Below are 115343 nucleotides of genomic sequence, written 5' to 3' on the forward strand. Positions count from 1 at the left end.
GGCGCTACACGAGGTTTGGGATTAAAGATGCGAGTTTTTTCGGTTAAGCACAAATTTTCCAAGTACAAACCTTTTCATAGGGTTCCTAAAACAAAATCGAAAAAAACAACTATTTTTACATCGAAAATACAACACAACAACGGTAATTGCTTATCATTCAACTTAATCAAAAACGGAATACCAATCCCCGAAAACCTAAAACAGGAAACTGATCACTGAATACTGAACACTAACTTTACACGTATGTTAACATTCTTCCGATCAAAACCCATACTTAAAGATTTAATTCCAGACCAGCATATAGACATCCATTCCCACCTTTTACCGGGCATTGATGATGGTGCTAAAACTTTTGAAGATACGCTAAAACTGACGCTGGCGCTTCAAGAGATGGGAATTTCCCAATTTATTACGACTCCTCACATCATTCAACAAGTATGGGAAAATACACACGAAAAAATTCTGAATAAGAAAACGACAACAGTTTTAGAACTGGAAAAGAACAACATTACAGTTCCTTTTAATGCTGCTGCCGAATATCTTATGGACGATCAGTTTGTACGACTTTTCGAATCACATGATTTATTGACACTCAAAGATAATTATGTATTAGTCGAAATGTCATATATCAATGCTCCCATCCAATTATATTCCATATTATTTGATCTGCAGGTAGCAGGATACATTCCGGTATTGGCACATCCGGAACGCTATTTATTCTATCATAATAATTTTAACGAATACCATAAACTAAAAAGAGCGGGCTGCTTATTTCAATTGAATTTACTATCGGTTGTAGGGTATTATGGCGTTGCAATTACTAAAATAGCAGAACAATTACTCCAAAAAGGAATGTACACTTATGTAGGCTCCGATGTACATCATGACAATCATGTTGCCGCCTTCAAACAAAAAGTAAAATTAAAAGACCTGGCGCCACTAAAAGAAGCAATAGCCAACAATCAATTTTTTAAGTTTGGGTGATCTATTTTTATATAAAAACGTAAGTTCCAATTTTTGGCTTCCGCCGCGGCGGATCAGGTAAAACGGAAATTTTCCCGACTCCTCACAACCCAAAACCCATAACCTGATTTACAACAGCAACGATTTAATTTAAAATTACATCCTAAATTTTCAACTCCCTGTAGAAATGCGAAAAACGAAAATCATACCGACAAAACTCGAAGATCGAATCCTGCAACTTAAAAAATTGATTTCGAAATAAGACTTTTGATTTTCCCCACTCACTTTTCACTTATCACTTATCACTATTTACTTCTCACTGAATATCAAAACAAAAAAGGTTATAAAGTACAGTACTTTATAACCTTTTTATTCAATGCAACAAAAGCTGCAATTATTTATCTAATAATTCAAAAGTCGAATTCATACTTTTGAATTCAGGAACAATTTGCTTCATTTTTTGTACAATTTGGTCACTATCAAAATGATTCGCAATGCTTATAAGCTCTTCAATATCGGTATTCAAAACGTCAAACTCATCTAAAATCTCTTCAGAAATCATGATTTTTTCATGATAGGTGGGAAGTGTTTTTGAGGTGTCATTCAGCAATTCTTCATATAATTTCTCACCGGGTCTCAATCCTACAATTTGTATTTTGATATCCCTGTCTGGAATAAAACCGGCTAACTTAATCATCTTTCTGGCCAAATCGATGATTTTAACGGGTTTACCCATGTCAAAAATATAGATCTCTCCTCCATTACCCATGGCTCCCGCCTCTAAAACTAATTGACAGGCTTCTGGTATCGTCATAAAATACCTAATGATATCGGGGTGCGTAATCGTAATCGGCCCTCCATTTGAAATTTGCTTAGTAAACAAAGGAACTACAGATCCATTAGATCCTAAAACATTTCCAAAACGAGTGGTTATGAATTTTGTCGCATTTTTCCCGCCGGCCTCCTGATTTTTTAATTGCAGAGATTGTACATACTTTTCGGCTATTCTTTTACTGGCACCCATTACATTACTTGGGTTTACTGCTTTATCAGTAGATACCATCACAAATTTTTTGACATTATACAAGCACGATAAATCGGCTAGATTTTTGGTTCCCTCAATATTCGTGAGAATGGCTTGCGAAGGATTTTCCTCCATCAAAGGGACGTGCTTATAGGCCGCTGCATGAAAAACTACTTGAGGTTGATGCGTTTTAAAAACATTATTCATAGCTTCCCTATTCCTTACATCGGCAATTATAGTATGCATTTCTGAAGTAGAATTTAAAGCATTCATTTCTAAACACATATGATGCAAAGGTGTTTCAGCCTGGTCTAAAATAAGTACTGTCTTAGGATTAAAATTTAATACTTGACGTACAATTTCGCTCCCTATGGATCCGGCAGCACCGGTAATTAAAACAGTCTTATCTTTTAATTGTTTGGATATCGACTTGTTATCTAATACTATGGGTTTTCTTTCCAGTAAATCTTCAATTTGAATATTTTTTACTTTTTGGGAAATCTCTTTTTGATTCTCCCAATCGGAAATTAATGGCACTGTAAATACGCTGTAATTAAATTCCAAACATTGGTCTACAATAATTAACTGCTCCTCTTTTGACAAACTTTTATCAGCAATGATAACCGCTTGTGCATTTACGGAACGCATTAGTGGCGGCAATTTTTTCTTTTTAATCAAAATTGGCAAATCCAGCATACGCTTGGTTGCATTTTGATTATTTTTATCAACAAACCCAACAATTTTAAATCGGGATGGTGTTTCAAATTTTAAAGCATTCGCTACCGATATGGCATTGGCATCCGTACCATAAATGATGGTTCTGATTAATTTGTTGGTTCCTTGTTCAGAAAAATAGATCTCAAAAGTTTGTTTGATTATTACCCTATATAAAAATAACCCACAAAAGGAAAGTACGATATTGATGAAAAAGGCCGTATTTAAAAATACTTTCTCTCCTTGTAACAACTCATATCCAAAATTAAAAAAAAGAAACAGTACTAAAACGGACATTTGAGAAAACAAAAGCTTAACGGCATCTATATAGGAAGAGTGCCTGATAATACCGGAATACGTTCTAAACAGCCAGAAAAAGAAAATATTTACACTAAATAGAGCTGCTATAAATGTAAAACTGTTTGGCGTAATGATGTAATCTAATCCTGTTCCCTTAAAGATAAGGATGGTAAAAAAAAGCGACAGTACCAAAACCGAAAAATCCATCATAATAATAATCCATCTGGGCAGATAGTTCAAATTATGAATGTTGAATTTCAAGTTTTCTCTTGAAAAAAAATTAGGGGTGACTGATGATGAATCCGTGTTTTTAGTAGTACCCAAAGTATTTTTTTTTAAAGATTATTTCCTTACAATACACCAAAAATAACATTTAATGGATGGAAAAAAAAATCTTATTGATTCAATTTAATTTAAAATTCGAATAAACAAAAAAAGAGATGCAATACATCCCTTAGTATCAGCCTAAAAACATATTTAAACCGTGAAATAAAATATTTGAATCCGTTGAGTATAATTAGTTTTTTATAATAAATTTTCGTCAGTTCGTCACGATACTTCGGGGTTTTTGGTGGAATAAAATGCCCCAAAAAATGTATCGAGAACCATTTTAATAATAATAATAATAATAATAATAAGCAATCTGTTCTCTACAGCTTATGTTTCAGCAACCCCAGAAGATACTCCCCATAACCCGATTTTTTCAAAGGCTCAGCCAGTTCTTTTAGTTGTTGGTTAGAGATAAATCCTTGTCTCCAAGCAATTTCTTCGATACAACCCACTTTCAATCCCTGACGTTCTTCAAGAACCTGAACAAATTGTCCCGCTTGCATCAGACTGTTAAAAGTTCCGGTATCTAGCCAAGCGGTTCCTCTGCTTAAAATCCCTACTTTTAGTTTTCCTTTCTCTAAATATACTTTGTTCACATCAGTGATTTCATATTCTCCTCTCGCGCTGGGCTTGATATTTTTGGCAATTTCGACTACCGAATTATCATAAAAATACAAACCAGGTACCGCATAATTTGATTTGGGTTCCAAAGGTTTTTCTTCAATAGAAAGTGCTTTAAAATTAGAATCAAACTCAACTACACCATAACGTTCCGGATCCGAAACATGATAAGCAAAAACAACGCCTCCTTCCGGGTGGGTATTGGACTGCAACAGTTCATTCATATTGGAACCAAAGAAAATATTATCTCCTAAAACTAAGGCTACACTATCTTTCCCAATAAATTCTTCTCCAATTACAAAAGCTTGTGCTAAACCGTTAGGGATAGCTTGTTCAGCATAACTGAATTGACAACCTATTGCTGCTCCATCTCCTAATAATTTCTTGAAATTAGGCAAATCGTGAGGAGTAGAAATAATTAATATTTCATTAATCCCTGCCATCATCAAAGTAGATAACGGATAATAAATCATAGGTTTATCATACACAGGCATCATTTGTTTACTCATAGCAAGCGTTAACGGATGCAAACGGGTTCCTGAACCTCCAGCTAATATAATTCCTTTCATTGTGTTTTCTGTTATCGTATGTTAGTTTTATATATAGTATCCATCTCTTCGAGTGATTTATGAAATAGTATCGAGAAGTTGGTTTTTCTTTAGTAGTTATTCGTTGTCTGTTATTCTAGGGGGACCGAGAACTTAAAACAGACAACTATCTTTCGATCTTTAACTTTCGACCTTAGACTTTTGACTTTCGACTAACTATACTGTTTTTCATAATAACTAGCATAGGCTCCTGAAGTAATATTATTCAGCCACGTTTGATTTTCCAAATACCAATTTACGGTTCTTTCTAATCCTTCTTCAAAAGTAACCGAAGGCTTCCAGCCCAACTCTTTATTGATTTTGGTCGCATCAATAGCATATCGTAAATCATGACCTGGACGGTCTTTTACATACGAAATCAATTGTTCCGATGTACCAGCTGGACGTCCTAATTTTTCATCCATTATTTTACAAAGTAATTTGACTAAATCAATATTCTGCCATTCATTAAAACCTCCAATATTGTAGGTATCATGATTTTTACCTTCATGGAAAACTAAATCGATCGCCACGGCATGATCTTCTACAAAAAGCCAATCACGGGTGTATTTCCCATTACCATAAACCGGCAACGCCTTGTTTTGAATGATATTATTGATAAACAAAGGAATCAATTTCTCAGGAAAATGATAAGGGCCATAATTATTGGAACAATTGGTCAAAACATAAGGCAAACCGTAGGTTTCTCCATAGGCACGAACAAAATGATCAGAACTGGCTTTAGAAGCAGAATAAGGCGAATTAGGATCATAAGCGGTAGTCTCCGTAAACAATCCTTCGGCACCTAAACTGCCATAAACCTCATCAGTACTAATATGGTAAAAACGCTTGTCTTCATAATTACCTTGCCAGATAGTCTTAGCTGCATTCAACAAATTCATGGTTCCTATAACATTTGTTTTCACAAACGATAACGGGTCGGTTATAGAACGATCCACATGAGACTCTGCGGCTAAATGCAAAACGCCGTCAAATTGATGCTCCGCAAATAACTGATCAATAAATGGGGCATCAACTATATCTCCCTTGATAAAAGTATAATTCGGTTGTTTTTCTATATCAGCAATATTTTCCAGATTTCCGGCATAGGTAAGCGCATCTAAATTAAAAATTTGATACTGCGGATACTTTTTCACAAAAAGCCGCACCACATGAGACCCAATAAAACCGGCACCACCGGTAATTAATATTTTTTTCATTTTTGATTTTATTTTTTAAAAGTGATGTGTCTTTTCATTAGAGAATAAGACACCGAATCACATATTTCTCATTATTAACTAGTAATTAGCAATTTCATACAAGCATCTAAGCTTTCTTTATAATCAGGAACCACCACCCCAAAAACATTCTTTATCTTGCTTTTATCCAACAAAGAATATTGCGGGCGTTTCGCCGGAGTAGGATAAGCCGAAGAAGGAATTCCGTTGATTTCACAATCAAAACCCCCTATCTCTTTTATTGCCAAAGCAAATTGGTACCAACTGATTTCTCCTTCATTAGAAAAATTATAAATCCCGGCCTGCCAATGTGTATGAATCATTATACTCATAATGGCCTGTGCCAAATCAGCCCCATAAGTAGGGCTTCCTATTTGGTCATTAACTACATTCAAACTGTCTCTTTCCTGCATTAGTCTGGACATCGTTTTGACAAAATTATTCCCAAAACGGGAATATACCCAGGAGGTTCTAATGATAATCGCATTGGGATTTTCTTGCAAACAAGACTTTTCCCCTGCTAATTTGGTAACCCCATAAACATTAATCGGATTAGGGTCTGCTGTTTCCGTTAAAGCAGTAGCTGCGGTACCATCAAAAACATAATCGGTAGAAACATGTATCAATTTACAATCATTGGCATGACTCCATTGAGCCAATACCGCAACAGCCTGATGATTCAACACATCCGACAATTCAAACTCCAACTCTGCTCGGTCAACAGCGGTATGTGCCGCACAATTGATGATAATCTGAGGATTAATGACTGCCAATTCAGTTTCTAAATGGCCTAAATCACATAAATCCAGTTCTTCCCTGTCAGTAAAAACCCATTCAAATTGGGGATAATTCGGAGCCAAAACTTGCAATTCTGAACCCAATTGCCCTTTGGCACCTGTAACTAATATTTTTTTCATTTAATTTTTAATCTTTTCAATTTTAAAGGCACGAACACTTTTCACTCCTCACTATCAACTATTCACTCCTAATCCTCACTGTCATCCTGAGCGGAGTCGAAGGACACTCCTCACCATTCATAACTTATAACTCATAACTCGCTGTCCTCCTGAGCTGAGCCTGTCCTGAGCTTGTCGAAGGACACTTTCACTTTTTACTTCTCACCATTCACTACTTACTGCTTAAAACTGGCCGTTACAATTCGTAAAATTAGGCAATATTAGATCTTTTTCAGAGACAATAGCGTCTTTCAAATCCATTCCCCAATCAATATCCAAAGTTGGATCGTCAAATCGAATACCTCCTTCGCTTTGTTTATTATAAAACTGATCACATTTATACATCACCACGGCTGTTTCACTAAGAACCGAAAACCCATGGGCAAAACCTTGTGGAACTAACAATTGCTTCTTATTTTCTGCAGATAACAATACTCCAAAATGCTTCCCATAAGTTGGCGAATCTTTTCTCAAATCGACTGCCACATCCATAATTTCCCCTTGCAGCACCCGAACTAATTTGGTTTGTGCAAAAGGTGGATTTTGATAATGCAGTCCTCTCAATGTTCCTTTATTAGAAAAAGATTGATTGTCCTGTACAAAATCGATGTCGATTCCCAACACACTCAATTTACTTTTATTATAAGCCTCAAAAAAACACCCTCTGGAATCCTCATGAACCGCTGGAGTAACAATTACCAAATCTTTAATCGTAGTTTTCTCAATTGTCATATCGTAAATCTATTTTTATATTCTTTATTTTTGTATTTTACTCAATGCAAAAATATTGTATTATTGTTTAGTTTGACATACAATTACGGAATAGAATTTCATAATTGCACCTGTTTTTAATATATTTCATACTTTAACCAATGAATTCTATTAGAATCTATTACTACCCGACCTCAAATAAAAAGCATAGAAAAACAACAAAGAAGTGAAGTGGCAACAGTCCGCGAGTTGAGGTTGAAGGACGAACGGCTCAGGTTGCGGAACATTTGAAATTAAAAGGAGGACTGCCAATGGCAGTCAGTTAGATAACTACAATAGTTTTCAAGCTTTTGATTTATAGTCTTGAAATCGAAGATTCATGAATGCCAAAAAACAATAATAACACATGAATATTTTTTTGTTACTTTTTTCATCAAGGAAAAAAGTAAAAATTTCCTTCAAGAAAACAACACAAAACTCATAACCTAAAACAGATAACTGATAACCCATAACCGACCTAATGAAACTATCTAAAAAAATATCTCCTGAGTTACCTCCAAATAAAAATGGGTCAAAGAAGATTTTTTCTTCTTTGACCCACCGACTAACGTATTCCCTTCTTCAGAGTCAACTCCTCACTACTCACCACTCACTACTCACTACTTCACAAAAAAACCTCTCACCACCGCTGCAATTCTCTCTCTCTCTGCATCGGTAAGATTGGAGCCTGAAGGTAGGCACAAACCATCTTCAAATAAAGTTTCCGCTACCTTTTTTCCATAATAAGGATATTTTGAAAAAATAGGCTGTAAGTGCATGGGTTTCCATAGAGGACGAGATTCAACATTGGCAGCTTCAAAAGCCAAACGCAAAGCTTCACGATCAATCCCTTTCTCCGAATTAGGTTCCACAACAATAGCACTCAGCCAGTAATTAGCAAAATAATCATCATTTGGAGCATCAAAAACGGTTACTGTTGCAATATCCTTGAATAAATCGACATAAAAAGCATGCATTTTTCTACGCAAAGCCACATGATCGTCTAAAACCTCCATTTGACCGCGGCCAATACCCGCACAAATATTACTCATTCTATAATTATATCCTATTTCACTGTGCTGATAATGAGGAGCACTGTCCCTGGATTGGGTTGCAAAAAACACCGCTCTGTCTTTCTGCATTGCGGTTTTGGTTACGATAGCGCCACCTCCGGAAGTGGTAATAATTTTATTACCATTAAAAGATAGAACTCCAATATCCCCAAAAGTACCACATTTTTGACCTTTGTAGCTACTTCCTAATGCTTCGGCACTATCTTCCAGGATTGGAATGCCATATTTATCTGCTACAGTTCTAACGGCTTCGATTTGATAAGGAACCCCGTATAAATGAACCGCAATGATTGCTTTAGGAGTTTTTCCTTTTGCAATACGGTCTATAATAGCTTCTTCTAAAGCAATCGGACACAAATTCCAAGTTTCACTTTCACTATCAATAAAAACTGGCGTGGCGCCCAAATACATAATTGGATTCGCCGAAGCCGAAAAGGTCATACTCTGACAAAGCACTTCATCTCCTGCTTGAACCCCTAATAAAATAAGTCCCAAATGAATGGCGGCGGTTCCAGAACTCAAAGCGCCAACATGAACCTGATTTCCTAAATAGCCCTCCAAATCTTTTTCTAAACCATTTACGTTTGGTCCTAAAGGAGCAACCCAATTGGAATCAAAAGCCTCTTGTACAAATTTTTGTTCATTCCCTCCCATGTGTGGTGAGGAAAGCCATATTTTTGAATTATTCATTATTTATCTAAAAATTGTATTTATAATTATTTTTATATCTCCAAACACAGAATGATTGTAATAATAATCTAAATTCATTTTGACTTTATCAGGAAATACTACTTCATCATTATATAATAAAGGATTTATTTGTTTAAACAAAATCTCCTCTTCATTCGCATATTTTATACTAGCTAAACTGGTTAAACCTGGCTTCAATTCAAGAATTTTCCTGTCTTCCCCTTCTAGTAAATCATAATATCCTGATATATCTGGTCTTGGACCAACAAAGCTCATATCACCCACAAAAATATTCCACAATTGGGGAAGCTCATCCATTTTTGAACTTCGCATCCATCGACCCAAGATAGAAATTTGATTTATATTCATATTTGAATCGCTTATAGTTCTTAACTTTATAATTCGAAATGGATTCCCAAATTGGCCTATTCTCTGTTGCCTGAAGAAACCGTTTTTTTTTGTATCAATTGAGACTGCTATCCAGCTCAAAAAAATAATACTGCCAAATAGCAGTAAACCAGTAAAAGAAATTACAATATCAAATAATCTTTTAATCATTAAAAACAATTAATTTGTTCAACATCAAGTAAAAAAAATTTATAAAACACTGTTATATAATAAGATTAAGTACCGCTAAAAATGATTAATTAGCTTTATTGTATAACGGAAAAAAAGATTCATCATTAGAATCTAATTCCGATTGCCCAGTTGCCAACCTAACAATATTCATTTTTTCTACAAGCTCGTCATAAATATCTTTATTTAAAATTTTTCTACCGGTATAATATTTAACAACATCATTCGGAAAGAAAGATTTTTTATACTTAAATATTCCATCTTCAAAACCATATCCGCCACCGAGAACATAATATTTTTTATTATGATTTCTAGCCCAATTCAAAGCTTCAACTTTTAGAAAATCATTTGGTCTTTTGTCAAAATAGAGTTCATTGGTGCCTCCTAAAAAAGAAAATATCGTATCGTCTGAAACCAATAATAATTCCGCCGAAATAGGTATTTCTTCAAAATAAATTGTACAAATGGCAACATTATTTCTATTATTATTTACAAATATTTTAAATTGTTCCAACGTATAGAAAAACTGTTCTTGTGCATTGGTTCTTTCCATTGTTTTAATGTAAATACTATGAAAATCCAAGATAGTAGCATCATCTATTTCGTTAAAGAAAATTTTACTGCTAAGGCTTTCTCTTTTAGCACGGTTAACGTTTTTTCTAACTTTATGATCAAACGAAGTCCATTGTTTATCTTCATCGATAATCTCCCCTTTCACATTTAACATTGTTGGAAAAACCTGTCCCGAATAACTAATATGGTTTCCGGAAAGATTGAATCTTACAAATTCCGTCACCACATTATTGTCAAGGTACCATTGATCAACTGTTTCCCAAAATTCCTTTATATCTGATTGTGTAATACCCGATGAAAAGACAGGCCCCGTGTAACCATAAGGAGTGCTAAAATCAAAATAATCTGTAATTTTATTATTTACAACTATAGGCTTTAAATAACCAGGCATAATAATGACTTGACCAGTGGACGATAAGAACGAGAAACAAATCAAATCCTGCATTCCTCCACTAAAAACAGTCAAATAATCAAGTAAATAATGAGGCTCTGATACTTCTAAAGACGAAAGTCCGTTTTGATATTGCTTTATTCCTTCTTCAGTATTTAATTGATAAATATTAAGCATTCAATATCTTTTTTAATTCCAATACCATTTCGTCAATATCTGATTCCGTAACATCTTGATGGATCGGGAAATTTATAATTTTATGTGACAAAACTGCTGCTGCTTCAGATTGAAATCCATCAAGTTGTTCAATCATGGTATGATACAAACTTACCATCCCGAATCCTGTATTATTCATTTCATGATAAAGCGAAGTTCTATCATAATCTTCAACAATCACAGGTAATGTCTGAGGACAAATTCCATCCTCTAAATCCTTATACAATGCATCTATTCCATCAATATCTCTTAAAAGATTTAGAAGATATTTATAGTTCGACCTTCTTATCGTATAGATTGAAAGCAAATCATAATTCAATTCGAAGAAAGGATTATTGTTTTTATTTCCTGCAAAAGAATTATTTACCATGATTCCTCCAGTTGAAATAGGTAAAAGTTTATGTAATGAGTAGAAAGAATAGTTTCCTTTACGTCCACATGTACCACCTATTAAATCTGACAACCAAGCATGGGCGCAATCTTCTACAAAAAAAACATTATTCTCCAACAACCAATTAGTTATTTCTTTATAATTTGAATCAACAAATCCAAAATAATGGACTAATAAAATTAATTGATTGGGATTTTGCAAAACCTTTTCCTTTAAATCGGCAACTTCTACTTCCAAATGTAATCCCAAACAATAGAAATCGTATTCTAATCCTGATTTCAATACAGAATCAAAAATACCACTCCCCTCATTAGCTGACCAACCTATGTACGACGGCAATAAAATCTTCCCATTAGGATTATTTTCCTTATATTTTTCTATTATTTCGCTCCAAGCGTTCCTTGCTGAATCGGTATAACTCCATGATCTCTTGAAATGATCTATATTTACGGCCTGTTTACTAATCATAATTTAATATTTAATTCCATTCGGATTATTTTATCAATAAATTCACATTCGCTAAAATTACATTCTGACCCTAAATAGTATAATTTGCGGAAGGATATTTTTTTAGTAAAATCATCCAATTGTATTCTTAGAGATTGTGTGTAATTCCCCCTAATAAACAAGTCGCCATCGATAGTTCCTAATCGAATATCTTCACTAGCATTGCTTATATCCAAAAAATAAAACCCAAAAACGTCATTAACCACTTTATACTGAGCGAAATTTTGAACAAAAAACTCAAAAGGTTTTTGATTTTCAGAATCTATTCCTACTTTATAAAAATAATTGAAACTCGTTTTTTTAAAACCAAATCCCGTGTACCAATTTAGAGCAACGAAATTAGTTTCATACACATCCAAATGAATGGAACAAAATCCTTCCTTTATAAAGAAATCCCTCGTATGTTTAAACAAAATCCCCCCAATGCCTTTATTTTTATACTTATTATTTACCGCTATGATATTTAAAAAAGCAACACCTGAACTTTTTAAAATCTTATATTCTGCATAACCTGCAATTTCTTCACCCACGCAATAAACAAAATAGCGGTATGGTGAAAACACATTATTTATCTCACTAGAGATAAAGTTCCTAATACCCTTGCATCTATAAATTGATGGAATCAAATAATTACTATCGAAAGCCTCCCTAACTACTTCAACCACGGCATCAATGTCCTCCTCTTGAATTGGCCTAATGTTGTGAACTTCTTTCATCATCTAAATTTTGCATTATGGATTCGGGATCTACAACGATATTTTCTGAAGCTATCACTTTTAGTACGGTTTTATATATAATTTCCAAGTCGAGTTTAAAACTCAAATTTTCAACATAATCTACATCATATGCAAGCCTTTCATCCCATTTTACTGTATTTCTTCCATTTATCTGAGCCAAGCCTGTAATCCCAGGCCTTACCGTATGACGTCGTCTTTCATTTTCTGAATAATACGGCAAATATTTCATTAATAATGGGCGTGGCCCAATTAAACTCATATCCCCTTTTAAAACATTGATGAGCTGTGGGATTTCATCCAGAGAAGTCTTTCTTACAAAACTACCTATTGTAGTTAAGCGCTTAGCATCGGGTAATAATTCTCCTTTTTCATCCTTTTTATCGTTCATGGTTTTGAACTTGATAATTTTAAAAATAGCTTCATTTTTTCCGGGACGCAGTTGAACGAAAAAGGGCTTGCCTTGATTAGCCAAAAACAAACCTAGCATAACTATTATAAAAAGAGGGCTCAGCAAAATCAAACTAACGAAGGCTACTACAAAATCAATAACCCGTTTAAAGTAATTTTTATACATTATTTTTTAAATCTTTAATATCCATTAGAATTATTCTGAAATACCAACATATACCTTTAAGCTTTTTTGCCAAAGTTCCTGTTGTTCAAACTTATTCCTCACAATTTCTCTAGATAATTTTGCCATTTCATTTATTTTTTCCGGATTTTTAATACAATATTCCATCTTATCAATAAGCTCTTGTTTATTTTTACTATTAACTAATAAACCATTTTTATAATCTTCAATAATATCTGTACAGCCCTTAATATCAGAAGAAATGGAAGGTACATTCATAGCTCCAGCCTCCATTAACACCAAGCCCAAACCTTCTCTGTAAGAAGGGAAAGAAAAAACATCCATTGCAGCAAAAAAGGGTCTGACGTCCTTTTGAAAACCTGAATTAATTATATTCTTGTTGTTTTCTATTTCTTTGAGAGTTTCACTTTGCAAAGGATCTAATTCATTTTCAAATCGACCGACCAAAAGCAATTTAATATTTTTGTGAATTTGACTTAATTCTTTAAACGCTCCAACTAATTCATTAACTCCCTTATCACCAACGAATCTACCAATAAACCCGAAAACAAAATCATTTTTATCGATCCCATACGCATTTCTTATAGCAGTACCATCTATTTTTGCTGGGTCAAAATATGACAAATCAATACCATTAACACTTCCGTTCCATATTAACAAGATATCTTTTTTACATAAATTATCTTCTTTCAGCCCATCCTTGACTCCTTGGCTTACAGCTATGACATGGGTTGCAAAATAACAAGAAACTTTTTCCAAAAACATAAGCAATCGTTTCTTTTTACCAACTTCTCCATAATAACGTAATCCATGAACAAAATAAATCCTGTTAGGTACTCTGGTAACCCAAGCCGCAATCATAGACAACAAACTAGCTTTTGGGGTATTTCCATGAACAATAAAGGGCTTTATCTTAAAGAAAAGAACAATCAACTTGATCAAACTCCAAAAATCATTAAAAATGGATATTTCACGTTTCATAGCCACTTCATGTCCCTTTACAGAATGCAGAGAACACATTTCATTCATATAATTCCCCGGCGACGACAATAATTCCACATCAAAATGTTCCTTCAATACGTCGATTTGCCCTTTAAAAAAAGGCAAGGAATCCGAAACTGTTGTTACAATTATAAATTTTTTCTTCACTATATTAATTATGATAATTTTTCAAAAACCTATAAAAATTGGCACGCTTTGAATCGAGCCCTTCAAATGAATACTCTTTTGAATTTTCCAGATTTATCTTAGATTGAATATTTGCAACCTCCCTATTTTTCAATAAAAATTGAACCTTATCACAAATCTGCTCTGGACTTTCAGGATCTACCAAAAATTCCTTTTGCAACAATTCTGGTATGCCTCCTACCTTAGTGCCAATACAGGGAAGTCCCCTTGACATGGCCTCTACCATAGCTCTAGGTAAACCTTCGGTTCTAGAAACGAGTAAAAACACGTCTGAATTATCCAAATATTTTGTGACCTCGGTTGATGATACAGAACCGGCAAACTTAACCTTATCTTCAATTTCTAAAATTTGTACAAGACGTTCCATGTCCTGTTGATATTTACCCTTTCCCAGCCATGTTAATTTAACATCAATCCCCTTTGAAACCAACATCTTTATTGCTTTTATAAGTATGTCTGGAGATTTATACATTTGATCTAAAGATCCAATCGAAATCAAGTTAATTTCTTTAAAGGATTGCAACTTTTTAGGCTCAAGAACAAGATTGGAGGAATCTAAAAAAACATCTGATGCATAGGTGGTAAATGCTTTCTCAGACGCAGGATATCTCTTTTGTAAAGCATACTTTGTTACATAAATTACCGCAACAGCTTCCTTTACTACTTTTTCTTGAATATACGTAAACAAATATCTCAACACAATTCGTAAAGGATGTCTAATAACTCCCGGAGCAAAAACTTCATACGGATCACCAATCACCTCAACTCCATAGGGCAAATTCTGCTTTTTACAAATTCTGCTTGCTGTATACCCCAAAGCCCCGCCTCCTCTGATAATGATAGTAGAATCTTTTTTAATATAGCTGTTTAAATATTTTTTTATGCTGAAAAAATTCTTACCGTAGGATATAATATCTTCAAATGCGGGTAATGGCAAAAAATGAACATTATCTACATAAAAAGATTCATCAAAAGCCGAAGTAGAATTAAAAACCCTTGCTATAACATAAACCTTGTCAAATTCTTTCAGATACCTATTCCATAATAAATTATTGTAAGACATGTCATCTGCATAATAATTCCCTTCATGTGTTTTATAAAATCGAGCTTCAGTTACAAAAATAAGATCCATTATAATTTCATATAAAATTTAGCAAAGAGGTAATTGGGTTCATAATGTTGTTTTGCCCATTTACTCAAATTCATTTTTTTTCGAGCTTCTTCATTTTCAAACAATAATTGAATCATCTTCATTGCGCCTGAAGCATCATTAGGATTCACTAAAAATTGATAAAATTCTTCCGGAACACTTTCTTTTATAGGCCCTATATTTGATGCAACAAAAGGCAATCCTACAATCATTGCTTCTAATAGCGCATTCGGTTGACCTTCTGTGAGAGAAGGAAAATAAAAAACATCAGATGAATTAAGAATTAGAATCACATCGCTTCTATACCCTAAGAGTTTAATCTTTGCAGATAAATTTTCACTTTCAACCCTTTCCTTTAAATTGACGTCAACATCTTTTCCGCATAAAATAAAATATATTTCTTTATTTTGTTTACATAATCTAACTGCTGTTTCAATTATCGTGCTATGATTTTTTGCTTCAGTAAATCTTCCAACGTGACTAATAACAAATGCTTCATTTGGTATATTCAATTCTGCTCGTAGATTTTTATCCGAATTTAGAAAGCTTGATGCGTCGATTCCATTGTATATCACTTCAAACCTATTGTCATTTTGTTTTTTGAAGAAAAATTTTAATGCTGCTTTTGAATTAGATAAAATTGAAGTGGAGACTTTTTCAACTATAATATTTAAAAAATTGTTATATCTAGTTTTAAGAAAACCTCCCTTAAAATGGTTAGTTGCCCCCCGATAAAAAACAATTCTCGTTTTAATTTTAGCTAATTTGGCCATGAGCAAAGGAAAGGCCGCAAAATTCCCTGTAAAATCTACAACTGTATCATAATTTCCATTCTTTAGAAAAAGATAAGAATTACGACATCCTAAAGGATCAAAATACCCCATTTTTAATGGAACCAGCCTAATGTGTTGAATTTTTCTATATTGCTCTTCTAAATCACCAAATACAGTACTTTTACAAACAACAATTGGTATTATTCCCCCATCATAATGGTTCAAAAAGCGAAGCAGATAATTTTCAATACCACCAGCATTTAAATCATTGACAAAAAAAACCACTTTTTTCATTTGAAAATTCTATTTATTAAAAATCATTTTTTTCTTATTTCAGTCTAATACATTTATGAAGAAAGTCTTTGTAAATAAACCATCAATCTATAAAATCATTTGGAGTAATTTTATCTTTCCCTATAATCGTTATCAAAAGTAAGGACTCGGGATTGATAAAACTCTTGTCTATATTATTTCTTGCTATAATGATTTGTGTCCCCAATATCACACTAAAAATTATACAGAAGAAATACACTACCCGACTCTTCTGATACTGATAGAGTTCACTAATCAACATAAATACAAAGAAAATTTTTAAAATAATAGCATACCTAAGAAATATGGTAGGAGTAGAATAGAAAATATTAATTAAGGAGGCGATTAGCAAAACGATGTTTCTAATTACATTGTTCCTTTTTAAGGTAAACAATAAATACCCATACCCTAAAAAAATCCAAATTAAAGAAATGTAATATATAAAAACAGCCCCGAAAGACCCATTGATACCGCTTTCAATAAAATCTTCACCCCCAAGATAACTTTCTCCTTTTTGTTGCAACGCACCACCTACCCCCAGTAATTCAAAAATAGACATCATTGCCGTTTTAGGTAAAACAATAAAAAACAACGAGATTAAAAAAATGATTTTATAGCTTCTATATTGGTCTGAAAATATCTTTAAAACGAGATACAACGGCAAAAAAATTAAGGTGCTAAAATGTATAAAAGAAGCTATTATAAGTAGTAAAACTACCCAATTCTTTCTTTCGACAATACCAAAATAAAAAGCGAGTAAAACAAAAGATGCCGCAAACATGAATCGGGTTCCTGATAATAAATCCAAGTAAGAAATCGAACAAATCATCAACAAAAGGGATAATAACCCGTATCTTGTAATTACCAGATTATAACCATCTAGTATTCTATGATAGATAAAAAATATACCACTTATACTGAACATAGTGACAAATGCAAAAACAAATTGTGCTGGTATACTAAACCTAGATGCCCAATAAAATAATGACTGTAAAATAAAATCTTGACTGCTTAAAATAAAAAAAAAGAACATTTCACTAAAAGTATTGCGACTAAAATCATCATATATTTCAAAATATCTGGATCGATCATCACTAAAATTTGGGATATACATAAAGCTAATCAATCCAAATAGGAGAATAAATAAAATCAAACTGATTTTTGATTTATTGATTACCCCATATATGATTCCAGGAATAGCAAAAAATGGACTAACTACAAATACCAGTAAATTTATAAGATCAACTTTTTTTATCATTCTTATCGCAATTGCAGTTTAAATTCACGCTGCCATTTCGACAATACAAACAATTTCCAGATACTAAATGAATAATCATATTTTTCGGTCATATGCAATTCCATTTGCCTTTTGAATTTTTGAACATCCAAATTAGGGACAGTATTTAAAAACTCATCATTTAAAGCAAATAAAATTTCATTTTTAAGTTCTTTTCTAATCCAATCACCCAAAGGAATTGAAAAACCCTTTTTGGGCTGATTAAAAATGCTTTCAGGTATATAATCCGATAAAATATCGCGAATGATTTTTTTGGTAACCCCATTTCTGAAACGATACTTAATGGGTAAAGTCCTTGCAAACTCAACTATTCTATAGTCTAAAAAAGGACTCCTCACCTCGATTGCGGATGCCATACTTGCTCGATCTACTTTTACATTACTATCGTTCTCAAGCCATAACTTAATATTGAAATCCGCTGCTTTTTGCAGTGATTCCTTTGCTAAGTACTTAAATATCTTATAATCATGTAACCACCTTACATCCTGTTTTTTCTGCAAACTATCAAAAGAAGTAAATATTCTCACTATCAACTCATCTTCATCTCTCGCCCCAAAAATACCTTTAATTGTTTCCGGTCTAGTCTTAAAGACTTTATACCACTTAAATTCACTTAAAATTTTTCTAATAAAATAAGGAATGAAGGAAACTTTTTTAAACTTTTCCACTAGCAGTAAATGATAATAGCCAATAAAGCTTTCATCCCCACCATCCCCTGATAAAGCCACCGTTACATGTTCTTTAGTCACGGCGTTCAATAGTAACGAAGGTAGTGCAGAGCTATCGGCAAAAGGCTCATCATAAACCATAATTAATTTGGGAAGCATAGCTAAAGCATCGTTAGGTCCACAAATTGTTTCAATATGATTTGACCCTATTATTTCTGAAAACTGTTTTGCAACCTTACTCTCGTCGAACTTGGGATCTTCAAAACCGATCGTGAAAGTATTAATCGGAGTTTTCGAAATTTTGGAAGCTATGGCAGAAACTAGAGCAGAATCAATTCCACCGGAAAGGAACGCTCCTAACGGCACGTCAGAATGTAAACGAATTTTTACGGCATCTAGTAAAAGTTCATGCAACTCTTTTTTTGCTTCCTCATAAGAAATATCCCGAATAACAACAGGTTTTAAATTCCAATATTCTGAAACTGTTTTTGTTCCATTTACCAAGTCTATTTCCATAAAATTACCTGGCGGCAATTTAAAAACATTCTCAAGTATAGAATATGGACTCGGAACATATCCACAATCCAAATAAATAGAAACAGACTGCTGAGAAACTTTGCTTTGAGCATTAACAAGAGGGCGCAACTGGCTGCAAATTTCGAATTCACCGTCTTTCCAGTAATAGAAAAATGGTTTCACTCCCATACGATCTCTGGCACAAAATACAGTATTTTTAACAGAATCATATATGGCAAATGCAAACATACCATTAAGCTTTGAAAGCAAATCTTTACCCCATTTTGAATATCCTTTTATAAGAACTTCGGTATCACTTGTAGTCTCAAAATCATATCCTAAAACAACTAACTCCTGTTTAATGGTATCGAAATTATAAATTTCGCCATTGAATACAATATGAAATTGTTTAAAAGTATAAGGCTGATTAGAACGTTGGTCTAAATCTAATATCGCCAAGCGCAAGTGACCTAAAGAAACTCCATTTTTTGTTTCATAACCCAAATAGTCTGGGCCGCGGAATTCGATAGATTGCAATTTATCAATAACTTCTTCCTTTTGGAAAGGAATGTTTGTAATATATATACCGCACATAGAATAATTTTTACTTTTAGGATATCTTTCTTTTTATTAAATCAAATAAAAAAAATAGAGAAGGAATTTTTAATAAATAACTAAAACTAATATAAAAAACAAACCCTGAAAGGCTTAAGATAATTAGTTCTACGAATGGAGATAAATTCCAGCTGTATTCTTGTAAAAAAATTATAAAAAAATACATTGAAATCGAAATAATGAACACAGGAGCAATATTAATTAACTGATCCTTTATTGAAAATGGAATTACTTTATTTGCACAATACATGTTAACAAGTAGAGTAATAAAAGAATTAATCACTGTACACCATATTATAGCATATAATCCATAAAAAAAAGCAATAAAAACAGATGCTATCAAAACAATCTTCAAGTATATTTCCGCAGACAATATCAAATCAGATCTTCCATATGTTTTTAATAAGTTAACGTTTAACGCTTGTAAAGTTAAAAAAACACTACCAAAACAAATTATTTGCAACATCGGTACGGCAGGCAACCATTCTTTACCCAAAACTAATAAAACAAGCGGCCTGGATACAGCTGAAATCCCCAACATAATAGGAGCGGTAACAAAAAAAGTGAAGTTTACAAGTTTTTCAAAAATAAGCCTTAATCTCTCTTTATCCTCCTGAATTCCTGACATTAAAGGAAAGGTTACTTTACCTATGATTTGGGTAAGAATTGTAACAGGATATTGACTCAATGTATTGGATCTGTCAAAATAACCTGTTGTTTTTAAGGAATAAAATTTACCAATAACAACATTGTAAATATTGCTTAGAACGCTTGTTAGTAAACTTGAAACTAATAATTTTAAACCAAATTGATAATGATATATTAATTTATCAAACGAAAACTCCAATTTAGGCTTCCAGCTAGATCCCATCCACAAAGCTATCATTTGAAAAGATTGAGTCCCTAAATACATCCCAACTATACTCCAAACTCCATAGCCATAATACCCCATTGTCAAGCCAATTATTATACCTACAATTGAACCGGGTAAATTCAAATAGGCAATTTTTTTAAATTGCATATTTTTAATAAGAATAGCAGTTTGAACTGATGAAAAAGCCGAACAAAAGAAACATAAAGAATATACTCTTATTAATGATATCAGCGACTCTTGACAATAAAAATCAGCTATAAAAGGAGCCAAAAAAAAGAAACATACGTAAAATATCAAGCTAAAAAAAACATTAGCATAAAACACCGTTGAATAGTCAACCGAACTATTTTTAATATTTCTGATAAGGGAAGAAGATAATCCACTATCGACAACGATAACTCCAATTACAATAATAACGGATATCATTGCTATTAAACCAAAATCCTCTGGTAATAATAATCGTGCTAAAAGTATAGTTCCAATAAAAGAAATTCCTTTCAAGAGAAATGTATCAATAAAAACCCAAAACATTCCCGAAATTGCTTGTTTTTTTAAATCCACGCAAAATAATTTAAATGACTATAACTTACCATCAGCTTTATCTCCAATAATACCTTTCACATCATACAATACACTGTTTTCTTTTTGGAGGCACGATAAATTCATTTCTAAAAATTGCTTATGTGCAACTCCTAAAACGGTTGCATCAAATTTTACAGTAGGCAAAATTTGTGTTGTAATAAGATTGTATTCATGTTTTACCTCAGCAGGATTTGCCATTGGATCATAAATAGTAACTTCAATTCCGTAATCAGTTAACGCTTTGATAACATCCACTATCTTAGTATTACGTACATCAGGACAATTTTCTTTGAATGTAATTCCTAACATCAATAAACTAGCCCCCTTTATACTAATACCTTTTTTGATCATCAATTTTACCACTTGAGAAGCTACATATTCGCCCATACTATCATTCAATCTGCGACCAGCCAATATTATTTCAGGATGATAGCCAAATTCTTGAGCGCGTTGCGCTAAATAATACGGATCTACGCCTATACAATGACCACCAACCAATCCTGGTTTGAAAGGTAAAAAATTCCACTTAGTCCCTGCTGCTTCCAATACGGCATGGGTGTCAATATCCATTAAATTAAATATTTTTGCCAATTCGTTTACAAAGGCGATATTGATATCACGTTGTGAATTTTCGATAACTTTGGCAGCTTCGGCAACTTTAATACATGGCGCCAAATGAGTTCCTGCGATAATGACGCTTTTGTACAACTCATCTACCACAACACCAATTTCGGGAGTAGAGCCCGCGGTAACTTTTAAAATTTTTTCTACCGTATGTTCTTTATCACCTGGATTAATCCTTTCTGGTGAATATCCAGCAAAAAAATCAACGTTAAATTGCAATCCTGAAACTCTTTCTAAAACGGGTACACAATCTTCCTCGGTAACTCCGGGGTAAACAGTAGATTCATAAATAACAATATCTCCTTTTTTCAGCACCTTGGCCACTGTTTCACTTGCTTTGTATAACGGAGTCAAATCTGGGCGATTATTTTTATCAACCGGTGTCGGAACAGTGACTATATATATAGTACAACTCTTTAGAATTTCTAAATCACTAGTACAATAAAGTCCCGTTTCATCTGAAACTTGGTCAACTAAAACAGCTTGTAAAACTTCATCCTCCACTTCAAGAGTACTGTCATGACCTGCATTTAAAGCCGTTATTCTAGTTTTATTAATATCAAATCCAATAACAGAATACTTCGTAGCAAATAATCTTGCTAAAGGGAGACCTACGTAGCCAAGACCTATAATGGCAATTTTTTTCATGTTTTATTTTAATCTAGAAATTTAGCTAATTTACACCTCTAATTATTTCAAAGTAATTAACATTTAAAGACGACTATTGTTTTAAATTATTATAATACCAAGAAACAGCCGCCTTTAGACCTTCTTGAATTGAAAATTGAGGTTGATACCCTAATAATTTTTTAGCTTTCTCAATGCTGGCCAAAGAATGAGGGATATCCCCAGCTCTATTGGGGCCATGTATCACTTCAACATTCCGTATTTTAGTATCAAAAGCAGATAAATTCTCTTTCAATAGGTTTACCAATTGAGTTAGAGTAGTTCTATCTCCATAAGCAGTATTGTAAACTGTGTTAATTGCCTCTGGATTTTGAGTAGTCATAGCCAACTCATTCATTTGAATCACATTATCAATATAAGTAAAATCACGAGAATAATTACCATCCCCATTAATCACTGGACTTTCGTAATTCATAAATTGCATAACAAACTTTGGGATTACAGCAGCATAAGCTCCATTAGGATCTTGTTTCCTTCCAAATACATTAAAATACCTTAACCCAATGGTTTCCAACCCATAGGTCTTACTAAAAATATCAGCGTACAATTCGTTAGCATATTTAGTTATAGCATAAGGAGAAAGTGGTTTCCCTATTACATCCTCTACTTTTGGCAAGCCTACAGAGTCCCCATAAGTGGAAGAGCTTGCCGCATATACAAAACGTTTAACTTTAGCGTCACGTGAAGCGCTAAGCATATTTAAAAAACCCGAAACATTTACATCGTTAGTTGTAATAGGATCATTAATAGAACGAGGCACAGATCCCAATGCAGCTTGATGCAAAACATAATCAACCCCATCTACAGCCCTCCGACAATCTGTTAAATTCCGTATATCACCTTCCAACAAGGTGAAATTTGAGTTATCTATAAATGCAGCTAAATTATACCGGTGTCCGGTGGCGAAATTATCCAAACAAACTACTTGATAATTTTTATCTAAAAAATATTCACATAAATTAGAACCAATAAATCCTGCCCCGCCAGTAATCAATATTTTCATGAATTATATATTTTTCATTATTCTTTTTACGATCAAACCCACCACTGTCAAAAACCCCGCTAAAAATCCGCCTAAAACAATGCCTTTAGCCTTTCCAAACTTCTCTTTCTTCAAAGGCAAAATCGGCCTGTCAATCACCTGAATCAAAGGAGTCTCTTTACGCAACGTTACTTTGGCCAATTCCGATTGCTTGACCAACTCGGTTAATATGGCGGTGTTAGCCTGCACATCCACCTGTCTGCGGGCAGAAGGTGCACGACGCACATTAAGCGCAGGATTCAACATAAAGGTATTGTCATTGGCAACAGCCACTCCGGTAATGGCGCCATTCAATTCGCCACGTATAGAATCGGTTTGTCGTTCCAGTATATCCATATTCTCTCGCGCTTTCTTGCTTTTTGTAGTGACATAAAAATCAGACACTTCTTTAACTAAAGCTTCCGTAAAATACTTGGAAAACAATTCATTAGTAGCATTCACATCGATAGTTATAATCGCTATTTTTTTGTCTTTTTGTCCTACTGTCAATCCGGTTTTAGACAAATTTTGGTACATAACGCCCAAGATACTGTCATGTACTCTCGTAAAATACTTGCGTTTGGTATCGGGTAAAAACTGGATAGCCTTAAATTTCGGTTTATCGTTCCATTGGTCTCTCCATCCACTATTCTGAATATACATCTCTGCCAAAGAAATAGTCTTTCCATCGACAACAACTGGGCTCAACAAAGTTTGTTCCACCATAGCACGGGACTTGAACAACTCCGTCAAATTGGAGCCGGTAAAGATACTGCCTCCGCCGCCGCCCAAATCCAATCCAAACGAACTCGCCAAACCTAAAGCACCTCCCAATCCTCCACCACTTTTTTCGTCTTCTAGCGCAAAAGATAGTGTCGCGGTATATACTGGTTTTTTACTAAAAGAATAGGCCAAGCCCAAACCTGCCCCCATGATTCCTGCTAGAAATATAATTTTCCACTGCGACAGCAAATAGGCATACCATTCCCTTCCTTTTTCCAGTAATTCTTTTAACGAAATTTCGTCGTTAGTATTTTGTTCGTTCATTTTTATCAAGATTTTACGCTTGTATTTAGTTTAGCATTGAGGCATTCTATTTAAAAAACGGTTATTGATAATATTCTGCTGACTGTTTTGAAGAACTGCAAACTGATCACTGAATACTGGCCACTGAACACTATTACCTAATAAGTGCTATTACAATCCCTGCCAAACTCGCCAACACTCCAGCTATACTGACAAACTCTCCCGTACTCATTTTTTTAACTTCAGGTTTTTCAGGCACTATAATTTGAGAACCTGGTTTCACTTTGGGATAGGATCTAATAAACAGGAATGAACTGGCTACTGCTGCTTTACCATTGGGATAAATAATATAGGCTTTTCTTTTCCAACCCTTGTTATCTACTCCACCAACAGCATTTAAATAATAACCAAATGACTTCCCTTTTTCGTAAGGAATCTCAGAAGTTAATAATACATTCCCTGTCACTTTAACGCCTTCATTGAAAGTCGCCACTTCAATTTCATCTCCGGGAAACAAAGTCACGTTGGTGTTGCTATTTTGATTTTTGACAATGGCTTTCCAATCTACAGGTATAATGGCAAATTTCAAATCTTCCTTCAACTTTTTGGTCAATTTCTTTTGGAGGCTGTCTTTCTTGCCCAAATTCAAATCTACGCTCTCTACCGCTTCAATTTGTTTCGCTTGAATAGGTCTTTTGATTTTAACGCCTTCTACATTCGCCAAAGAAGTCAATCCTCCAGCCCGTTGTACTACATCATATATTTTGTCTTTCTTATGAGCCAACACATATTTACCCGCATAATGCACCGCTCCGTTCACAGTTACCATTTCTGGCTTGTCATACACCGCCATCTTACGGATATTAACCACATCAAATGGTTGCAATTCAAAGTTTTTTAATTGCTCATTATTATTGGCAGTAATTTCGATATTAAACAATTCCGCTTTATTAGAGTTCGCATCATCAATTTCTTCTGATTGAATCATTCGTGCCACTTCTACTCTTTTGGAAGCTGAACCCGTTAATCCGCCAGCCTGTACCAATAAATCATTTAACGTCAGATTTTCATGATAATCATAAACTCCGGGCTTTTTAATTTCGCCGTCAATCGTTATTTTATACTCTTCTACAAAATCTAAGATAGAATAAACGGTTACGATGTCTTCTTTTTTCAAACCAATATCAGCTTCTAAATCCCCTTCTAAGGCTTTAGCTAAATTAACGTTGACGATCTCCGTAGTCAAATCCGGTTTCAATCGAATAATTCTGGCTCTGTTACTATAAGCGTCTTCTTTTAATCCATCCGCTTTTGCAATCAAATCAGAGATGCGCATGCCTTCATAAAAAGAATAAGTATCCGGTCTAAAAACGGCACCGTCAATTTTGATGCGATTTTCGAAACGGTTTAAAATTTTAGATACTCTAAACACATCACCTGAAAGTGGTTTATAAGAATTAAATTCCGTCGATTTTATGTCTCGTACTTTAAATTCCTTATCCGTTTTTTGTAATACATTCACAGATGCAGTATAAGCAAACTCATTAAATCCGGAAGCAAATGACAATAAATCGGTAAAGGTCTCTCCCTTTTTCATCTCAAAAATACCCGGACGCTTAACCTGTCCCTCAAGGGTCACTCTCTGATTATAGGCTGGAATCCGAATAACATCATTGTCTTTCAGCCCAACATTATCAGATTGATCTCCATTGACTAAAAAATTATAAATATCTACTTTAGTAAACACTTTGTTATTTCGAATCAATTCAATATTTCTATAACTGCCATTTTTTCCTGGTCCACCGCCTAAAAACAACGCATTATAAACCGTTGCCAAAGAAGAAATAGAATAGTTTCCAGGTTGCTTACTGCCTATCAAAGTTACTTTAATCGTTCTGATGCGAGTCAGATTAACACTTACCTGTGATTGCCCTGATCGTACGGTGCTATAAACACCGGCGATAGCATTTCTGATTTTTTGGGTTGCAGCCTCGATAGTCATTCCGGAAACAGCTATTTGACCCACATATTGAATCGTTACTTTTCCTTCAACACTCACTGGAATACTGGCATTAAATTCCTGAACGCCATAAACGCTTACCTGCAATTCATCACCAGGTCCTAAAATGTAATTCACAGGTGTGGCTAATTTCAGATTAGGCTCGAAATTTAAGGTTGGATTATCAAACAGTTCTGAACCAAAAACCAACGCATTAATCGAATCCTTAACTTTAGTATTGACAATCTTTTCCTGTTTTCTTCCAGATTCCTTCTCTAATCCTTTATCTTCATCGTCACGATCCTTTTTAACCACATCGGTTTTGGTCGCTGGCATCGCAAGGCGCTCCTTTAATTTTGCAAATTCGCTGGCAGACATTCCTTTTGCCAAAGCCATAGGTTCCGCCTGCTCAATAGTCACATTATTAGTTTGCAACTGTGCTTTTATTTTTGCAATATCACTATCCGATAAATAATCTACTTTTAACGTACTTAAATCAGTGCTTTTTAACAAATCTTGCGCCAACAAAGTGGAGGACTGAAAAAGTGCTATAAACAATAAAGTGACTGTAATTATTTTTCTCATATCTATTCTAAAATTTAAATTCTTCAAATCTACAATCTGTTAGTCCTATTGTAGTGCAACGTATGACTATATGGTAATAAAAACAGCAACAGCTCCAATGGCTTCGCCTTGCTAAGTCCCCATTGGGCTTTACCAGATTTTCTTTTCGACAGCAAATTTAGTTTAAAAGATTTAACCCACTATTTATTAAACGAAAAAAATCGCCTAAGATATATTTCATCCTATTCTTACAAAATATTAAAAACCAACCCATTAAATAAGCGGGTAATTTTACAAAAAATTAAAATTTTAAATTAACGTGTTTTTCGCCCTTTTTTATCCTCTTTAAGACACATTATATAATTTTGATTTTGAAATCAGACTTAACCTTCCCTTCTCGCTGTCATCTTATGCTTGCCGAAGGACACTCTCACTAAATCCCTTTTATGTCCGCAGTAAAACGAAAACTATACCCACAAAATTCGAAGAATCGAATCCTGAAAGGTTTGATTTTGAAATCAGGCTTAACCTTCCCTTCTCACTTTTCACTGTCATACTAAGCTTGTCGAAGGACAAAACTCTCTTCTCACCATTCACTATTCACTAATTTCAATCCAACAAATTTGGATTTTCTCTCTCTAACTCATTGTACACATTTTTGACATCCTGAGAATTATCTTTCTGAAGAATTAAATTAGCAGTATCCGTATGTACAAAAATAGTATTCTTAAGACCTACAAAAGCAGTATAATTAGTAGTCCCAATCACCATATTCCCTTTTTTATCAACCGGATGCCCCGTAGAGACCAAGTAATCATAAACAGATTCAAAAGAACCCAAATCAGACCAAGCAAATTTAGAGGACACTACTTTTATTTTTTTACTTCGTTCCATAACAGCATAGTCAATACTGATAGAGGGAATTTCAAGCGATAATGCTAAATCTAAATTCCCATTGACAGCAGCATCCCATACTATTTTTGACTTTTCATAAACCTCCGGTGCAAAAATTTTTAACTCCTCCAAAAAAACACCCGCTTTAAAACAAAACATACCACTATTCCATAGAAAATTTCCTTTCGCTATAAAATCTCGAGCAGAAACCTGGTTTGGTTTTTCACGAAAAGAAATCACGTCATCTCCTTTGCGCTCAATATAACCATATCCCGTTTCCGGTTTAGTGGGAATAATACCAAAAGTAACAATGTATCCTTGAGATGCTTTTACTACTGCTTCATGAATCGCAGTTTCATATGCTGCCATGTCGTCAATAATATGATCCGATGGTGTTACGATTAAAATAGCATCCGGATCAGAAGCAAAAGCGGCAAAAGCAATAGCAGCAGCCGTATTTCTGGGAGTGGATTCAACGATGTCTATGTAAGAAGTATTCGTTTTTTCTAGAACTTTTTTACTAAGGTGACAATTATCAATATTCCCTACCACCATAACGGTGTCAGCTATAGTACGGTTACGATCCACTGTCATTTCAAACAAAGACTTTCCACCAAATAAGTCAAGATATTGTTTAGGCTTGCTTTTTCGGGATAGCGGCCACAATCGGCTCCCTACTCCGCCAGTAAGAATGACATGTGTAATTGAAGGCTTATTTTCCATGTTTTATTCGTTATTCGTTATCCGATAATCGTTGGTCGTTGGTCGAAAAACGAAACCCGACCATTATAATCTTCCATCAACTGCATCACCCAAAACCCCTTTTACATCATACAACAAACTAATAGTATTTTGTAATATGGATAAATCTAAATCTAAAAATTGGTGGTGGGCAACACCTAACACTACGGCATCAAATTTCTGAGTCGGAACTAAATTTGTTGTAACTAAATTATATTCTTTTTGTACTTCCGATGGATTCGCTAAAGGATCGTAAGTCGTCACTGTAATTCCATAATCCGTTAAAGCGGCTATTACATCCACAATTTTTGTATTGCGAACATCTGGACAATTTTCTTTAAAAGTAATGCCAAGCATTAACACTGTAGCGCCATTAACCGAAATTCCTTTTTTAATCATTAGCTTGACTACTTGAGAAGCTACATATTCGCCCATACTGTCATTCAATCGCCTTCCGGCTAATATAATTTCAGGATGATAACCAAACTCTTGCGCTCGTTGAGCCAAATAATAAGGATCCACACCAATGCAATGACCTCCAACTAAACCGGGTTTAAATGGTAGAAAATTCCATTTGGTCCCTGCTGCTTCTAAAACGGCTTGCGTATCGATATTCATCAAATTGAATATCTTAGCCAACTCATTTACAAAAGCAATATTGATGTCGCGTTGAGAGTTTTCAATTACTTTGGCAGCTTCAGCTACCTTGATAGACGGTGCCAAGTGTGTCCCGGCAGTAATAACCGACTGATATAATTTATTTACTTTATGTCCAATTTCGAAAGTGGAACCTGAAGTGATTTTTAAAATTTTTTCTACGGTATGTTCTTTATCTCCAGGATTAATTCTTTCAGGAGAATAACCCGCAAAAAAATCTACATTAAATTTTAATCCTGAAACGCATTCTAAAACAGGCACACATTCTTCCTCGGTTACTCCTGGATAAACAGTAGATTCATAAATAACGATATCCCCTTTTTTTAAAACGCTTCCAACCGTTTCACTAGACCTATATAAAGGTGTTAAATCTGGGCGATTATTTTTATCAACTGGAGTGGGAACCGTTACGATGTAATAATTACAATCCGCAATGTCTTTAACATCAGTAGTGCAGTATAAACCAATAGCATTACTTGGTTGCTCCAATAGCACTTTTTGCAACGTAATATCATCTACTTCAAATGTAGTATCAGTACCTGATTTTAAGGAGTTAACCCTGGACTGATTGATATCAAATCCAACAACAGTATGTTTGGTTGCAAACAATCTTGCCAATGGCAAACCTACATAACCCAAACCAACTACAGCTATTTTTGTATTAGAATCCATTTTTTTAACAATTATAATTAACTATCGTTAACTTTATTATACTGCTTCGCAATTCATACTCACAAAAATGAGCCGAAACCAGAATAATTTAAGAGGGCAAATATAAGTACAATATGCCGATTTTTCATCTATTATTTACCCTTCGAAATACTACGATGCTTTCACAAAAAGCAAACAAAAACATAAACAACTAAAGACCAGCAATAAACATTTTAAAAACTGATTAAACCGCCAAAAAAAATCACCCAAATTGGTGACAAAAAAAACATGAAAAAGTGGTTTCAAATTAACCTTTATAGACCAGTGACGCACCATGAGATTTAAGTGTCAGAAATGCCTCAATTCCATTTTAAAAACATGAAATCAGAAGGCAATTGCAAAAAATTTATCCCTGTATTTTGGACATATAGGAACAAACCTGTAATCAAGTTAATATAGCAATTGCCATTAATTTCAGATTCTATTCAGGGATTTAGCGAAAGCTTGTCATCTAATGCCGGATTTATTTTAAAAAGTATTGGCAGCATAATATAATTTAGGTTTTTACAAAAAAATTCAAAATCAAGATACAGAAAGGTATCTCATATAACCCATTTAAATAATCCTCTTATACTTATTATTTTATTTAAGTTTCATTTTCAAGACACAACCCAACGATTCCAAAACCAGTACATAATGGGTATTAGTAACCTCTTGGACAATTGCTTTTTGAGTTGAAAATGGTCCGGAATCCAATTGTATAGCATCTCCAACTTGTACTGATGCCACCGAAATCCCCGAAGTATCCGAAGTTGTAAGCCACTTTTTTATAACACTGATCTCTTCATCACGAACTACAGCTGGTTTTCCCAACCAAAATAAATAACGCACCACCCCTACTGACTGAAACACTGCATTCCTTTCAGAATCTGGTAATTGTACGAAAACATAGGAATTAAAAAGAGGCACTTCCACTTTTTTCTTTCTGTCAGACCATTGTCTCACTTGTGTAATCAAAGGGCAATAACACTCTATTCCGTTGCTTTTTAATTGTTCTGCAACTTTTTTCTCCCACTTGGGCTTTGTATAAACTACATACCAATTCATCTTGTATTTTGTATTGTACTAAAATTAGTTTTCAGCGTCAGGATTGAGAATAAACTTCTAAACCTGAATACGCCTGTGCTTCATTCCTTAGTAACGCTGTAACCTTTTCTCTTTGTTCTTTTGCCTCTTTCTAACGTTGTTGCTTTGTTGTTACTTTGCATCCTATTATTTATGAGCCTATAGCTTGATATACAAACCCAATAGCTTTTAATTCCGATGCATTCAGCAGGTTTCTCCCGTCAAAAACAAAAGCAGGCTTTTGCATGGAGTCATATATTTTTTGCCAATCGAAATTTATAAATTCATCCCATTCCGTAAGCACAGCTATAGCATGTGCATTCTGACAGGCTTCATAAGGAGTATCAAATGAACTAACACTAGTAGCATTATTTGAAGCAGCTCTGGTTTCTAAATAATTTAAATCGGCTATGATTTTTTTATGTGATACTTTAGGATCGTAAACAGCAATTTTTGCATGTTCATTTATTAAATCATCAGCAACATAAATAGCCGCAGATTCTCTAGTGTCATTGGTATCTTTCTTGAAAGCCCAACCTAAAAATGTAATTTTTTTATCGGCAACTGTATTATAAAGTGTTTGAACTATATTGTTAGAAAAACGTCTTTTCTGATGATCATTCATGATGATGACTTGTTCCCAATAATCAGCTACTTCATTCAGTCCATATGATTTTGCGATATAAACCAAATTCAAAATATCTTTTTGAAAACACGAACCTCCAAATCCAACGGAAGCTTTCAAGAATTTTGATCCTATCCTGCTATCCATTCCTATGGCTTTTGCCACTTCATTTATATCTGCACCCGTTTTTTCACATAGCTCAGACATTGCATTTATCGATGAAATTCGTTGTGCCAAAAATGCATTAGCAGTCAGCTTTGATAGCTCTGAAGACCAAACATTAGTGGTTAATATTTTGTCTGCAGCTACCCAATTTGAATACACAGCTACAAGAGCCTGAATCGCTTTTTGTCCTTCGTCAGAAGAATCGCCTCCAATTAATATCCTATCAGGGTTCAATAAATCTTGAACAGCAGTTCCTTCAGCTAAAAACTCTGGGTTAGAAAGAATTTGAAACTGAACGCCATTACCTGTATTATCTAAAATACTTTTAATCGCTTCAGCAGTTCTAACTGGAAGTGTCGATTTTTCAACTACAATTTTGTTGTCTTTAGCTACTCTGGCAATTTGTCTCGCACACAATTCAATATATTTCAAATCAGCCGCCATACCCTTTCCTTTTCCATAGGTTTTCGTAGGCGTATTAACAGATATAAATATAATTTGAGCTTCGTCTATTGCTTTTTCTACGTTGGTAGAAAAAAACAAGTTTCTCCCTCTCGCTTCGGCAACAATTTCGCTTAAACCTGGTTCATAAATGGGTATATTATCTACATTTTGATCATTCCACGCAGTAATTCGTTCTTCATTTAAGTCTACTACCGTAACTTGTATTTGTGGGCATTTTTGAGCAATAACTGCCATTGTCGGTCCCCCAACATATCCTGCTCCTATGCAACAAATTTTTGTGATTTTCATTCTTTTATTATTTTCCAATATCTATTTCCCTCTAACTACTCACTTCTAACTATTCACTTTTCACGCAAGTTTTCCCAATACCATCCAACTGCTTCTTTCAATCCTTCTTGCATCGAATATTTTGGATTATAACCCAATAGCAATTTGGCTTTCTCAATACTTGCCAAAGAATGTGGAATATCACCTGCTCTATTAGGGCCATATTCTACTTTAACTGTAGCAATTTTTTCATCATATTCCGCTAAAAATTCCTTTAAATAATCAACTAGATTATTCAATGTATTTCTGTCCCCATAGGCAGTATTGTAAACCGTATTTATAGCTTCTGGATTTTTTGTCAGCATGGCCAACTCATTCATTTGAATTACATTATCAATGTAAGTAAAATCACGGGAATAGTTCCCGTCACCATTTATTTTAGGACTTTCTAGTTGCATCAATTGCATTACAAATTTGGGAATGACCGCTGCATATGCTCCGTTAGGATCTTGCTTTCGACCAAAAACATTAAAATAACGCAACCCGATTGTCTCTAAACCATAAGTTCTGCTAAAGATTTCAGCATATAGCTCATTTACATATTTTGTTATAGCATAAGGAGACAGCGGTTTTCCAATTACGGCTTCAACTTTAAGTAAAGCTTCCGAATCCCCATACGTGGAAGAACTTGCCGCATATATGAATCGTTTTACTTTTGCATCTCTTGAGGCAATCAGCATATTTAAAAACCCGGAAACGTTTACGTCATTCGTAGTAACAGGGTCATTAATAGACCTTGGCACTGAGCCCAAAGCTGCCTGATGTAAAACATAATCTACTCCTAGCACTGCATTTTGACATTCTGTTGCATTACGAATGTCACCTTCTATCAAACTAAAATTCGGATGATTTATAAAGTCTTTTAAATTATGTCTGTAGCCTGTTGCAAAATTATCCAAACAAACGACCTTATAGCCTTTAGACAAAAAATATTCACAAAGATTAGAACCTATAAATCCCGCACCTCCTGTAATTAAAACGGACCTTTTTGTTTCTACTTCCATCTGTCTTTATTTTAAAACAATCAATTACTTCGTATGTTTTTTCAAAATATTTTGCGCTATTCTTTGATAAATACTTTTAGGCCTACCCTCTTCATAATATCCATTTGCATACGTACCATAGCCGTATCCATAACCGTACCCATAACCAGTACCATATTTTGCTTTATTCTCTAAACCATTTAAAACAATACTGGCATTATTCAACTCTCCGCGTTTCACTCTGTGGTTTAACAGCGTAATCATATCTTTTTTAGTAAAATTCTGTCTTACTATATATAAGGTAACATCGCAATATTGTGCTAACTCCAAAGCATCTGATACCAAACCTACTGGTGGCGTGTCCAGAATAATATAATCGTACTTTTTCTTTAACTCTCCTATCAACTCTCCCATTCCTTCACTCATAATCATTTCAGATGGATTAGGCGGAACTGGTCCTGACAAAATAACGTCTAGAAAAGGTATGTGTGTATGATTTATGATTTCGTCAATCGTTTTTTGCTTTATCAGATAATTGACTACCCCAACTTCATTCGATAAATTAAATTCAGCCGACAGTTTTGGTTTTCTTAAATCCAGACCTATAACTACTGTTTTTTTCTCACTAAGTGCAAATACCGTAGCGATGTTTATGGAACAAAATGTTTTTCCCTCTCCACTTACAGAAGATGTTATCATCAACGTCTTTGCTCCAGCTACATGTTGTTGCTTATATAAAAACTGAAGAGAAGAACGAATGGCTCTAAAGGATTCTGATAAAGCTGATTTTGGTTTGTCAAAAACAGCTAAATTGGTATTCTCTTTATTAACCCCAACAATACCTATTAAAGGAATTTTTGTCATCTTACTAATGTCCTCTGTGTTCTGAATCGAATTATTGATAAAGAAAACGGCAAATACAAAAACCAATGGAAAAAGTAATCCCAGAAATAAAGCCAATACATAATTAACTGATGTTTTTGGCCCTATAAGCCCTGCGCCAACATCCTTAGCTGGATCTATAAAATGAACATCTGATAAATTTGCCGCTTTAACAATATCGGCTTCGCTCCTTTTTTGAAGAAAGGTGCTATAAATATTATCGCTTAAATCGTATTTCCTTTTGATTTTAATGAGCTCTTGTTGATCCTCCGGAAGTTGCTTTATAGTACTTTCAGTCTCACTTATTTTGCTGCTCACCATAGCTAAATCATACTGAAGTGAGGCCTTTGCTGTTGCTATATTTTCTAACAGAACATTTTTGACCGCTTCCATTTGATTGTCAAAATCCTTAAATATTTTATCACTTTTTACAGCATAAGCCATTTCTGATCTTTGAGTAGATAGCGCTATCAGTTTCGAAACATTCACTACAATATTTGGATCTTCAATTCCTGCAACCGAAGGTGCGGGAAGTTTAGCATAGTTTACACTGTTTTTTAAATATGATTTCAAAGAATTATAATATGCCATTTTACGATTAACTTCGTCTTTCTTAACATCAAATTCTAAAATCTTATCCGAAAACTTGGCTCCACCTTCTTCTATATCATAGATATTTTTATCTTTTCTAAATGACTTCAGCTCATTTCCTGTCTCTTTTAATTGAGCTTCCATAGTAACCAATGTACTGTCTATGAACGCTATTGTATTAGTCGCAAACTGGTTTTTACTATCTAATTGTCTTTTGATAAGCATTTTAACAGTTGCGTTCAAGTACTCAACCATTCTTGCTTTGTTAGTTCCTTGCATACCTAAGGTAATTATGGAACCACTTTTATCATCCGACCTTACGTTTATTCCTTTATATCCCGATACCGTTCCGTTAAAATCGTTAAACTGTACAAAGTATTCGTTTCCTTTATAGAAACCTGGATTTTCATTTATTTGCAACTTCCAATTTAAAAAAGGCAAAGAAACCTTTTCGCCAACCTTATATCTTTTTACAAAATCTCCTGTTTCTACTGCTGTATTACTGTATGAATTATCAGAATACGTAATTATAGAAGCATTTTGGTTCTCAAACGGAATTCTGATTTCATATGTATTTTCACTTATAAACTTAATTCCTATTAAGGTTCCTGCTAATTGTCCTTTTGATTTATCAATATTGACATAAAAAGGAACTGATCCATAAGCATCTACCAAATTATATTTCCCCTGAACTAAGTAATTAATATAATATTGCAATTTATCCACAACCAGTTCGTTATGAGATCTGGACTGCAAAGTCGTTGAGATTGTCTGAACTTGATCTGAAGTACCTCCCCAATTAAATACTAAACTGGTATTTGAGGTAAAAAGCGGATTGCTTTCTTCTTTTACGGAAATAAGTGTTTCCATACCGTAAATTTTTTCTTTACGGATATTCACCTGATAAGCAATCGTGAAAGTGATTAACAGACTTATTAAAAACCACTTCCAATAACTTCCGATTTTTATTAAGAATCCCTTAAAGTCAAAGCTTACTTGGTTTTCAAAAATCGAAAAATCTTTTATATCTAACATTTTTTGAACGCTGTATTAATTTTTTAATAGTAAAAAAGTAGTTGTAGCTAAAGATAACAATGTAATGATTGTTCCCAAAGATTCTATTCCTGTTTTTCCGGTTCCCCAAGTTTTTTGCTTAAGTGGTTTTACATAAATATAATCATTTGGTTGTAAATAAAAATAAGGTGACTTCATCACATTTATATCCGTAAGATCTAAATCCTGCATTTGAACTCCAGTTGGCGTTTTTCGCATAATTGTAACTGCTTTTCTATCCCCAGTAATAGTAATATCTCCAGCATTAGCAATAGCTTCCATAATAGTTACCTGTTCTTGAAATAAAGTTTTAGTTCCCATGCTCCCAATTTCTCCATTAATAACATATCTAAAACCTGCTAATTTAACAGTTACAAAAATATTAGCCTCCTTATTAAAATACTCTGCTAACAATTGCTTTTCAACTCTAATTCTAATTTCATCCAGTGTGTACCCAATAACATTTAATTCGCCCAAAACCGGAATCCTTATATTACCATGATCATCAACCGTAAAACCGTCAAAATACAATCCCGATTCTGATTTACCTACTGCAACTCCTTCACTGGAAGTACTAAAAATAGCAACTAATTTTGGATCAATTGCTTTTATGGTAATACTCAAAACGTCATTAGTTTGCAACCTGTATGGTTTTGATTCAACTGCCGTAATCATAGTTTCACCATCTGAATTATTTTTTTTCTGAAGGTAAATTAAATCTTGGGTTGGAATACAAGAAGAAAACAACACGCTAATAACTAATAACAAATAGAGTACAGACTTGCTCATTTTCAATATTTTTAACGACAAATATAGCTTTTCATTTACTATTTAAAAAGCATCACTATTTATTAAATGGATTAATTATTTTTAAACGACTTTTCAAAAGGCACTCTTTGCAAAATACTTCTTCCCAAGGTAACTTCATCCGCATATTCGAGTTCATCTCCTACTGAAATCCCTCTTGCAATTGTTGATATAATTATTTCACAATCGGCGATTTGTTTATAAATGTAAAAATTAGTGGTATCTCCTTCCATTGTGGAGCTTAACGCAAAAATTATTTCATTTACACTACCTGATTTTACTTTCTCGACTAATGTAGTAATATTTAACTGACTAGGTCCAACTCCGTCAATAGGAGAAATTTTACCTCCAAGAACATGATAAACCCCTCTAAACTGACCCGTATTTTCAATTGCCATGACATCGCGAATATCCTCAACAATACAAATGATTTGATGATTTCTGCTCTGATTCGCACAAATTTCACACAGTATACTATCCGAAATATTATGACAGCTATTGCAATATTTAATATCCTCACGCATAGCAACCAATGCCTGTGATAAAAAACCTGTTTGTTCTTTGGGCTGTTTTAATAAATGCAACACTAATCGCAATGCTGTTCGCTTACCAATTCCTGGCAATTGAGACATTTCATTCACTGCTTTTTCTATAAGTTTTGAAGAAAATTCCATAAATGCAAATGTAGCAATTTGTTTATTTGTTTAATCGGTTATTTGCTGAATCGATTTTATGATTTGGTACATTTTCAAATAACCGAATTAACAATTAAACCATTAAACAAAAAATCGTATTTTGGTCTCTTTAAACTCAAAAAATGACTCCCAGCACCATTCTAATACTTATAATCGTTTATTTCGGAATTTTATTTTACATCTCTCATGCTGTAAGTAAAAAAGACAGTGGAAATGATGCTTTTTTTAAAGCAAATAAAAATTCCAAATGGTACTTAGTTGCTTTTGGAATGATTGGAACGGCACTTTCCGGAGTGACTTTTATTTCAGTCCCGGGGGAAGTTGGCTCTCCAAACGGAGAACAATTCAAGTATTTTCAGTTTGTTCTAGGTAATGCCATTGGCTTCGTCATTATTGCAAAAGTGTTGCTGCCGCTATATTATCGGATGAACCTAACTTCAATTTATGGTTATATTGAACACCGATTAGGAATTTATTCCTATAAAACTGCCGCAACCATTTTCCTGATTAGCAGAACAATCGGGTCTGCTTTCAGACTCTATCTTGTTGTGATTGTTTTACAACGATTCGTTTTTGACTTTTACGGAATCCCATTTGCCGTTACGGTTCTAATTTCGCTGGCTTTGATATTTGCGTATACGTATCGGGGCGGGTTAAAAACCATTATTATCACTGATACTTTACAAACCTTTTTCTTAGTTTCTTCAGTCTTTTTAACGATTTTCTTTATTTGCAGAAGTTTAAATTTGAATATTTTTGAAGCTTTTGAAGAAGTAAAAAACAGTAATTATTCTAAAGTATTCTTCTTCGAAGATTTTGTATCCAATAAATTCCATTTTGTGAAACAAATTCTGGGTGGAATTTTTGTTACCATTGCCATGGTAGGTTTGGATCAGGATTTAATGCAGAAAAACCTGAGTTGCAAAAACATTGGCGAAGCTCAAAAAAACATGTTTACGTTCACCGGAATTTTTGTCCTTATCAATATCTTTTTCCTCAGCGTGGGTGCTTTACTTTACATTTACGCCAATAAAAACGGGATAGAAGTTCCAACGGATTTAATTACCGGAAAACCCAGAACTGATTTACTTTTCCCTGAAATTGCCTTCAATCACTTAACACTAATTCCGTCAATTATTTTCTTGTTGGGATTGACAGCGGCTACATTTGCCACAACGGATTCCGCCTTAACAGCGTTAACGACTTCGTTTTGTGTAGATTTTTTAGGAATGGATAAAGCCGAGAATTTAAATAAACCAAATGTAGTACGAACTAGGCATTTTGTTCATATTACCTTTTCATTTCTAATGTTTTTGGTCATTATTTTCTTCAATGCTATTAATGACAATTCTGTAGTTGGAATGATTTTTAGGGTCGCATCCTATACGTATGGCCCCCTTTTGGGATTGTATTGTTTTGGATTGTTTGTAAAATCAAAAACAGTCAAAGACAAATTTGTTCCAATTATATGCTTATTATCTCCGGCTGTGACTTACTTTATCAGCGAAAATTCTAAAACATTATTCTTTGGATATGTTTTCGATAACGAACTGATAATCGTAAACGGACTAATCACTTTTCTTGGATTGCTGTTGATTAGCAAAAATGCCACATCTGGAACACGATTTTAGTTTTAGCCCAGATGGCAGCGGCATCCTTTTCTTGTTCCGTTTTTTAACGGAACAAGAAAAGATATAGCGAACAGCTGGAACTAGCTCCAAAAAAAACTAATATTGATTTGTTGCCAACATAACCAGTGTACAAGCTATCTCGACTTTGATGTCATTTAATTTCAACAATTGATAGAACTCCGGATTCTCAGTACCTGGATTGAAAATAACACGTTTTGGCTGTGCCTCAACGATATAATTATAGTAGTCACGCTGACGCAAAGGATTTAGGTAAAGTGTAACCGTATCGATATTTTTTAACGGAATAGCTTTAGTCTGGATTTTTATTCCAGCTACTTCTCCTGCGTTTTGACCGATAGCCAGAACAGAATGCCCTTTATAAACCAATTTTTCAATCGCTAAAAAAGAATATCTGGCTGGTTTTGTAGAAGCTCCAAGAACTAACGTTTTTTTATTTTTTATCATTTTCTGTAATTATATTTTGCAAAAGTAATGAAAAAGGTCCATGAGTTCAGCAATTATTAGGTTTAGTTATAAAAGTAAGAAAAAACATTGCCCTAACATTAAAAAGTAAAAAAAGAGTATTTTTACAATCTTAAAAACAAAATATGGATCTATTTATTTATCTGTTTGTCGCACTTTTTTCGGTATTGAATCCTATTGGTACCGTTCCTATTTTCGTAGGACTTACACAAAATGACACCAAAAAGGAACGTTCCCGAATTTCTTTATGGACGGCGATAAATGTATTTATTATTCTTATCGTCTCGTTTTTTATAGGTCAATATGTTTTGATCTTTTTTGGAATTAGTATCGATGCACTAAGAATTGCTGGTGGAATTATCATTGTGAGTTCTGGATTTTCCTTGCTTTCAGGAAAGTTTAACAAAAAGAGAGGAATCAATAAAAAAGCAGAAACTGACGCACAAAAAAGGAATGATATTGCCTTGACCCCACTCGCAATTCCTATGCTTGCTGGACCTGGCTCTATTTCTTTACTTATTGCGTTTTATCAGGAACACAATACAACTATGGAGATAATTATTTCTTCAATTGCTATTCTTGCCATTGCGGTTGCAATTTTTATCATCCTTAGAAGTGCCCATTATTTGGCAAAAATACTTGGAGCATCTGGAATTGTAGCCATATCAAGAATTGTAGGTTTCATTGTAATTGCGATAGGAATACAATATATCGTAAGTGCAATTATCAATATTATAAAGGGGAATTTGACCTAAATTAAAGCCATAAAAAAACCGGATAAGATTCAAAATCTTATCCGGTTTTTTTTTAATTTCTTGGCAAGAAAATTTCAGCCATCATACATCTGGCACTTCCTCCACCACAAGCTTCTATAGTATCCAAACTTGAGCTTAAAATTTCAGCATGTTTTTCCAATTGCTCAATTTGTTTTGGAGTCAAACTTTGATGTGCTGCTGCACTCATAACCAAATATCTTTTATCATTTGCTCCACGAACTTCAAGCATATTACCTGCAAAATTGTTCATCTGGGCTTCGGTGATTAAAATGACTTCTTTACCGTTTTCTTTTAGATTCTCCAGAACCATTTTGCGTTCTTTTTTATCATCGATACAATCTGCACAAATGACTGCAAAAGTTTCTCCCAAGCACATCATCACATTGGTATGATAAATCAGTTTTCGTTCGGAATCAACAGTTTGAAAAGCTTCAAAAATCACTGGTGCATAATCAAAATCCTCACAGAATTCTATAAATAATTCTTCATCAGCTCTGGGTGACAAAGCGCAATACGCTTTTGCGTTAGCTCTATCCAAGAGTAAACTTCCCGTTCCTTCTAAGAAAAATCCATCTTCTTCAGCCGATGTATAATCAACAATGTTTTTAATCACAAAACCTTTATCTTCCAAGATATCCAAAATATCTTCGCGACGTTCCTCACGGCGATTTTCTGCAAACATTGGATATAAAGCTACATCACCATTCTCATGAAAAGAAATCCAGTTGTTCGGAAAAATACTGTCCGGTGTATCTGGATTCAACGTATCATCAACAACAGTAACATCAACACCAACTGCTGTTAGTTTTTCGACAAAATCATCAAATTCTTGTTGCGCTTTGGCATTTACGGTTGCAGGCAAAAGTCCGTCTATTACTTTTTGATAATAATTATTAACTGCCGTTTGCTCGTTCATTCTAAACGCAACCGGGCGAATCATCATTATGAAATTTGTTGTTTGTTTCATGTTTTTTTATTTTTATTATTGTAGAGACGCACTGTAGAGATGCACTGCAGTGCTCCTCTACAGTGCGTCTCTACGAATTAATCTCTAATTAAAGGTAAGGTAGTACATCGTAATAATCCTTCTTGTTTTGCGATTTCTGCGTATGGAATTTCTTCAACCACAAAACCGTTTGCGCGCAACCAATTGTTAAGTCTTGTGAAGTTTCTTTCTGAAACGACAACATTAGTATCAATAGAAAAAATATTAGAATTCATATTATACATTTCTTCTCTGGTAATATGAAATAGATTTTCTTTTCCAAAAAGATTCACCAAAAACAAATAATCTGCTTCTTCACGGAATCCTCTTTTATATATAATTCCTTTATCATTCCCAACAGGTTGAAAACAACAGTCTAAATGCAATGCGTTATCACGAGCTTCAATTTTAGATTTTACCAAATCAAATTCTTTAACAATTTTGTTTGGGAATAAGTCTTTAATGTATTGAACTCCTTGCACATTTGTTCGTGCAGTAATATAATCCTTATAATCACTTCCTTTATAGGTTCCAATGAAAATATACTCCTTCCACAACATGACATCTCCACCTTCTATATGAACTTCCTCAGGAGGACGAACTACTTTTTTAGGATCTATTTGGTCAATTATATATTGAATAGCATCTAATTCTCGCTCTCTGTCTGGCAAAATATTCGATTTTACAAAAATATCATCAATCACAAAACCAATGTCTCTTGTAAATATCTGATTGTAATTTTCAATCATTTCCGGGCGATAAACCGTCACGTTATATTTTTTCAATACGGTGTTAAATGCTTCCATTTCATTCACCATGTCTTGCTCCAGCGGATAGGTACCTGCTAAAATATGTTCTAATGATTTTGGATCATAGGCTTCTTCAGCCTTTGGCGTAGGTCCATTATTAACTGCTGAACCCAGAACTACTGCTCTAAGCCTCGAAGTTTCATTCTTTACATTTAATTCTAACATGTATTTTTAGCTTTTGACAAATATAAAAAAAGCTTCACTAATTTGTGAAGCTTTTTAAACTGATTTTATCTTTTATCTGTTGGCACAAAATCCCTCAAAGGGTGACCCGTATAAACTTGTCTTGGCCTTCCGATAGGCTCCTTATTTTCACGCATTTCTTTCCATTGTGCGATCCAACCCGGTAAACGACCTATGGCAAACATTACGGTGAACATATCTGTAGGAATTCCTAATGCTCTGTAAATGATTCCAGAATAGAAATCAACATTAGGATATAAGTTTCTTGATTTGAAGTATTCATCTTCTAAAGCCGACTCTTCTAATTTTTTAGCAATTGCAAGAATTGGGTCTTCAACTCCTAAAGTTGCTAAAACTTCATTAGCTGCTTTTTTGATAATTTTCGCTCTTGGATCGAAATTTTTATAGACTCTATGACCAAATCCCATCAATCTAAAAGGGTCATTTTTATCTTTGGCTTTAGCCATATATTTATCAGCATCCCCACCATTTCTATGGATTTCTTCTAACATTTCAAGCACTGCTTGATTTGCTCCTCCGTGTAATGGTCCCCAAAGTGCAGATACTCCCGCAGATACTGAAGCAAATAATCCTGCGTGAGAGGAACCTACCATCCTAACTGTAGATGTAGAACAGTTTTGCTCATGATCTCCGTGAAGAATAAACAATTTATCTAATGCATCAATAACTACAGGATTTGCAGTATAAGGTTCTGTAGGCAATTCAAACATTAATCGCATAAAATTCTCTACATATCCTTTAGTATTATCATAATAATTCAAAGGATATCCCATGCTCTTTCTATAGGTCCAGGTTGCTATAACTAGGAATTTACCCATAGTTTTACATACTGCCTCATACATTTCTTTTTCATTCTCAACATTTACCGATTTAGGGTTAAATGCTGTCAAAGCACTTGTCAAAGCAGCTAAAACACCCATTGGGTGAGCTGTTTTAGGAAAACCATCAATGATGTTTTTCATTTCTTCATTGACCAAAGTGTATTTTCTGATATCAGTTTCAAATTGCGCTAACTGCTTAACAGTAGGCAACTCCCCAAAAATCAAAAGGTAAGATACTTCAAGGAAATCAGCTTTTTCTGCTAAATCCTCAATTGAATATCCTCTGTAACGTAGAATTCCAAGTTCACCATCTAGGAAAGTGATTTCGCTGGTACAAGAACCTGAATTTTTATAACCTGGATCAAGTGTAATTACACCTGATAAATCACGTAATTTGTTAATATCAATGGCAACTTCATTTTCACTTCCTACAATGATCGGCAGTTCAAATTTTTTACCATCAATTTCTAATGTTGCTATTTTTGACATAATATAATTGAAAATAAACTTTTAAAATAATAATTTATCAAATCTAGGGAATTAAACACTAATTAAAAAGAGAATAATACAATGATATTGTTAAATATTATAAAAAAAAGCCACTCACAATACGTGAATGGCTTTAAATAAAAATATCGTAAGAAATTATTTTATTTTGAAAGCATTTTTACCAGGAAAATAAGCTGTATTTCCCAATTCTTCCTCAATTCTTAATAATTGATTGTATTTCGCCATACGATCAGAACGAGAAGCTGAACCTGTTTTAATTTGACCACAGTTTAACGCTACTGCTAAATCTGCAATTGTATTGTCTTCTGTCTCTCCTGAACGGTGTGACATTACTGAAGTATATCCTGCATTTTTAGCCATATTAACAGCCGCAATAGTTTCAGTCAAAGTTCCAATTTGGTTTACTTTAATAAGGATTGAGTTCGCGATTCCTTTTTCGATACCAGTTGACAAACGTGTTACATTAGTAACAAATAAATCATCCCCAACTAATTGTACTTTATCTCCAATTTTATCCGTAAGCAATTTCCATCCATCCCAATCATTCTCATCCATTCCGTCTTCAATAGAAATGATAGGATATTTAGTCACTAATTCGGCTAAATACTCTACTTGCTCCGCAGAAGATCTAACTTTCCCAGTTTCTCCTTCAAATTTAGAATAATCGTATTTACCATTTACATAAAACTCTGCAGCAGCACAGTCTAAAGCAATCATGATTTCATCACCAAAAGTATAACCGGCAGTCTCTACCGCTTTTTTGATAGTATCTAAAGCATCTTCAGTTCCTCCAGCTAGATTTGGCGCAAAACCACCTTCATCACCTACAGCAGTAGAAAGCCCTCTATCATGCAACACTTTTTTCAAGCTATGAAAAATTTCAGTTCCCATTTGCATCGCATGTGAAAACGAAGTTGCTTTCACAGGGAAAATCATAAATTCCTGAAACGCGATAGGCGCATCAGAATGTGATCCCCCGTTGATGATATTCATCATTGGAACCGGTAATGTGTTTGCAGAAACACCACCTACGTATCTGTATAATGGCAATCCTAATTCATTAGCAGCCGCTTTTGCCACAGCTAAAGAAACACCTAAAATTGCATTTGCCCCTAAGTTTGATTTATTTGGAGTGCCATCTAAATCGATCATCATCTGATCAATAAGATTTTGTTCGAAAACAGAAACTCCTAAAAGTTCTTCAGAAATAACAGTATTAACATTTTTCACTGCATTCAAAACTCCTTTTCCAAGAAATGCTTTTCCTCCATCACGTAATTCAACTGCTTCATGTTCTCCAGTTGAAGCTCCAGATGGTACTGCTGCTCTTCCTAAAACACCATTATCTGTAATTACATCTACTTCTATTGTAGGATTTCCTCTTGAATCGAAAATTTGTCTTGCGTGAATTTTGATAATAATACTCATATACTAAAATTTTAAATTTTAAAATACAAATATATTCTATCTTTTGGAATGATTTTATGAAAATAATGAATGTTATTAACGAAAACGTTATAATTTTTTTGCAAACAAAACATTTAAATTATTTTAAGAATTTATTTTTACATTATCTGTTACTTTTTCCAATTCCATTAAAATCTAATTAAACAAACGTGTATCACATTGACTAAAACTTAATAATACTTATTTCATCTTAAAACAAATTATTTACAACAAGTAAATTGATACAAAATATCTGATTATCAATTATATACATTAAATTTATGTAATTTTTTAAAAACCAAAAAATGTACTTTATATTGTATTTTTCTTAGTTAGCAATTTTGACAATTCAATTTCTAAATTAAAAAATAAAAATGTGATGGAAGCTTCAGAAAATCGTAACAATTTAATCAATTCTAGTGAAATTGTAGCTTTATTAAACAGAACAGCCACTCCATTGGAAAATACGGAAGATTTAAACCCATTAATTGACCATATAGGAGATGCAAAATATGTCCTTTTAGGTGAAGCCTCACACGGCACGCATGAATATTATACCTGGAGAGCTAAAATTACACAACGGCTAATTCAGGAAAAGGGTTTTTCGTTTGTAGGAGTTGAAGGAGATTGGCCTGATTGTTATCGCTTAAATCGGTATGCAAAAGGATATTTAGATTCCGGGAAAGACATCTTTAGCGTGATGAATGAATTTAATAGATGGCCTACTTGGATTTGGGCAAATTGGGAAACAGCAGCATTCATAGATTGGCTCAAGGTTTTCAACGAAAATTTCCCTATAGATCAAAGAATCGGATTTTATGGATTAGATATATATAGTTTCAGAGAATCCATGAATTCGATCATTCAATATTTAGAAAAAAATGACCCAAAAGCACTCGCAATTGCAAAAACAGCAATGAGATGTTTCGAGCCTTACAATAAAGACGAAGGGCAATCTTATGCCAGAGCCTCTTCATACGTTCCGGAATTATGCGAGAAAGAAATCTTGCACATGCTTACGGAAATCATAAAAAATGTCCCCAACTACAATCATGATGCAGAAAATGTTTTGAGCACAGAACAAAATGCATTCATTGCCAGAAATGCTGAAAAGTATTATCGCGCCATGATAAAAAGAGGTTCCACCTCTTGGAATATCCGAGATGAACACATGGTTTCCACTATACAACGGCTTATGAAATTCCATGGAAAGGATGCGAAAATCATAGTTTGGGAACATAACACCCACATCGGTGATGCCCGTGCTACAGAAATGGCTTCCGAAGGAATGGTAAATGTTGGACAATTATTGAGAGAACAAAACGCTACAGAAGGTGTTGTTGCCGTAGGATTTGGCTCTTACAAAGGAAGTGTAGTTGCAGGTAGAGAATGGGGCGATTCCATGCGAAAAATAAAAGTTCCTGAAGCCGTGGTAGGAAGCTGGGAACATGCTTTTCATCTTGCTGGCAATGGAAAAAATAAATTGTTATTAATGAATAAAGTAAAGGATGAAAAGTGCCTTTCTTCCTATATAGGACATCGCGCAATAGGAGTTGTTTATAATCCGGAACACGAAAGATTCGGGAATTATGTCCCTACAATACTACCCAAAAGATACGATGTCTTTATTTTTATAAACGAAACAAGCGCATTACATCCCATACACATTCAGCCAGATGGAAACCAAATTCCTGAAACATATCCTTTTGGGATGTAAGTATACTTTATAAAAAAGGGTTTGACTTTTAATTAAAGTCAAACCCTACTATTATAAATATCTAATCTTGGGAATTATTCCAATTTTAACCTTTTATATTTTCAATAAATTGATCGAAAAGATAAGAAGAATCATGTGGACCGGGACTTGCTTCCGGATGGTATTGAACTGAGAAACAATTTTTGTTTTTCATACGCATACCGGCAACCGTTCCGTCATTTAGATGAAGATGTGTAATTTCCAAATCAGGATGATTATCCAACTCCTCTTTGTTAACGGCAAAACCATGATTTTGAGAAGTGATTTCTCCTTTTCCGGTAATGATGTTTTTTACAGGATGATTGATTCCTCTGTGCCCATTAAACATTTTATAAGTCGAAATTCCGTTTGCCAAACCAATTACTTGATGTCCAAGACAGATTCCGAATAAAGGTTTATCGTTTTCAAGGATTTCTTTTGCAACTTGAATAGCACCAGAAAGTGGCTCAGGATCACCAGGTCCATTGGATAAAAAATAACCATCTGGATTAAATGCGGCTAAATCTTGGTAAGAAGAATCAAAAGGAAATACTTTGATGTAACAATCTCTTTTGGCAAGGTTGCGAAGGATATTCATTTTTATTCCCAAATCCAGAGCGGAAATCCTATAGGTTGCATTTTCATCACCAAAGAAATACGGTTCCTTAGTTGATACTTTAGAAGCTAATTCTAACCCATTCATGTCAGGAACTTTTGCCAATGCAATTTTCAAATCTTCAATTGAAGTTTCATCCGTACAAATTACCGCATTCATCGCTCCGTTATCACGAATGTAACTTACCAGAGCACGCGTATCTACATCAGATATGCAGATCAGGTTTTGTTTGATAAAGTAATCTTCTAAACTCCCTGAAGCATCTTCCCGAGAATAATTGAAACTAAAATTTTTACAAACCAATCCAGCAATTTTAATGCTATCTGATTCAATTTCTTTCTCATTTACCCCATAATTCCCAATATGGGCATTAGTTGCTACCATTAACTGTCCAAAATAAGAGGGATCAGTAAAAATTTCTTGGTAACCTGTCATTCCTGTGTTAAAACAAACTTCTCCAAAAGTGGTTCCACTAATTCCAATAGATTTACCATGGAATATGGTTCCGTCACTTAATAGAAGAATTGCTTTTTGTCGTGTTGTATATTTCATTCGTTGATTTCTATTATTTTTTTAATAGTCTCATGGAACTCGCAAAGCTCGTTTCATCTGTAGTTAAATATTGTGCAAATTTAATCCTTTAAAGCAATGGATGCAAGTTTTTGAAATTTTTTGTAAAATAAAAACATTCTAATCTAGCCCTGATGGTAATGGCATCCTTTTGCTTTTTCTTTAAAAGCAAAAGATACAATGAACAGCAGGACAATACGCAATTAAATCCCAAGGTTTTTGCTCCGAAAAAATCAAAAAAAAAGGATAAACTATAAATAGCTTATCCTTGATTTTTATTGAATGATTATTTTCATAATTACTCAGCAGTGTCTGTAGTTGTTTCAGTTTCGGCAGCTGGAGCTTCAGTAGCTTCATCTTTCTTAGCTTTACCACCACGACGGCTTTTTGCTTTTTTAACTTCTTTTTTACCACCATTGTAAAGTTCATTGAAATCTACTAATTCGATCATTGCCATATCAGCATTATCTCCTAAACGATTTCCAACTTTAATGATACGAGTGTATCCACCTGGACGGTCTCCTACTTTAGCAGCTACGTCTCTGAACAAGTCAGTTACGGCATATTTGCTACGTAAGTAAGCAAAAACGATACGACGGTTGTGAGTCGTATCAGCTTTAGATTTTGTTATAAGCGGCTCAACGAATTGTTTAAGCGCTTTTGCTTTAGCGACAGTAGTGTTAATACGTTTGTGCTCGATAAGAGAACAAGCCATATTAGCTAACATAGATTTTCTATGTGCAGTCTGTCTGCTTAAGTGATTGAATTTTTTTCCGTGTCTCATTGCTATGTAAATTTAAACCTTGCGGCTTAGATTATTCTTTATCTAGTTTGTATTTTGCTAAATCCATTCCGAAGTTTAAATTTTTAACTGCAACAAGTTCATCAAGCTCAGTTAAAGATTTTTTACCAAAATTACGGAATTTCATTAGGTCATTTTTATTGAACGATACTAAATCACCAAGTGTATCAACTTCAGCCGCTTTCAAACAATTTAATGCTCTTACAGATAAATCCATATCAACAAGCTTAGTTTTAAGCAATTGTCTCATATGTAATGATTCTTCATCATACGATTCTGTTTGTGCAATTTCGTCAGCCTCAAGTGTAATTCTTTCGTCAGAAAACAACATGAAATGGTGAATAAGAACTTTGGCAGCTTCAGTAAGAGCGTCTTTTGGATTAATAGAACCATCAGTTTTTATTTCAAAAACTAATTTTTCATAATCTGTTTTTTGCTCTACACGGAAGTTTTCAATTGCATACTTCACATTTTTTACCGGAGTAAAAATTGAGTCAGTAAAAATAGTTCCAATTGCAGCATTCTGTTTTTTGTTCTCTTCAGCAGGAACATATCCTCTACCTTTTTCGATTGTTAAATCGAAATTCAGTTTGATTTTACTGTCTAAATTACAGATAACAAGTTCTGGATTCAAAACTTGAAAACCTGAAATGAATTTTTGAAAATCACCAGCTGTTAATTGATCTTTACCTGAAACAGAAATAGTAACTGATTCATTATCTATATCTTCAATTTGACGTTTGAAACGCACTTGTTTTAGATTAAGAATAATTTCGGTAACGTCTTCAACAACTCCTGAGATAGTAGAAAATTCATGATCTACACCTTCAATGCGAACAGATGTAATTGCATAACCTTCTAATGCTGAAAGCAAAACTCTTCTAAGTGCATTACCAACGGTCAATCCGTAACCAGGTTCTAAAGGTCTAAACTCAAATTTACCTTCAAAATCGGTTGAATCGATCATGATAACTTTATCGGGCTTCTGAAAATTAAATATTGCCATAAATTTCGACTAAGTCAATTATTATTTGTTGTACAACTCTACGATTAATTGTTCTTTAATGTTTTCTGGGATTTGAAGTCTCGCAGGTACAGAAACGAAAGTACCTTCTTTGATATCATTATTCCAAGTAATCCATTCATAAACATGACTTGAATTAGATAAAGAACGTTCGATAGCTTCTAATGATTTAGATTTTTCACGAACAGCAACTTTATCACCAGGCTTAAGGTGGTAAGAAGCAATATTTACTACATCACCGTTAACGGTAACGTGTCTGTGAGAAACTAATTGTCTAGCGCCTCTTCTAGAAGGAGCAATACCCATTCTAAAAACTACGTTATCTAATCTTGCTTCACATAATTGTAAAAGAACTTCACCAGTAACACCTTTAGTAGCTGATGCTTTTTTGAATAAACCTCTGAATTGTTTTTCTAAAATTCCGTAAGAATATTTAGCTTTTTGCTTTTCCATTAACTGGATTGCATATTCAGATTTTTTACCTCTTTTTTTAGCCATCCCGTGTTGTCCAGGTGGGTAATTTCTTTTTTCGAAAGATTTGTCATCTCCGAAGATTGCTTCGCCAAATTTACGAGCAATTCTAGTTTTTGGACCAGTATATCTTGCCATTTCTAAAAATTAAATTAAGGTAGAGATTATGAATTCAGGTCATATCCTTCGATAATCGTATATTCTACCTAGTTATACTTAAATATATAATTAAACTCTACGTCTTTTAGGAGGACGACATCCATTGTGAGGCATTGGAGTAACATCGATAATCTCAGTCACTTCAATTCCACCGTTATGCAAAGAACGGATAGCAGACTCACGTCCGTTTCCTGGTCCTTTTACATAAACCTTTACTTTTTTAAGTCCAGCTTCAAGAGCTACTTTACTACAATCTTCTGCTGCCATTTGGGCTGCGTATGGAGTGTTCTTTTTAGAACCTCTAAAACCCATTTTACCAGCTGAAGACCAAGAAATAACTTCACCTTTTTTGTTTGTCAAAGAAATGATGATATTGTTAAAAGTAGCAGAAATATGAGCTTCTCCCGTTGATTCAACGATAACTTTACGTTTTTTTGCAGTTGCTTTAGCCATATTACTTATTATTTAGTTGCTTTTTTCTTGTTGGCAACAGTTTTTCTCTTACCTTTTCTTGTTCTAGAGTTGTTTTTAGTTCTTTGTCCTCTTAAAGGAAGACCAGTTCTATGACGGATACCTCTATAACATCCAATATCCATTAAACGTTTGATGTTTAAAGAAACTTCAGAACGTAATTCTCCTTCAATTTTGAAAGTTGATACCGCCTCACGAATTGCTCCGATCTCGTCATCATTCCAATCTTGAACTTTTTTATCTTGGCTAACTTGAGCTTTCTCTAAAATCTCAACAGCTCTACTTTTTCCTAATCCAAAGATATAGGTAAGTGCTATAACACCTCTCTTATTTTTTGGGATATCTACCCCTGCTATTCTTGCCATAATTATCCTTGTCTTTGTTTAAATCTAGGATTCTTTTTGTTTATTACGTACAATCTCCCTTTTCTTCGCACAATTTTGCACTCGGGACTTCTCTTTTTTACTGAAGCTCTAACTTTCATTTTGAATATCCTTTAATATCTATAAGTAATTCTTGCTTTTGACAAATCGTAAGGGCTCATTTCTAGTTTCACTTTATCACCAGGTAATAATTTGATGTAATGCATACGCATTTTTCCAGATATATGGGCGATTACAATATGTCCATTTTCTAACTCTACACGGAACATTGCATTTGATAATGCTTCAATGATAGATCCGTCTTGTTCTATTGCTGATTGTTTTGCCATAAATTAAGCTACTGCTTTTCTATTTTTACCACTTTTCATCAAACCATCATAATGTTTATTCAACAAGTATGAATTGATTTGCTGCATCGTGTCTATGGCAACTCCAACCATAATTATTAATGAAGTACCTCCAAAAAACATTGCCCAAGATTGTTGAACATCCATAAGACTCACAACAATTGCTGGGAACACAGCTATCAAGGCAAGAAATAAAGATCCTGGAAAAGTTATCAAGGACATCACTTTGTCAAGATAATCAGAAGTTTCAACTCCTGGTCTGATACCCGGAATAAAACCACCACTTCTCTTTAAATCATCAGACATTTTATTAGTAGGAACTGTGATTGCAGTATAAAAGAAAGTAAATACAATTATTAAAGTTGCAAATACAAAATTATACCAAAATCCAAACATATTACTAAAAGCGCCAACGATTGATTGTGATGCATCTGATTTAGACAAACCTGCTAAGGCTGCTGGAATAAACATAATTGCTTGCGCAAAAATTATTGGCATAACCCCAGAAGCATTAAGCTTTAAAGGAATCCATTGTCTGTTTCCACCCAACATGTCTTGTTCAAAATCACCTGATGTTGTACGTCTGGCATATTGAACAGGAATTTTCCTGATCGCCATTACCAATAATACACAACAAATGATAACTAATAACCAAATGATAATTTCAATAACTAACAACATCGGTCCACCATTATTATTGGTAACTCTTGTTGTAAACTCTTGAATAAAAGCCTGAGGTAATCTAGCCAAAATTCCAACCATGATTAACAAAGAAATACCATTTCCAATTCCTTTATCAGTAATTTTTTCTCCTAACCACATGGCAAAAATTGTACCTGTAACTAAAATAACTACTGAAGAAAATAAGAATTCAAATGAATTGAATCCCAATAAAAATGCATTACTAGGTAATGTTCTATATAAATTATAGATGTAAGTTGGACCTTGAACTAAAGTAATTCCTATTGTCAACCAACGAGTAATTTGATTAATCTTTTTTCTACCGCTTTCTCCATCACTTTGAAGTTTTTGCAAATAAGGAATCGCAATTCCCATTAACTGAACAACAATAGAAGCAGAAATATAAGGCATAATTCCCAAAGCAAAAACAGAAGCTTGAGAAAATGCACCTCCAGTAAACATGTCAAGAATTGAACCAATTCCTTCTTTAGTTTGCCCAGCTAAATTACCTAACTGTGTAGCATCAATACCTGGCAGAGTTACTTGAGCCCCAAAACGATACACTAAAAGCAAACCCAATGTTATTAGGATTCTATTTTTCAGTTCCTCGATTTTCCAAACATTACTTATTGATTCAATAAATTTCTTCATATTAATTGAAAAATTACATTGTTACAGCTTCTCCACCAGCAGCTTCAATAGCAGCTTTTGCAGTAGCAGTAAATTTGTGAGCGGTTACTTTTAATTTTGCTGTCAATTCACCTCTACCTAAAATCTTAACGATTTCATTTTTAGTAGCTAAACGATTAGCAACATAAACTGTCATATCAACAGTATCTTTAATAACACCATTATCAACTAAAAGTTGCAGTGTATCAAGATTTACACCTTCGTAATCTTTACGATTGATGTTTGTAAAACCAAACTTAGGCACACGTCTTTGAAGTGGCATTTGCCCTCCTTCAAAACCAATCTTTTTAGAATAACCAGAACGAGATTTTGCTCCTTTGTGACCTCTTGCAGAAGTACCACCTTTTCCAGAACCTTCTCCTCTACCTAATCTTTTATTTTGATTGTGTGTAGAACCTTCAGCAGGTTGTAAGTTACTTAAATTCATAACAGTATTTGTTATTTAGCTTCTTCAACAGAAACTAAGTGTTTAACTTTATTTATCATCCCAAGGATTGTAGGGTTTGAATCATGCTCTACAACTTGTCCCATTTTACGTAGACCTAAAGCTTCTAATCCTCTCTTTTGAGTAAGAGGACAGTTGATTTTGCTTCTAACTTGTTTTACTAATAATTTAGCCATAATTTCCTTGAATTAACCTTTAAAAACTTTTTCTAAAGAAACGCCTCTTTGTTTTGCAACAGTATAAGCACTTCTCATTTGTAATAAAGCATCAAAAGTTGCTTTTACCACGTTGTGAGGATTTGAAGATCCTTGAGATTTAGATAATACATCATGAATTCCTACTGATTCAAGAACTGAACGAACAGCTCCACCAGCAATAACTCCAGTACCATGAGAGGCAGGAATTAAGAATACACGTGCACCACCAAATTTACCTTTTTGTTCGTGAGGAACTGATTGACCATTCAAAGGAATTTTTACTAAATTTTTCTTAGCATCTTCTACTGCTTTCGCAATTGCTTCAGAAACGTCTTTAGATTTTCCTAATCCGTGTCCAACCACTCCATTTTCATCACCTACAACTACAATAGCAGAAAAACCAAAAGCTCTACCACCCTTTGTAACCTTAGTAACACGATTTACACTTACCAAACGATCTTTTAATTCAAGACCACTTGGTTTTACTAACTCTACATTCTTGTATTTACTATTAGACATACTATATTAGAATTTAAGTCCAGCCGCTCTTGCGCCTTCCGCTAATGATTTAATACGTCCGTGATATAAATAACCTCCTCTATCGAAAGTTACTACGTCTATCCCAGCTTTTAAAGCTTTTTCAGCAACTAGTTTTCCAACCGCTGTAGCAACTTCAATGTTCGTACCGTTACCTATTTCTTTTTCTCTTGAAGAAGCTGCCAATATAGTAACTCCGTTTACGTCATCAATAAGTTGAGCGTAAATTTCTTTGTTACTTCTAAATACAGATAGTCTTGGATTAGTAGCAGTACCACTAATTGTTTTTCTAATTCTGAATCTAATTCGTTGTCTTCTTTCAGGTTTTGTTAATGACATAATCTTATTTTTTAAGCTGATTTACCTGCTTTTCTTCTTAATACTTCACCTACAAATTTAACACCTTTTCCTTTGTACGGCTCAGGCTTACGGAAACCTCTGATTTTCGCAGCTACTTGACCTAAAAGTTGTTTGTCAAATGATGTTAATTTAACGATAGGGTTTTTACCTTTTTCAGATATAGTTTCCAAAGTTACTTCTGGAGCAATTTCTAAAACTATATTGTGAGAGTAACCAAGTGCTAAATCTAATTTTTGTCCTTGATTTGAAGCTCTATAACCAACTCCTACCAATTCTAATGACTTAGTAAAACCATCTGTTACACCGATAATCATGTTATTGATTAAAGATCTGTACAAACCGTGTTTTGCTCTTTGGTCTTTGTGATCAGAAGATCTTTCTACTTGAACTAGATCCCCTTCAACTGTTACAGTTACGTCCGAAAACTCCTGTGTTAGTTGACCATTTTTTCCTTTTACCGTAATAATACCGTCAGCAACTGTTACAGTTACTCCAGCTGGTATTGTTACTGGGCTTTTACCTATTCTTGACATCTTATATAGTCTTTAAAATTAGTATACGTAACAAATTACTTCGCCACCAACATTCAATTGTTTAGCTTTCTTTCCAGTCATTAAACCTTTAGAAGTAGAAACAATAGCAATTCCTAATCCGTTAAGGATTCTAGGAATGGTAGAAGAACTTGAATATTTACGTAAACCTGGTTTACTAATTCTTTGGATATCTTTAATTACTGACTCTTTAGTATCTTTATCATACTTCAAAGCAATTTTGATTGAACCCTGAACAGCGTTGTCTTCAAATTTGTAACTCAAGATATAACCTTGATCAAATAAGATCTTAGTGATTTCTTTTTTTAGATTAGACGCAGGAATTTCGACAACTTTGTGGTTTGCAGCCACTGCGTTACGAACTCTTGTCAAATAATCGGCAATAGGATCTGTATACATGTGTATTGATTTGCGGTAACGGTTTTCGATTAAACATAATCGAACCTGAAACCAGTTTATAAATGTAAAAAACAGACGTAATTACTCACGTCTGAATATCTTTCTACCAAGATGCTTTTTTAACACCTGGTATCAATCCGTTATTTGCCATTTCACGAAATGTAACACGTGAAAGACCGAATTGACGCATATACCCTCTTGGTCTACCTGTTAATTTGCAACGATTGTGCAAACGAACTGGCGAAGCATTTTTTGGTAACTTTTGCAAACCTACGAAATCTCCAGCTTCTAACAAAGCTTTTCTTTTCTCAGCATACTTAGCTACTGTTTTTTCTCTCTTAACCTCGCGGGCTTTCATTGATTCTTTAGCCATGTCTTAATTCTTTTTAAAAGGTAAACCTAGTTCAGCCAATAATGATTTTGCTTCCTTATCTGTTTTTGCAGTAGTTACAAAAGAAATATCCATACCTGAAATTTTGTTTACTTTATCAATATCAATTTCTGGGAAAATGATTTGCTCCAAAACTCCAAGGTTATAATTTCCTCTTCCATCAAAACCAGTAGCTTTAATACCACTGAAATCTCTTACACGTGGCAAAGCTGAAGTAATAAGTCTATCTAAAAACTCATACATTCTTTCTCCACGCAAAGTAACTTTTGCTCCAATAGGCATCCCTTTTCTCAATTTGAATGACGCAACGTCTTTCTTTGAAATAGTAGATACTGCTTTCTGTCCAGTGATCTTTGTTAACTCATCAACTGCATAGTCAATTAGTTTTTTATCAGATACAGCTGCACCAACTCCTTTACTTAAAACGATTTTTTCCAATTTTGGAACTTGCATTACGTTTACGTATCCGAATTCCTCTTTAAGAGCAGCAATTACTCTGCTCTTATATTCTTCTTTTAGTCTAGGTATATACGCCATTACTATAGTACTTGATTAGATTTTTTTGAAAATCTTACTTTCTTATCTCCTTCTACTCTAATACCTACTCTAGTTGTTTCCTTAGTTTTAGGATCAATTAAAGAAATATTAGATATTTGTATAGAAGCTTCTTTCTTTACGATACCACCTTGAGGGCTTTTTGCACTAGGTTTCGTATGTTTTGAAACCATGTTTACACCTTCAACAATCGCTTTGTTTTTCTCACGGTACACACGTAAAACTTTACCTTCAGCACCTTTATGGTCTCCAGCAATTACTCTTACAATGTCACCCGATTTTATTTTTAGCTTTATCATCTTAAAACGAATTAAAGCACTTCTGGTGCTAATGATACAATTTTCATGAATTGTTTTTCACGAAGTTCTCTTGCTACCGGACCAAAAACACGAGTTCCTCTCATTTCACCAGCAGCATTCAATAACACACATGCGTTGTCATCAAATCTAATGTATGAACCATCGGCTCTTCTCACTTCTTTTTTGGTACGTACAACAACTGCAGTTGAAACAGCTCCTTTTTTAACGCTTCCGTTAGGAGCAGTATCTTTGATAGAAACTACAATCTTGTCACCAACAGAGGCATACCTTCTTTTGGTACCTCCTAAAACACGGATAGTTAAAACTTCCTTTGCTCCAGTGTTATCTGCTACTTTTAGTCTTGATTCTTGTTGTACCATAATTATTTAGCTCTTTCTAGGATTTCAACTAACCTCCAACATTTTGTTTTACTTAAAGGACGCGTTTCGCTAATCCTTACAGTATCTCCAACGTTACAGTCGTTCTTTTCGTCGTGTGCGTGATACTTTTTAGTTTTCAACACGAACTTACCGTATAATGGGTGTTTTACTTTACGCACTTCAGCAACAACAATAGATTTATCCATTTTGTCCGAAGTAACAACACCAACTCTTTCTTTTCTTAAATTTCTTTTTTCTTCCATCTTTCAGCAGATTACAATTATTGCAACTCTCTTTTAGTAAGTTCCGTAGCTAATCTTGCAACTGTTCTTCTTACACTTCTAATTTGAAGTGGATTCTCAATTGGAGAAATAGCGTGAGCCATTTTTAGGTCGGCATATGCCTTCTTAGTCTGGCTAAGTTTTTCTTGCAACTCCGCTGCAGAAAGATCTTTTATTTCTGATTGTTTCATAATATATTATAAATTATGCTTCGAAATCTCTAGCAACGACGAATTTAGTTTTTACTGGAAGCTTTTGAGCCGCAAGACGTAACGCCTCTTTTGCAACTGACAAAGGTACTCCTCCAACTTCAAACATAATTCTTCCGGGTTTAACAACGGCAGCCCAATACTCAACTGCACCTTTACCTTTACCCATACGTACCTCAAGAGGTTTCTTAGTGATAGGTTTGTCTGGAAATATTTTGATCCATAATTGTCCTTCTCTTTTCATAAAACGAGTTGCAGCAATACGCGCAGCTTCGATTTGACGAGAGGTTAAGAACATTCCATCTTCATGTACAGATTTAATACCAAACATTCCATTAGAAAGTTCATGTCCTCTTTGAGAGTTCCCTTTCATTTTACCTTTTTGTACCTTACGGTATTTTGTTCTTTTAGGCTGTAACATTTTTCTTTAGTTTAAAAATTTACTTTCGTTTACGAGCGTCTGGTTTTCCACCTTTATTAAAAGGCTTTCTGTCTCCTCTAGGAGAATCACCACCTTTACCACCAGCACCAGATTGTTTTTTGTCCATTCCAGCAAGTGGAGAAAGATCTCTCTTTCCATAAACTTCACCTTTCATGATCCACACTTTGATTCCCATTCTACCATAAGTAGTATGAGCCTCTGCAAGTGCATAATCAATATCAGCTCTGAAAGTTGATAGAGGAATTCTACCTTCTTTGAAACCTTCCGAACGAGCCATCTCTGCACCATTCAAACGACCAGAAATCAAAACTTTGATACCTTCTGCGTTCATACGCATAGAAGCAGCAATAGCCATTTTGATTGCACGTCTGTAAGAAATTCTGCTTTCGATTTGACGACAGATGCTTGTAGCAACTAGATACGCGTCAAGTTCAGGTCTTTTAATTTCAAAGATGTTGATTTGAACCTCTTTGTCAGTAATTTTTTTAAGTTCCTCTTTCAACTTGTCTACCTCTTGTCCACCTTTCCCAATAATAATACCAGGTCTAGCAGTAGTGATAGTAACGGTTACAAGTTTCAAAGTTCTCTCGATGATTACTTTTGATACACTAGCTTTTGATAAACGAGCATGGATATACTTTCTGATTTTGTGATCTTCGGCAAGTTTATCACCGTAATCATTTCCACCATACCAGTTTGAGTCCCATCCTCTGATGATACCAAGTCTATTTCCAATTGGATTTGTCTTTTGTCCCATGCTGCTTAAGAATTGCTTTGTGTGTTATTGATAGCTCCAAGCACGATTGTTACGTGATTAGAACGTTTTCTAATTCTGTGTGCTCTTCCTTGTGGTGCTGGACGAAGTCTTTTCAACATCATTCCACCATCAACACGGATTTCCTTAACAAATAAACCAGCTTCTTCCATATTAGCTTCAGGGTTTTTAGCTTGCCAGTTGGCAATTACTGATAAAACCAATTTTTCTAATTTTCTTGAAGCTTCTTTAGAACTGAATCTTAAGATGTTAAGTGCTCTTTCTACCTTCTGACCTCTTACTAGATCTGCTACTAAGCGCATTTTTCTAGGTGAAGTAGGGCAGTTATTTAACTTTGCGAAGGCCAAAGACTTATTAGCCTCTTTTCTTGCATCTGCTGTTTCTCTTTTACGAACTCCCATTGCTTCTTATTTTTTACCTTTATTTTTTGCTCCAGCATGACCTCTAAAAGATCTAGTTGGTGAAAATTCTCCTAATTTGTGACCTACCATGTTTTCTGTTACGTAAACTGGTACAAATTGACGACCGTTATGAACTGCGATAGTTTGTCCAACAAAGTCTGGAGTAATCATAGAAGCTCTAGACCATGTCTTAACCACTCCTTTATTCCCACCTGCGATGTTTTCTTGAACTTTCTTGTCTAACTTATAATGAACGAAAGGTCCTTTTTTTAATGAACGTGCCATATCTTATTATTTCTTTCTACGTTCTACGATATACTTGTTACTCGGGTTTTTCTTAGAACGAGTTCTATAACCTTTAGCTGGTATTCCATTTCTTGAACGTGGATGTCCACCAGAAGAACGTCCTTCACCACCACCCATTGGGTGATCGACAGGGTTCATTGCAACAGGTCTTGTTCTAGGTCTTCTTCCTAACCATCTTGTTCTACCAGCTTTTCCTGATACAACTAATTGGTGATCTGAATTAGAAACCGCTCCAATTGTAGCCGAACAAGTCAACAAGATTAATCTTGTTTCCCCAGAAGGCATTTTAATTGTTGCATATTTTCCATCTCTTGCCATTAATTGAGCAAATGTTCCAGCTGAACGAGCGATTACAGCTCCTTGACCCGGTCTCAATTCGATACAAGAAATTACAGTTCCAAGTGGAACTCTACTTAAAGGTAAAGTATTACCAATTTCAGGTTGAGATTCTGGACCAGAAACTAATTTCTGACCAACTTTCAATCCGTTTTGAGCAATAACATACGTTTTCTCACCATCAGCATAAGCTAATAATGCGATAAAAGCAGTACGATTTGGATCATATTCAATTGATTTAACCGTCGCAGGAATTCCTTCTTTTGTACGTTTAAAATCAATGATACGATATCTCTGCTTGTGACCACCACCCGTATAACGCATGGTCATCTTTCCTTGACTATTTCTACCACCAGAGTTTTTTATCGGCGCTATCAAAGAGCGTTCCGGCTTATCAGTTGTAATGGCGTCATAACCATTCACAACTCTAAATCGCTGACCTGGGGTAATAGGTTTTAATTTTCTTACTGACATTTTATCTTAGATATTGTTGTAAAAATCAATTGTTTCTCCTTCTTGTACTTGAACAATTGCTTTTTTAATTGCATTCGTCTTTCCACTGATTAAACCACTTTTAGTGTATTTAGTAGTTCTATCCGGCCTTACGTTCATCGTGTTAACACTCAAAATAGTTACTCCATAAGCAGCTTCAACAGCTTTCTTAATTTGCACTTTGTTTGCTTTTTTATCAACAACGAATCCGAAGCGGTTTAAAACTTCACTTTCTTTGGTTACTTTTTCCGTTACTATAGGCTTAATTATGATGCTCATATCCTATTATTTACTTAAATTTTCTTCAATTATCTCCAAAGAACTCTCTAAAAGCACTAAATTATTAGCGTTTAATATAGCGTAAGTGCTTAATTCTAAGCTACTTACTACGCTAGATCCTTTTAAATTGCGTGACGACAAATATACATTTTTATTTACATCACCCAACACAAACAGAGATTTTTTATTTTCTAACTCTAAAGCTTTCAAAACATTAATGAAATTTTTAGTGTTTGGCGTTTCAAAATTAAAGTCTTCAAGAACGATAATGTTCGACTCTTTTGCTTTAATTGAGAAAGCAGATTTTCTTGCCAAACGTTTCAAGCTTTTATTCAATTTGAATGAATAACTTCTTGGTCTTGGTCCGAAAACTGTTCCACCACCTTTAAACAATGGATTCTTTGCACTACCCGCACGAGCAGTTCCAGTTCCTTTTTGTTTTTTAATCTTACGCGTACTTCCCGCAACTTCAGCTCTTTCTTTAGCTTTGTGCGTTCCCTGTCTTTGATTAGCAAGATATTGCTTAACATCAAGGTATACTGCGTGATTGTTTGGCTCTATACCAAATACTGAATCAGAAAGTTGAACTTTTCTTCCAGTATCTTTTCCGTTGAAATCTAATACTTTTGCTTCCATTACTTCTGAATGATTACATAAGAGTTGTTACATCCAGGAACACATCCTTTAATAACAAGTAGGTTCTTTTCAGCAACTACTTTTAAAACTCTAAGGTTTTGAACTTTTACATTGTCTCCTCCCATACGTCCAGCCATACGCATTCCTTTGAATACTCTAGATGGATAAGAAGAAGCCCCTACAGAACCCGGCGCTCTTAAACGGTTGTGTTGACCGTGAGTTGCTTGACCAACACCACCAAAACCGTGACGTTTTACAACCCCTTGAAAACCTTTACCTTTAGACACACCTTGTACATCTACAAATTCTCCTTCAGCAAAAATAGAAACATCAATAAGATCTCCTAATTTTTGTTCAGTTGCGAAATCTTGGAATTCAACGACTTTTTTCTTAGCTACAGTTCCCGCTTTTTTAAAGTGACCTAAAGCCGCTTTTGTGGAATGTTTCTCGTTTTTGTCATCGAAACCAAGTTGCAACGCTTCATACCCGTCAACACCTTTGGTTCTGACTTGGGTAACAACACATGGTCCAGCTTCGATTACTGTACAAGGAATATTCTTCCCGTTCTCGTCGAAAATGCTAGTCATGCCGATTTTTCTACCAATTAACCCAGACATAAATATTAATTATTAATTATTAAATATAAATATAGAACGCAGCTTTTAACCGAATCCTATTTTTTTTAAGTGGTGCAAAAGTATAACTTATTTACACACAAACCAAAAAAATATTTTTCGCTTAAAAACAGCGCCCTTTTCTTACTAGTAAGCTATTTAAACTTTGATCTCTACTTCAACACCGCTAGGCAATTCAAGTTTCATCAAGGCATCAATAGTTTTTGATGAAGATGAATAAATGTCAATTAATCTCTTGTATGACATTACTTCAAATTGCTCTCTCGCTTTTTTGTTAACGTGTGGAGAACGAAGAACGGTAAAAAGTTTTTTGTGAGTTGGCAACGGAATTGGTCCTGTTACTACTGCTCCAGTGCTTTTTACGGTTTTTACAATCTTTTCAGCAGACTTGTCTACCAACATGTGATCGTAAGATTTTAGTTTTATTCTGATTTTTTGACTCATTTTCTTAAAGATTATGCGTTTCCTTTTGCTTTTTTGATAACTGCTTCCGAAATATTGGAAGGTGTTTCTGCGTAGTGTGAAAATTCCATTGTAGATGTCGCTCTACCAGATGAAAGTGTTCTTAATGTTGTTACATATCCAAACATTTCTGATAATGGCACATCTGCTTTAATGGTTTTTGCACCAGCTCTGTCACCCATGTCATTAACTTGACCTCTACGACGGTTAATATCACCTACGATATCTCCCATGTTTTCTTCAGGTGTAATAACTTCCATTTTCATGATTGGCTCAAGAATTACAGCTCCAGCAGCTTTAGCTACTTCTCTGTACCCCATTCTAGCCGCTAACTCAAAAGAGAGCGCATCAGAATCGACAGGGTGAAAAGATCCATCTAACAAAGTTACTTTCAAACTATCTACTTGGTATCCTGCTAAAGGACCTGTTTTCATAGCTTCTCTGAAACCTTTTTCTACAGATGGGATATATTCTTTAGGAACGTTACCACCTTTTACAGCATTAACAAACTGCAATCCTACAGGAGCTTTACCATCAACTTCATCAGCAGGCTCTAGTCTAAATACGATATCACCGAATTTACCACGACCACCAGATTGTTTCTTGTAAGTTTCTCTGTGTTGAGCAGATTTTGTAAATGCTTCTTTGTATTCAACTTGAGGCTCACCTTGGTTTACTTCAACTTTGAATTCACGTCTCATTCTATCAACTAAGATATCTAAGTGAAGCTCACCCATACCTGAGATAATAGTCTGTCCCGAAGCCTCATCTGTTCTAACCGTAAACGTTGGATCTTCTTCAGCTAATTTAGCTAAAGCCATACCCATTTTATCAACGTCAGCCTTAGTTTTAGGCTCAATTGCAATACCAATTACCGGCGCAGGGAATTTCATTGACTCAAGAATGATTGGGTTTTTTTCATCACACAATGTATCTCCAGTTTTGATATCCTTAAATCCTACTGCCGCTCCAATATCACCTGCTTCGATATAATCGATTGGGTTTTGCTTGTTAGCATGCATTTGATAGATACGAGAGATTCTTTCTTTATTTCCTGAACGAGTGTTCAAAACATAAGAACCAGCATCTAAACGTCCAGAATAAGCACGGAAGAAAGCTAAACGACCTACGAATGGGTCAGTAGCAATTTTAAAAGCTAAAGCAGCAAACGGCTCTTTAACATCTGGCTTACGCAAAATTTTAGTTTGATCTTCTTCTAACAATTCAGCATCGTCAGGATGAATCCCTTCGATACCATCTTTATCCATTGGAGACGGCAAATATTTACATACTGCATCTAACATGAATTGAACTCCTTTGTTTTTGAAAGAAGAACCGGCAATCATAGGAATGATAGCCATATCCATAACCGCTGCTCTTAATGCAGTGTTGATTTCTTCCTCTGTAATAGAGTTTTCGTCTTCCATGAATTTTTCAAGCAAAGTCTCATCATAATCAGCTACTGCTTCAATAAGAATCGACCTATATTCTTTCACTTCTTCAAGCATATCTTCTGGAATAGGCACAATATCATACGTTGCTCCTAAACCTTCTTCATGCCATACTATAGCTTGATTTTTAACTAAATCCACAACACCTCTGAAATCATTTTCTTCACCGATAGGCAAAGTGATTGCAACTGCATTAGATTTCAACATGTCTCTTACTTGTTGACATACCATCAAAAAGTTAGAACCTTGTCTGTCCATTTTATTAACGAACCCAATACGTGGCACTCTATATTGATCTGCTAATCTCCAGTTAGTTTCTGATTGTGGCTCAACACCATCAACAGCACTAAATAAGAAAACCAAACCATCAAGCACACGCAAAGAACGGTTTACTTCAACTGTAAAGTCAACGTGTCCCGGTGTATCAATAATATTAAAGTGATAAGGCAGGGTTTCTGGTAAAGTTTTACCTTGCTCTGTTGGAAAATTCCATTCACAAGTTGTAGCAGCAGAAGTAATGGTAATACCTCTTTCTTGCTCTTGTGCCATCCAGTCCATTGTTGCAGCACCATCGTGTACTTCACCAATTTTGTGTGATTTTCCAGTATAGAATAATATACGCTCTGTTGTTGTTGTTTTACCAGCATCAATGTGAGCAGCAATTCCTATATTTCTTGTATATTTAAGATCTCTAGCCATTTCTTAAGAATTAAAATCTAAAGTGAGAGAATGCTTTGTTAGCTTCTGCCATTTTGTGAGTATCCATTCTTTTCTTAACAGCAGCTCCTTCTTCTTTAGCCGCAGCTAAACATTCTGAAGCCAACCTTTGAGCCATTGATTTTTCATTTCTTCTTCTAGAATAAAGTATCAACCACTTCATTGCCATAGAAATTTTTCTATCTGGACGAATTTGCATTGGAATTTGAAATGTAGCTCCACCAACTCTACGACTACGTACTTCAACGTGAGGCATAACATTGGTTAACGCATCTTTCCAAATTTCTAATGATGGTTTCTCTGCATCTTGTTTTTTAGACTCAATGATGTCAATTGCATCATAAAATACTTTAAACGCTGTCGATTTTTTTCCATCCCACATTAAGTTGTTCACAAAACGTGTTACCAGTTGGTCATTAAACCTTGGATCTGGTAAAAGTGGTCTTTTCTTTGCCGCTCTTTTTCTCATGTCTTTTTTTTAATAAAATGTCATACCCATACAGTTGTGACGAGTCACATCTCTACAAGAAATAACTTTTTAAATTACTTTTTTGCTTCTTTTGGGCGTTTTGCTCCGTACTTAGATCTTCTTTGCGTTCTTCCTGCTACTCCTGACGTATCAAGCGCACCACGAACGATGTGATATCTAACTCCTGGTAAATCTTTTACCCTTCCACCCCTAACTAATACTATCGAGTGCTCTTGTAAATTGTGTCCTTCACCAGGGATGTAAGCATTCACTTCATTACCATTTGTCAAACGTACACGCGCTACTTTACGCATTGCAGAGTTTGGTTTTTTTGGTGTTGTAGTGTAAACACGCGTACAAACCCCTCTTCTTTGAGGACAAGAATCTAAAGCAACCGATTTACTCTTCTTAGTTATCTGAGTTCTTCCTGTTCTTACTAATTGTTGAATTGTTGGCATAATTAATACTAAAAATTTCTTATTATATTAAATTCCCGCTTTTTACGGGGTTGCAAATGTAGAAAATATTTTTTACTCTACAAACGTTAATCTATTAATTTTCAATAAGATTATTTTATCATTTGATTTTTATCCCAAACAATAGATATTTGCATTACTTTTATTAAAAACACATACTCATTTGAAATCCACTTTTATTTTACTGTTCTTTCTAAATTTTTGCCTTAATTGTTCTGCGCAAAATTTTCGATTATTGATAACTGGAAGCAATTCATTAGAAACAAAAACTATAGATTCTCTAAAATACAACACTGAGCACAAAAACACGAAATTAATTAACGAAGAGATAAACAAAGTTTCTGAAAAATTATCCGAAATAGGCTATATAGACAACATCACACTCGAATTCACAAAAAAAAAAGACTCTAGTTATGTAGCGATTTTTACATTAGGAAAAAAAATAAAATCAATACATATATATATAGGTACAAATAATCTATTTAACAACCTGACAGACCTAAGAGAAAAAAAAGACACTTTAATACTGCCGTACACAGAAATCAACTCTTATCTAAAACAAACCGTTCAAAAATTAGAACAAAACGGATTTGCATTAGTAAAGCTAAAACTAGTAAATATCAAAAGAGTCGATACTGAAATTTATGCTGATTTAAAACTGGAATCAGACGAAAAAAGAACACTAAACTCCATCCGAATAAATTACGCAGAAAACAACCGATCAAATAAATTTCCTAGTGGACATTTAGCGCAAATCAACAGAAAATACAAAAACAGCATTTTTAATCAAAAAATGGTAGATCAAATTCACAACGATTTTGAAAAATTTGGATTTATTAGCCAAGTAAAATATCCCGAAATTTTACTCACAAAAGACTCAACGAAAGTTTACGTATATCTTGAGAAAAGAAAATCAAATACTTTTGACGGATTCATTGGATTTTCCAATAATGAAAATAAAAAAACAACCCTAAATGGCTACTTAGATGTGAAGCTAGAAAATATTTTGGGCTCTGGAGAACAATTATCCGTTTACTGGAAAAGCGACGGAAACGATCAAAAAACATTTAATACCAGTATTGAACTTCCTTATTTGCTTAAAACTCCAATAGGATTAAAAGCTCAAATTCAATTATTCAGACAAGACAGTACTTTTCAAAACACAAAAACAGCAATTGACTTAAGTTACTTTACAAATTACAACACACGATTCTATTTAGGATTTCAAACTACAGAATCTAGCGACATCCAAAATTCAATCGATAATTCGATAAGCGATTATAACAATTCCTTTTTGACGTCCAGTTTTAATTACACAAAATCAGATTTAACTAATTTTACTTTTCCAATAAAATCAATTCTTTCAATAACTGCCGGAACCGGAAAAAGAGAAACAAGCAATCAGCCAGAAAACACGATAAAAAGCAATCAGTTTTTTTTAAATATTCAAGCCGTACATAACTTTAACCTGAATAAAAATAATATAATCAATATAAATAGCCATAACTATTATTTACAAAGCAACCGCTATATCGCAAATGAACTTTTTCGTTTTGGAGGATTCAACAGCCTAAGAGGCTTTGCTGAAAATAGCCTGCAAGCCTATTTTATGACCTCAATACTTACAGAATATCGGCACATACTCTCTCCTAAACTCTACGTTCACTCTATCCTAGATTACTGTATCTACAAGAACAAACTAAGTATTGAACAAGTAGACAACACCGAAAAACTTCTAGGAATTGGATTCGGATTTGGACTGCAAACAAAAAACGGCCTATTAAAACTTGCTATTGCAAACGGCAGTATCCAAGACCAACAAATTGAAATTTATAACACTATCATACACATCTGTTATAATGTTAAATTTTAATTACAACAAAAAATAGAGTTTCATTAATTAGGAAAGTTAACAAATTATTAAGAAGTTTGCTAGACTAATTCAAAATATTAAAAAATGAAACTAAAGTTCAATGGATTCTTAGTACTATTAGTAGTACTTGTGGCGCAACTAACTTTTGCGCAAGAAAGAGCTGTTTCAGGAACTGTTTCCGATAATGCAGGACTACCTTTACCAGGTGTGAGTGTATTAGTAAAAGGAACTCAATCCGGAACACAAACTGATTTTGACGGAAAATATTCTATCAAAGCAACACCAAGCCAGGTCTTGATTTTTAGCTACATTGGGATGAAAACTCAACAAGTAGCTGCAAGTTCTGCAACAGTTAATGTGAAATTAGTGAGTGACGCATTAGAACTTGAAGGAGTTGTAGTAACGGCTTTAGGGATTAAAAGAGAGAAAAAATCTCTAGGTTACTCAACCCAAGAGGTTAAAGGTGAGGCTGTATCTAAGGTAAAAAGCTCAAACTTTGTAAACTCACTATCTGGTAAAGTAGCAGGTTTGGAGATTAAAACATCAGGAAATTTAGGGGGTTCTACCCAGGTAATTATTAGAGGTAATAATTCAATAGCTGGTAACAACCAGGCTTTATTTGTTGTTGATGGTGTTCCAATAGATAACAGCAACTCAAACACATCAAGTCAAAAAACTGGTGGAGGTGGTTTTGACTACGGTAATGCTGCATCTGATATCAATCCAGACGACATTGAATCTATTAACGTTCTAAAGGGAGCTGCTGCAACTGCACTTTATGGCTCTCGTGCTTCTAATGGTGTCGTAATGATTACTACTAAAAAAGGGAAGAGTCAAAAAGGCATTGGCGTAACAATTAATTCAAGTGTAACTTTAGGAACTGCGGATAAAGAAACTTTGCCTAGATATCAAAATAAATATGGAGCAGGTTATGGTCCTTTCTATGGCCCCAATGAAGACTCATATTTTAATGAAGCTGATATAAACGGAGATGGTATTGCTGATTTAACAACTCCTTTTACCGAAGATGCATCATATGGTGCTGCATTTGATCCAAGTTTACTGATTTACCAATGGAATTCCATTTATCCTCAATTACCTGGTTATGGAAAAGCTACTCCTTGGGTAGCTGGTAAAAACAATCCTAATTCAGTTTGGGGTACTGCAAGTACTACTGTAAACTCTGTTTCATTAGATGGAGGTACTGATACAAGTGCCTTTAGATTAGGTTTTACTAACTTAACACAAGAAGGTAATTTACCGAACGGTAGCCTTAAAAGAAATACAATAGCTTTTTCAGGATCTCAAAATTTAACCGATAAATTAAAGGCATCTACAAGTTTCAATTTTGTAAAAACTGATGGAAAAGGTAGAAATGGTACAGGTTATTCCTCTAATAACGTAATGCAACAATTTAGACAATGGAATCAAATGAATGTTGATTTCAATGAGCAGAAAGAAGCTTATTTACTTACTAAAGAAAATATCACTTGGAATCCTAACTCCTCTACTAATTTAAAACCAATTTACTCAGATAATCCATACTGGACATTCTATGAAAATTATGAAACTGATACAAGATCAAGATACTTTGGTAATGTTGCCTTAGAGGATAAGTTAACTGATTGGTTAACTATAATGGGTAGATTTTCATTTGATTCTTATAGCGAATTACAAGAGGAAAGAATAAATGTTGGAAGCTCAGATGTATCTAAGTATTCAAGATATAATAACAATGTTGCCGAATACAATTATGATTTAATGTTGAATTTCAATAAAAATTTAACTGAAAAATTAAATTTAGAAGGAAATATTGGTTGGAGCTTAAGAAACAATATCCAAAACAGCATTTTTGCATCCACTAATGGAGGTTTAAACAAAGCACGTTTATATTCACTTTCAAATAGTGTAAGCCCTATTCTTGCTCCTGTTGAATATGATGCAAGCAGTATGGTTGATGGCGAATACATAAGAGCCAGTTTAGGTTATGATGGCTATGCTTACTTAGAGGGTACATTTAGAACTGACCGTTCATCTAATTTACCAAAAGCTGATAACAGATATAATTATTTTTCAGTTTCTGGAAGTTTAGTGTTCTCTAAATTCATTGATGCAAACTGGTTATCATTTGGTAAATTAAGAGCTAATTATGCAGAGGTTGGTAGTGATACAAATCCTTATAGGGTTTTTAATACATTTGATATTGGAACTCCATTTAACGGAACAGGTATTGCTTCAAATCCTGGGGCTCAAAACAACTTGAACCTTTTACCTGAGAGACAAAAAAGTTATGAATTTGGTCTAGAAATGGCATTTTTAGACAGACGTCTTGGCTTTGATGTATCTTACTATAACGACCAAAACATCAATCAAATTACAAGTATTCCATTATCAACAGCAACAGGATATAATTCAGCTGTATTAAATGCTGGAACTATTGAAAATAAAGGATTGGAAGTACAGTTTAATGCTACACCATTTAAAACGAGTTCTTTCAAATGGGATTTAAACCTAAACTGGTCTCAAAACAAAAGCTTAGTTGTTTCTTTACTTAACGGTATTGAAAACTTACAATTAGCAGCATTACAAGGTGGTGTATCTATTAATGCAACACCTGGGCAACCATACGGAACCATCAGAGGAAGTGATTTTATTTATGCCGCAAATGGTCAACCAATTGTTAATCAAACAGGAAGCGCATCTAGAATTGGTACATATCAAAGAACAACTGCAAGTAATGTTGTAATTGGAGATATCAACCCAGATTGGAAAGCAGGTCTTAACAACAGTTTCACTTATAAAAATGTGAATTTAAGCTTCTTAATTGACATGCAAAAAGGTGGAGATGTTTTCTCTCTTGATACTTGGTATGGTTATGCAACTGGTATGTATGACTTTTCAGCTGCTAACAATGATTTAGGAAACCCTGTAAGAAATCCAATTGTTGGAACTCCTGGAAACTACGGAGCTAACAGTGGTGGTTTCATTTTGGATGGTGTTGCTCCTGACGGAACACAAAATGCAGTTAGAGCTAATGGTAGTGTATATACTACTGCTTGGGGTTATGCTAGAGCTCCAAATAAACTACATGTTTATGACGCTGGTTATGTTAAGTTGCGTGAAGCAAGTTTAACTTACAGTTTTGACGCTAAAATGTTAAAACAATTACCTTTCACTAGTGCATCATTTTCAGTAATTGGAAGAAATCTATGGATTATCGATAAAAGTACTCCTTATGCGGATCCAGAAGCTGGTCTAAGTTCTGGAAATGTTCAAGGATACCAATCTGGCGCTTATCCATCTATAAGAGAAATCGGAGCAAGTCTTAAACTACAGTTTTAAAAAATTAAATTATGAAAAAAATAATATTAACAACTTTAACTATTATTACTTTAATATCTTGTCAATCTGATGACAGATATGAAGATAAAAATAGAGATCCAAAAAACCCTACACAGGTTAGCTCAGAGTTTTTATTCAACTCAGCAACCAAGAGTTTATTTGATCAAATGACGAGTACCAATGTAAACACCAATATCTATAGGATGTTAGGTCAGCACTGGACAGAAACAACTTACGTAGACGAAGCCAATTACGATTTCAATACACGTAATATTACACAAAGTCATTGGTCTGAAATCTACAGAGATGTTTTGTCAGATCTTGCTACTGCAAAAATAAATAACGATGCAGATCTTACATTATCAGCGGATACCAGAAAGACAAAAAATGCTCAAATTGAGATATTGACTGTTTATGCTTGGACACAAATGGTTGAAACATTTGGAGATATTCCTTATTCTCAAGCGTTAAATGCAGGTAAGTATGTATTACCTGTATATGATGATGCATCAACCATTTATAGTGATTTACTTACACGTTTAACTGTTGCAATTCCAAATTTAACTGATAGCGGTTTTGGCGTAGCAGATAATATTTATGGTGGAAATACCGCTAATTGGAAAAAATTCGGTAATTCATTACTGTTAAGAATGGGAGTACGAGTTGCAGATGTCCCTGCATTAGCTGCTAAATCAAAATCAGCAATTCAAGCAGCTGTTAGTGGTGGTGTATTTACATCAAACGCAGATAATGCAAGTTTAGCTTATTCTAATGCAACACCTAACACCAATCCTGTTTGGGTTGATTTAGTACAATCTGGAAGATCAGATTTTGTTATTGCTAATACATTAGTAGATAAAATGAATGCTCTTAATGACCCTAGAAGACCTTTCTATTTTGATGAAAATTTAGGAACTGGTGTATATGAAGGTGGAACTTATGGTCGTGTTAGTAGTTTTCCATCATTTTCTCATGTAAGTGCTAGAATAATAGACCCAACTAATCCAGCTTCTTTAATGGATTATTCAGAGGTATGCTTTTACTTAGCTGATGCAGCAGAACGTTCTATTTCGGGAACACCTGCTACTGCTGCTGGATTTTATAATGCAGGTATTACTGCATCATTTGACTACTGGGGAGCTCCAAATGTAGCTGCTTATTTACTTACTCCTAATGTAAATTATGCAACAGCTCCAGGAACATGGAAAGTAAAAATCGGAAATCAGCTTTGGTTAGCTATGTATAACAGAGGTTATGAAGCATGGACTGCTTGGAGAACTTATGATTTCCCAGGCTTTAACCTGCCAGATGTATCTGAAGATCCAGTTCCAACGAGATATACCTATCCTATTAGTGAACAAAACTTAAATAAAGTCAACTATGCAGCAGCATCTGCAGCAATTGGTGGCGATACACAAACAACAAAAGTATTTTGGGATAAATTCTAATTATCATCAAAATAATATTTTAAAACCATCAGCTAAAGCTGGTGGTTTTTTTTTATATCTTTGCACCATGGAAAAAGAACATCAAATATTCGGGATTAGAGCAATAATTGAAGCAATACAAGCAGGCGCAACGGTAGACAAAGTCTATATTCAAAAGGAAGCGAGCAGCGAACTGATGAAAGATTTGATGAAAGTGATGAAACGTGGTAATATTAATTTTTCTTATGTTCCAGTTGAAAAACTAAACAGATTGACGCCTAATAACCATCAAGGTGCCGTAGCTACCATCTCTCCTATTTCCTTTTTTGACTTAGAGTCTTTGATAGAATCTGTAATTGAAAATGGGAAAAAACCCCTGTTTTTGATTTTGGATCAAATATCTGATGCTCGTAATTTTGGTGCTATAATCAGAACTGCTGAATGTACTGGTGTAAATGGTATAATCGTTCAAAAAGCGGGCTCAGCTCCTGTTAATGGGGATACTGTAAAAACATCAGCCGGAGCAGTATTTAACATTCCGATTTGTAAAGTAGAACACATTAAAGATGCTATATTTCTTTTGCAAGCTAGTGGCATAAAAACTGTTGCAGCAACTGAGAAAACAGATCAAAATATTTATGACATTTCTTTAAACGAACCCGTTGCAATAATTATGGGATCTGAAGATAGAGGCGTAAACCCGTCAGTACTTAAAATTGTTGACGAGAAAGCTAAACTTCCGATGTTTGGAACTATTGGTTCATTGAATGTATCAGTGGCTTGTGGAGCCTTTTTATATGAAGCGGTAAGACAGCGATCTTAGATTGTTGGACTTCTTAGATTTTTAGAATACTATACACATAACTCTTTACTAAAAATGAATCAAGACTTAGGTTTTGATTCATTTTTTTCATTTGTGACAATCTCATAACCTACTGGAAAATTAGACGTGTAATAGGATGGAAATTCCTGCTGTTCTACATTTTCTTCAATTTTTGGGATATTTACAAAATTTCCATTGGCATCAAATCGCTGCATAAATTTATCTTCTAAAGGATCAAAATCTGGGTGTTCCCAATCATATTTGATAATTTTTTTATATTCCGGAGTTTTATAAACTAACGAAAGAAAGAATCCCGTAAGTAATCCCCCCAAATGACCTTCCCATGAAATAGATTTATTTCCTGTTATCTCAGGGCTAGGAAAAACATACCAAACCAAGCCTCCATACACAACTATCACCGCAAGAGAAAGGGCTACTAATCGATTGTATCTAGTTTGTATCCCTTTAAAAAAAACAAAACTAAAGAGAACATAAATTAATCCGCTTGCCCCTATGTGATAATTATCTCTGCCAATAACCCAAGTAATAAATCCCGATATCAAAATTCCGTATCCAATAACTTTTATCGATTGATCTGCATAAAAAAATTGTAGCGCTGCCAATAAAATTAGTAAGGGAACCGAATTATTATAAAGATGTTCCATATCAGCATGAATAAATGGGCTTAGAAAAATACCTTGTAAACCTGAAAAAGTTCTTGGATAAATACCATTTTGCACAAAGTCAAAATCAAATCGGATTTCGAGCCAAAAAACAAACCACAGGATTACCACAAAAAAAAGAGGCAGTCCAATAACTGAATTGGTAAATTTAAAATGCTTTTCCATGAATAGCGTGAAGTTTTATGTTCTAGTCTTAATTCAAAAACTTCTCCAAAAGCAATTTAATGCTATTTTGTCATATTTGAACTTAAAATGTATTTTTAATACAATTACCTAGCCCAGATGGAAACGGCATCCTTTAGCATCTCGTTTTTTCAACGAGATACCAAAGATATAGTGTACAGCTGGAAATAGCTCCAAATAAAAATAGTAATTTTACCAGAGTTATATATATGATTTAGGATTAACGAATTCAGACCCGAGCGCCAACGAACTGGCGAAGCATTTCAGATTTAAAAAATAAATGGAAGCACCACTTGCAGAACGCATACGACCACAAAAATTAGAAGACTATATCAGTCAATCCCATCTTGTAGGACCAAATGGTTCATTGACGCAACAAATTGCAAAAGGAATTATTCCTTCATTAATTTTTTGGGGACCACCTGGAACTGGAAAAACCACATTAGCTCAAATTATTGCGCAAGAATCGAAACGACCATTTTATATCTTGAGTGCAATCAATTCAGGTGTCAAAGATATTCGTGATGTGATTGAAAAAGCGAAACAAAGTGGCGGTTTGTTTACTGCTAAAAACCCTATTTTATTCATCGATGAAATTCACCGTTTTAGCAAATCACAACAAGACTCTCTTTTAGGAGCGGTAGAAAAAGGCTGGATTACTCTTATTGGTGCCACTACCGAAAATCCGAGTTTTGAAGTTATTCCTGCATTACTATCCCGTTGTCAAGTCTATATTTTGAATGCTTTTACAAAAAAAGATTTAGAGTCCCTGCTGGAACGCGCTATGAAAACGGACAATTATTTGTCTACAAAAAATATTATTTTAAGCGAAACAGAAGCGCTACTGCGACTTTCTAGCGGAGATGGACGCAAACTATTAAATATTTTTGAACTTGTAGTAAATGCATCTAATGAAGACGAAATTATAATCACGAATGATCGTGTTTTCGCCTTGGTACAACAAAATACCGTTTTGTATGACAAAACCGGCGAACAACATTATGACATTGTTTCTGCTTTTATAAAATCAATTCGGGGAAGTGATCCTAATGGCGCTGTTTATTGGCTTGCCCGAATGATTGAAGGCGGTGAAGATGTAAAATTTATTGCCCGAAGAATGCTAATTTTAAGTAGTGAAGATATAGGAAATGCTAATCCAACTGCTTTTATTATGGCTAATAATACTTTTCAGGCTGTTGCAACAATTGGATATCCTGAAAGCAGAATTATTTTGAGCCAATGCGCCGTTTACCTAGCGACTTCCCCTAAAAGTAACGCTTCTTATTTAGCCATTGGAACGGCTCAACAACTTGTAAAACAAACCGGAGATTTACCGGTTCCTATTCACTTACGCAATGCACCAACAAAATTAATGAAAGAATTAGGCTATGGTGAAGACTACAAATATTCGCACGATTATACCAATAATTTTGCTGAACAGGAATTTTTACCGGAAGCATTAAGCAAGACTCCAATATATATTCCAGGAAATAACTCCCGAGAAAATAGTATTAGGGAATTTCTTAAAAACCGTTGGAAAGATAAATACGGGTATTAAATTCCATAAAAAAGGTCTTAACTTCTTAAGACCTTTTTTATGGAATTATTTTCTATCACAGATTTCTGAAGTCTAAAATTTAACTGCTACTTTTTCAGAAATTAATTTATCGTTTTGGTAATATTCAAAATACCACTGATTGTCTTTTAGAATTAATGACCCTTGAACCGTGTCTTTAATTGCGATAAAGGAATTCGGCTGAGAGGTTTTAAATAACTTCATAATAACCTTTGGTGTGCTATCTATCAATTGAAAACCAGTAGCTGTAGGCTGTGCATACAATAAATTAGAATCTGTAAGTAAAGCAATACCCACAACAGGCTCACTCACGGCAGTCTTTACTACAGTAACCGATGCCGTCGCAGGCTTAACAACTTCTGGTTGTATCGCCGATTGAACTTTCGCAGTCGAAATCCCACTGTATTTATATTGCAAGTCATAAACAGATTGAAAAGCTTCGTTCAACGCTTCAGTATAAGCAACCTGATATTCTTTTTCTTTACTTCTACCAACAGCGGATTGAAATATAATTTTGTCATTACAGTCCTTCATGGTTATGTAGAGTTTTGTAGTCAAAAAACCGCTTTCTTTGACCACGTCTACATACAACAAATCACAACGATTACTATACTCACCAGGAATAGTCTCTTTACTGTAGAAAGCAACAAAACCTACTTTGTTTAAATTAAATTTAGTTAAAGTACTCAAACGATATTGATTCTCTCCATTAAGAAAATCATATTTTAAAGGAACAATTACAGCTTTGTAATCATTCACAGATTGAGAGTAGGAATAACTAACGGCCAATAGTAACAATAATAAAAATTGTTTTTTCATCTTTATAAATATTTTTTAAGTTCTAATAAATGATTAATTTGTTTAATATGTTGTTCAACCTGCATTTTACTTTCATTAAAAAAAATAGCATCTAATCCGGAGTCAAGAGCACCCTGAACATCCGCATCTAAGCTATCTCCTATCATGATGCTATTCTCTTTTTTGGCTTTGGCCAAATCTAAAGCATAATCAAAAATAATGGGATTTGGCTTTTTCACTCCAGCCATTTCTGAATTTGTGATGGTTTGAAAATAACTCCCGATGTTAGAATTATTTATTTTTTTGTATTGAACCTCGGCAAATCCATTGGTAATTATATGAAGATTATATTTTTGATTCAAATAGTCTAACACTTCAATTGTTCCATCAAAAAGATGATTGTTTTCGGGTAAGAAACGAATATAATCATTTGCTATAGTATTAATTTCTTCATCAGAAATCGAATAATCAAGAGCATCAAAAGAATACTTTAATCGATTGTAACGCAATTCTGCATGGGTGATTTTATCATATTGATATAGCTTCCAACATTCTTGGTTTATCGGCACATATTTTTCAATAAATACTTTAGTCTCAATTGCGGGATGACTTTTATTAAAAATAGTCTCAAATGTCAACTCTGAATTCTTATCAAAATCCCAAAGTGTATGATCTAAATCAAAGAAAACATCAGTTATTATAGTATGTTTCATTTTATGTTTTAAAATATTCCTTCATCAACAAAACTAAAATAGTTCTTTTCAGTAACAATCAAATGATCTAATACTTTTATTTCTAAACTATCGCCTGCCAATTTTAATTTTCTTGTAATCTGTTTGTCTGCATCACTTGGAATTAAAGTTCCCGAAGGATGATTGTGACACAAGATTAAACCTGTCGCGCCCATCTCAAGTGCCGTTTTAAAAACGATGCGAACATCGACCAAAGTTCCCGTGATTCCACCTTTACTCAACTGAGATTTCGAAATCACTTTATTCGAATTATTCAAATAAATGATCCAAAATTCCTCGTGTGGCAACTCCCCAATAATAGGCTGCATGATTTCGAAAATTATTTTACTGGAAGTAACTTTCATTAATTCCACCGCATCTTCAGCCCTTCTTCGTCTTCCTAATTCTAAAGCAGCAATAATGGAAATGGCTTTCGCCTCCCCTATTCCTTTGAAATTAATTAATTGTGAAATGGACAATTTCCCTAACGCATTCAAATTATTCTCTACGCTTGCTAAAATCCTTTTACTCAAATCAACCGCCGATTCGTTTCTGCTTCCTGAACCAATCAAAATGGCAATCAATTCAGCGTCACTCAAAACGCTTTTGCCTTTCAGCATTAGTTTTTCACGTGGCTTATCGTCTTCGGACCAATTCGTTATAGGAAAAAAGGAATTTTCAGCCATTCATTTTGATGTTTAAATTTGTTTCCGCATGCAAATACTATTTTCAAAACCCACATAAGGTTCATAATTATCAACTATACTATATCCTGTTTTTTGATATAAAGCAATGGCTTCCTTTTGTTTGTGTAATGTTTCCAAAACAGAAAATGAATATCCTAAATCATGTGCCCAAAGCTCTAATTCACGTAAAATCTTTTGAGCTAAGCCCATTCCTCGAGCTTCAGGAGAAACAAACATACGCTTAATTTCAATTACATTTTTATCGTATTTTTTAAAACAACCACAAGCCACTGCTTTGTCTTCCAAATAAATAACAACAACATTCGGATTTAATTCCAAAATATTATTACCCCAATAATTTGTTTTTAATTCCGGATAACGCTCCCATAAACTTTTATCTAATGCTGTGATTAGAGTAATGAAGTCCGGATTTTCACTCGTAGTTTTATAAATTTTTATAGAATCATTCATATCACTTCTTACTTTACCAATTCCTTTACTTCATCAAAATTTAATCCACCATAATTTCCGGAACTCATCAACAACAAAGCAGAATTTTCAAGATTCAAGTTGAACAAATAGTTTCTAAAATCTTTTGGATTGGTATAAATAATTAAATCTTCACGATTAAAAGATTTAGCAATTTGTTCGTACGTAACCTCTTCCAACTGTTTGATTTTTACAGCATCGGGCGAATAGAAAACTACCGCTTTATCGGCATATTCTAATGCTCCCTCATATTCTTTCAGGAATTCAGCATTCAAACTGCTATAGGTATGCAATTCTAAACAAGCCACCAAAGTTCTGTTTGGATATTGCTCTTTCACCGCTTTTGTAGTTGCGGCAACTTTACTTGGTGAATGCGCAAAATCTTTATAGGCTACTTTTGTTTTGCTTTCAGCAATTTTTTCCAATCGTTTTGATGCGCCTTTAAAACTGGCAATAGCTTCATAAAAATCAGCTTCATCAACACCCATATTCTGGCAAATCCATTTGGCTCCAGCCAAATTATTAAGATTATGCGCTCCAAAAACCTCAATTGGCATGTCACCTTCAGGAGTTTCTAGAAGTGTCACACCATTATTAACAGAATATTTTGGCGTATGATACGCTAGTTTTCGGATTGGGTTCGTAGCGGCTTCAGATACTCTTTTTACTTCAGCATCATCTTCATTGTAAACTAAAATCCCTCCATTGGTAATTTTATCAATAAAAATTTCAAACTGCTCTACGTAATTCTCATACGTTGGAAAAACATTAATATGATCCCACGCAATCCCTGAAATTAGGGCAATGTTTGGTTGATACAAATGAAATTTGGGTCTTCGGTCAATTGGCGAAGACAAATATTCATCCCCTTCCAAAACGATAAAATCATTCTCTTCCGTAAGATGCACCATCGTATCGAAACCCTCCAGTTGCGCACCCACCATATAATCTACCGCTATATCGTGGTAATGCATCACATGTAAAATCATAGAAGTTATCGTCGTTTTGCCATGAGAACCGCCAATGACAACACGTGTTTTGTTTTTGGATTGTTCGTAAAGAAATTCAGGATAAGAGTATATTTTCAACCCTAATTCTTGTGCTTTTAATAATTCAGGATTATCAGCTTTTGCATGCATCCCAAGAATTACCGCTTCAATAGCTGACGTTATTTTTTCAGGAAACCAACCTAATGCTGGAGGTAAAATCCCTTTTTTGTCTAATCTTGATTTTGATGGTTCAAAAATAGCATCGTCACTTCCTGTAACTTGATATCCTTTGTTGTGTAGTGCTAAAGCCAGATTGTGCATGGCGCTTCCTCCGATAGCTATAAAATGTGTACGCATTCTAATTATTTTGGTTAAGGTTGTTGTATTCAAGATCAATTAAATCTCCCCTGAACTTTATTATTATATGATTCTAAGACTGTTTTTGCTTTTTCAGGCTCTCTCATTTTGTTCTTGTACAAGCTAGCTAACTTTTGATAACTTGTTTTTGAACCTCCTGCAATTATCGCTTTTTTATACTGTTGTTCTGCTACTTTATATCTTTTAAAATATTCCTCAATATGACCTCTTGACAAATAGCCGTCAACCGGAGACAATCGCAATAATTCATTTGAATATCTTATTGCTTTAGACTCACTTCCGCCTACAATTCCTGGCAACTGAATGTATAATTCTATCAAAGCCCAACGGGATTCAATGTGTTTTGGATTAAGGCTTATGGCTTTTTCAAAAGAACCTTTGACTTCATCAATCATTCCAAGCGCCTTAAATTTATTAGATTCTTTGGCTTTCATCCCTAAAACTCCACCATATTTATAATGATAATTGGCTTCTGATGGTTTTAAAACTTTCAGCTTATTGTAATAAACAATAGCTTTATCCCATGATTTATAATAACCCGCAATATCTCCTAAATATTCTATTGTTTTCAAATCCGAAGGATTTGCTTTCAATACAGATTCAAAGATCAACTCGGCCTGATCTATTTTATCAGCCTTATATAATTTTTCTGCTCTGTCAAAATCAGATTGAGCCCACATCATAACCGGTAGGAATAAAAATAAATAAAGAATCTGTTTCATTGTCCAAAAATAAGGAAATTTTGAAGTATTAAACAGATTTTTTTATTCATAAAAAAAGTGAACAAACAAAATAATACTGAGAGAAATAATAATAAACAAGAAACAGTATCATAACATAGAGTGCTTAATTTCGTCAAAACAAATTATGAAAAGAAAGATAAAAATTCCTTTAGTCGTATTTAGCGATGTACACTTAGGAACATTCGGTTGTCAAGCTAAAGAATTACTGCTATATTTAAATCAATTCAACCAAAAATGCTGGTTTTAAATGGGGATATTATCGATATGTGGAGTTTTAGCAAAAGCTATTTTCCAGAATCACACATGAATGTATTGAGACAAATCATAAAATGTCAAATCAAAAAATCCGTGTTATTTACATTACCGAAAATCATGGGAGCAACGAAGACAAAATCATCAATGATATTGTTATCAAAATCTTATCCTAGCTATTTTTAAATGCCTTACTTTCTAAATAAAATCACATGAAAATATTTTATGCTATTCAGGCAACGGGCAATGGTCACATCAGCAGAGCGATACAATTATATCCTTATCTGCAAAAATTTGGTGAAGTTGATTTTTTTATGAGTGGCAACAATGCTAGTCTGGATATCAATTTACCAATAAAATTCAAAAGCGAGGGTTGCAGCCTGCATTATAGTAAATGTGGTGGTTTGAATTACTGGGATATTGCCAGAAACATCAAACCAAAACAAATATATAAAGACGCAAATGCTTTACCACTTAAAAACTATGGCGTGGTCATCAATGATTTTGATTCGATTACTTCTTTGGCTTGCAAATTACAAAAGGTACATTCAATTCAATTCGGTCATCAAGCAAGTTTTATATCCCCTTTGACTCCCAGACCTGAAAAAAAGAGCATTATGGGCGAAATGATTCTGAAACATTATGCTCCTTCTCCACAATATATTGGATTGCATTTTGACAAATACGATTCCTTTATACTTCCTCCAATTATTAAAGATGAAATCAAAAATGCCATACCAAAAAACAAAGGCCATATTACCGTTTATCTACCTTCTTTTCAAAAGGATTGTTTAGAAAAAGCATTCAACAAACTTCCTAACTTTCATTTTCATTGGTTTTTGAATGATGTGCAAACCAAACATACAATAAAAAACGTTACTTATTTCCCCGTTAATCAAGAGTACTTCAATAAAAGCCTCATCAATTGCGAAGGAATTATTACCGGCGGAGGATTTGAAACGCCTGCTGAGGCATTGTATTTAGAAAAAAAAATACTTTCGATTCCCATTCGGAAACATTATGAACAAGAATGCAATGCAGCTGCGCTCAAAAAAATGGGCGTTCCTGTTCTTTATGATGTTGGAGATGATTTTTATTTAATAATAGGGAGTTGGCTTGATTCTGCTATAAAATACCCGAAGATACAAGCCAATAACATCCCTGAAACCTTGCAGTTTTTATTTGACACCTATAATAGCAAATAACACCAAAGCAAAAGGTACTCTTTTCAGAACACCTTTTTATATAAAGTTTTTAAATGTTAGTCATTCAACATTTTCCACAATTTGTCTTTCAATTCTGTTAAGCCTTGCTGAGCAACAGATGAAATAAACATGTAAGGAATGTCTTTGAAAGCAATGTCTAATTCTACTTTTAGCTCAGCTTTTAACTCATCATCAAGCATATCGCATTTTGAAATAACCAACAAACGCTCTTTGTCAAGCATTTCCGGATTGTATTTTGTCAATTCGTTTACCAAAATATCATATTCCGCTTTGATATCTGGAGTATCAACAGGAACTAGAAAAAGTAACGTTGAATTACGTTCAATATGACGTAGAAAATAATGTCCTAATCCTTTTCCTTCAGCCGCGCCTTCAATAATCCCAGGAATATCTGCAATTACAAAAGATTGAAAATCTCTGTATGCTACAATTCCAAGATTTGGTTTTAAGGTTGTAAAAGGATAATCTGCAATTTTGGGTTTAGCAGAAGTCAATACTGACAATAGCGTTGATTTTCCTGCATTAGGAAAACCTACTAAACCAACATCAGCCAACACTTTTAATTCTAAAATCACATCCATCTCTGAACCAGGTAAACCCGGTTGAGAATACCTAGGTGTTTGATTGGTTGAACTTCTAAAATGCCAGTTTCCTAAACCACCTTTTCCACCACGAGAAAGTATTTGCTTTTCACCATCTTCGGTAATTTCAAATAATATCTCTCCAGTTTCTTTATCTTTTACTACTGTTCCTAAAGGGACTTCGATGAATTTATCATCTCCGTCAGCACCTGTGCTTCTGTCACCACTACCATCTCCACCATTCCCGGCTTTGATGTGTCGGGCAAATTTAAGGTGAAACAATGTCCAAAGACCTTTGTTACCAACTAAAAAAACATGCCCACCACGACCACCATCACCACCATCAGGACCACCTTTTTCAATAAATTTTTCTCTATGCAAATGCGTAGATCCTTTTCCTCCTTTTCCGGAAGAAACATATATTTTAACGTAATCTACAAAATTCCCTTCAGTCATTTTTTTTAATTTCAGATTTCAGATTTCGGATTTCAGATTGAAAAAATTCAAAAAGCTATCAGTCTCCTGCTCTCTATTTTTATTATTAATTATTTAAGTGCTTTCACCATCACTTTATCAATCTTCACGCCATCCATATCAATGACTTCCAACTCAAATTTTTGCCAAATTAATTTTTCCCCTTGTTTAGGGATGTGAGACAGTTCCGTCATTATTAATCCACTCACCGTAGTTACTTCATAATCATTGATTAATTCATCTAATTCAAAGTAAGTCAAGAAATCATGCAACGAATAATGCCCGTCAACTAACCATGTTCCATCTTCTCTTTCTATTAGTTGAAAATCATCTTTATAAAAATCAGATGCATCACCAACTAAAGCTTCCAGAATATCATTCAGAGTAATTACACCTTGAAAAACACCATACTCATCAGAAACAAATGCGTAATGAATACCTGTTTTTTTGAATCTCTCTAAGGCTACATAAGCAGTAGTTTGCTCCATCATAAAAGGAGCTTCGGTCATTATATCTGCCAAATTGAAGTTTTTATTTTCAAAATGAGCGAAAATATTTTTAAGATTAACGACTCCAACAATATCATCATAATTTTCACCGTAAACCGGATAAATAGAATGTAATTCTTTGAGCATGAATTCCTTGACCTGCTCTTTATCCGCATGTAAAGGTAAAAAAACCACCGACTTCCTGTGCGTCATCAATGAGTTTATTTTTCTGTCTCCAATATGAAAAACACGCTCTACAATATCTTGTTCTATTTCCTGTACTTCTCCTCCTTCTGTTCCTTCTTTGATAATGGCCTTTATTTCTTCTTCGGTTACTTTACCGTCAGCGGTAGGTTTTATTTGCAAAATATTCAATAAGAAATCTGTTGAATGCGTTAGCATCCAAATAAATGGCGCGGTAACTATCGAGACTATTTTCATAGGCCATGCTACAGCTTTGGCGATAGATTCCGGGTGATTCAACCCTATACGTTTAGGTAATAATTCCCCCAATACTAAGGAGAAAAAGGTCAAAATAACGACAACTAAACCTACAGCAACGGGGTGTGCATAAGGCGTCAATAATTCAAATCCTTTTATAAAGGCTTCAACATCTTTGGTTATTTTATCTCCACTATAAATACCCGTAAGTATTCCTATCAAGGTGATTCCTATTTGTACCGTTGACAAAAATTTGTTTGGCGAATTGGCCAAATCCAATGCGATTTTAGCACTTTTGTTTCCTTTTTTTGCCGCAGTCTCTAATCTGTTCTTTCGTGCTGAAATCAATGCGATTTCTGACATAGAGAAAACCCCATTTAATAGTATTAGAAAAAATATAATTAGTATTTCCAATTTTTTAGTTGATTCGTTTTTTATTTAAAATCTGAGTTCTGAGTTTTACTTTCTGAAATCTCCAATCTGGATTTTAGCCCAGATGGTAATGAAAAGCCCGGAGTTAAAAAAGTTAATTTTTCTTGTCAAAAAAGAGCGCCCATAGGAAGCTCCTTTTATGACTTAGAAAAATAGATTTTTTTAACGAGGACTTGTAATGTAGAGCTGGAATTGCTCCTATAAATTATCAATCACGTTACTTACTCTTTCGGTAATTTCAGCAATGGAACCTATTCCATTTACTGCGTGAAATTTCCCTTGCTCCTGATAATAATTCATTAAAGGAGCTGTTTTCTCATTGTATTCTTGGTAGCGATTTCTGATTTTTTCTTCATCTTGATCGTCAATTCTACCACTTGTTTTTCCTCTTTCCAATAAACGTTTTACTAAAATCTCATCATCAGCTTCAAGTGCAATTGTCGCTGCAACTTGAGAACCTATTGATGTTAGAAATGCGTCTAAAGCTTCGGCTTGCGAAATTGTTCTTGGATATCCGTCAAACAAAATTCCGTTTGTATCCGGATGTTTATTTACCTCATCAATAAGCATTTTTGTAGTTAATTCATCTGGCACTAAATCCCCAGCATCCATAAATACTCTTGCTTGTTTACCTAATTCTGTATCGTTTTTTAAATTAAAACGAAATACATCACCAGTAGATATATGTGTTAATTTATATTTTTCTTTCAAAAACTCAGCTTGAGTTCCTTTACCAGCTCCTGGTTTTCCAAATAAAACAATGTTAGTCATGTTGTTGTGTAATTATACTTTTAGTTTATATACTTCTGGCAAATTTCTTCCTAATCCATTGTAGTCTAAGCCGTAACCTACAATAAATTTATTTGGAATTCTAATCCCAACGTAATCTATTTTGATGTCTTTTGTGTAGGCTTCGGGTTTAAAGAAAAGTGTCGCTATTTTGAAATGTTTTACATTTTGTTTTTTGAATAATGCTTTCAATTCTACTAAAGTATTCCCGGTATCTACAATATCTTCTATTATAATAACGGAGCGCCCGGTCAAATCCTGATTCAGCCCTATTAATTGTTTCACTTCGTTTGTTGAAGAAGTTCCTTCGTAAGATGCCATTTTTATGAAACAGACTTCACATGGTTTTTTATATTGTTTCATAAAATCAGAAACCACCATAAAAGCGCCATTCAATACCCCAACAAATACTGGTGTTTCATCAGCAAAATCGTCTTCTACTTGTGCCACCATTTTTGCGATGGCAAATTCAATTTCTTTAGCAGAAATAAACGGAACAAATTGTTTATCGTGAAGTTGTATCATTTTTTGATGTTTAAAATAATGCGCAAAGATACAGAATTCGGATTTGACAATTGATACTTGATCCTAAATTTGTATTTTTAAATCAAATTATAAGAGAGATGGCTTCTGAATTACAAAAAAACCTTGATTCCCTTAAAGCTTACAGAGAAACCCGACTAAAAATAGCACACCATATTTTAGATAATCCGAATTTTCTTGACGAATTAATTACAATTTGTTTTACTGTTTCTGATAAAAATTCGCATAAAGCTTGCTGGGTATTAGAGTTTGTTTCTTACGAAAAACTGAAATGGCTACAACCGTACATGGATTTTTATTGCGAAAACATTGGGAAACTAAAAGACGAAAGCGCGATCCGACCGATGGCGAAAGTTTGTCAGCTTCTGGTGACTTCTCATTTTAAAAACAAAGAAATACAACTTTCAGAAAATCATCTGCAAAAAATTACGGAAACCTGCTTTGACTGGTTAATAAACGATACTAAAGTAGCTTCAAAATGTTATTCTATCCGAGCCTTATACGTATTAGGTAAGCATTTTGATTGGATCCATCCTGAATTACAAATTATTCTTGAACAAAATTATGCAAATCATTCGGCAGCCTATAAAGCAGTAGCGCGAGAAATTTTGAAGAAAATAAAATGGCATTAATTATCCCTTCTCTCCAATTTAAACAACTTGGGTAACTGTTCAAAAAAAAGAGGCTGCCTATATAAATAGACAACCCCTTCTGTTTTTAAATTAGGCTGACAAAATAAAGACTGTTTCAAAAGTGTTTTTTGATAGTCTTATTAAAACTTAAAGCGAATAAAAAATTCATTAGTGTTTTTTGCACTTGCCAATTCTGTTCTGGTACTTACCTCATAGGCATAACCTACCATCATGCGTTTGCTTATTGTGAAATCAACTATGCCTGCAAAGGCTTCATCAGTTCGATACATAGCTCCAATTTCAAAATTATTTTGAATCTGAATCATCGAGTTAATATCAATAGAGACTGGCGCGCCATTAACATATCTTAGCATAAATGAAGGCTTTAACACCAAAGACGCATCTGAATTCAAGTTAAAATCATATCCCCCACTCAGGTAAATATGGGGTCTGTCAGTTGCTACAGAAGCATATCCATCATCATTTTTAGCTCTTTCTGTATTTAATATTCTGGGAACAGAAAGCGAAACAAAGAATTTTTCATTTTTTAACAAAGCACCTACACCCACATTGGGATTAAAATGATTTATAGATTCCAAGGCAGGATCAGATTGCGACAAATAAGTTTGAAGTCCCGATGTATTTACATCGTAAAAATTACCTCCCGCTTTAAGCCCCAAGTATAAGTCCATGGTCTCATCCATTTTTAACTTATACGAAAAATCAATTCCTAACATGGTTTGTTTCTCGATAAATGTTTTATCGCTAACCATAGAAATCCCTAATCCTAAATTACTTCCAACATTTGCACCAAAAGAAACTGCCTGAGATTCTGGCGCATCCTTAATTCCTGTCCATTGTCTTCGAAACGAACCCGTAACAACCGTTTCACCATCTACTCCCGCATAAGCTGGGTTTATCATATTCATATGATACCTGTACATGGTAAAAGTACTTTCCTGCTGAGCAAAAAGGGCACTACTTAAAAGTAGTAGTGCTCCTGCCAATATGTTTTTAACTATTTTCATGTCTTTCGTTTCTTATTTTACGACTATCTGTTTATGTATATCCAACCTTCTTTATCTACTGTACCATCTCCTTCAAAATCGATTTGATAATAATACGAACTTCCTTCAGGTAACGACTGGTTATTGTTTTTGCTATGACCATCCCAATCATTTTGGTAGTTTCTGGCCGAAAACACCTCAGTTCCCCAACGATTGAAAACGCGTACTATTGAGTTTGGATGATTTTCGATATTGTAAATAACCCAGGTATCATTAACACCATCTCCGTTTGGAGTCATTGCCTCTGCTACATTAACCTCGATCAAATCACAAAGATCCCCCAGACCATCGTGATCACGATCTTCCTGATTGGGATTGTAAGTCATCGGACAGTTATCTGTCGTGTCTAGAATTCCATCATTGTCATCATCATCATCACAAACATCCCCAAGAATATCTTGGTCATTATCCGCTTGATTCGCATTCGCTATTAAAGAACAGTTGTCATTACCATCTAATACTCCATCATTGTCGTCATCATCATCACAATTGTCTTTGATTCCATCTGAATCATTGTCGCCAAATGTATTAACAACCGTTACCACCGCAGAAGCCGTTGCTACATTACCGTTGACATCTCTTACAGTCAGAATAACCGTATTGGCTCCAACATTCGAACAATTGAATGTAAGCTTGCTTAAACTGATTGAAGCAATTCCGCAATTATCAGTTGACCCATTATTTATTTGAGCCGCCGTTATCGATGCATTTCCAGAAGCATCCAGTTGAACCGGGATGTTTTTTGTCAAAACAATTGGAGCAACTTTATCTTCAATAGTTACCGTCGCTGTTTGAGTAGCAACATTTCCGTTAACATCTGTAACTTTCAAAGTAACCGTATTGGCTCCGACATTCGCACAAGTAAATACATTAGGCAAAACACTTAAAGTAGCTATTCCGCAAGCGTCAGTCGATCCATTGTTTATTTGAGCTCCTGTTATCGATGCATTTCCTGTAGCATTAAGTTGAACTGTGATGTTTTTTGTAATCACTGTTGGCAGAGCATTATCAACCACTATTACAGTTTGAATTACTGCTACCGCATCATTTCCATTACTATCACTTGTATTCCATTTAATAGTTGTGGTTCCAACCGGATAAACCGCATTCAATGCCAATGCATCGCTTCGAACGCCTGTTGGTGCGCTTACAGTACAATTATCTGTCGCTGATGCAGAAACAACTACGCTTGCTCCGCAAACATTTAAATCAGCAGTTATATTTTTATTGCCGTTAGAAGTAATCACCGGAAGTTGATTATCCGTTACGATAACGGTTTGGACAACTTCAACCGCTGCATTACTGTTAACATCTGATACATTCCATCTAATAGTTGTGCTTCCAACCGGATAAACCGCATCCAATGCCAATGCATCGCTTCGAACGCCTGTTGGTACATCTACAGAACAATTATCTGTGGCTGATGCAGAAACAACTATGCTTGCTCCGCAAACATTTAAATCAGCAGTTACATTTTTAACGCCGTTAGAAACAATCACAGGAAGTTGATTATCCGTTACGATAACTGTTTGGACAACTTCATCTGCATCATTTCCATTAATATCACTTGTATTCCAAGTAATCGTTGTGGTTCCCACTGGATAAACTGCATTCAATGCCAATGCATCGCTTCGAACTCCTGTTGGTACATCTACATTACAATTATCTGTAGCTGAAGCCGAAACAACTACAATTGCTCCGCAAACATCTATATCTACATCTACATTTTTATCGCTATTGAAAACAATAACAGGAAGTTGATTGTCTGTTACAACTATTGTTTGAGTTACTTCTCCAGCATCATTGTTGTTAGCATCTGCTACATTCCAAGCAATTGTTGTTGTTCCTACTGGGTAAACTGCGTCCAGTGTCAATGCATCGCTTCGAACGCCTATTGGTGTATCTACCGTGCAATTATCTGTGGCTGATGCCGAAACAACTACAGTTGCTCCGCAAACATTGAAATCAGCAGTTACAGTTTTATCTCCATTAGAAGTAATTACCGGGATTTGATTATCTGTAACAGTAACAGTGAATGATTGTGAGGCATTTCCACATGGATTGCTTGCACTAATTGTAACTGTAGTCACACCTAAGTTCAATATACTCCCAGAACCTGTTCCTTGTCCATTGTCAGTAGTCGCACCAGAGAACGAATAAGTCACGTTTGGTGCAGGAGCACCCGTAACATTAGCAATATAAGCTGTAGTTGCAGAGCAATTATTGCTATCAGCATTTATAACCATGTTAGAAGGTGCAGTCAAAGCAGCAGCAACGCAGGTAATTTCAGCCGTTACACTAAAAGTAATTCTAGCATTATCACAATCATTACTGATTATAGTCACAGCAGCACTATAACTAGTAATATTTGGAGCATTAAAAATTAAATCAAAATTTGCTGAAGAATTTGCTGCTACCGATGTTGGCGCTCCAAATATACTAAAGTATTGATTATCAACTCCACTGATTAAAATTTGCGATACATCCAATGCATTAGTACCAGCATTACTTATTGTAAACGTCTTAACATTATTAACATTCGGGAATACATTACCGTAATCACTCGAACTACTATTTGAAATTGGTGCAGCACCTTCAGTTATTCCAATTACAGGAGCTCCGTTTGAAACTACAGTTGTTGAAGATTGAGCAGAACATCCGAACAAATCGATGACTCTGACACTATAATTACCAGTTGTAGTGGTAGTATAAATTTGCTGAGTAGCATTTGCTATATCAACCCCATCTTTCATCCATTGATAGGTAGATGATTGAGAAGCTGTCAAGTTTGCTGTACCACTGCATAAATAAACTCTATTTCCTTCAAGTATATTAACAGTTGGGTTTTCGTTAACTGTTACCACCGTAGGAAGTGAAGTTCCAGAACAGCCACCGGCATTTGTAACATCTACAGTATAAGCACCTGTTACTGTTGCTGTATAATTCTGACTGTTTGCTCCATTAATGGCAACGCTATTGTTATACCATTGATAAGAATCTCCGGGATTCGCTAAAAGAGGGATAATCTCACCTTGACAAACAGTGGTTTGGCCCGAAACAATAATTGCCGCAGGCTGCACATTAACTATTGCATTGGCCGTAGATTCATTCCCAGCATTATCTCTTACAGTAAGGGTCACTGGGTTTTCACCAATATTCGCACATGTAAACAAAGTTTGAGAAAGTGTTCTAGTATCAATTCCACAAGCATCAGAAGAACCGTTATCCACTTGAGCTGCAGTAACAGTCACTGTTCCATTTGGAGCCAATGCTACAACCACATTTTGAGCAGTTGCTGTTGGCGGTGTATCATCTACCTGTGAACTTACGTTTCTATGAAACAAAATACGATTAGAACTTATTCCAGAAGTAGCAATATCTGGCACAAAATCACCATCTAAATCACCAATAACAATACCCGAAACTTCTGCTTGAGCGCTGGATGTATAATCAACTCTTGTAGCAAAGGTTGGAGCTCCTGGGCCCGTAGTAGTATTCTTGTAAACTGAGAACACGTTAATTGACAAAGATTTAGTCACAATATCAGCATATCCATCACCATCCACATCACCTACTCCAATTCTGTAGTTACCAGTTGGAGATGGTAGGTTGACAGTTGGTGCGAAAACGATATCACCGACAGTAGAAATATTTCTCCATAAAGCAACATTAGTTGCTCCACTATAATTACAAGATGTAAAATCTATTTTACCATCTTTATCAAAATCAGCAATCTGAGCTCTATAAGGATAGGTACCAAAACCATCCGCAGGATTAGAATCAGAAGCCCAGTATTCAGGTGCTTCAAAAGAGGGAGTCGTACTTCCAACAGAAGTAGTATTTCTAATGGAAACAGCTCTGTTTGAACCACCTTGAGACGCGATAAAATCCGTTTTACCATCTCCATCAATATCTGCTACTTGAATACCGGTACAAAATCCCACATTAGCACAAATTTGGGCAGGCCCGAATGAAATATTACCTGGCCCTGTGCTTGTATTAAACGCAATAGTCACATTGGATCCATTTCCGCCAATGATATCAATTTTACCATCGTTGTTAAAATCCCCTGCAGCAATTTGGTAAGAACTCACTGCTGGATGAGCTTGTGCAGGTGCCATTGACACATTACCTAGTGTGCTTGTGTTCCTATTGACATAGCTGGTAGAAAGTAAATCTTTATAGCCATCACCATCAAAGTCGGCAGCATAAATACTCTGACCTCCTCCCGCATTGATATTCTGAGCAGTAAAGCTAAGCACGCCTGGTGTAGAGTTGTTAATAGCAATTGATAAACCACCACCATTGCTTGATGACACCACTTCAGGTTTCCCATCAAGATCTAAATCCTGTGATAACATGTTATATGCTCCATAACTAATAGGTAAACTATAAGGCAAACTATTATAGGTTAAAGGTTCCAAAGGAGTTGGACAAAATATACCATTAAAAGCAACGTTAGAATAAGCCGTAAGATTACAATGGTTTGTAACTGAAATTGGAGCAGTAGAGACTCCAGCAGGAACAACAACTTCCAGCTTTCCAAATGTGGCACTGACAACAGTGGCTTTCGTAGATCCGAAATACACCTTATTATTAGTGATCGTATTAGAATCAAAATTTGCACCAAAAATTGTAACTATACTTCCAATAAACCCAGTATTTGGCGAAAAACTATTGATTACAGGTACAGTATTACACGATTGCGCATAAGATTGTGCACTTGCTCCCAAGCATACAATGATTAATAAGATTGAAATTATTTTTTTCATGATCCTGTATTATAAATGATCGAAATTTTCATTGTAGAGGCATCTATTCCCTCTGGCACATCAAACCTTAGATTGGCATGATCCTCTGAATCGCAGGACGCGATAAACATATCTCCGATTTTTGTTTCGAAAAGAGCAATTTCCATCTGAGCCTCATTACCGGCTGCATCTTTCAAAGCAAGCTTAAATCCAACTTTTGGATAAGTCCCTCCTTCGTTAAAGGCATTCATAATGACTTTTGCTTTTGATGTTGGGCTGCACTTTACCACAGCATATGAAACATCAAAATAAAATTTTGCTTCTTCAAGCTGGGTCCAATTTTGGATATACTTTGGTTCTGTTTGATTTGACTGAGCATTGATTGTATTATAAAAAACACAAAAAGCGCTCATAATGAAGAGTAATTTTAATTTCATATGGTTTGTTTTAGAATTATTTTGGGACAAAAATAAAAGAAAAAAAAGCGAAAGAATAGCCCATTAGGACATATCGACAGCCCATTAAGACTGGTTGTTGTTTTTCTAAAGAAAGAATAGATTAAATTCAATTTTATACTTATTAAGATAATGAAAATCAATAATTTATATTATTACAGTTAAAGCTAAAATTTTAAAAAAAATAATAACAAAACTCAAAAAATAGTCCAAAAAAAGGCATTACACCGCTTCTTTTACTTCTGAAAAAAGTCGCGTTTCAGACGGAAGTTTACCAAAGCGTTTTTTAAAATTGGCGGCAAATTTACTACCGCATTCATGACCCGTCACGGCTGCAATATCTTGAATTGGAATATCAGAATTTTGAATCAATTGCATCGCCAGCAACATGTTTTTTTCTTTGTGGTATTTCAACATAGAAAACCCAAACACCGTTTTGAAATCAGACTTCAATTTTGTGGGTGAAATCTCTACATGAGCGGCAATACTCTCGATGCCTAAGAACGGAAGATGCAAATGGTGCAAAATCATTTTCTCTGCCTTGGCAACATTATAGTAATCTAAATTGCTTAACGAAACATTATCTAAAATGCGATTATCTTCAAAAGAATTATCAAAAAATGCAGCAATCAATTTCATACACTGTTTTTTTAAATCAACAATATTAAACGAATCCTCACTTTCGGTTTCTAAAATTTTTGATATTTTTTTGGCCAAACCGTGCGCTTTTGGAGCGATGTCTAACCAGGTATAAAATCCTTTTTCAGTATTTAAAAAATCTTTTATTGCCTCTTTTTGAGGAAAATTTTTAGACGTAAGATTTTTATCAGCCCATTCTTTACTAATGGCAATATTAAAAAACGTCCCTGTTGTACCCTTATAAAAATAGGTAGCCACTTCGGTTCCGGGTTTGTAAAAAGTCCAACACGTACTTAGAAGCGTGATGTCATTTGAATTTTTAAAAGGATATTTATATTCAAATACAGAAAATGACAGGAAATAATAATCCCTTAATTGATTTTCATCATAAACTGCTTTAGCGATGATATTTTCTTTGATGTTTATATCTGTTGCCAAAAACCAAAAACCGTCTTCCATTTCACGATAGCGCATTACCCCTTTACAGAAAGCATTGTTCAAATAAATGGATTGTTGTAAAGTTTTATGATGGGTTACCGGTAATTTTACTAAACTATCCAACAAGGCTTGTGGTGAATTGGACAAATAGGGTAATTCAAGAAAGCCATCCTTCAGAAGAAATAGGTATTTTTGAATGTGTTTAGGCCAATTATTTAAGGTCATGCATATAACGATTTAGTTATTTTAAAAATCAAATCAAATGTAAATTATTTATCAATATAAAACCTACACATTAAAAGTTAATCACAATAAAATCAAAAACTTAGCAAACTAACTTAGACATGTCTTTAATTCCAGTCTTCAAGATCGAAACAGCAACAAATATTTTTCTTGCTGTTTTTTAATTGGTTTCCAATTTTAAATTTATTTTAAAATCCAGCTTTAACAAATACAATAAGTAACAATCGACTTATTTCACTCTATAACTGGCTCAAATCAGTCTGCTAAACTAAAGGTAAATTAACAACCTAAAGCAGGTAAAAATACCTGTTTATCCATTAATCCATAAAATAGATACGAATATATCATTATTACCTTCAAATTTGAAAAACACCACTAACCAACTCAAATCAACAAACAATAAATTGACATTTGTTTTTTATCAATTATCTTTGCACAAATTACTACACAATGAATTATTTTTCTACTGATTTTAAATTGGGAATTCTCGGCGGAGGACAACTGGGCAAAATGCTGTTGTTTGACACCCGAAAATTCGACATACAAACTTATGTTCTTGATCCAAGTGATGAAGCACCATGTAAAATAGCCTGCAATCAATTCTTCAAAGGCGATTTAATGGATTTTGAAACGGTTTACAATTTTGGTAAAAAAGTTGATGTTCTAACTTTCGAAATCGAATTGGTAAATCTTGAAGCTTTAGTAAAACTAGAGGACGAAGGAGTAAAAGTATATCCTTCCCCTAAAACTTTGAAACTCATTCAAAATAAAGGAATACAGAAAGATTTTTATATTCAACATGCCATTCCAACAGCTAATTACAAGCGATTTAAAAATCTAAAAAGTCTAATTGTTGACATCTTGGATTCTAAAACAAAACTTCCGTTTGTATGGAAATGTACGGAATTTGGTTATGACGGGAATGGCGTTAAAGTTATTCGACAAATCTCAGATCTAGACAATTTAGCCAATGTAGAATGTATTGCTGAAGAAATGGTTCCGTTCAAAAATGAATTGGCCGTCATCGTTTGTCGCAATCCATCAGGAGAAATAAAAACCTATCCTGTCGTAGAAATGGAGTTTCATCCGGAAGCCAACCAAGTCGAATATGTGATCTGTCCGGCTCGAATTGATGATAATATAGCTGAAAAAGCAAGAGCAATCGCCCTGAATGTTTCCGAAAAATTCAATCACGTAGGACTTTTAGCAGTCGAAATGTTTCAAACCGAAGACGATGAAATCCTCGTGAACGAAGTCGCTCCACGCCCGCACAATTCAGGACATTATTCCATAGAAGCCAGTTATACTTCGCAATTTGAGAATCATTTGCGAGCGATTCTTAATTTACCTTTGGGAAATACTGACAGTAAAGTAGCTGGAATTATGGTTAATCTCTCGGGCGAAGAAGGTTATTCCGGAGATGTAGTGTATCAAAATATTGAAAAAATATTAGGCTGGAATGGTGTTACACCTCACATTTATGGCAAAAAACAGACCCGCCCTTTTAGAAAAATGGGACATGTAACTATAGTAAATCAAAACATCAACGAAGCGCGAAGAATTGCCGAGGATGTAAAGAATACGATAAGAGTAATCAGTTAATTGAAAAATTAAAGGATTGAAAAATTCAGAACACCAACAAAATTGAGTTTCTCAAAAAATCTTTAAATACTTAAATCTTTAAATAAAAAATAATGAAAGTAGCCGTAATCATGGGAAGCATTTCTGACATGCCCGTAATGCAAGAAGCCATAGACATCCTAAAAGCATTCGATATAGAAATAGAAGTCGATATTGTATCGGCACACAGAACACCCGAAAAATTATTTGATTTCAGCAAAAATGCGCACACTCGTGGCATTTCGGTAATTATTGCCGGTGCTGGCGGTGCTGCACATTTACCAGGAATGGTTGCTTCGATGTCTCCATTACCGGTTATTGGGGTTCCTGTAAAATCCAGTAATTCAATCGATGGCTGGGATAGTGTTTTATCTATTCTACAAATGCCAGGCGGAGTTCCTGTAGCAACAGTAGCTTTAAATGGCTCCAAAAATGCGGGGATTCTTGCCGCTCAAATCATAGGAAGCCACGACAAAAGTGTGATGGAAAAGATAATTAAATATAAAACAGGATTGAAAGAAGCCGTTAATATTGCTTCAGAAAGTCTAAAAAAATAAAAAAAAGCTCCATTATGGAGCTTTTTATTTAAAATCTTGAATTATTTACTCAACATCTACTGCTATTTCTAAAATTCCTTCAAATTCCGAAGCAATTATATCATCTTTATTTAACCAATATTCCGAAGTTGTAATCGTATAATTAAGATTATCGGTAGTTGTTAAATCCCACAAAACATCCTCCGCTTCTGGAAAAGGAGCATTTTCATTCATCGCATTATCAAACAGTCTTTTAATAAGATTACTACTTGACAAGCCATTACTTAATAATTTCAGTACATTCTCTTTGGTCAACTGCATCTCATTTTCACTTTCTAATGGTGTCATACTACACTCGATAATTGTTGCTTTTGCATTCGGAAATTTACCATTATAGGCTTTAAAAAGCAATTGATTGATATGAAATAAAGTCGAATGCAAACCTATCTCCGGATATTCTTCACACACTTTATCCAAAAACATATCGTTTGATAATTGTTGGATTTGTCCTTCGTTTAAATGTTCTGACAACTTATATTCTAATACGATCACGGCAGCCTCTTTGGGTTCAAAATCACTTATTGCCATAAAAAGCAGCTCTTTTAAACTGGAAGCATCCGCATCAGAAGCATCTGGATAATCGAATTTTTCAAGCAGTTTAATGTAGTCATCATTTGTCCAATACGCTTCAATTTGGTCAACTATATTGACTCTATTTATTATAATTTGATAATTCATGTTTTCTTTGAATATTTATTTCTTTTTTTGATTTGCTTCTTCAGAAACCAATCTTTTTTTACAATTTAGGGCTTTATTTCTGCGAAACGAAATAAATAACATTTAAATAACACAATCAACAGCGCCATTTTGGAGCAAATCAATTGCTTTATCAACTTCATTTTTTTTATTAAATCCGTACATTTGTTATCTTTAAACATCGAATTATTTTTATTAAAAAACACAAATGAGCATCTTAACCCACCATTTCAATACAAAGTACAATACTGCGCCTTTTTCGAAAATTAAAAACGAAGATTTTCTTCCTGCTTTTCAAAAAGGGATCAAATTAGCAAAATCCGAAATCGATGCTATTGTACGAAATCCTATACTACCCACTTTCGAAAACACCATTGAAGCATTAGCATTCAGCGGAGATGTTTTGGATCGAATTTCAAGCATCTTTTTCAACTTGAATTCAGCGGAAACAAATGACGAAATTCAAAAAATCGCTCAGGAAGTTTCTCCTTTATTATCTGAATTTGGAAATGATGTTCGTCTTAACCCTGATTTATTTGCTAGAGTGAAAACGGTTTATGAGGAACGAGAAAAACTGAATCTAAATCCGGAGCAAACTACGCTTTTAGACAAAAAATATAAAAGTTTTTCCAGAAACGGAGCCAATTTGCCGGAAGATAAAAAAAATCAATTACGAGAAATCGACAAAGAATTATCGAAATTGAGTTTACAGTTTGGCGAAAATGTATTGGCCGAAACGCAAGCCTATCAATTGCATATTACGAATGAATCCGATTTAGCCGGTTTACCGGAAGGAACTATCGAAGCCGCTCATTCTTTGGCTAAAAGCCAAGAAAAAGAAGGTTGGATTTTTACCTTGGATTATCCAAGTTATGTTCCGTTTGTGACGTATGCTGATAATCGCGAATTGCGCAAGAAAATGGCAATTGCTTTTGGTGCCAAAGGCTTTCAAAACAATGAATTTGACAATCAGGAAATCGTGCTGAAAATTGCAAAATTACGTTTTGACAGAGCACAAGTTTTAGGTTATACTACTCACGCTCATTTTGTTCTTGAAGAAAGAATGGCAGAAAGTCCGGAGAAAGTAAAAACATTTTCGAATGATTTATTGGAAAAAGCGAAACCGGCAGCTTTGAAAGAATTTGCACAATTGACCGCTTTTGCCAAAGAATTACACGGAATCGAACAACTCGAGAAATGGGACAGTGCGTATTACTCCGAAAAACTGAAACAACAATTATTCAATTTGGATGATGAAATATTAAAACCTTATTTCCAATTAGAAAAAGTTTTGGACGGTGCTTTTGCAGTAGCGCAAAAATTATACGGAATCACTTTCGAAGAAATTTTCGAAGTCGATAAATACCATGAAGAAGTAAAAACGTACGCAGTAAAAGATGAAAACGACCAACTGGTTGCTGTTTTCTATGCTGATTTCTTTCCAAGAAAAGGCAAACGCAACGGCGCTTGGATGACGTCTTTTAAATCACAATACATCAAAAAAGGGATTAACGAAAGACCGCATATTTCAATTGTATGTAATTTCACGAAACCAACCGAAACAAAACCATCTTTATTAACATTTAACGAAGTCACGACTTTGTTTCATGAATTTGGTCACGCGTTGCACGGGATGTTAGCTAACACCATGTATCCAAGTTTATCCGGAACTTCTGTGTATTGGGATTTTGTGGAATTACCAAGTCAGATTCTGGAAAACTGGTGTTACGAGCCAGAAGCTTTGGCATTGTTCGCATATCATTACCAAACTGGCGAAATGATTCCAATGGAATTAGTGCATAAAATCAAGGAAAGCGCGAGTTTTCAAGAAGGAATGGCAACGATGCGTCAATTGAGTTTTGGATTGTTGGACATGGGTTGGCACGCACAAGATCCATCAAACATTGCAGCCATCAAAGCTTTTGAAACCGAACAATTTGCAGCAACACAATTGTATCCTGATGTAAAAGAAAATGCGATGAGCACTTCTTTCTCCCATATTTTTCAAGGTGGCTATTCTTCTGGTTATTACAGTTATAAATGGGCAGAAGTTCTCGATGCAGATGCTTTCGAATATTTTCAGGAAAAAGGTATTTTCAATAAAGAAGTAGCCACAAAATTTAAAGAAAATGTGCTTTCTAAAGGCGGAACAGAACATCCGATGATTTTATACAAACGCTTTAGAGGACAAGAACCAAAACCGGAAGCACTATTGAGAAGAGCAGGATTGGTCTAGATTATTGGATAATACGACTTTTAGATCATAGAAACCGGAGTGAAAGCTTCGGTTTTTTTAAAATATTTTCATTTATTTCTAAAAATAAATATCCGTGTATTAGGAATTAAAATGTTTTTTATAGTAATTTTGAAGAAGTAAACATTTGATTACAAGCACAGTACTTTGGAAACAAAACACAAAAACACTTTATTTTTATCAAGAATTTAAAGGCAACTTCTTTTTCTGTCAGTTCCAAAATTATCATTAAAGACAAACTAAAAATCTAAATATGATGACAACTATAAAGGTATTAACAAAAATAAACGCCCCAATACAAACTGTTTTTGATTTATCCAGAAATGTTGATACACATCAAAAATCTGCTAATTTCACAAAAGAAACTGCCATTGACGGAATAACTTCCGGGTTAATCAACTACACTGAAACGGTGACTTGGCGGGGCAAACATTTTGGCATTTATCTGAATCATAAAAGCCGAATCACTGCAATGATCTTATATGACTATTTTGTTGATGAAATGGAAGAAGGAAAATTCAAATCATTCCGACATGAACATCTATTTAATGAAGAAGATGGTATTACCATAATGAAGGATAAATTATATTATGAAGTGCCTTATGGATTTTTTGGAAAATTATTTGATTTACTGTTTTTAAAAAATCATTTGATAAATTTTATTATCGAAAGAAATAAAACACTGAAAGCTCTATCAGAAAATGAGAAGCAATAACCACCAAACAATCGGAACACTTTCCGCCCAAAAAGAAGTGTAATATTTAGTTCGTTTTTCATTCGCAAAAAACAGAAAAAAGGCAGTAGTTATAGCAATGGCAAAAATCAATAGTAATTCCAATAGAAAGAATTGAAAATTGACATTACTATTTGAATTGAAAAATTCTAGTGTACAAAAAATAATTAATAAAAAATACCCCAAAATCTTAGTACGCTTTACTCCTATCTGTTGCGGAACAGTTTGCAAATTGGGGTCATCATGTGCTAAATCAATAATCTCAAATATCAATACCAATACAAAAATCAAGATAAAGCGTTGCATGCATTTTAAATAGAAATCAGAAGTAATTGAAATGTGTGCATTCAGAACTGGCAAAACCAACGTCACTCCTACCCAACACAAAGCCACAATATAAATTTTTACACCGGCCCAATTTCTGGCATTCTTCTTATTTGGAAAAAAGGGAAGTGTATACAACAACGTAATACTCAAAAAAACAATCGCTACGATTTGCGTTATTCGTTCCAGCAGAAAAAAATAATAGACAACAAAAAGAAGGGAACAGAAACTAAACAAAGCAATCGCTTTTAGCTCCTTACGCATTTCAATTTCTTTTGCTCGAGCCAAAGCATCGTATTTCACAAAATTATATCCTACAATTGTTCCAAAAAAAGCAAAGTTGGCTATTGATTCATCAAAAGAAATGTGGAACATATGTTGCGTCATTCTCACCAAGGCATAACACGATAAACCCACGTGAATACTGCTATTAATATAAAAATCAAATATAAGTTTCAAAAATCTCATTGTACAAAATTAATCAAAGTGTTAACAAGAATGGTTTTTAGTTGAAAAATTCACAGAAAATCAAGTTAAAAAAGTCTTTTAATAGCAGATTAATATTTATTTTTACAGCCTTTTAAAACAAGAAACACACAACCCATTTTATATATAATGAAAACAGACGCTTTTGCATTAAGACACATTGGCCCAAGAGAGAATGATCTAGAACACATGTTGAAGACAATTGGGGCAGCAACACTTGACCAATTGATCCAAGAAACTATCCCAAGTGATATTCGTTTAAAATCTGATTTGGACTTGGAACCTGCTATGACTGAATATGAGTTTGCAAATCACATCCAGAAATTAGGGAATAAAAATAAAGTTTTTCAATCGTACATTGGTTTAGGCTACAATGCAGCAATTATTCCTGCGGTAATCCAAAGAAATGTATTTGAAAACCCAGGATGGTACACTGCTTACACACCGTATCAAGCCGAAATTGCACAAGGTCGTTTAGAAGCGATTTTGAATTTCCAAACGATGGTTATCGAATTAACCGGAATGGAAATCGCAAATGCATCTTTATTAGACGAAGGAACTGCCGCTGCTGAAGCAATGGCATTATTATTCGACGTAAGAACTCGCGATCAAAAGAAAAACAACATCAATAAATTCTTTGTTTCTGAAGAAATATTACCACAAACTTTATCGGTTTTACAAACACGTTCTACTCCAATCGGGGTTGAATTAGTATTTGGAAATCATGAAACATTCGATTTTTCATCGGAATATTTTGGAGCAATCCTTCAATATCCAGGAAAATTTGGACAAGTTCACGATTATACCGCTTTTATCGCTAAAGCAGCTACAAACGAAATAAAAGTAGCTGTTGCCGCTGATATTTTAAGTTTGGCAAAATTGACTCCTCCGGGAGAAATGGGCGCTGCAGTAGTTTTAGGAACAACACAACGTTTCGGAATTCCGTTAGGTTATGGTGGTCCACACGCGGCTTATTTTGCTACAAAAGAAGAGTACAAAAGAAGTATGCCTGGAAGAATCATCGGTGTAACTGTTGATACTGATGGAAACCGTGCCTTGCGTATGGCATTACAAACCCGCGAGCAACACATTAAACGTGATAAAGCAACTTCAAATATTTGTACCGCACAAGTTTTATTGTCAGTTATGGCAGGAATGTATGCCGTTTATCATGGTCCAAAAGGATTGCAATATATTGCCGATAAAGTTCATGCTTCGGCAGCAACATTGGCAAATGAATTAGAAAAATTAGGCTTACAACAAACCAATACTGCTTTCTTTGACACAATTGTTGTTACCGCTGATGCCAAAAAAGTAAAAGCAATCGCCGAACAAAATGAAGTTAACTTTTATTACATCGACGAAAATACCGTTTCAATTTCCTTAAACGAAACAACAAGTATTACCGATTTAAATAAAATCGTTGCTGTTTTCGCTTCCGCAAAAGGCACTCAGGCAACTACAATTGAGAGTTTATCAGAAACCAATCATTTCCCAGAAAACATAAACAGAACATCAACCTTCTTGCAACATGATGTTTTCAATAAACACCATTCAGAAACCGCTTTGATGCGTTACATCAAAATGTTGGAAAGAAAAGATTTAGCATTGAATCATTCGATGATTTCATTAGGTTCTTGTACGATGAAACTGAATGCCGCTTCAGAAATGTTGCCTTTGAGCATGCCACAATGGAATAACATTCACCCGTTTGCACCACTTGATCAAGCGCAAGGATACCAAGAAATGTTGGCTAAATTAGAACAACAATTAAATGTTATTACCGGTTTTGCCGGAACAACATTGCAACCTAACTCTGGTGCTCAAGGTGAATATGCGGGATTAATGGTAATTCGTGCGTACCACCAATCAAGAGGAGATCACCATAGAAACATTGCTTTAATTCCATCATCAGCGCACGGTACGAATCCAGCTTCGGCGGCGATGGCCGGGATGAAAGTTGTGGTAACTAAAACATTGGAAAACGGAAATATTGACGTTGAAGATTTACGCGAAAAAGCAATTCTTCACAAAGACAATCTTTCTTGTTTGATGGTAACCTATCCTTCAACTCACGGTGTTTTTGAAAGCGCGATCAAAGAAATCACACAACTGATCCACGATAACGGTGGGCAAGTCTATATGGATGGTGCCAACATGAACGCTCAAGTAGGATTAACAAATCCTGCAACTATTGGTGCTGACGTATGTCACTTGAACTTACACAAAACATTCGCTATTCCTCATGGAGGTGGAGGACCTGGTGTAGGACCAATCTGTGTAGCACCACAATTAGTACCATTTTTACCTACAAATCCTATAATTCCAACAGGAGGAGAAAACGCCATCACGGCTATTTCTGCTGCACCTTGGGGTTCTGCTTTGGTGTGTTTGATATCGTATGGTTACATCTGTATGCTTGGCGCTGAAGGTGTAAAAAAATCTACTCAATATGCCATTTTAAATGCGAACTACATTAAAGAGAAATTAAACGGTCATTATGATACGTTGTATTCTGGAGAAATGGGCCGTGCAGCACACGAAATGATTTTGGAATGCCGTCCATTTAAAGAAAAAGGAATTGAAGTAACCGATATTGCAAAACGTTTAATGGATTATGGTTTTCATGCTCCAACCGTTTCGTTTCCAGTTGCCGGAACTTTAATGGTTGAACCTACAGAAAGTGAAAACTTAGAAGAATTAGATCGTTTTTGCGACGCCATGATTGCTATCAGAAAAGAAATTGAAGCCGCCACTTTAGACAATCCAAATAATGTGTTGAAAAATGCTCCACATACTTTGATGATGGTTACTACAGATAGCTGGAATTTTCCATATACTCGTGAACAAGCAGCTTTTCCATTAGAATACATTGCCGAAAATAAATTCTGGCCTACCGTTCGTAGAGCTGATGAAGCCTATGGTGATAGAAACTTAGTTTGTTCTTGCGCGCCAATTGAAGCGTACATGGAAAACTAATTTTTTAATATTTTAAAAAAATGTCTCGAGAAATCGGGACATTTTTTATACCTGTAATCTTTATAAAGTCAAACAAATAATTCAAACAAACCCTTAAATATCGATTTTACAAGTTGCAACAATTAAGAAATAAATATCGCATCATTTTTTGCAATTTGCAATAAAATAATCAATATTTTTGCCAATAAATTATTATTTCATAATTATATGCATGCATAGTAAATTTTGTGAGTGTACTAATTTATTTATCATTAAATTAGCCTGAATTTTTGGAAAAACAACCCGATGAAAATAAAAATAACTGGAATAGGAAGTTATATTCCTGAGAAAAAAGTAAGCAATACTGACTTTAGTGAACATGTTTTTTTGAATGAAGACGGTACAGCTTTTGGTTACCCTAATGAAGTAGTCATTAATAAATTTAAAGGAATAACTGGCATAGAACACAGACGTTATGCCGAAGACCAATACACCTCTTCTGATTTAGCTTTTTTTGCTTCTCAAAAAGCAATAGAAAATGCAGGAATTGACCCGGAAACAATTGACTATATCATTTTTGCTCACAACTTTGGCGATGTAAAATGCGGAACAAATCAATCTGATATGATTCCAAGCTTAGCCACCCGTGTAAAAAATAAATTACAAATAAAAAATCCAAAATGCGTAGCCTACGATATTCTTTTTGGATGTCCGGGTTGGATTGAAGGCGTACTTCAAGCCAATGCTTTCATCAAATCTGGCATGGCAAAACGATGTCTGGTAATTGGTGCCGAAACCCTTTCGAGAGTAGTTGACGCCCATGACAGGGATTCCATGATTTATTCGGATGGCGCTGGCGCTTCTATCATTGAAGCTTCCGATGATGAAACCGGAATGTTAGCCTACGAAAGTGCTACTTACGCTCATGACGAGGCAAATTACTTGTTTTTTGGAAAATCATACAACCCTGATTTAGATCCAGACATTCGTTACATAAAAATGTATGGACGTAAGATTTATGAATTTGCATTAAGCCAAGTTCCTGCAGCAATGAAAAGTTGTTTAGACAAAAGCGGAATAGGCATTGATGACGTGAAAAAAATCCTTATCCATCAAGCCAATGAAAAAATGGACGAAGCTATAATTCAACGTTTTTACAAATTACACGACAGACCTGTACCAAAAGACATCATGCCCATGAGCATACATGAACTTGGAAATAGCAGTGTGGCAACCGTTCCAACTCTTTTTGACTTGTTAATTCGCGGAGAAATTGAAAACCAATCCATACAAAAAGGCGACGTTCTAATCTTTGCATCCGTTGGTGCAGGAATGAACATCAACGCATTTGTTTACAGATATTAAAATTGTGAGAAACGCAACAATCAGGAGCTAATCCGGCTGTACACTACAATTCCTCACTACAAAACTTGTTTTTATAAGGTGCAAGAAAGCTTCTTTTAGTCGCTTTTTGCACCTTGAAAAACTACATTTTGAAGCTCCGGGATTTTCATTCCCATCCGGGCTAAAAAACAATGCCCAAAAACACATTTATTACTATATTTGTGCCTTCGTGTCCTAGCGGCAAAATCAAAAAAACATGTACGAAAAAACGTTTCCCAATAAAAGATTCAAACATACTTTAGAATTTCTAAAAAAACACGTCTCAACTTCAGAGACCATATTAGATTTAGGCGTTGAAAATCCTTTCTCTAAAATAATGAAGTCCGAAGGATTTACTGTTACAAATACAACAGGAGAAGACTTAGACAAAGACCAATCCGTATTTTCAACAGAAAAAAAAGATGTAGTAACCGCCTTCGAAATCTTTGAACATTTACTAAATCCTTACACGATTTTAAGCGAAATAAAATCGGATAAACTTTTTATATCTATCCCAATGCGTTTGTGGTTTTCACCAGCCTATAGAAGCAAAACCGACTTGTGGGACAGACATTATCATGAATTTGAAGATTGGCAACTGGACTGGCTATTGGAAAAAACAGGTTGGAAAATAATCGACCGTCAAAAATGGACCAATCCAGTAAAGAAATTTGGTTTACGTCCCTTATTAAGAAAGTTCACCAACAGATATTACATCGTTTACGCTGAAAAATCAAATAGATTTAAGATTGTAGATTAACGATTTCTGATTTTTGATTTTAGATTAACGTCTTACAACAAATTGTTAATCTAAAATTTAAACTCTAAAATCTAAAATTTTTTAAATGAATTATTATATTGTTATTCCAGCTCATAACGAAGAAGCTTTCATTGCTTTAACTCTAGATTCTTTAATTTCTCAAACTGTTCTACCTAAAAAAGTAGTGATTGTCAATGACAATTCTACGGATAAAACAGCCGAAATAGTTACGGCTTACGCCAAAGAAAATCCGTTTATCTCATTGGTAAATAAAACTTCAAGCGCGCTGCATTTACCGGGAAGCAAAGTCATTCAGGCTTTTCACAAAGGTTTCGAAACACTGGACGAAGAATATGACGTAATCGTAAAACTGGATGCCGACTTAATTTTACCCAACAACTATTTCGAGACTATTTTAAATATTTTCGAAAAAGATGCAACAATAGGAATCGCTGGCGGATTTGCCTACATTGAAAAAAATGGAGAATGGATTCTGGAAAACCTAACGGATAAAGACCATATTCGTGGTGCATTCAAAGCCTATAGAAAAGCATGTTTTCAACAAATAGGGAATTTAAAACCTGCTATGGGTTGGGATACCGTTGATGAATTATTGTCAAAATTTTACGGATGGAAAGTCGTTACGGACGCTTCATTAATTGTAAAACATTTGAAACCAACTGGAGCAAATTACAACAAAACGGCCCGCTATAAACAGGGAGAAGCCTTTTACACTTTAGGTTACGGATTTTTAATTACTTCCATAGCTTCGGCAAAACTGGCGATGATGAAAAAGAAACCGTTACTCTTTTTAGATTACATCAAAGGTTTTTGGAAAGCTAAAGCTGCAAAAACACCGTTATTGGTTACCGAAGAACAAGCTAAATTCATTCGCAAGTATCGTTTGAAGAAAATGAAAGAAAAAATTTTCTAACGAAAACTACGAACACATAACTTATAACTCATAACTATTTTTGTAATTTAGCCCATAATCACAAAACTATGATGCTCATTCGATATATAACGCAGATAGGAAGATACTTCTTAATGCTAAAAGAAATTTTCAATAAACAGACAAAATGGTCTGTGATGAAAAATCTAATTTTTAAGGAAATAGATGATTTAATTATTGGTTCCCTTGGTATTGTAGCATTCATTTCTTTCTTTGTTGGAGGTGTTGTTGCCATACAAACTGCATTGAACCTGACCAATCCATTAATTCCAAAATATCTTATTGGGTTTGCCACACGACAATCCGTAATATTAGAATTTGCGCCTACATTCATCTCTGTGATTATGGCCGGAAAAATGGGTTCTTTTATTACGTCAAGTATTGGAACTATGAGAGTAACCGAACAAATTGACGCTCTGGAAGTGATGGGAGTTAATTCCCTAAACTATTTAGTTTTTCCTAAAATAATTGCTTTATTACTTTATCCATTTGTCATTGGAATCAGTATGTTCCTGGGAGTTATGGGTGGATGGATGGCCGGTGTTTATGGTGGTTTTACTTCAAGCGACGAATTTATAAATGGCGCTCAATTGGATTTTATTCCGTTTCATATCGTTTATGCTTTTCTTAAAACATTGATTTTTGCCATGTTATTAGCGACCATCCCTGCTTTTCACGGATATTACATGAAAGGTGGCGCACTCGAAGTAGGCCGTGCAAGTACCGTATCCTTTGTTTGGACATCAGTTACCATAATTACTTTTAATTACGTATTAACTCAATTGTTACTTGGCTCATGATAGAAGTAAAAAACATAGAAAAATCATTTGGCGGTATCAAAATCCTTAAAGGCGTTTCCACTGTTTTTGAAACAGGAAAAACGAATTTAATTATTGGACAAAGCGGATCCGGGAAAACCGTTATGCTAAAAAGCCTTTTGGGAATTCACACTCCTGAATCTGGAACAATTTCATTCGATGGAAGAATATATTCTGAACTCGAACCAGATGAAAAACGTGATTTAAGAACTGAAATAGGAATGGTTTTTCAAGGAAGTGCGTTGTTTGATTCCATGACAGTTGCTGAAAACGTTGGGTTTCCATTGAAAATGTTCACCAAAGACAATAATTCAAAAATTCAGGAGCGCGTAGACTTTGTATTAAAAAGAGTCAATCTGACTGATGCACATAAAAAACTACCATCGGAAATTTCAGGAGGAATGCAAAAACGGGTAGCTATTGCGCGCGCGATTGTAAACAACCCAAAATACCTGTTTTGTGATGAACCCAACTCTGGTTTAGATCCAAATACAGCTATTTTGATTGATAATCTTATCAAAGAAATTACAGAAGAATACAATATCACGACAGTAATAAATACGCATGATATGAACTCCGTGATGGAAATTGGGGAGAAAATTTTGTTCTTAAAAGATGGTCTAAAAGCTTGGGAAGGAACCAAAGAAGAAATTTTCAGAACCGATAACGAAGCTGTCGTTGCCTTTGTTTATTCTTCTAATTTATTCAAAAAAGTACGAGAAGCGTATCTGAAAGAGTAAAAAACTAACTAGATTTTAACAACTCCACCTCAGCGTTTGGATTGAATAAATAAGTTTTTCCAGAACTCATTTCGAGGCATTCAAAACGCTTCGTTCTTATTGCTATTTTCTTGAAAATCTTTCCATTTTCGATTCGGAAAACACTACCATAGGGAATTTCGAATACATAGTTTTTATCATTTTGCTGGTCAAATTGTTTCAGTGCCAAAGCCAATGTAGCATCGGTATCACTACTCGCCGTCGGATTTTTGAAATGCCTCGCTAACAAAGGCAATAAGTGATTCGGGAAAATTTCTGGGCGAATATAAGGAATCATCAACCGTTGAAAAGAATATTTCCACTCGTTTCCATGAGGTTTGATATGTCTCCCAAATTTTTCAAAAGCGACCAAATGCGAGATTTCATGAATCAACGTAATCAAAAACTTGTATTTATTCAGATTCGAATTTACCGTGATTTCATGCTTTCCGTTCAATCCTTTTCGATAATCACCATGACGCGTCTGACGCTCGTTTACAATCTTAAGATGCACTTGATTGGCAACAATAAGTTCGAAAACGGGTTTTACCGCATGCTCTGGAATGTATCTGGCTAAGGTTTCGCTCAAAACAATTTGGGAATTATGAGTTATGGATTGGTAGAAGAAACTTGCAACACTTTGCCGTTGAAATATTTATTTCCAGTCAAAGTAAAATCATAAATATAATTTGCCATTTCACCCGCCGTTATTGGCGCTTGATAGCCTGGAAAAGCTTCCGCAAGCATTTCTGTTTGAACAGAACCCAAAGCTAAAACATTGAAAGAAATTCCACGCTCCTTATATTCTTCAGCTAACAACTCTGACAGTGTAATAACGGCACCTTTACTCGAACTATACGCTGCAAGTCCGGCAAATTTTAAACTTCCCTGAATTCCGCCCATAGAACTTATCGTTACAACATGGCTACCTTTTTGTAAATATGGCAGGCAAATTCGGGTCAAATTAGCAACTCCAAAAACATTGACTTTATAGATGTTTTCAAAATCTTCCTGAGTCGTTTCTGAAAAGGGTTTCAACAATAAACTTCCTGCGTTATGAATGACTGCATCTATTTGTTTCCATGACTTGGAAAGAAAATCTTTAACTTTTTCCAATTCAGACTCATTGGATAAATCAACTGAAAGACAGGTGATATTTTCGTTACCCAATAAAGCTTGAGGAATTTTTCTGGAAATGGCTAATACTTGGTGTCCCGCATTCGCAAATTGCAATGCCGACTCAAATCCTATTCCCCTACTCGTTCCTGTGATGATAATATTTTTCATGAAGCAAAAATAAACAAAAACGGTAAAAAAGTAACGCTTTACGCAAAGGATTGTTGTCACAATAAAAATTAAAAATTCCTATAATTTTACTTATTTTTGACAAAGTAAATTAACTTCTGAATTCCCAGAAAATGACAGAAAGCATACAATTCGAAACTGGAAAAATGAGTGACATTGATGGCGTATTGGCATTACAGGAATTATATCTTGTAGCCAATTTATCTGAAGAAGAAAAAGCTTTCGGGTTTGTTACCACACCATTTACGATCCAACAACTAACTGAAGTTATCAATGAAAAAGACTTATTTATTGCCAAAGACAATAACAAAATCATTGCTTACATTTTTGCAGGAAGTTGGGATTTTTTCAAACAATGGCCCATTTTCAATCACATGAGTTCCTTGTTTTCTGACCTGACCTTTTTAGATTTTGAAATTACCACAACCAATAGCTTTCAATATTGTCCTATTTGCATTCACAAGGAATATCGTGGAAAAGGATTGATAACACCGCTGTTTGAATTCATGAGAACACACATGGTCCAAAAATATCCATTGAGTTTGACTTTCATCAACAAAACTAATATTCCATCCGCGAAAGCACATACCGAAAAACTAAAATGGACCATTATTGGTGAGTTTCAATTCAACAATAATGAGTACTTTATTTTGGCGTATGATATGAATCAGGCAGTTTCTTAAACTATTTAAGCATTATGATTTCTTGTGTCGGCGTGTTTACCATTTGCGTTACAGCAGGCAATAACTCCTGAATAAAGGAAGTCATATGCGGAATATCCATCGCTTTGAAGTCATCCGAAACATGATGGTAAAATTCAAAGTTTTCAAAATCAAACGTGCTCACAGATTGGCAAGGCACTTTGAAAACATCATAAAAAGAGAAGTTATCTGACCTGTAGAATAATTTATATTCGGCTTCTTTTGGAAGAAAACCAATCGTATTTTTTCCGGTATATTCATTGATTTTACCCGCCATATTGGATTTATCAAAACCTGTTATATAAGCTAGATAATCTCTTTTCATTGGCACACCAATCATTTCAATATTGAACTGGGCATACAATTTAAAATCTTGTGCTTTCAGTTTTTTGGCTAGATGTTTAGACCCTAACAATCCTTTTTCTTCTCCTGCAAAAAACACAAAAAGAATACTTCGCTTATTATTTTTGGCTATGCTAAAATATTTCGCCATTTCAGCAACTGCAGTTGTTCCTGAAGCATCATCATTGGCACCATTGTTTATGAAATCTCCATTTACACCTTTTTTATCCAAGCCAATATGATCGTAATGAGCGCTTAGAATTATAAATTCATTTTTAAGAACTGGGTCGCTTCCTTCAACAAAACCTACAATATTAAAAGCGGTTTCCTTGAAAGTTGATAACGTGTCGCGATATGATTTAAAATAAGGCTTAACATTGTTATTCTTAAAAAACTGCTCCAAATAATCAGCAGCTTTCACCATTCCTATTGTACCGGTTTCTCTGCCTTCCAATTCATCCGAAGCTAAATATTTCAATGTTTCGGCAACATCATTTTCTTTTACTTTATACGCAATTGTCGACGGATAACTTGTTGCGGTCTCATTTATAACCGAAGTAATTGGTTTACAACACAAGAAAAGAAATGGAAGTAACAGAAAAATTTTTTTCATAATTAAAGTGATTATTGTTGATAAAGACAGATGTGAATTAGCATTAAACTTTTATATTTCGATTTTTTTTTGATAATATTTCTTGTAAACTTTACCCATTTGAACAAGAGCCAAAATCACAAAAAATGATGGAATTACTACTGGAATTACATATTTAGAAAAGCTAGTAGTATTTTGAGACAACATATTTAGTATCAAAACTAAAGTCAACATCCCAAGAAATGTACCAAATAAAGTCCCCGCAATATAATACTGTTTTAACTTATTTACAATGGAAATATGATTCCCATTCATCAGATAGAGATTCCAACCCGTCCAAAATGGCAATTGAAGGAAATTGATACAATTCAAAAATACGCCAATCAGGAAAGGAGAATACATCGCATATTTTTCTAAAATTCCTTGCTGTTCCACTGTTTGATCAGAACTAGCATAAAAAGAGTAGCCTAAAATCAACAGAAAGAAAACGGAAAAAAAATCAATGATCTTCATTAATTTCTTATTATTGACTAGTTGCTTTGCAAAAATTAAAGTGAAATAAATCACAAACATCTCCACAAAAATCACTCCTAATAAAAAGAAAACTAAGCTGTTCATTCCTAGTTTCGAATAAATTTCAAAACCTATAACATTCAAATATCCTAAAGGTATCGAACCGATAAAGCTCACTAAAAAACCAACAAAAATGTTTTTCAATGCCTTCATAGTTTTAAAAATTTACAATTTTATTGCTTTGTACGAGATGCATTCTATATTCTTTCATGCCGTCTTTATGCCGTAAATACGGTGTGCCATTTTTATGATTTGCAACACTTATTTCATACATATACGTAATATGGCGGGCTAGTTCTTTCCAAGCAAAAAACAAAGAATGCTTGGGGTCATAAATGTGTGTAGGCTCGCTTGCAGCACCATTCAACTCCACAACTGAAAAATTTAGACCTTGTTCCAATTCTTCCATAGTATTGTACATCACATCCATTCTTCCAAAGTAAAAACCTGGAATTTGCAAACACATTTCGTTAATTGTCTCTGTCAGTTTTGGGGTTATCCAATGGCTTCCATCTATGAATTTTGCACCTCGAGCATGGTTTCCATAAGGGACCAAATTCAATTTCTCTCCTTTTGGAAGAATAATGAGTAGTTTTTTTCCGTACTCCTGTTTCAAAATCTTTAATTGCAGTTCGTATCGAGGATTTTCTTTGATTAGTTCTTCTATAGTAGAGAATCCATTTCCGGTAATAATCAGAAATTCTTTAGAAACTATTCCTGTGATTCTACCCACTTTTTCATGAGGGTAACGTACATAGAAAATCCCAACTTCGTGCTCATAAGGAATTAAATCCTGCACTATGTAATCGAAATTTGCTTTGTCAGCATATTCTTTTAAATCGGCAACGGTATTAATTTTTTTTACCCCAGATCCTCGTAATCCAATATCTGGTTTTGCAATCAAGGGGTATTTTATTTTTGCCTCTTCAATACTCTTTAAAATTTGTTCAAGAGCAGTTCCTTGTTTAATTAATTCCGTTATTGGGTAATATTGTTGCGGAATCAAATTATAGATTTCTTTTTTAGACTCCATCATAAAACCGCCATTTTTTATGGTTGGATTAGAAGCATTAAAGAAAAAAATAGATTTTGCCTTTATTGAATAATAGGACCATAAAAAATAAATAGGAATATAAACAATCTGGAAAGGCCAGTATTCCCAATGGGTAATTTTATGAAAAAATAGTTTCAATGTGTGTTTTTTAAACGGTGATAAATGAGGTCGAAAAATCCTGCTGTGCAATCAAATCGTAATGCAATATAGCTACTTTATTTTTTTCAATAACCGATTGCGTGATGCTTAACGTTTTCATCTCGTCATTTCTATTGATAACCAAACCATTTTCATCATTTCCCTTTTCGGTATAGCGATGAAAATCATGCATTTTTGATTCAGAAATTTCAGAATTGTCATTCATAAAAGTATAAAACCAATTGGAACGTTTTTCACGAATCGCTGATGGATACAATGTTGACGAAGACCAAATATGGTTTAGTTGACTATCTAAAGGAGTTGTTTCTTTCTCTTTTCCGTTCCATCGCAATTGAAAAAGAGCGTTGTTTTGAAATAAAACTAACGTAAAAGGTTCTATATTTTCCAAATCAATTTCGGTCCAAAAATCCTTTGGTGAAATGCTGCTGATCATATCTAAAACAATCAAACCACGGCTTTTTCGATATGGAGGTTGTACTTCATGTTTTTCGTCGGCACCATTTAAAAGCACCAAAATTGTCCCGTCTGCATTAGCAGCAAACCAAGTTCCTCCTGCTTTGGGATCCTTTGGGAAAATAATATTTTTTCCGTTTACGGTATAATTTCTTGGAGGTATTGCACTCGGTCTTACTGTTTTTTCATCCCGATTGGAGGTAATGATAATTTTATCATTCGTTGCTATAAAACTTACTGTGCACATTGATTCCTAAATGCTATTGTAGATCGAGCAACTCCAAAATCAGGATCTATTGTCACTGTCTCACATTGCAAAATAGCCACTTTAATAAGTGCCTGATGATGAATACAATGTTCTAAATTATACAGCAATTCTCTGAAATAGTTACTTTCAATTCGAATTTCCTCTCCATCAATAATTTGCAACAACTCGATGTTTTTATTTTTTTTGTCTAAATTTTGTTGAATCAACACAATATTTTCAACAGCAAAAAAGGTATCCGTTTGAATAAGAGTATTTCGTTCTCTTTTATCATAATTCACAAAACCTGAATCATATTGATTTTCTAAGCATTGAAACATCTCTATAATATGCCTGGTATGCTCTCCAATAGTTGCATTACTTAATTCTGCACAAGAATTTGAATATTCATTTTGTGACAATTGATTTAGTAAATCAATTAGTTCGTTTAAACTATTATTTATAGAAGGTATTAGCATATTTAAGTTTTAATTCAACAAATTCATTACTTTAGTTCTATCCTTAAATACTAAAGTAACACAACAAAGAAAGGTAATTAGTGCCAAAATAAAAAGTGTGCCCCCATCATTTTTCACTTCAATCCCAAGCACAAACAGATGTGCAAAAATCGCACCAACCATAACGCCGCAACCCATTATAGCACCAAATAATGAAGTTCTTGGTATTAAAATCAAAATTGCCGTAATCAACTCCGCAATTCCAGTACCAATCCTTCCGTAAGGTTCAATTCCCAAAGCAGAAAAAATATAAACCGATTCTTCGCTGGCCGTAAATTTAAAGTACAGCGTTTGCGCTAAAATTACCGCTACAGCGAGTCGTAATATCCAGAAAAACACAACTGATTTCATGATTTCTATTTTTTATTTAATTATTTAATTATTTTATTCCAATTAGCATCGGCCTTCATCATCAATCCGGATTCCTCTTTATTCCAACTTTTCAATGTATTATTGAAGAAAGCATTGTAAAACAAGTACAACTTCCCATTACTAATTTTGAAAGTCTCTGGATTTACAGACACTTTTTCATTAGAGTCTCCCATTGCAAAGGCACACCAGCCTCCGTATTGAGGTTCAAAATTTGAAGGATTCTTCAAGAAATATTCTTTATTTACTGGCATAGAAAAATAATAAACGACACCTTCTTGCGATACTGATATTTCTTTTTTCCCTTTGACTGCCTTTCCTTGTTTGAAATAAGCCACAGGATCATATCCTTGAATAGCCACCTTTTTTTCAAGATTAAAATGAGTCAGTCGTTTATTATCCTTTTGCGAAAACCCAGAAAGAGGACACAATACGATTAGAATAAACAGTAGCTTTTTCATGATTATTTATTTAAAGATTTTGCAACGGCAATCAACAAATCATTTGAAATTCTGTTCTTATAATTTGGAGTAATGTGCTCAAACTCAATTTCAGCATTCTCATTTAAAATAAACACCGCCGGAACAGGTAAAAAAGAATTATTCACGCCTTCAGAACCTTTAGCTATAATAGCTTTATAAT

The 115343-nt window shown here is 34.4% G+C and carries 117 protein-coding genes (1 of these 117 running past the window's edge); 23 read left to right on the top strand and 94 right to left on the bottom strand.

Going from position 1 to position 115343, the window contains the following annotated elements; genetic code table 11:
• Positions 1-219, top strand: a 219-nt coding sequence (locus E0I61_RS16365; RefSeq protein ID WP_205728747.1) for a hypothetical protein, incomplete at its 5' end; no start/stop codon positions are given.
• A gap of 24 nt (positions 220-243) precedes the next feature.
• The gene (locus tag E0I61_RS08240; RefSeq protein ID WP_132070632.1) at positions 244-984 is read left to right on the top strand and encodes a tyrosine-protein phosphatase; all 741 of its coding nucleotides are present in this window, start codon (positions 244-246) and stop codon (positions 982-984) included.
• Positions 985-1357: 373 nt separating this feature from the next.
• Here E0I61_RS08240 and E0I61_RS08245 read toward each other — a convergent pair whose 3' ends face one another.
• The 29 genes from E0I61_RS08245 to recR all read right to left on the bottom strand — a co-directional run bounded on the left by E0I61_RS08245 (position 1358) and on the right by recR (position 37765).
• A complete protein-coding gene (locus E0I61_RS08245) occupies positions 1358-3325 on the bottom strand; it encodes a polysaccharide biosynthesis protein (protein ID WP_132070634.1) in 1968 nt (655 codons plus the stop codon).
• Between the two features lie 326 nt (positions 3326-3651).
• Positions 3652-4521 (bottom strand): glucose-1-phosphate thymidylyltransferase RfbA, encoded by an 870-nt coding sequence (gene rfbA, locus E0I61_RS08250; protein WP_132070636.1) that lies wholly within the window; start codon positions 4519-4521, stop codon positions 3652-3654.
• Positions 4522-4712: 191 nt separating this feature from the next.
• Positions 4713-5759 carry a dTDP-glucose 4,6-dehydratase gene (gene rfbB / locus E0I61_RS08255; RefSeq protein ID WP_132070638.1) on the bottom strand — a complete coding sequence of 349 codons (1047 nt, stop codon included), beginning with the start codon at positions 5757-5759 and terminating at the stop codon, positions 4713-4715.
• Positions 5760-5833: 74 nt separating this feature from the next.
• Positions 5834-6694, bottom strand: a complete 861-nt coding sequence (gene rfbD / locus E0I61_RS08260; RefSeq protein ID WP_132070640.1) for a dTDP-4-dehydrorhamnose reductase — start codon at positions 6692-6694, stop codon at positions 5834-5836.
• 222 nt (positions 6695-6916) lie between these two features.
• On the bottom strand, positions 6917-7465 hold the full coding sequence (gene rfbC, locus E0I61_RS08265; protein WP_132070642.1) for a dTDP-4-dehydrorhamnose 3,5-epimerase: 549 nt from the start codon (positions 7463-7465) through the stop codon (positions 6917-6919).
• A 638-nt stretch (positions 7466-8103) separates the two neighbouring features.
• A complete protein-coding gene (locus E0I61_RS08270) occupies positions 8104-9246 on the bottom strand; it encodes a DegT/DnrJ/EryC1/StrS family aminotransferase (protein WP_132070644.1) in 1143 nt (380 codons plus the stop codon).
• Between the two features lie 3 nt (positions 9247-9249).
• Complete coding sequence (locus E0I61_RS08275; RefSeq protein ID WP_132070646.1) at positions 9250-9804, bottom strand: sugar transferase; 555 nt, start codon at positions 9802-9804, stop codon at positions 9250-9252.
• 85 nt (positions 9805-9889) lie between these two features.
• Positions 9890-10963, bottom strand: a complete 1074-nt coding sequence (locus E0I61_RS08280) for a GNAT family N-acetyltransferase (RefSeq protein ID WP_132070648.1) — start codon at positions 10961-10963, stop codon at positions 9890-9892.
• Positions 10956-11861: a DegT/DnrJ/EryC1/StrS family aminotransferase gene (locus tag E0I61_RS08285; RefSeq protein WP_132070650.1), complete on the bottom strand. Its 906-nt coding sequence runs from the start codon at positions 11859-11861 to the stop codon at positions 10956-10958. Before E0I61_RS08285 ends, E0I61_RS08280 begins: the two co-directional genes overlap by 8 nt.
• A complete protein-coding gene (locus E0I61_RS08290; protein ID WP_132070652.1) occupies positions 11858-12619 on the bottom strand; it encodes a GNAT family N-acetyltransferase in 762 nt (253 codons plus the stop codon). Before E0I61_RS08290 ends, E0I61_RS08285 begins: the two co-directional genes overlap by 4 nt.
• Positions 12594-13211 carry a sugar transferase gene (locus E0I61_RS08295; RefSeq protein WP_132070654.1) on the bottom strand — a complete coding sequence of 206 codons (618 nt, stop codon included), beginning with the start codon at positions 13209-13211 and terminating at the stop codon, positions 12594-12596. The genes E0I61_RS08290 and E0I61_RS08295 overlap by 26 nt, the downstream gene beginning before the upstream one ends.
• Before the next feature lie 30 nt (positions 13212-13241).
• On the bottom strand, positions 13242-14378 hold the full coding sequence (locus tag E0I61_RS08300; RefSeq protein ID WP_132070656.1) for a glycosyltransferase family 4 protein: 1137 nt from the start codon (positions 14376-14378) through the stop codon (positions 13242-13244).
• 4 nt (positions 14379-14382) lie between these two features.
• Positions 14383-15549: a glycosyltransferase family 4 protein gene (locus tag E0I61_RS08305; RefSeq protein ID WP_132070658.1), complete on the bottom strand. Its 1167-nt coding sequence runs from the start codon at positions 15547-15549 to the stop codon at positions 14383-14385.
• Positions 15549-16634, bottom strand: a complete 1086-nt coding sequence (locus E0I61_RS08310; RefSeq protein WP_132070660.1) for a glycosyltransferase — start codon at positions 16632-16634, stop codon at positions 15549-15551. The genes E0I61_RS08305 and E0I61_RS08310 overlap by 1 nt, the downstream gene beginning before the upstream one ends.
• A gap of 82 nt (positions 16635-16716) precedes the next feature.
• Positions 16717-17910 (bottom strand): EpsG family protein, encoded by a 1194-nt coding sequence (locus E0I61_RS08315; protein WP_132070662.1) that lies wholly within the window; start codon positions 17908-17910, stop codon positions 16717-16719.
• Positions 17911-17912: 2 nt separating this feature from the next.
• On the bottom strand, positions 17913-19727 hold the full coding sequence (gene asnB, locus E0I61_RS08320) for an asparagine synthase (glutamine-hydrolyzing) (protein WP_132070664.1): 1815 nt from the start codon (positions 19725-19727) through the stop codon (positions 17913-17915).
• Positions 19728-19743: 16 nt separating this feature from the next.
• A complete protein-coding gene (locus E0I61_RS08325) occupies positions 19744-21183 on the bottom strand; it encodes a lipopolysaccharide biosynthesis protein (protein ID WP_132070666.1) in 1440 nt (479 codons plus the stop codon).
• 18 nt (positions 21184-21201) lie between these two features.
• A complete protein-coding gene (locus E0I61_RS08330) occupies positions 21202-22476 on the bottom strand; it encodes a nucleotide sugar dehydrogenase (RefSeq protein ID WP_132070668.1) in 1275 nt (424 codons plus the stop codon).
• Between the two features lie 73 nt (positions 22477-22549).
• On the bottom strand, positions 22550-23518 hold the full coding sequence (locus E0I61_RS08335) for an SDR family oxidoreductase (protein ID WP_132070670.1): 969 nt from the start codon (positions 23516-23518) through the stop codon (positions 22550-22552).
• Positions 23519-23521: 3 nt separating this feature from the next.
• The gene (locus tag E0I61_RS08340; protein WP_132070672.1) at positions 23522-24583 is read right to left on the bottom strand and encodes a Wzz/FepE/Etk N-terminal domain-containing protein; all 1062 of its coding nucleotides are present in this window, start codon (positions 24581-24583) and stop codon (positions 23522-23524) included.
• 133 nt (positions 24584-24716) lie between these two features.
• Entirely contained in the window at positions 24717-27146 is a 2430-nt protein-coding gene (locus E0I61_RS08345; RefSeq protein WP_132070674.1) for an SLBB domain-containing protein, read from the bottom strand.
• A 588-nt stretch (positions 27147-27734) separates the two neighbouring features.
• On the bottom strand, positions 27735-28742 hold the full coding sequence (locus tag E0I61_RS08350; protein ID WP_132070676.1) for a mannose-1-phosphate guanylyltransferase: 1008 nt from the start codon (positions 28740-28742) through the stop codon (positions 27735-27737).
• A gap of 63 nt (positions 28743-28805) precedes the next feature.
• Positions 28806-30089: a nucleotide sugar dehydrogenase gene (locus E0I61_RS08355; protein WP_132070678.1), complete on the bottom strand. Its 1284-nt coding sequence runs from the start codon at positions 30087-30089 to the stop codon at positions 28806-28808.
• A 621-nt stretch (positions 30090-30710) separates the two neighbouring features.
• Complete coding sequence (locus E0I61_RS08360) at positions 30711-31175, bottom strand: UpxY family transcription antiterminator (RefSeq protein ID WP_131995762.1); 465 nt, start codon at positions 31173-31175, stop codon at positions 30711-30713.
• Positions 31176-31344: 169 nt separating this feature from the next.
• A complete protein-coding gene (locus E0I61_RS08365) occupies positions 31345-32736 on the bottom strand; it encodes a UDP-glucose 6-dehydrogenase (RefSeq protein ID WP_132070680.1) in 1392 nt (463 codons plus the stop codon).
• Positions 32737-32789: 53 nt separating this feature from the next.
• The gene (locus tag E0I61_RS08370; protein WP_132070682.1) at positions 32790-33779 is read right to left on the bottom strand and encodes an SDR family oxidoreductase; all 990 of its coding nucleotides are present in this window, start codon (positions 33777-33779) and stop codon (positions 32790-32792) included.
• Between the two features lie 24 nt (positions 33780-33803).
• Entirely contained in the window at positions 33804-36266 is a 2463-nt protein-coding gene (locus E0I61_RS08375) for a polysaccharide biosynthesis tyrosine autokinase (RefSeq protein WP_132070684.1), read from the bottom strand.
• 15 nt (positions 36267-36281) lie between these two features.
• Positions 36282-37073 (bottom strand): polysaccharide biosynthesis/export family protein, encoded by a 792-nt coding sequence (locus tag E0I61_RS08380; protein WP_131995771.1) that lies wholly within the window; start codon positions 37071-37073, stop codon positions 36282-36284.
• A gap of 71 nt (positions 37074-37144) precedes the next feature.
• Positions 37145-37765: a recombination mediator RecR gene (gene recR, locus E0I61_RS08385; protein WP_131995774.1), complete on the bottom strand. Its 621-nt coding sequence runs from the start codon at positions 37763-37765 to the stop codon at positions 37145-37147.
• Positions 37766-37908: 143 nt separating this feature from the next.
• Between recR and E0I61_RS08390 the strand changes: the two genes are divergently transcribed.
• Positions 37909-39417, top strand: coding sequence for a sodium:solute symporter (locus E0I61_RS08390; protein WP_132070686.1), 1509 nt, complete (start codon positions 37909-37911; stop codon positions 39415-39417).
• Positions 39418-39513: 96 nt separating this feature from the next.
• On the opposite strand, the gene E0I61_RS08395 is transcribed toward E0I61_RS08390, so the two are convergent.
• Positions 39514-39879, bottom strand: a complete 366-nt coding sequence (locus tag E0I61_RS08395) for a CoA-binding protein (RefSeq protein WP_131996090.1) — start codon at positions 39877-39879, stop codon at positions 39514-39516.
• Positions 39880-40025: 146 nt separating this feature from the next.
• On the opposite strand from E0I61_RS08395, the gene E0I61_RS08400 reads away from it, so the two are divergent.
• Positions 40026-40655 (top strand): MarC family NAAT transporter, encoded by a 630-nt coding sequence (locus E0I61_RS08400; protein ID WP_131995780.1) that lies wholly within the window; start codon positions 40026-40028, stop codon positions 40653-40655.
• Between the two features lie 52 nt (positions 40656-40707).
• Here E0I61_RS08400 and ctlX read toward each other — a convergent pair whose 3' ends face one another.
• The 4 genes from ctlX to eno form a co-directional block, all read right to left on the bottom strand.
• Positions 40708-41643: a citrulline utilization hydrolase CtlX gene (ctlX, locus tag E0I61_RS08405; RefSeq protein WP_132070688.1), complete on the bottom strand. Its 936-nt coding sequence runs from the start codon at positions 41641-41643 to the stop codon at positions 40708-40710.
• A 77-nt stretch (positions 41644-41720) separates the two neighbouring features.
• Positions 41721-42635: a dimethylarginine dimethylaminohydrolase family protein gene (locus tag E0I61_RS08410; protein ID WP_132070691.1), complete on the bottom strand. Its 915-nt coding sequence runs from the start codon at positions 42633-42635 to the stop codon at positions 41721-41723.
• A gap of 65 nt (positions 42636-42700) precedes the next feature.
• Complete coding sequence (locus E0I61_RS08415; RefSeq protein WP_131917013.1) at positions 42701-43984, bottom strand: citrate synthase; 1284 nt, start codon at positions 43982-43984, stop codon at positions 42701-42703.
• Between the two features lie 156 nt (positions 43985-44140).
• Entirely contained in the window at positions 44141-45433 is a 1293-nt protein-coding gene (gene eno / locus E0I61_RS08420; RefSeq protein WP_131995789.1) for a phosphopyruvate hydratase, read from the bottom strand.
• A 397-nt stretch (positions 45434-45830) separates the two neighbouring features.
• Here eno and E0I61_RS08425 point away from each other — a divergent pair, with 397 nt between their 5' ends.
• Positions 45831-47168: an erythromycin esterase family protein gene (locus tag E0I61_RS08425; protein WP_132070693.1), complete on the top strand. Its 1338-nt coding sequence runs from the start codon at positions 45831-45833 to the stop codon at positions 47166-47168.
• An 85-nt stretch (positions 47169-47253) separates the two neighbouring features.
• Here the strand turns inward: E0I61_RS08425 and carA are convergent, their stop codons facing one another.
• The 33 genes from carA to rpsL all read right to left on the bottom strand — a co-directional run bounded on the left by carA (position 47254) and on the right by rpsL (position 65863).
• Positions 47254-48354, bottom strand: a complete 1101-nt coding sequence (gene carA, locus E0I61_RS08430) for a glutamine-hydrolyzing carbamoyl-phosphate synthase small subunit (RefSeq protein ID WP_131995804.1) — start codon at positions 48352-48354, stop codon at positions 47254-47256.
• Between the two features lie 316 nt (positions 48355-48670).
• Complete coding sequence (gene rplQ, locus E0I61_RS08435) at positions 48671-49156, bottom strand: 50S ribosomal protein L17 (RefSeq protein ID WP_099713438.1); 486 nt, start codon at positions 49154-49156, stop codon at positions 48671-48673.
• A gap of 31 nt (positions 49157-49187) precedes the next feature.
• On the bottom strand, positions 49188-50180 hold the full coding sequence (locus E0I61_RS08440; RefSeq protein WP_039110214.1) for a DNA-directed RNA polymerase subunit alpha: 993 nt from the start codon (positions 50178-50180) through the stop codon (positions 49188-49190).
• Between the two features lie 21 nt (positions 50181-50201).
• Positions 50202-50807, bottom strand: a complete 606-nt coding sequence (gene rpsD, locus E0I61_RS08445) for a 30S ribosomal protein S4 (RefSeq protein ID WP_091173719.1) — start codon at positions 50805-50807, stop codon at positions 50202-50204.
• A gap of 90 nt (positions 50808-50897) precedes the next feature.
• The gene (gene rpsK, locus E0I61_RS08450; RefSeq protein ID WP_024981527.1) at positions 50898-51281 is read right to left on the bottom strand and encodes a 30S ribosomal protein S11; all 384 of its coding nucleotides are present in this window, start codon (positions 51279-51281) and stop codon (positions 50898-50900) included.
• An 8-nt stretch (positions 51282-51289) separates the two neighbouring features.
• Positions 51290-51664, bottom strand: a complete 375-nt coding sequence (rpsM, locus tag E0I61_RS08455; protein ID WP_091203660.1) for a 30S ribosomal protein S13 — start codon at positions 51662-51664, stop codon at positions 51290-51292.
• 2 nt (positions 51665-51666) lie between these two features.
• Positions 51667-51783 (bottom strand): type B 50S ribosomal protein L36, encoded by a 117-nt coding sequence (gene ykgO, locus E0I61_RS08460; RefSeq protein WP_008992256.1) that lies wholly within the window; start codon positions 51781-51783, stop codon positions 51667-51669.
• Positions 51784-51795: 12 nt separating this feature from the next.
• The gene (infA, locus tag E0I61_RS08465; protein ID WP_007136545.1) at positions 51796-52011 is read right to left on the bottom strand and encodes a translation initiation factor IF-1; all 216 of its coding nucleotides are present in this window, start codon (positions 52009-52011) and stop codon (positions 51796-51798) included.
• A 3-nt stretch (positions 52012-52014) separates the two neighbouring features.
• A complete protein-coding gene (gene secY / locus E0I61_RS08470; protein ID WP_099713440.1) occupies positions 52015-53361 on the bottom strand; it encodes a preprotein translocase subunit SecY in 1347 nt (448 codons plus the stop codon).
• Positions 53362-53374: 13 nt separating this feature from the next.
• Positions 53375-53827: a 50S ribosomal protein L15 gene (gene rplO / locus E0I61_RS08475; RefSeq protein WP_066081007.1), complete on the bottom strand. Its 453-nt coding sequence runs from the start codon at positions 53825-53827 to the stop codon at positions 53375-53377.
• Between the two features lie 11 nt (positions 53828-53838).
• A complete protein-coding gene (gene rpmD / locus E0I61_RS08480) occupies positions 53839-54021 on the bottom strand; it encodes a 50S ribosomal protein L30 (RefSeq protein ID WP_027310825.1) in 183 nt (60 codons plus the stop codon).
• 12 nt (positions 54022-54033) lie between these two features.
• Positions 54034-54561, bottom strand: coding sequence for a 30S ribosomal protein S5 (gene rpsE, locus E0I61_RS08485; protein ID WP_035668102.1), 528 nt, complete (start codon positions 54559-54561; stop codon positions 54034-54036).
• A 6-nt stretch (positions 54562-54567) separates the two neighbouring features.
• Entirely contained in the window at positions 54568-54918 is a 351-nt protein-coding gene (gene rplR / locus E0I61_RS08490) for a 50S ribosomal protein L18 (RefSeq protein WP_113636694.1), read from the bottom strand.
• Positions 54919-54929: 11 nt separating this feature from the next.
• Positions 54930-55472, bottom strand: a complete 543-nt coding sequence (gene rplF / locus E0I61_RS08495; RefSeq protein ID WP_132070695.1) for a 50S ribosomal protein L6 — start codon at positions 55470-55472, stop codon at positions 54930-54932.
• An 18-nt stretch (positions 55473-55490) separates the two neighbouring features.
• Positions 55491-55889 (bottom strand): 30S ribosomal protein S8, encoded by a 399-nt coding sequence (rpsH, locus tag E0I61_RS08500; protein ID WP_066081018.1) that lies wholly within the window; start codon positions 55887-55889, stop codon positions 55491-55493.
• A gap of 103 nt (positions 55890-55992) precedes the next feature.
• Entirely contained in the window at positions 55993-56262 is a 270-nt protein-coding gene (rpsN, locus tag E0I61_RS08505) for a 30S ribosomal protein S14 (protein ID WP_007136553.1), read from the bottom strand.
• A gap of 3 nt (positions 56263-56265) precedes the next feature.
• Positions 56266-56817 (bottom strand): 50S ribosomal protein L5, encoded by a 552-nt coding sequence (rplE, locus tag E0I61_RS08510; RefSeq protein ID WP_131917005.1) that lies wholly within the window; start codon positions 56815-56817, stop codon positions 56266-56268.
• A gap of 2 nt (positions 56818-56819) precedes the next feature.
• Positions 56820-57134 carry a 50S ribosomal protein L24 gene (gene rplX / locus E0I61_RS08515; RefSeq protein ID WP_035668111.1) on the bottom strand — a complete coding sequence of 105 codons (315 nt, stop codon included), beginning with the start codon at positions 57132-57134 and terminating at the stop codon, positions 56820-56822.
• An 11-nt stretch (positions 57135-57145) separates the two neighbouring features.
• On the bottom strand, positions 57146-57514 hold the full coding sequence (rplN, locus tag E0I61_RS08520) for a 50S ribosomal protein L14 (protein ID WP_026717863.1): 369 nt from the start codon (positions 57512-57514) through the stop codon (positions 57146-57148).
• A gap of 2 nt (positions 57515-57516) precedes the next feature.
• Positions 57517-57777 carry a 30S ribosomal protein S17 gene (gene rpsQ / locus E0I61_RS08525; protein ID WP_091203665.1) on the bottom strand — a complete coding sequence of 87 codons (261 nt, stop codon included), beginning with the start codon at positions 57775-57777 and terminating at the stop codon, positions 57517-57519.
• Between the two features lie 17 nt (positions 57778-57794).
• Positions 57795-57986 (bottom strand): 50S ribosomal protein L29, encoded by a 192-nt coding sequence (gene rpmC / locus E0I61_RS08530; RefSeq protein WP_035668115.1) that lies wholly within the window; start codon positions 57984-57986, stop codon positions 57795-57797.
• A 13-nt stretch (positions 57987-57999) separates the two neighbouring features.
• Entirely contained in the window at positions 58000-58425 is a 426-nt protein-coding gene (gene rplP / locus E0I61_RS08535; protein WP_007803637.1) for a 50S ribosomal protein L16, read from the bottom strand.
• A 19-nt stretch (positions 58426-58444) separates the two neighbouring features.
• The gene (rpsC, locus tag E0I61_RS08540) at positions 58445-59203 is read right to left on the bottom strand and encodes a 30S ribosomal protein S3 (protein WP_035668118.1); all 759 of its coding nucleotides are present in this window, start codon (positions 59201-59203) and stop codon (positions 58445-58447) included.
• 5 nt (positions 59204-59208) lie between these two features.
• Positions 59209-59622: a 50S ribosomal protein L22 gene (gene rplV, locus E0I61_RS08545; protein WP_035668120.1), complete on the bottom strand. Its 414-nt coding sequence runs from the start codon at positions 59620-59622 to the stop codon at positions 59209-59211.
• Between the two features lie 6 nt (positions 59623-59628).
• Positions 59629-59907, bottom strand: a complete 279-nt coding sequence (rpsS, locus tag E0I61_RS08550) for a 30S ribosomal protein S19 (RefSeq protein WP_007136562.1) — start codon at positions 59905-59907, stop codon at positions 59629-59631.
• 6 nt (positions 59908-59913) lie between these two features.
• Positions 59914-60738 (bottom strand): 50S ribosomal protein L2, encoded by an 825-nt coding sequence (gene rplB / locus E0I61_RS08555; RefSeq protein WP_035668122.1) that lies wholly within the window; start codon positions 60736-60738, stop codon positions 59914-59916.
• Between the two features lie 6 nt (positions 60739-60744).
• Positions 60745-61035: a 50S ribosomal protein L23 gene (gene rplW / locus E0I61_RS08560; protein ID WP_035668124.1), complete on the bottom strand. Its 291-nt coding sequence runs from the start codon at positions 61033-61035 to the stop codon at positions 60745-60747.
• Between the two features lie 6 nt (positions 61036-61041).
• A complete protein-coding gene (gene rplD, locus E0I61_RS08565) occupies positions 61042-61671 on the bottom strand; it encodes a 50S ribosomal protein L4 (protein ID WP_091173690.1) in 630 nt (209 codons plus the stop codon).
• Positions 61671-62288 carry a 50S ribosomal protein L3 gene (gene rplC, locus E0I61_RS08570; RefSeq protein WP_066081043.1) on the bottom strand — a complete coding sequence of 206 codons (618 nt, stop codon included), beginning with the start codon at positions 62286-62288 and terminating at the stop codon, positions 61671-61673. The genes rplD and rplC overlap by 1 nt, the downstream gene beginning before the upstream one ends.
• A gap of 156 nt (positions 62289-62444) precedes the next feature.
• Positions 62445-62750 carry a 30S ribosomal protein S10 gene (rpsJ, locus tag E0I61_RS08575; protein ID WP_011963470.1) on the bottom strand — a complete coding sequence of 102 codons (306 nt, stop codon included), beginning with the start codon at positions 62748-62750 and terminating at the stop codon, positions 62445-62447.
• 11 nt (positions 62751-62761) lie between these two features.
• Positions 62762-64918: an elongation factor G gene (gene fusA, locus E0I61_RS08580; RefSeq protein WP_131995810.1), complete on the bottom strand. Its 2157-nt coding sequence runs from the start codon at positions 64916-64918 to the stop codon at positions 62762-62764.
• A 10-nt stretch (positions 64919-64928) separates the two neighbouring features.
• Positions 64929-65405, bottom strand: coding sequence for a 30S ribosomal protein S7 (rpsG, locus tag E0I61_RS08585; RefSeq protein ID WP_035668130.1), 477 nt, complete (start codon positions 65403-65405; stop codon positions 64929-64931).
• A gap of 74 nt (positions 65406-65479) precedes the next feature.
• Positions 65480-65863 carry a 30S ribosomal protein S12 gene (rpsL, locus tag E0I61_RS08590; RefSeq protein WP_007136570.1) on the bottom strand — a complete coding sequence of 128 codons (384 nt, stop codon included), beginning with the start codon at positions 65861-65863 and terminating at the stop codon, positions 65480-65482.
• Between the two features lie 253 nt (positions 65864-66116).
• Between rpsL and E0I61_RS08595 the strand changes: the two genes are divergently transcribed.
• The 4 genes from E0I61_RS08595 to rlmB all read left to right on the top strand — a co-directional run bounded on the left by E0I61_RS08595 (position 66117) and on the right by rlmB (position 73346).
• On the top strand, positions 66117-67754 hold the full coding sequence (locus tag E0I61_RS08595) for a BamA/TamA family outer membrane protein (RefSeq protein ID WP_235832088.1): 1638 nt from the start codon (positions 66117-66119) through the stop codon (positions 67752-67754).
• An 84-nt stretch (positions 67755-67838) separates the two neighbouring features.
• Positions 67839-71096 (top strand): SusC/RagA family TonB-linked outer membrane protein, encoded by a 3258-nt coding sequence (locus tag E0I61_RS08600; RefSeq protein ID WP_132070699.1) that lies wholly within the window; start codon positions 67839-67841, stop codon positions 71094-71096.
• Between the two features lie 11 nt (positions 71097-71107).
• Positions 71108-72544 carry a SusD/RagB family nutrient-binding outer membrane lipoprotein gene (locus E0I61_RS08605; protein WP_132070701.1) on the top strand — a complete coding sequence of 479 codons (1437 nt, stop codon included), beginning with the start codon at positions 71108-71110 and terminating at the stop codon, positions 72542-72544.
• Between the two features lie 67 nt (positions 72545-72611).
• Positions 72612-73346, top strand: a complete 735-nt coding sequence (gene rlmB / locus E0I61_RS08610) for a 23S rRNA (guanosine(2251)-2'-O)-methyltransferase RlmB (RefSeq protein ID WP_035668140.1) — start codon at positions 72612-72614, stop codon at positions 73344-73346.
• A 59-nt stretch (positions 73347-73405) separates the two neighbouring features.
• Here rlmB and E0I61_RS08615 read toward each other — a convergent pair whose 3' ends face one another.
• Positions 73406-74194, bottom strand: a complete 789-nt coding sequence (locus E0I61_RS08615) for a rhomboid family intramembrane serine protease (protein WP_131995828.1) — start codon at positions 74192-74194, stop codon at positions 73406-73408.
• A 298-nt stretch (positions 74195-74492) separates the two neighbouring features.
• Between E0I61_RS08615 and E0I61_RS08620 the strand changes: the two genes are divergently transcribed.
• Positions 74493-75770, top strand: coding sequence for a replication-associated recombination protein A (locus tag E0I61_RS08620; protein ID WP_132070703.1), 1278 nt, complete (start codon positions 74493-74495; stop codon positions 75768-75770).
• A gap of 72 nt (positions 75771-75842) precedes the next feature.
• Here the strand turns inward: E0I61_RS08620 and E0I61_RS08625 are convergent, their stop codons facing one another.
• From E0I61_RS08625 to E0I61_RS08650, 6 genes are read right to left on the bottom strand one after another with little or no spacing between them, the layout of a single operon-like run.
• The gene (locus E0I61_RS08625; RefSeq protein ID WP_132070704.1) at positions 75843-76607 is read right to left on the bottom strand and encodes a hypothetical protein; all 765 of its coding nucleotides are present in this window, start codon (positions 76605-76607) and stop codon (positions 75843-75845) included.
• A gap of 2 nt (positions 76608-76609) precedes the next feature.
• Complete coding sequence (locus E0I61_RS08630; RefSeq protein WP_132070706.1) at positions 76610-77299, bottom strand: YjjG family noncanonical pyrimidine nucleotidase; 690 nt, start codon at positions 77297-77299, stop codon at positions 76610-76612.
• 8 nt (positions 77300-77307) lie between these two features.
• The gene (radC, locus tag E0I61_RS08635; RefSeq protein WP_132070708.1) at positions 77308-78003 is read right to left on the bottom strand and encodes a RadC family protein; all 696 of its coding nucleotides are present in this window, start codon (positions 78001-78003) and stop codon (positions 77308-77310) included.
• 12 nt (positions 78004-78015) lie between these two features.
• Positions 78016-78474, bottom strand: a complete 459-nt coding sequence (locus E0I61_RS08640; RefSeq protein ID WP_131995843.1) for a GNAT family N-acetyltransferase — start codon at positions 78472-78474, stop codon at positions 78016-78018.
• An 8-nt stretch (positions 78475-78482) separates the two neighbouring features.
• Positions 78483-79838, bottom strand: coding sequence for a UDP-N-acetylmuramate--L-alanine ligase (locus E0I61_RS08645; RefSeq protein ID WP_131995846.1), 1356 nt, complete (start codon positions 79836-79838; stop codon positions 78483-78485).
• A gap of 35 nt (positions 79839-79873) precedes the next feature.
• On the bottom strand, positions 79874-80581 hold the full coding sequence (locus E0I61_RS08650) for a tetratricopeptide repeat protein (RefSeq protein WP_131995849.1): 708 nt from the start codon (positions 80579-80581) through the stop codon (positions 79874-79876).
• Positions 80582-81066: 485 nt separating this feature from the next.
• Between E0I61_RS08650 and E0I61_RS08655 the strand changes: the two genes are divergently transcribed.
• A complete protein-coding gene (locus E0I61_RS08655; RefSeq protein WP_132070710.1) occupies positions 81067-82059 on the top strand; it encodes a glycosyltransferase family protein in 993 nt (330 codons plus the stop codon).
• A 56-nt stretch (positions 82060-82115) separates the two neighbouring features.
• Here the strand turns inward: E0I61_RS08655 and obgE are convergent, their stop codons facing one another.
• From obgE to hpt, 4 genes are all read right to left on the bottom strand, one after another.
• Entirely contained in the window at positions 82116-83117 is a 1002-nt protein-coding gene (gene obgE, locus E0I61_RS08660) for a GTPase ObgE (protein WP_131995855.1), read from the bottom strand.
• 89 nt (positions 83118-83206) lie between these two features.
• On the bottom strand, positions 83207-84478 hold the full coding sequence (locus tag E0I61_RS08665; RefSeq protein WP_131995858.1) for a hemolysin family protein: 1272 nt from the start codon (positions 84476-84478) through the stop codon (positions 83207-83209).
• Positions 84479-84694: 216 nt separating this feature from the next.
• Complete coding sequence (locus tag E0I61_RS16445) at positions 84695-85267, bottom strand: adenylate kinase (protein ID WP_132070712.1); 573 nt, start codon at positions 85265-85267, stop codon at positions 84695-84697.
• A gap of 12 nt (positions 85268-85279) precedes the next feature.
• On the bottom strand, positions 85280-85810 hold the full coding sequence (gene hpt / locus E0I61_RS16450; protein WP_132070714.1) for a hypoxanthine phosphoribosyltransferase: 531 nt from the start codon (positions 85808-85810) through the stop codon (positions 85280-85282).
• A gap of 98 nt (positions 85811-85908) precedes the next feature.
• Here hpt and E0I61_RS08680 point away from each other — a divergent pair, with 98 nt between their 5' ends.
• Complete coding sequence (locus E0I61_RS08680) at positions 85909-86460, top strand: hypothetical protein (RefSeq protein ID WP_132070716.1); 552 nt, start codon at positions 85909-85911, stop codon at positions 86458-86460.
• 140 nt (positions 86461-86600) lie between these two features.
• Here E0I61_RS08680 and E0I61_RS08685 read toward each other — a convergent pair whose 3' ends face one another.
• The 4 genes from E0I61_RS08685 to E0I61_RS08700 form a co-directional block, all read right to left on the bottom strand.
• Positions 86601-87488 carry a PorP/SprF family type IX secretion system membrane protein gene (locus E0I61_RS08685; RefSeq protein ID WP_132070718.1) on the bottom strand — a complete coding sequence of 296 codons (888 nt, stop codon included), beginning with the start codon at positions 87486-87488 and terminating at the stop codon, positions 86601-86603.
• A gap of 23 nt (positions 87489-87511) precedes the next feature.
• Positions 87512-92299, bottom strand: coding sequence for a T9SS type B sorting domain-containing protein (locus E0I61_RS08690; RefSeq protein ID WP_132070720.1), 4788 nt, complete (start codon positions 92297-92299; stop codon positions 87512-87514).
• A complete protein-coding gene (locus E0I61_RS08695) occupies positions 92296-92715 on the bottom strand; it encodes a hypothetical protein (protein WP_132070722.1) in 420 nt (139 codons plus the stop codon). Before E0I61_RS08695 ends, E0I61_RS08690 begins: the two co-directional genes overlap by 4 nt.
• A 240-nt stretch (positions 92716-92955) precedes the next feature.
• The gene (locus tag E0I61_RS08700) at positions 92956-94035 is read right to left on the bottom strand and encodes a helix-turn-helix domain-containing protein (RefSeq protein WP_132070724.1); all 1080 of its coding nucleotides are present in this window, start codon (positions 94033-94035) and stop codon (positions 92956-92958) included.
• A gap of 468 nt (positions 94036-94503) precedes the next feature.
• On the opposite strand from E0I61_RS08700, the gene E0I61_RS08705 reads away from it, so the two are divergent.
• Entirely contained in the window at positions 94504-95655 is a 1152-nt protein-coding gene (locus E0I61_RS08705; protein WP_132070726.1) for a 5-(carboxyamino)imidazole ribonucleotide synthase, read from the top strand.
• Positions 95656-95744: 89 nt separating this feature from the next.
• Positions 95745-96230 carry a 5-(carboxyamino)imidazole ribonucleotide mutase gene (purE, locus tag E0I61_RS08710; RefSeq protein WP_165929453.1) on the top strand — a complete coding sequence of 162 codons (486 nt, stop codon included), beginning with the start codon at positions 95745-95747 and terminating at the stop codon, positions 96228-96230.
• Between the two features lie 45 nt (positions 96231-96275).
• Here purE and E0I61_RS08715 read toward each other — a convergent pair whose 3' ends face one another.
• A complete protein-coding gene (locus E0I61_RS08715) occupies positions 96276-96947 on the bottom strand; it encodes a hypothetical protein (RefSeq protein WP_132070728.1) in 672 nt (223 codons plus the stop codon).
• Positions 96948-97173: 226 nt separating this feature from the next.
• Here E0I61_RS08715 and E0I61_RS08720 point away from each other — a divergent pair, with 226 nt between their 5' ends.
• The gene (locus E0I61_RS08720; protein ID WP_132070730.1) at positions 97174-99201 is read left to right on the top strand and encodes a M3 family metallopeptidase; all 2028 of its coding nucleotides are present in this window, start codon (positions 97174-97176) and stop codon (positions 99199-99201) included.
• Between the two features lie 271 nt (positions 99202-99472).
• Positions 99473-99934, top strand: a complete 462-nt coding sequence (locus E0I61_RS08725; RefSeq protein WP_235832090.1) for an SRPBCC family protein — start codon at positions 99473-99475, stop codon at positions 99932-99934.
• Here E0I61_RS08725 and E0I61_RS08730 read toward each other — a convergent pair.
• Positions 99914-100744: a UbiA prenyltransferase family protein gene (locus E0I61_RS08730; protein ID WP_132070732.1), complete on the bottom strand. Its 831-nt coding sequence runs from the start codon at positions 100742-100744 to the stop codon at positions 99914-99916. The two genes, E0I61_RS08725 and E0I61_RS08730, sit on opposite strands and share 21 nt — an antisense overlap.
• 147 nt (positions 100745-100891) lie before the next feature.
• Between E0I61_RS08730 and gcvP the strand changes: the two genes are divergently transcribed.
• The 6 genes from gcvP (at position 100892) to E0I61_RS08760 (ending at position 108373) form a co-directional block, all read left to right on the top strand.
• Positions 100892-103741: an aminomethyl-transferring glycine dehydrogenase gene (gene gcvP / locus E0I61_RS08735; RefSeq protein ID WP_132070734.1), complete on the top strand. Its 2850-nt coding sequence runs from the start codon at positions 100892-100894 to the stop codon at positions 103739-103741.
• Positions 103742-104026: 285 nt separating this feature from the next.
• Positions 104027-105085: a 3-oxoacyl-ACP synthase III family protein gene (locus E0I61_RS08740; protein WP_131995903.1), complete on the top strand. Its 1059-nt coding sequence runs from the start codon at positions 104027-104029 to the stop codon at positions 105083-105085.
• Positions 105086-105320: 235 nt separating this feature from the next.
• Positions 105321-105863 carry a class I SAM-dependent methyltransferase gene (locus tag E0I61_RS08745; protein WP_132070736.1) on the top strand — a complete coding sequence of 181 codons (543 nt, stop codon included), beginning with the start codon at positions 105321-105323 and terminating at the stop codon, positions 105861-105863.
• A gap of 85 nt (positions 105864-105948) precedes the next feature.
• Positions 105949-106797 carry a glycosyltransferase family 2 protein gene (locus E0I61_RS08750; protein ID WP_132070738.1) on the top strand — a complete coding sequence of 283 codons (849 nt, stop codon included), beginning with the start codon at positions 105949-105951 and terminating at the stop codon, positions 106795-106797.
• Between the two features lie 68 nt (positions 106798-106865).
• Positions 106866-107615, top strand: coding sequence for an MlaE family ABC transporter permease (locus tag E0I61_RS08755; RefSeq protein WP_131995909.1), 750 nt, complete (start codon positions 106866-106868; stop codon positions 107613-107615).
• Positions 107612-108373 (top strand): ABC transporter ATP-binding protein, encoded by a 762-nt coding sequence (locus E0I61_RS08760; protein ID WP_132070740.1) that lies wholly within the window; start codon positions 107612-107614, stop codon positions 108371-108373. Before E0I61_RS08755 ends, E0I61_RS08760 begins: the two co-directional genes overlap by 4 nt.
• A gap of 4 nt (positions 108374-108377) precedes the next feature.
• Here the strand turns inward: E0I61_RS08760 and E0I61_RS08765 are convergent, their stop codons facing one another.
• Both E0I61_RS08765 and E0I61_RS08770 read right to left on the bottom strand, forming a co-directional pair.
• Complete coding sequence (locus E0I61_RS08765; RefSeq protein WP_131995911.1) at positions 108378-108980, bottom strand: SprT-like domain-containing protein; 603 nt, start codon at positions 108978-108980, stop codon at positions 108378-108380.
• A gap of 20 nt (positions 108981-109000) precedes the next feature.
• Entirely contained in the window at positions 109001-109678 is a 678-nt protein-coding gene (locus E0I61_RS08770) for an SDR family NAD(P)-dependent oxidoreductase (RefSeq protein WP_132070742.1), read from the bottom strand.
• A 131-nt stretch (positions 109679-109809) separates the two neighbouring features.
• Here E0I61_RS08770 and E0I61_RS08775 point away from each other — a divergent pair, with 131 nt between their 5' ends.
• Positions 109810-110379, top strand: a complete 570-nt coding sequence (locus E0I61_RS08775) for a GNAT family N-acetyltransferase (RefSeq protein WP_132070744.1) — start codon at positions 109810-109812, stop codon at positions 110377-110379.
• Position 110380: 1 nt separating this feature from the next.
• Here E0I61_RS08775 and E0I61_RS08780 read toward each other — a convergent pair whose 3' ends face one another.
• The 8 genes in view from E0I61_RS08780 to E0I61_RS08815 are tightly spaced (at most 51 nt apart) and all read right to left on the bottom strand, a layout consistent with a single transcriptional unit that may run on beyond the window.
• A complete protein-coding gene (locus E0I61_RS08780; protein ID WP_132070746.1) occupies positions 110381-111352 on the bottom strand; it encodes a M28 family peptidase in 972 nt (323 codons plus the stop codon).
• A gap of 51 nt (positions 111353-111403) precedes the next feature.
• Positions 111404-112057 (bottom strand): hypothetical protein, encoded by a 654-nt coding sequence (locus tag E0I61_RS08785; protein WP_132070748.1) that lies wholly within the window; start codon positions 112055-112057, stop codon positions 111404-111406.
• Between the two features lie 4 nt (positions 112058-112061).
• Positions 112062-113096 carry an ATP-grasp domain-containing protein gene (locus E0I61_RS08790; protein WP_132070750.1) on the bottom strand — a complete coding sequence of 345 codons (1035 nt, stop codon included), beginning with the start codon at positions 113094-113096 and terminating at the stop codon, positions 112062-112064.
• A 10-nt stretch (positions 113097-113106) separates the two neighbouring features.
• Entirely contained in the window at positions 113107-113817 is a 711-nt protein-coding gene (locus E0I61_RS08795) for an NRDE family protein (RefSeq protein ID WP_132070752.1), read from the bottom strand.
• Positions 113805-114293, bottom strand: coding sequence for a DinB family protein (locus E0I61_RS08800; RefSeq protein ID WP_131995935.1), 489 nt, complete (start codon positions 114291-114293; stop codon positions 113805-113807). The genes E0I61_RS08795 and E0I61_RS08800 overlap by 13 nt, the downstream gene beginning before the upstream one ends.
• Before the next feature lie 9 nt (positions 114294-114302).
• Positions 114303-114683, bottom strand: a complete 381-nt coding sequence (locus E0I61_RS08805; RefSeq protein WP_132070754.1) for a DoxX family protein — start codon at positions 114681-114683, stop codon at positions 114303-114305.
• A 20-nt stretch (positions 114684-114703) separates the two neighbouring features.
• The gene (locus E0I61_RS08810; RefSeq protein WP_132070756.1) at positions 114704-115162 is read right to left on the bottom strand and encodes a YHS domain-containing (seleno)protein; all 459 of its coding nucleotides are present in this window, start codon (positions 115160-115162) and stop codon (positions 114704-114706) included.
• A 2-nt stretch (positions 115163-115164) separates the two neighbouring features.
• Positions 115165-115343, bottom strand: the final stretch of a protein-coding gene (locus E0I61_RS08815; protein ID WP_132070758.1) for a peroxiredoxin-like family protein. It continues 421 nt past the right edge of the window; only the last 179 of its 600 coding nucleotides appear in the window; its start codon lies beyond the right edge, outside the window; it ends in the stop codon at positions 115165-115167.

The organism is Flavobacterium ranwuense (assembly GCF_004349315.1).
Classification (GTDB): domain Bacteria; phylum Bacteroidota; class Bacteroidia; order Flavobacteriales; family Flavobacteriaceae; genus Flavobacterium; species Flavobacterium ranwuense.

Excerpts from the sequence above, each read along its gene's own strand:
- E0I61_RS08360 (WP_131995762.1), bottom strand. The coding sequence starts at position 31,175 with ATGAATTGGTATGTAGTTTATACAAAGCCCAAGTGGGAGAAAAAAGTT.
- radC (WP_132070708.1), bottom strand. The coding sequence starts at position 78,003 with ATGGCTGAAAATTCCTTTTTTCCTATAACGAATTGGTCCGAAGACGAT.
- E0I61_RS08375 (WP_132070684.1), bottom strand. The coding sequence starts at position 36,266 with ATGTTAGATATAAAAGATTTTTCGATTTTTGAAAACCAAGTAAGCTTT.
- E0I61_RS08680 (WP_132070716.1), top strand. The coding sequence starts at position 85,909 with ATGGCTTCTGAATTACAAAAAAACCTTGATTCCCTTAAAGCTTACAGA.
- E0I61_RS08415 (WP_131917013.1), bottom strand. The coding sequence starts at position 43,984 with ATGTCAAAAATAGCAACATTAGAAATTGATGGTAAAAAATTTGAACTG.
- rpsC (WP_035668118.1), bottom strand. The coding sequence starts at position 59,203 with ATGGGACAAAAGACAAATCCAATTGGAAATAGACTTGGTATCATCAGA.
- E0I61_RS08775 (WP_132070744.1), top strand. The coding sequence starts at position 109,810 with ATGACAGAAAGCATACAATTCGAAACTGGAAAAATGAGTGACATTGAT.
- gcvP (WP_132070734.1), top strand. The coding sequence starts at position 100,892 with ATGAAAACAGACGCTTTTGCATTAAGACACATTGGCCCAAGAGAGAAT.
- rplN (WP_026717863.1), bottom strand. The coding sequence starts at position 57,514 with ATGGTACAACAAGAATCAAGACTAAAAGTAGCAGATAACACTGGAGCA.
- E0I61_RS08695 (WP_132070722.1), bottom strand. The coding sequence starts at position 92,715 with ATGAAATTAAAATTACTCTTCATTATGAGCGCTTTTTGTGTTTTTTAT.
- E0I61_RS08305 (WP_132070658.1), bottom strand. The coding sequence starts at position 15,549 with ATGGATCTTATTTTTGTAACTGAAGCTCGATTTTATAAAACACATGAA.
- E0I61_RS08800 (WP_131995935.1), bottom strand. The coding sequence starts at position 114,293 with ATGCTAATACCTTCTATAAATAATAGTTTAAACGAACTAATTGATTTA.
- fusA (WP_131995810.1), bottom strand. The coding sequence starts at position 64,918 with ATGGCTAGAGATCTTAAATATACAAGAAATATAGGAATTGCTGCTCAC.
- E0I61_RS08390 (WP_132070686.1), top strand. The coding sequence starts at position 37,909 with ATGACTCCCAGCACCATTCTAATACTTATAATCGTTTATTTCGGAATT.
- E0I61_RS08625 (WP_132070704.1), bottom strand. The coding sequence starts at position 76,607 with ATGAAAAAACAATTTTTATTATTGTTACTATTGGCCGTTAGTTATTCC.
- E0I61_RS08275 (WP_132070646.1), bottom strand. The coding sequence starts at position 9,804 with ATGATTAAAAGATTATTTGATATTGTAATTTCTTTTACTGGTTTACTG.
- rplR (WP_113636694.1), bottom strand. The coding sequence starts at position 54,918 with ATGTCATTAACAAAACCTGAAAGAAGACAACGAATTAGATTCAGAATT.
- E0I61_RS08755 (WP_131995909.1), top strand. The coding sequence starts at position 106,866 with ATGATGCTCATTCGATATATAACGCAGATAGGAAGATACTTCTTAATG.
- hpt (WP_132070714.1), bottom strand. The coding sequence starts at position 85,810 with ATGATACAACTTCACGATAAACAATTTGTTCCGTTTATTTCTGCTAAA.
- rplP (WP_007803637.1), bottom strand. The coding sequence starts at position 58,425 with ATGTTACAGCCTAAAAGAACAAAATACCGTAAGGTACAAAAAGGTAAA.
- rfbB (WP_132070638.1), bottom strand. The coding sequence starts at position 5,759 with ATGAAAAAAATATTAATTACCGGTGGTGCCGGTTTTATTGGGTCTCAT.
- rplW (WP_035668124.1), bottom strand. The coding sequence starts at position 61,035 with ATGAGCATCATAATTAAGCCTATAGTAACGGAAAAAGTAACCAAAGAA.
- E0I61_RS08770 (WP_132070742.1), bottom strand. The coding sequence starts at position 109,678 with ATGAAAAATATTATCATCACAGGAACGAGTAGGGGAATAGGATTTGAG.
- rfbD (WP_132070640.1), bottom strand. The coding sequence starts at position 6,694 with ATGAAAAAAATATTAGTTACAGGTGCCAAAGGGCAATTGGGTTCAGAA.
- secY (WP_099713440.1), bottom strand. The coding sequence starts at position 53,361 with ATGAAGAAATTTATTGAATCAATAAGTAATGTTTGGAAAATCGAGGAA.
- E0I61_RS08745 (WP_132070736.1), top strand. The coding sequence starts at position 105,321 with ATGTACGAAAAAACGTTTCCCAATAAAAGATTCAAACATACTTTAGAA.
- rpsS (WP_007136562.1), bottom strand. The coding sequence starts at position 59,907 with ATGGCACGTTCATTAAAAAAAGGACCTTTCGTTCATTATAAGTTAGAC.
- rplD (WP_091173690.1), bottom strand. The coding sequence starts at position 61,671 with ATGGAAGCAAAAGTATTAGATTTCAACGGAAAAGATACTGGAAGAAAA.
- E0I61_RS08370 (WP_132070682.1), bottom strand. The coding sequence starts at position 33,779 with ATGGAAGTAGAAACAAAAAGGTCCGTTTTAATTACAGGAGGTGCGGGA.
- E0I61_RS08605 (WP_132070701.1), top strand. The coding sequence starts at position 71,108 with ATGAAAAAAATAATATTAACAACTTTAACTATTATTACTTTAATATCT.
- ctlX (WP_132070688.1), bottom strand. The coding sequence starts at position 41,643 with ATGAAACAAACAACAAATTTCATAATGATGATTCGCCCGGTTGCGTTT.
- obgE (WP_131995855.1), bottom strand. The coding sequence starts at position 83,117 with ATGACTGAAGGGAATTTTGTAGATTACGTTAAAATATATGTTTCTTCC.
- rplB (WP_035668122.1), bottom strand. The coding sequence starts at position 60,738 with ATGTCAGTAAGAAAATTAAAACCTATTACCCCAGGTCAGCGATTTAGA.
- rpsD (WP_091173719.1), bottom strand. The coding sequence starts at position 50,807 with ATGGCAAGATATACTGGTCCAAAAACTAGAATTGCTCGTAAATTTGGC.
- rpsH (WP_066081018.1), bottom strand. The coding sequence starts at position 55,889 with ATGTATACAGATCCTATTGCCGATTATTTGACAAGAGTTCGTAACGCA.
- E0I61_RS08335 (WP_132070670.1), bottom strand. The coding sequence starts at position 23,518 with ATGAAAATATTGATTACTGGCGGGGCAGGATTTATTGGTTCTAATTTA.
- rpsQ (WP_091203665.1), bottom strand. The coding sequence starts at position 57,777 with ATGGAAGAAAAAAGAAATTTAAGAAAAGAAAGAGTTGGTGTTGTTACT.
- rlmB (WP_035668140.1), top strand. The coding sequence starts at position 72,612 with ATGGAAAAAGAACATCAAATATTCGGGATTAGAGCAATAATTGAAGCA.
- E0I61_RS08780 (WP_132070746.1), bottom strand. The coding sequence starts at position 111,352 with ATGAAAAAAATTTTTCTGTTACTTCCATTTCTTTTCTTGTGTTGTAAA.
- ykgO (WP_008992256.1), bottom strand. The coding sequence starts at position 51,783 with ATGAAAGTTAGAGCTTCAGTAAAAAAGAGAAGTCCCGAGTGCAAAATT.
- rpsM (WP_091203660.1), bottom strand. The coding sequence starts at position 51,664 with ATGGCAAGAATAGCAGGGGTAGATATCCCAAAAAATAAGAGAGGTGTT.
- E0I61_RS08760 (WP_132070740.1), top strand. The coding sequence starts at position 107,612 with ATGATAGAAGTAAAAAACATAGAAAAATCATTTGGCGGTATCAAAATC.
- E0I61_RS08340 (WP_132070672.1), bottom strand. The coding sequence starts at position 24,583 with ATGAACGAACAAAATACTAACGACGAAATTTCGTTAAAAGAATTACTG.
- eno (WP_131995789.1), bottom strand. The coding sequence starts at position 45,433 with ATGAGTATTATTATCAAAATTCACGCAAGACAAATTTTCGATTCAAGA.
- E0I61_RS08410 (WP_132070691.1), bottom strand. The coding sequence starts at position 42,635 with ATGTTAGAATTAAATGTAAAGAATGAAACTTCGAGGCTTAGAGCAGTA.
- rplC (WP_066081043.1), bottom strand. The coding sequence starts at position 62,288 with ATGTCTGGGTTAATTGGTAGAAAAATCGGCATGACTAGCATTTTCGAC.
- E0I61_RS08440 (WP_039110214.1), bottom strand. The coding sequence starts at position 50,180 with ATGGCAATATTTAATTTTCAGAAGCCCGATAAAGTTATCATGATCGAT.
- rpsL (WP_007136570.1), bottom strand. The coding sequence starts at position 65,863 with ATGCCAACAATTCAACAATTAGTAAGAACAGGAAGAACTCAGATAACT.
- E0I61_RS08630 (WP_132070706.1), bottom strand. The coding sequence starts at position 77,299 with ATGAAACATACTATAATAACTGATGTTTTCTTTGATTTAGATCATACA.
- E0I61_RS08810 (WP_132070756.1), bottom strand. The coding sequence starts at position 115,162 with ATGAAAAAGCTACTGTTTATTCTAATCGTATTGTGTCCTCTTTCTGGG.
- E0I61_RS08615 (WP_131995828.1), bottom strand. The coding sequence starts at position 74,194 with ATGGAAAAGCATTTTAAATTTACCAATTCAGTTATTGGACTGCCTCTT.
- E0I61_RS08365 (WP_132070680.1), bottom strand. The coding sequence starts at position 32,736 with ATGAAAATCACAAAAATTTGTTGCATAGGAGCAGGATATGTTGGGGGA.
- E0I61_RS08715 (WP_132070728.1), bottom strand. The coding sequence starts at position 96,947 with ATGAATTATCAAATTATAATAAATAGAGTCAATATAGTTGACCAAATT.
- E0I61_RS08380 (WP_131995771.1), bottom strand. The coding sequence starts at position 37,073 with ATGAGCAAGTCTGTACTCTATTTGTTATTAGTTATTAGCGTGTTGTTT.
- E0I61_RS08645 (WP_131995846.1), bottom strand. The coding sequence starts at position 79,838 with ATGCGTACACATTTTATAGCTATCGGAGGAAGCGCCATGCACAATCTG.
- E0I61_RS08345 (WP_132070674.1), bottom strand. The coding sequence starts at position 27,146 with ATGAGAAAAATAATTACAGTCACTTTATTGTTTATAGCACTTTTTCAG.
- rpsE (WP_035668102.1), bottom strand. The coding sequence starts at position 54,561 with ATGTCTAATAGTAAATACAAGAATGTAGAGTTAGTAAAACCAAGTGGT.
- E0I61_RS08270 (WP_132070644.1), bottom strand. The coding sequence starts at position 9,246 with ATGAATAATTCAAAAATATGGCTTTCCTCACCACACATGGGAGGGAAT.
- rpmC (WP_035668115.1), bottom strand. The coding sequence starts at position 57,986 with ATGAAACAATCAGAAATAAAAGATCTTTCTGCAGCGGAGTTGCAAGAA.
- E0I61_RS16445 (WP_132070712.1), bottom strand. The coding sequence starts at position 85,267 with ATGACTAACATTGTTTTATTTGGAAAACCAGGAGCTGGTAAAGGAACT.
- E0I61_RS08750 (WP_132070738.1), top strand. The coding sequence starts at position 105,949 with ATGAATTATTATATTGTTATTCCAGCTCATAACGAAGAAGCTTTCATT.
- E0I61_RS08720 (WP_132070730.1), top strand. The coding sequence starts at position 97,174 with ATGAGCATCTTAACCCACCATTTCAATACAAAGTACAATACTGCGCCT.
- E0I61_RS08425 (WP_132070693.1), top strand. The coding sequence starts at position 45,831 with ATGGAAGCTTCAGAAAATCGTAACAATTTAATCAATTCTAGTGAAATT.
- E0I61_RS08705 (WP_132070726.1), top strand. The coding sequence starts at position 94,504 with ATGAATTATTTTTCTACTGATTTTAAATTGGGAATTCTCGGCGGAGGA.
- E0I61_RS08655 (WP_132070710.1), top strand. The coding sequence starts at position 81,067 with ATGAAAATATTTTATGCTATTCAGGCAACGGGCAATGGTCACATCAGC.
- rplO (WP_066081007.1), bottom strand. The coding sequence starts at position 53,827 with ATGAATTTAAGTAACTTACAACCTGCTGAAGGTTCTACACACAATCAA.
- rplV (WP_035668120.1), bottom strand. The coding sequence starts at position 59,622 with ATGGGAGTTCGTAAAAGAGAAACAGCAGATGCAAGAAAAGAGGCTAAT.
- rfbA (WP_132070636.1), bottom strand. The coding sequence starts at position 4,521 with ATGAAAGGAATTATATTAGCTGGAGGTTCAGGAACCCGTTTGCATCCG.
- E0I61_RS08690 (WP_132070720.1), bottom strand. The coding sequence starts at position 92,299 with ATGAAAAAAATAATTTCAATCTTATTAATCATTGTATGCTTGGGAGCA.
- E0I61_RS08600 (WP_132070699.1), top strand. The coding sequence starts at position 67,839 with ATGAAACTAAAGTTCAATGGATTCTTAGTACTATTAGTAGTACTTGTG.
- E0I61_RS08740 (WP_131995903.1), top strand. The coding sequence starts at position 104,027 with ATGAAAATAAAAATAACTGGAATAGGAAGTTATATTCCTGAGAAAAAA.
- recR (WP_131995774.1), bottom strand. The coding sequence starts at position 37,765 with ATGGAATTTTCTTCAAAACTTATAGAAAAAGCAGTGAATGAAATGTCT.
- E0I61_RS08400 (WP_131995780.1), top strand. The coding sequence starts at position 40,026 with ATGGATCTATTTATTTATCTGTTTGTCGCACTTTTTTCGGTATTGAAT.
- rplQ (WP_099713438.1), bottom strand. The coding sequence starts at position 49,156 with ATGAGACACGGAAAAAAATTCAATCACTTAAGCAGACAGACTGCACAT.
- asnB (WP_132070664.1), bottom strand. The coding sequence starts at position 19,727 with ATGTGCGGTATATATATTACAAACATTCCTTTCCAAAAGGAAGAAGTT.
- E0I61_RS08280 (WP_132070648.1), bottom strand. The coding sequence starts at position 10,963 with ATGCTTAATATTTATCAATTAAATACTGAAGAAGGAATAAAGCAATAT.
- rpsK (WP_024981527.1), bottom strand. The coding sequence starts at position 51,281 with ATGGCTAAAGCAACTGCAAAAAAACGTAAAGTTATCGTTGAATCAACG.
- rpsN (WP_007136553.1), bottom strand. The coding sequence starts at position 56,262 with ATGGCTAAAGAATCAATGAAAGCCCGCGAGGTTAAGAGAGAAAAAACA.
- E0I61_RS08290 (WP_132070652.1), bottom strand. The coding sequence starts at position 12,619 with ATGATGAAAGAAGTTCACAACATTAGGCCAATTCAAGAGGAGGACATT.
- E0I61_RS08310 (WP_132070660.1), bottom strand. The coding sequence starts at position 16,634 with ATGAAAAAAGTGGTTTTTTTTGTCAATGATTTAAATGCTGGTGGTATT.
- rpsG (WP_035668130.1), bottom strand. The coding sequence starts at position 65,405 with ATGAGAAAAAGAGCGGCAAAGAAAAGACCACTTTTACCAGATCCAAGG.
- E0I61_RS08350 (WP_132070676.1), bottom strand. The coding sequence starts at position 28,742 with ATGGAAAATAAGCCTTCAATTACACATGTCATTCTTACTGGCGGAGTA.
- E0I61_RS08700 (WP_132070724.1), bottom strand. The coding sequence starts at position 94,035 with ATGACCTTAAATAATTGGCCTAAACACATTCAAAAATACCTATTTCTT.
- rfbC (WP_132070642.1), bottom strand. The coding sequence starts at position 7,465 with ATGACAATTGAGAAAACTACGATTAAAGATTTGGTAATTGTTACTCCA.
- E0I61_RS08785 (WP_132070748.1), bottom strand. The coding sequence starts at position 112,057 with ATGAAGGCATTGAAAAACATTTTTGTTGGTTTTTTAGTGAGCTTTATC.
- infA (WP_007136545.1), bottom strand. The coding sequence starts at position 52,011 with ATGGCAAAACAATCAGCAATAGAACAAGACGGATCTATCATTGAAGCA.
- E0I61_RS08650 (WP_131995849.1), bottom strand. The coding sequence starts at position 80,581 with ATGAAACAGATTCTTTATTTATTTTTATTCCTACCGGTTATGATGTGG.
- E0I61_RS08805 (WP_132070754.1), bottom strand. The coding sequence starts at position 114,683 with ATGAAATCAGTTGTGTTTTTCTGGATATTACGACTCGCTGTAGCGGTA.
- E0I61_RS08295 (WP_132070654.1), bottom strand. The coding sequence starts at position 13,211 with ATGTATAAAAATTACTTTAAACGGGTTATTGATTTTGTAGTAGCCTTC.
- E0I61_RS08725 (WP_235832090.1), top strand. The coding sequence starts at position 99,473 with ATGATGACAACTATAAAGGTATTAACAAAAATAAACGCCCCAATACAA.
- E0I61_RS08795 (WP_132070752.1), bottom strand. The coding sequence starts at position 113,817 with ATGTGCACAGTAAGTTTTATAGCAACGAATGATAAAATTATCATTACC.
- E0I61_RS08330 (WP_132070668.1), bottom strand. The coding sequence starts at position 22,476 with ATGAAAAAAATTGCCATTATAGGTCTTGGCTACGTAGGTCTCCCTTTA.
- E0I61_RS08640 (WP_131995843.1), bottom strand. The coding sequence starts at position 78,474 with ATGAATGATTCTATAAAAATTTATAAAACTACGAGTGAAAATCCGGAC.
- rplE (WP_131917005.1), bottom strand. The coding sequence starts at position 56,817 with ATGGCGTATATACCTAGACTAAAAGAAGAATATAAGAGCAGAGTAATT.
- carA (WP_131995804.1), bottom strand. The coding sequence starts at position 48,354 with ATGAAATATACAACACGACAAAAAGCAATTCTTCTATTAAGTGACGGA.
- rpmD (WP_027310825.1), bottom strand. The coding sequence starts at position 54,021 with ATGGCTAAATTATTAGTAAAACAAGTTAGAAGCAAAATCAACTGTCCT.
- E0I61_RS08685 (WP_132070718.1), bottom strand. The coding sequence starts at position 87,488 with ATGAAAATAGTTAAAAACATATTGGCAGGAGCACTACTACTTTTAAGT.
- E0I61_RS08315 (WP_132070662.1), bottom strand. The coding sequence starts at position 17,910 with ATGATAAAAAAAGTTGATCTTATAAATTTACTGGTATTTGTAGTTAGT.
- E0I61_RS08240 (WP_132070632.1), top strand. The coding sequence starts at position 244 with ATGTTAACATTCTTCCGATCAAAACCCATACTTAAAGATTTAATTCCA.
- E0I61_RS08355 (WP_132070678.1), bottom strand. The coding sequence starts at position 30,089 with ATGGATTCTAATACAAAAATAGCTGTAGTTGGTTTGGGTTATGTAGGT.
- E0I61_RS08285 (WP_132070650.1), bottom strand. The coding sequence starts at position 11,861 with ATGATTAGTAAACAGGCCGTAAATATAGATCATTTCAAGAGATCATGG.
- E0I61_RS08620 (WP_132070703.1), top strand. The coding sequence starts at position 74,493 with ATGGAAGCACCACTTGCAGAACGCATACGACCACAAAAATTAGAAGAC.
- rplF (WP_132070695.1), bottom strand. The coding sequence starts at position 55,472 with ATGTCAAGAATAGGTAAAAGCCCAGTAACAATACCAGCTGGAGTAACT.
- rplX (WP_035668111.1), bottom strand. The coding sequence starts at position 57,134 with ATGATAAAGCTAAAAATAAAATCGGGTGACATTGTAAGAGTAATTGCT.
- E0I61_RS08730 (WP_132070732.1), bottom strand. The coding sequence starts at position 100,744 with ATGAGATTTTTGAAACTTATATTTGATTTTTATATTAATAGCAGTATT.
- rpsJ (WP_011963470.1), bottom strand. The coding sequence starts at position 62,750 with ATGAGTCAAAAAATCAGAATAAAACTAAAATCTTACGATCACATGTTG.